At 63.8% G+C, this 114,789-nt stretch carries 106 protein-coding genes and 2 pseudogenes (2 of these 108 only partly in view); 62 read left to right on the forward strand and 46 right to left on the reverse strand.

What is annotated here, in order from left to right; all coding sequences use genetic code 11:
• The 3 genes in view from pcaH to pcaD are tightly spaced (each overlapping or abutting the next) and all read right to left on the reverse strand, a layout consistent with a single transcriptional unit that may run on beyond the window.
• A protein-coding gene (gene pcaH, locus RPF88_RS15610) for a protocatechuate 3,4-dioxygenase subunit beta (RefSeq protein WP_013532962.1) crosses the window boundary here: on the reverse strand, window positions 1-678 show its 5' portion. 78 nt of this gene lie to the left of the window's left edge; only the first 678 of its 756 coding nucleotides appear in the window; it begins with the start codon at window positions 676-678; the stop codon falls past the left edge of the window.
• Window positions 668-1,075 (reverse strand): 4-carboxymuconolactone decarboxylase, encoded by a 408-nt coding sequence (gene pcaC / locus RPF88_RS15615; protein WP_013532963.1) that lies wholly within the window; start codon window positions 1,073-1,075, stop codon window positions 668-670. Before pcaC ends, pcaH begins: the two co-directional genes overlap by 11 nt.
• Window positions 1,068-1,877: a 3-oxoadipate enol-lactonase gene (pcaD, locus tag RPF88_RS15620; RefSeq protein WP_063167581.1), complete on the reverse strand. Its 810-nt coding sequence runs from the start codon at window positions 1,875-1,877 to the stop codon at window positions 1,068-1,070. Before pcaD ends, pcaC begins: the two co-directional genes overlap by 8 nt.
• Window positions 1,878-1,970: 93 nt before the next feature.
• On the opposite strand from pcaD, the gene pcaQ reads away from it, so the two are divergent.
• On the forward strand, window positions 1,971-2,888 hold the full coding sequence (pcaQ, locus tag RPF88_RS15625) for a pca operon transcription factor PcaQ (protein ID WP_063167580.1): 918 nt from the start codon (window positions 1,971-1,973) through the stop codon (window positions 2,886-2,888).
• Between the two features lie 18 nt (window positions 2,889-2,906).
• On the opposite strand, the gene RPF88_RS15630 is transcribed toward pcaQ, so the two are convergent.
• Complete coding sequence (locus RPF88_RS15630) at window positions 2,907-3,836, reverse strand: aldose 1-epimerase (RefSeq protein ID WP_063167579.1); 930 nt, start codon at window positions 3,834-3,836, stop codon at window positions 2,907-2,909.
• A 109-nt stretch (window positions 3,837-3,945) separates the two neighbouring features.
• On the opposite strand from RPF88_RS15630, the gene RPF88_RS15635 reads away from it, so the two are divergent.
• From RPF88_RS15635 to RPF88_RS15670, 8 genes are all read left to right on the forward strand, one after another.
• Complete coding sequence (locus RPF88_RS15635; protein WP_082826662.1) at window positions 3,946-4,689, forward strand: FadR/GntR family transcriptional regulator; 744 nt, start codon at window positions 3,946-3,948, stop codon at window positions 4,687-4,689.
• On the forward strand, window positions 4,686-6,413 hold the full coding sequence (locus tag RPF88_RS15640) for an IlvD/Edd family dehydratase (protein WP_063167577.1): 1,728 nt from the start codon (window positions 4,686-4,688) through the stop codon (window positions 6,411-6,413). Before RPF88_RS15635 ends, RPF88_RS15640 begins: the two co-directional genes overlap by 4 nt.
• Before the next feature lie 11 nt (window positions 6,414-6,424).
• Window positions 6,425-7,201, forward strand: coding sequence for an SDR family NAD(P)-dependent oxidoreductase (locus RPF88_RS15645; protein ID WP_063167576.1), 777 nt, complete (start codon window positions 6,425-6,427; stop codon window positions 7,199-7,201).
• Between the two features lie 32 nt (window positions 7,202-7,233).
• Entirely contained in the window at window positions 7,234-8,232 is a 999-nt protein-coding gene (gene araD1 / locus RPF88_RS15650) for an AraD1 family protein (RefSeq protein ID WP_063167575.1), read from the forward strand.
• A 52-nt stretch (window positions 8,233-8,284) separates the two neighbouring features.
• A complete protein-coding gene (locus RPF88_RS15655) occupies window positions 8,285-9,310 on the forward strand; it encodes an ABC transporter substrate-binding protein (RefSeq protein WP_063167574.1) in 1,026 nt (341 codons plus the stop codon).
• A 76-nt stretch (window positions 9,311-9,386) separates the two neighbouring features.
• Window positions 9,387-10,490 carry an ABC transporter ATP-binding protein gene (locus tag RPF88_RS15660; RefSeq protein WP_063167573.1) on the forward strand — a complete coding sequence of 368 codons (1,104 nt, stop codon included), beginning with the start codon at window positions 9,387-9,389 and terminating at the stop codon, window positions 10,488-10,490.
• On the forward strand, window positions 10,487-11,359 hold the full coding sequence (locus tag RPF88_RS15665; protein ID WP_063167572.1) for an ABC transporter permease: 873 nt from the start codon (window positions 10,487-10,489) through the stop codon (window positions 11,357-11,359). The genes RPF88_RS15660 and RPF88_RS15665 overlap by 4 nt, the downstream gene beginning before the upstream one ends.
• On the forward strand, window positions 11,356-12,156 hold the full coding sequence (locus RPF88_RS15670; RefSeq protein WP_063167571.1) for an ABC transporter permease: 801 nt from the start codon (window positions 11,356-11,358) through the stop codon (window positions 12,154-12,156). The genes RPF88_RS15665 and RPF88_RS15670 overlap by 4 nt, the downstream gene beginning before the upstream one ends.
• A 91-nt stretch (window positions 12,157-12,247) precedes the next feature.
• Here the strand turns inward: RPF88_RS15670 and RPF88_RS15675 are convergent, their stop codons facing one another.
• From RPF88_RS15675 to RPF88_RS15700, 6 genes are read right to left on the reverse strand one after another with little or no spacing between them, the layout of a single operon-like run.
• Complete coding sequence (locus RPF88_RS15675) at window positions 12,248-13,507, reverse strand: ABC transporter substrate-binding protein (RefSeq protein ID WP_013532975.1); 1,260 nt, start codon at window positions 13,505-13,507, stop codon at window positions 12,248-12,250.
• Window positions 13,508-13,555: 48 nt separating this feature from the next.
• Window positions 13,556-13,984, reverse strand: coding sequence for a DUF4440 domain-containing protein (locus RPF88_RS15680; RefSeq protein ID WP_063167570.1), 429 nt, complete (start codon window positions 13,982-13,984; stop codon window positions 13,556-13,558).
• Window positions 13,981-15,036, reverse strand: a complete 1,056-nt coding sequence (locus RPF88_RS15685; RefSeq protein WP_063167569.1) for an aldo/keto reductase — start codon at window positions 15,034-15,036, stop codon at window positions 13,981-13,983. The genes RPF88_RS15680 and RPF88_RS15685 overlap by 4 nt, the downstream gene beginning before the upstream one ends.
• Entirely contained in the window at window positions 15,033-15,386 is a 354-nt protein-coding gene (locus RPF88_RS15690; protein ID WP_013532978.1) for a TIGR04076 family protein, read from the reverse strand. The genes RPF88_RS15685 and RPF88_RS15690 overlap by 4 nt, the downstream gene beginning before the upstream one ends.
• 1 nt (window position 15,387) lies before the next feature.
• Window positions 15,388-15,870 (reverse strand): DUF3830 family protein, encoded by a 483-nt coding sequence (locus tag RPF88_RS15695; protein WP_013532979.1) that lies wholly within the window; start codon window positions 15,868-15,870, stop codon window positions 15,388-15,390.
• Window positions 15,867-16,601, reverse strand: coding sequence for a GntR family transcriptional regulator (locus RPF88_RS15700; protein WP_082826661.1), 735 nt, complete (start codon window positions 16,599-16,601; stop codon window positions 15,867-15,869). The genes RPF88_RS15695 and RPF88_RS15700 overlap by 4 nt, the downstream gene beginning before the upstream one ends.
• Window positions 16,602-16,727: 126 nt before the next feature.
• Here RPF88_RS15700 and RPF88_RS15705 point away from each other — a divergent pair, with 126 nt between their 5' ends.
• The 5 genes from RPF88_RS15705 to RPF88_RS15725 are packed head-to-tail and all read left to right on the forward strand — an operon-like array spanning window position 16,728 to window position 21,457.
• On the forward strand, window positions 16,728-17,525 hold the full coding sequence (locus tag RPF88_RS15705) for an ABC transporter ATP-binding protein (RefSeq protein WP_337122669.1): 798 nt from the start codon (window positions 16,728-16,730) through the stop codon (window positions 17,523-17,525).
• Window positions 17,522-18,271, forward strand: a complete 750-nt coding sequence (locus tag RPF88_RS15710) for a branched-chain amino acid ABC transporter ATP-binding protein (RefSeq protein ID WP_063167567.1) — start codon at window positions 17,522-17,524, stop codon at window positions 18,269-18,271. Before RPF88_RS15705 ends, RPF88_RS15710 begins: the two co-directional genes overlap by 4 nt.
• Window positions 18,268-19,176: a branched-chain amino acid ABC transporter permease gene (locus RPF88_RS15715; RefSeq protein WP_063167566.1), complete on the forward strand. Its 909-nt coding sequence runs from the start codon at window positions 18,268-18,270 to the stop codon at window positions 19,174-19,176. Before RPF88_RS15710 ends, RPF88_RS15715 begins: the two co-directional genes overlap by 4 nt.
• A complete protein-coding gene (locus tag RPF88_RS15720) occupies window positions 19,173-20,156 on the forward strand; it encodes a branched-chain amino acid ABC transporter permease (protein ID WP_027163899.1) in 984 nt (327 codons plus the stop codon). The genes RPF88_RS15715 and RPF88_RS15720 overlap by 4 nt, the downstream gene beginning before the upstream one ends.
• On the forward strand, window positions 20,153-21,457 hold the full coding sequence (locus RPF88_RS15725; RefSeq protein WP_063171574.1) for an NAD(P)/FAD-dependent oxidoreductase: 1,305 nt from the start codon (window positions 20,153-20,155) through the stop codon (window positions 21,455-21,457). The genes RPF88_RS15720 and RPF88_RS15725 overlap by 4 nt, the downstream gene beginning before the upstream one ends.
• On the opposite strand, the gene RPF88_RS15730 is transcribed toward RPF88_RS15725, so the two are convergent.
• From RPF88_RS15730 to RPF88_RS15745, 4 genes are read right to left on the reverse strand one after another with little or no spacing between them, the layout of a single operon-like run.
• The gene (locus RPF88_RS15730; RefSeq protein WP_024502527.1) at window positions 21,454-22,122 is read right to left on the reverse strand and encodes a GntR family transcriptional regulator; all 669 of its coding nucleotides are present in this window, start codon (window positions 22,120-22,122) and stop codon (window positions 21,454-21,456) included. The genes RPF88_RS15725 and RPF88_RS15730 overlap by 4 nt on opposite strands.
• A 16-nt stretch (window positions 22,123-22,138) precedes the next feature.
• A complete protein-coding gene (locus tag RPF88_RS15735; RefSeq protein ID WP_063167564.1) occupies window positions 22,139-23,449 on the reverse strand; it encodes an aspartate aminotransferase family protein in 1,311 nt (436 codons plus the stop codon).
• Window positions 23,450-24,508: a phosphotransferase gene (locus RPF88_RS15740; protein ID WP_063167563.1), complete on the reverse strand. Its 1,059-nt coding sequence runs from the start codon at window positions 24,506-24,508 to the stop codon at window positions 23,450-23,452.
• Window positions 24,505-25,800 (reverse strand): ArgE/DapE family deacylase, encoded by a 1,296-nt coding sequence (locus RPF88_RS15745; protein ID WP_337122670.1) that lies wholly within the window; start codon window positions 25,798-25,800, stop codon window positions 24,505-24,507. The genes RPF88_RS15740 and RPF88_RS15745 overlap by 4 nt, the downstream gene beginning before the upstream one ends.
• 203 nt (window positions 25,801-26,003) lie before the next feature.
• On the opposite strand from RPF88_RS15745, the gene RPF88_RS15750 reads away from it, so the two are divergent.
• The 8 genes and pseudogenes from RPF88_RS15750 (at window position 26,004) to RPF88_RS15785 (ending at window position 35,095) form a co-directional block, all read left to right on the forward strand.
• Window positions 26,004-26,666 (forward strand): GNAT family N-acetyltransferase, encoded by a 663-nt coding sequence (locus RPF88_RS15750; RefSeq protein WP_244514272.1) that lies wholly within the window; start codon window positions 26,004-26,006, stop codon window positions 26,664-26,666.
• The gene (locus RPF88_RS15755; protein ID WP_063167562.1) at window positions 26,663-29,389 is read left to right on the forward strand and encodes a LuxR C-terminal-related transcriptional regulator; all 2,727 of its coding nucleotides are present in this window, start codon (window positions 26,663-26,665) and stop codon (window positions 29,387-29,389) included. Before RPF88_RS15750 ends, RPF88_RS15755 begins: the two co-directional genes overlap by 4 nt.
• 83 nt (window positions 29,390-29,472) lie before the next feature.
• Window positions 29,473-30,594 (forward strand): class II histone deacetylase, encoded by a 1,122-nt coding sequence (locus tag RPF88_RS15760; RefSeq protein WP_013532992.1) that lies wholly within the window; start codon window positions 29,473-29,475, stop codon window positions 30,592-30,594.
• A gap of 58 nt (window positions 30,595-30,652) precedes the next feature.
• Window positions 30,653-31,455, forward strand: a pseudogene (locus tag RPF88_RS15765) (ABC transporter permease subunit).
• Entirely contained in the window at window positions 31,452-32,438 is a 987-nt protein-coding gene (locus tag RPF88_RS15770; RefSeq protein WP_024502520.1) for a branched-chain amino acid ABC transporter permease, read from the forward strand. Before RPF88_RS15765 ends, RPF88_RS15770 begins: the two are co-directional and overlap by 4 nt.
• Window positions 32,435-33,139 carry an ATP-binding cassette domain-containing protein gene (locus RPF88_RS15775; RefSeq protein WP_013532995.1) on the forward strand — a complete coding sequence of 235 codons (705 nt, stop codon included), beginning with the start codon at window positions 32,435-32,437 and terminating at the stop codon, window positions 33,137-33,139. Before RPF88_RS15770 ends, RPF88_RS15775 begins: the two co-directional genes overlap by 4 nt.
• Window positions 33,140-33,141: 2 nt before the next feature.
• The gene (locus RPF88_RS15780; RefSeq protein WP_063167561.1) at window positions 33,142-33,843 is read left to right on the forward strand and encodes an ABC transporter ATP-binding protein; all 702 of its coding nucleotides are present in this window, start codon (window positions 33,142-33,144) and stop codon (window positions 33,841-33,843) included.
• A gap of 103 nt (window positions 33,844-33,946) precedes the next feature.
• Entirely contained in the window at window positions 33,947-35,095 is a 1,149-nt protein-coding gene (locus tag RPF88_RS15785) for a substrate-binding protein (RefSeq protein WP_244514270.1), read from the forward strand.
• Between the two features lie 48 nt (window positions 35,096-35,143).
• On the opposite strand, the gene RPF88_RS15790 is transcribed toward RPF88_RS15785, so the two are convergent.
• On the reverse strand, window positions 35,144-36,790 hold the full coding sequence (locus RPF88_RS15790) for an acetolactate synthase large subunit (protein WP_337122671.1): 1,647 nt from the start codon (window positions 36,788-36,790) through the stop codon (window positions 35,144-35,146).
• A gap of 84 nt (window positions 36,791-36,874) precedes the next feature.
• Window positions 36,875-38,212, reverse strand: a complete 1,338-nt coding sequence (locus tag RPF88_RS15795) for an aromatic ring-hydroxylating oxygenase subunit alpha (protein WP_337122672.1) — start codon at window positions 38,210-38,212, stop codon at window positions 36,875-36,877.
• Window positions 38,213-38,340: 128 nt separating this feature from the next.
• Between RPF88_RS15795 and RPF88_RS15800 the strand changes: the two genes are divergently transcribed.
• Window positions 38,341-39,258: a LysR family transcriptional regulator gene (locus RPF88_RS15800; RefSeq protein WP_063167557.1), complete on the forward strand. Its 918-nt coding sequence runs from the start codon at window positions 38,341-38,343 to the stop codon at window positions 39,256-39,258.
• A gap of 3 nt (window positions 39,259-39,261) precedes the next feature.
• On the opposite strand, the gene RPF88_RS15805 is transcribed toward RPF88_RS15800, so the two are convergent.
• Window positions 39,262-40,533, reverse strand: coding sequence for an NAD(P)/FAD-dependent oxidoreductase (locus tag RPF88_RS15805; RefSeq protein ID WP_063167556.1), 1,272 nt, complete (start codon window positions 40,531-40,533; stop codon window positions 39,262-39,264).
• A gap of 195 nt (window positions 40,534-40,728) precedes the next feature.
• Between RPF88_RS15805 and RPF88_RS15810 the strand changes: the two genes are divergently transcribed.
• The 7 genes from RPF88_RS15810 (at window position 40,729) to RPF88_RS15840 (ending at window position 49,488) form a co-directional block, all read left to right on the forward strand.
• Window positions 40,729-41,721 (forward strand): dipeptidase, encoded by a 993-nt coding sequence (locus tag RPF88_RS15810; protein ID WP_082826414.1) that lies wholly within the window; start codon window positions 40,729-40,731, stop codon window positions 41,719-41,721.
• A 312-nt stretch (window positions 41,722-42,033) separates the two neighbouring features.
• The gene (locus RPF88_RS15815; protein WP_063167555.1) at window positions 42,034-43,593 is read left to right on the forward strand and encodes an ABC transporter substrate-binding protein; all 1,560 of its coding nucleotides are present in this window, start codon (window positions 42,034-42,036) and stop codon (window positions 43,591-43,593) included.
• 52 nt (window positions 43,594-43,645) lie between these two features.
• Window positions 43,646-44,593 carry an ABC transporter permease gene (locus RPF88_RS15820; RefSeq protein WP_063167554.1) on the forward strand — a complete coding sequence of 316 codons (948 nt, stop codon included), beginning with the start codon at window positions 43,646-43,648 and terminating at the stop codon, window positions 44,591-44,593.
• A gap of 22 nt (window positions 44,594-44,615) precedes the next feature.
• Complete coding sequence (locus RPF88_RS15825; protein ID WP_082826413.1) at window positions 44,616-45,461, forward strand: ABC transporter permease; 846 nt, start codon at window positions 44,616-44,618, stop codon at window positions 45,459-45,461.
• Entirely contained in the window at window positions 45,458-46,441 is a 984-nt protein-coding gene (locus RPF88_RS15830; RefSeq protein ID WP_063167553.1) for an ABC transporter ATP-binding protein, read from the forward strand. Before RPF88_RS15825 ends, RPF88_RS15830 begins: the two co-directional genes overlap by 4 nt.
• Entirely contained in the window at window positions 46,438-47,412 is a 975-nt protein-coding gene (locus RPF88_RS15835) for an ABC transporter ATP-binding protein (protein ID WP_013533007.1), read from the forward strand. Before RPF88_RS15830 ends, RPF88_RS15835 begins: the two co-directional genes overlap by 4 nt.
• A 48-nt stretch (window positions 47,413-47,460) precedes the next feature.
• Entirely contained in the window at window positions 47,461-49,488 is a 2,028-nt protein-coding gene (locus tag RPF88_RS15840; RefSeq protein ID WP_063167552.1) for a CocE/NonD family hydrolase, read from the forward strand.
• 17 nt (window positions 49,489-49,505) lie between these two features.
• Here the strand turns inward: RPF88_RS15840 and RPF88_RS15845 are convergent, their stop codons facing one another.
• The gene (locus RPF88_RS15845) at window positions 49,506-50,408 is read right to left on the reverse strand and encodes a LysR family transcriptional regulator (protein ID WP_063167551.1); all 903 of its coding nucleotides are present in this window, start codon (window positions 50,406-50,408) and stop codon (window positions 49,506-49,508) included.
• Between the two features lie 101 nt (window positions 50,409-50,509).
• On the opposite strand from RPF88_RS15845, the gene RPF88_RS15850 reads away from it, so the two are divergent.
• From RPF88_RS15850 to RPF88_RS15860, 3 genes are all read left to right on the forward strand, one after another.
• A complete protein-coding gene (locus RPF88_RS15850) occupies window positions 50,510-51,499 on the forward strand; it encodes a zinc-dependent alcohol dehydrogenase family protein (RefSeq protein ID WP_337122673.1) in 990 nt (329 codons plus the stop codon).
• A gap of 231 nt (window positions 51,500-51,730) precedes the next feature.
• Window positions 51,731-52,033 (forward strand): TFIIB-type zinc ribbon-containing protein, encoded by a 303-nt coding sequence (locus RPF88_RS15855; RefSeq protein ID WP_024502504.1) that lies wholly within the window; start codon window positions 51,731-51,733, stop codon window positions 52,031-52,033.
• A 73-nt stretch (window positions 52,034-52,106) separates the two neighbouring features.
• A complete protein-coding gene (locus RPF88_RS15860) occupies window positions 52,107-53,093 on the forward strand; it encodes a Tim44 domain-containing protein (protein ID WP_063167549.1) in 987 nt (328 codons plus the stop codon).
• A gap of 41 nt (window positions 53,094-53,134) precedes the next feature.
• Here the strand turns inward: RPF88_RS15860 and RPF88_RS15865 are convergent, their stop codons facing one another.
• Window positions 53,135-54,232, reverse strand: coding sequence for a lactonase family protein (locus RPF88_RS15865; protein WP_063167548.1), 1,098 nt, complete (start codon window positions 54,230-54,232; stop codon window positions 53,135-53,137).
• Between the two features lie 199 nt (window positions 54,233-54,431).
• On the opposite strand from RPF88_RS15865, the gene RPF88_RS15870 reads away from it, so the two are divergent.
• The 8 genes from RPF88_RS15870 (at window position 54,432) to RPF88_RS15905 (ending at window position 61,999) form a co-directional block, all read left to right on the forward strand.
• Window positions 54,432-54,983: a MaoC family dehydratase gene (locus RPF88_RS15870; protein WP_013533014.1), complete on the forward strand. Its 552-nt coding sequence runs from the start codon at window positions 54,432-54,434 to the stop codon at window positions 54,981-54,983.
• Between the two features lies 1 nt (window position 54,984).
• Complete coding sequence (locus RPF88_RS15875; protein ID WP_024502501.1) at window positions 54,985-56,145, forward strand: CaiB/BaiF CoA transferase family protein; 1,161 nt, start codon at window positions 54,985-54,987, stop codon at window positions 56,143-56,145.
• On the forward strand, window positions 56,142-57,311 hold the full coding sequence (locus tag RPF88_RS15880) for an extracellular solute-binding protein (RefSeq protein ID WP_063167546.1): 1,170 nt from the start codon (window positions 56,142-56,144) through the stop codon (window positions 57,309-57,311). Before RPF88_RS15875 ends, RPF88_RS15880 begins: the two co-directional genes overlap by 4 nt.
• A 25-nt stretch (window positions 57,312-57,336) precedes the next feature.
• Entirely contained in the window at window positions 57,337-58,524 is a 1,188-nt protein-coding gene (locus RPF88_RS15885) for an ABC transporter substrate-binding protein (RefSeq protein WP_024502499.1), read from the forward strand.
• 66 nt (window positions 58,525-58,590) lie between these two features.
• A complete protein-coding gene (locus RPF88_RS15890) occupies window positions 58,591-59,328 on the forward strand; it encodes an ATP-binding cassette domain-containing protein (RefSeq protein WP_013533018.1) in 738 nt (245 codons plus the stop codon).
• Entirely contained in the window at window positions 59,321-60,079 is a 759-nt protein-coding gene (locus RPF88_RS15895; protein ID WP_063167545.1) for an ATP-binding cassette domain-containing protein, read from the forward strand. Before RPF88_RS15890 ends, RPF88_RS15895 begins: the two co-directional genes overlap by 8 nt.
• A complete protein-coding gene (locus tag RPF88_RS15900) occupies window positions 60,076-61,026 on the forward strand; it encodes an ABC transporter permease (RefSeq protein WP_027163923.1) in 951 nt (316 codons plus the stop codon). The genes RPF88_RS15895 and RPF88_RS15900 overlap by 4 nt, the downstream gene beginning before the upstream one ends.
• 1 nt (window position 61,027) lies before the next feature.
• Entirely contained in the window at window positions 61,028-61,999 is a 972-nt protein-coding gene (locus RPF88_RS15905; protein WP_013533021.1) for an ABC transporter permease, read from the forward strand.
• Between the two features lie 9 nt (window positions 62,000-62,008).
• On the opposite strand, the gene RPF88_RS15910 is transcribed toward RPF88_RS15905, so the two are convergent.
• Both RPF88_RS15910 and RPF88_RS15915 read right to left on the reverse strand, forming a co-directional pair.
• Window positions 62,009-62,848, reverse strand: a complete 840-nt coding sequence (locus RPF88_RS15910; RefSeq protein ID WP_063167544.1) for an amidohydrolase family protein — start codon at window positions 62,846-62,848, stop codon at window positions 62,009-62,011.
• Between the two features lie 65 nt (window positions 62,849-62,913).
• The gene (locus tag RPF88_RS15915) at window positions 62,914-63,699 is read right to left on the reverse strand and encodes an IclR family transcriptional regulator (protein WP_013533023.1); all 786 of its coding nucleotides are present in this window, start codon (window positions 63,697-63,699) and stop codon (window positions 62,914-62,916) included.
• A 169-nt stretch (window positions 63,700-63,868) separates the two neighbouring features.
• Between RPF88_RS15915 and RPF88_RS15920 the strand changes: the two genes are divergently transcribed.
• The 8 genes from RPF88_RS15920 to RPF88_RS15955 all read left to right on the forward strand — a co-directional run bounded on the left by RPF88_RS15920 (window position 63,869) and on the right by RPF88_RS15955 (window position 71,169).
• Window positions 63,869-65,188 (forward strand): ABC transporter substrate-binding protein, encoded by a 1,320-nt coding sequence (locus tag RPF88_RS15920; protein ID WP_063167543.1) that lies wholly within the window; start codon window positions 63,869-63,871, stop codon window positions 65,186-65,188.
• Between the two features lie 135 nt (window positions 65,189-65,323).
• Complete coding sequence (locus RPF88_RS15925) at window positions 65,324-66,220, forward strand: carbohydrate ABC transporter permease (RefSeq protein WP_013533025.1); 897 nt, start codon at window positions 65,324-65,326, stop codon at window positions 66,218-66,220.
• Between the two features lie 2 nt (window positions 66,221-66,222).
• Entirely contained in the window at window positions 66,223-67,089 is an 867-nt protein-coding gene (locus RPF88_RS15930) for a carbohydrate ABC transporter permease (RefSeq protein ID WP_013533026.1), read from the forward strand.
• 4 nt (window positions 67,090-67,093) lie between these two features.
• Window positions 67,094-68,191 (forward strand): ABC transporter ATP-binding protein, encoded by a 1,098-nt coding sequence (locus RPF88_RS15935; RefSeq protein WP_063167542.1) that lies wholly within the window; start codon window positions 67,094-67,096, stop codon window positions 68,189-68,191.
• A 5-nt stretch (window positions 68,192-68,196) separates the two neighbouring features.
• Complete coding sequence (locus tag RPF88_RS15940) at window positions 68,197-69,309, forward strand: mandelate racemase/muconate lactonizing enzyme family protein (RefSeq protein WP_063167541.1); 1,113 nt, start codon at window positions 68,197-68,199, stop codon at window positions 69,307-69,309.
• A gap of 9 nt (window positions 69,310-69,318) precedes the next feature.
• Entirely contained in the window at window positions 69,319-69,648 is a 330-nt protein-coding gene (locus RPF88_RS15945; RefSeq protein ID WP_063167540.1) for an L-rhamnose mutarotase, read from the forward strand.
• On the forward strand, window positions 69,641-70,717 hold the full coding sequence (locus RPF88_RS15950; protein ID WP_063167539.1) for a Gfo/Idh/MocA family protein: 1,077 nt from the start codon (window positions 69,641-69,643) through the stop codon (window positions 70,715-70,717). Before RPF88_RS15945 ends, RPF88_RS15950 begins: the two co-directional genes overlap by 8 nt.
• Window positions 70,714-71,169, forward strand: coding sequence for a MaoC/PaaZ C-terminal domain-containing protein (locus tag RPF88_RS15955; RefSeq protein WP_063167538.1), 456 nt, complete (start codon window positions 70,714-70,716; stop codon window positions 71,167-71,169). Before RPF88_RS15950 ends, RPF88_RS15955 begins: the two co-directional genes overlap by 4 nt.
• Before the next feature lie 14 nt (window positions 71,170-71,183).
• Here RPF88_RS15955 and RPF88_RS15960 read toward each other — a convergent pair whose 3' ends face one another.
• From RPF88_RS15960 to RPF88_RS16005, 10 genes are all read right to left on the reverse strand, one after another.
• Complete coding sequence (locus RPF88_RS15960; protein WP_013533032.1) at window positions 71,184-71,981, reverse strand: ABC transporter permease subunit; 798 nt, start codon at window positions 71,979-71,981, stop codon at window positions 71,184-71,186.
• Between the two features lie 3 nt (window positions 71,982-71,984).
• Window positions 71,985-72,842 (reverse strand): 2-aminoethylphosphonate ABC transporter permease subunit, encoded by an 858-nt coding sequence (locus tag RPF88_RS15965; RefSeq protein WP_063167537.1) that lies wholly within the window; start codon window positions 72,840-72,842, stop codon window positions 71,985-71,987.
• The gene (locus tag RPF88_RS15970) at window positions 72,835-73,980 is read right to left on the reverse strand and encodes an ABC transporter ATP-binding protein (RefSeq protein WP_024502486.1); all 1,146 of its coding nucleotides are present in this window, start codon (window positions 73,978-73,980) and stop codon (window positions 72,835-72,837) included. The genes RPF88_RS15965 and RPF88_RS15970 overlap by 8 nt, the downstream gene beginning before the upstream one ends.
• Window positions 73,981-74,009: 29 nt before the next feature.
• Window positions 74,010-75,041, reverse strand: a complete 1,032-nt coding sequence (locus RPF88_RS15975) for a 2-aminoethylphosphonate ABC transporter substrate-binding protein (RefSeq protein ID WP_063167536.1) — start codon at window positions 75,039-75,041, stop codon at window positions 74,010-74,012.
• Between the two features lie 255 nt (window positions 75,042-75,296).
• Entirely contained in the window at window positions 75,297-76,307 is a 1,011-nt protein-coding gene (locus RPF88_RS15980) for a C-terminal binding protein (RefSeq protein ID WP_013533036.1), read from the reverse strand.
• A 2-nt stretch (window positions 76,308-76,309) separates the two neighbouring features.
• Window positions 76,310-77,668, reverse strand: a complete 1,359-nt coding sequence (gene pbfA, locus RPF88_RS15985; RefSeq protein WP_063167535.1) for a (R)-1-hydroxy-2-aminoethylphosphonate ammonia-lyase — start codon at window positions 77,666-77,668, stop codon at window positions 76,310-76,312.
• Window positions 77,669-77,740: 72 nt separating this feature from the next.
• On the reverse strand, window positions 77,741-79,198 hold the full coding sequence (gene phnY, locus RPF88_RS15990; RefSeq protein ID WP_063167534.1) for a phosphonoacetaldehyde dehydrogenase: 1,458 nt from the start codon (window positions 79,196-79,198) through the stop codon (window positions 77,741-77,743).
• A gap of 228 nt (window positions 79,199-79,426) precedes the next feature.
• Window positions 79,427-80,683, reverse strand: a complete 1,257-nt coding sequence (phnA, locus tag RPF88_RS15995) for a phosphonoacetate hydrolase (protein WP_337122674.1) — start codon at window positions 80,681-80,683, stop codon at window positions 79,427-79,429.
• Between the two features lie 24 nt (window positions 80,684-80,707).
• On the reverse strand, window positions 80,708-81,907 hold the full coding sequence (locus RPF88_RS16000) for a 2-aminoethylphosphonate--pyruvate transaminase (protein WP_027163932.1): 1,200 nt from the start codon (window positions 81,905-81,907) through the stop codon (window positions 80,708-80,710).
• A gap of 125 nt (window positions 81,908-82,032) precedes the next feature.
• Window positions 82,033-83,733 carry a Na/Pi cotransporter family protein gene (locus tag RPF88_RS16005; protein ID WP_337122675.1) on the reverse strand — a complete coding sequence of 567 codons (1,701 nt, stop codon included), beginning with the start codon at window positions 83,731-83,733 and terminating at the stop codon, window positions 82,033-82,035.
• A gap of 155 nt (window positions 83,734-83,888) precedes the next feature.
• Here RPF88_RS16005 and RPF88_RS16010 point away from each other — a divergent pair, with 155 nt between their 5' ends.
• A complete protein-coding gene (locus RPF88_RS16010) occupies window positions 83,889-84,758 on the forward strand; it encodes a LysR substrate-binding domain-containing protein (RefSeq protein ID WP_337122676.1) in 870 nt (289 codons plus the stop codon).
• On the opposite strand, the pseudogene RPF88_RS16015 reads toward RPF88_RS16010, so the two are convergent.
• The 10 genes and pseudogenes from RPF88_RS16015 to RPF88_RS16060 form a co-directional block, all read right to left on the reverse strand.
• Window positions 84,755-87,231: pseudogene (locus tag RPF88_RS16015) on the reverse strand (GcvT family protein). The gene RPF88_RS16010 and the pseudogene RPF88_RS16015 sit on opposite strands and share 4 nt — an antisense overlap.
• A 77-nt stretch (window positions 87,232-87,308) precedes the next feature.
• Window positions 87,309-88,103, reverse strand: a complete 795-nt coding sequence (locus RPF88_RS16020) for a DeoR/GlpR family DNA-binding transcription regulator (protein WP_063167529.1) — start codon at window positions 88,101-88,103, stop codon at window positions 87,309-87,311.
• A 75-nt stretch (window positions 88,104-88,178) separates the two neighbouring features.
• Window positions 88,179-88,835: a GntR family transcriptional regulator gene (locus RPF88_RS16025; RefSeq protein ID WP_063167528.1), complete on the reverse strand. Its 657-nt coding sequence runs from the start codon at window positions 88,833-88,835 to the stop codon at window positions 88,179-88,181.
• 189 nt (window positions 88,836-89,024) lie between these two features.
• Window positions 89,025-89,903 (reverse strand): SMP-30/gluconolactonase/LRE family protein, encoded by an 879-nt coding sequence (locus tag RPF88_RS16030; protein ID WP_013533046.1) that lies wholly within the window; start codon window positions 89,901-89,903, stop codon window positions 89,025-89,027.
• A gap of 46 nt (window positions 89,904-89,949) precedes the next feature.
• Window positions 89,950-90,912 carry a 3-keto-5-aminohexanoate cleavage protein gene (locus tag RPF88_RS16035; protein ID WP_063167527.1) on the reverse strand — a complete coding sequence of 321 codons (963 nt, stop codon included), beginning with the start codon at window positions 90,910-90,912 and terminating at the stop codon, window positions 89,950-89,952.
• Window positions 90,909-91,856 carry a 3-hydroxyacyl-CoA dehydrogenase gene (locus RPF88_RS16040; protein ID WP_063167526.1) on the reverse strand — a complete coding sequence of 316 codons (948 nt, stop codon included), beginning with the start codon at window positions 91,854-91,856 and terminating at the stop codon, window positions 90,909-90,911. The genes RPF88_RS16035 and RPF88_RS16040 overlap by 4 nt, the downstream gene beginning before the upstream one ends.
• Before the next feature lie 10 nt (window positions 91,857-91,866).
• Window positions 91,867-92,673 carry an SDR family oxidoreductase gene (locus tag RPF88_RS16045; RefSeq protein WP_024502463.1) on the reverse strand — a complete coding sequence of 269 codons (807 nt, stop codon included), beginning with the start codon at window positions 92,671-92,673 and terminating at the stop codon, window positions 91,867-91,869.
• Window positions 92,674-92,686: 13 nt separating this feature from the next.
• Window positions 92,687-94,771: an ABC transporter permease subunit gene (locus RPF88_RS16050; RefSeq protein ID WP_063167525.1), complete on the reverse strand. Its 2,085-nt coding sequence runs from the start codon at window positions 94,769-94,771 to the stop codon at window positions 92,687-92,689.
• Window positions 94,768-96,300 (reverse strand): sugar ABC transporter ATP-binding protein, encoded by a 1,533-nt coding sequence (locus RPF88_RS16055; protein ID WP_063167524.1) that lies wholly within the window; start codon window positions 96,298-96,300, stop codon window positions 94,768-94,770. Before RPF88_RS16055 ends, RPF88_RS16050 begins: the two co-directional genes overlap by 4 nt.
• Window positions 96,301-96,379: 79 nt before the next feature.
• Entirely contained in the window at window positions 96,380-97,462 is a 1,083-nt protein-coding gene (locus RPF88_RS16060; RefSeq protein ID WP_337122677.1) for a sugar ABC transporter substrate-binding protein, read from the reverse strand.
• Between the two features lie 264 nt (window positions 97,463-97,726).
• Between RPF88_RS16060 and RPF88_RS16065 the strand changes: the two genes are divergently transcribed.
• The 8 genes from RPF88_RS16065 (at window position 97,727) to apnL (ending at window position 107,011) form a co-directional block, all read left to right on the forward strand.
• Window positions 97,727-98,401 (forward strand): GntR family transcriptional regulator, encoded by a 675-nt coding sequence (locus RPF88_RS16065; protein WP_013533053.1) that lies wholly within the window; start codon window positions 97,727-97,729, stop codon window positions 98,399-98,401.
• A 303-nt stretch (window positions 98,402-98,704) separates the two neighbouring features.
• Entirely contained in the window at window positions 98,705-99,532 is an 828-nt protein-coding gene (locus tag RPF88_RS16070; protein WP_063167523.1) for a phosphogluconate dehydrogenase C-terminal domain-containing protein, read from the forward strand.
• A gap of 317 nt (window positions 99,533-99,849) precedes the next feature.
• Window positions 99,850-100,791, forward strand: a complete 942-nt coding sequence (locus RPF88_RS16075; protein WP_024502459.1) for a D-ribose ABC transporter substrate-binding protein — start codon at window positions 99,850-99,852, stop codon at window positions 100,789-100,791.
• A 93-nt stretch (window positions 100,792-100,884) separates the two neighbouring features.
• Entirely contained in the window at window positions 100,885-101,529 is a 645-nt protein-coding gene (locus RPF88_RS16080) for a DUF2291 family protein (RefSeq protein ID WP_027163941.1), read from the forward strand.
• Window positions 101,526-103,082, forward strand: coding sequence for a sugar ABC transporter ATP-binding protein (locus RPF88_RS16085; RefSeq protein WP_027163942.1), 1,557 nt, complete (start codon window positions 101,526-101,528; stop codon window positions 103,080-103,082). Before RPF88_RS16080 ends, RPF88_RS16085 begins: the two co-directional genes overlap by 4 nt.
• Entirely contained in the window at window positions 103,075-104,139 is a 1,065-nt protein-coding gene (locus RPF88_RS16090; RefSeq protein ID WP_032809713.1) for an ABC transporter permease, read from the forward strand. Before RPF88_RS16085 ends, RPF88_RS16090 begins: the two co-directional genes overlap by 8 nt.
• Before the next feature lie 2 nt (window positions 104,140-104,141).
• A complete protein-coding gene (locus RPF88_RS16095) occupies window positions 104,142-105,176 on the forward strand; it encodes a Gfo/Idh/MocA family protein (RefSeq protein ID WP_063167522.1) in 1,035 nt (344 codons plus the stop codon).
• Window positions 105,173-107,011: a D-apionate lactonase gene (gene apnL, locus RPF88_RS16100; RefSeq protein WP_063167521.1), complete on the forward strand. Its 1,839-nt coding sequence runs from the start codon at window positions 105,173-105,175 to the stop codon at window positions 107,009-107,011. The genes RPF88_RS16095 and apnL overlap by 4 nt, the downstream gene beginning before the upstream one ends.
• Before the next feature lie 2 nt (window positions 107,012-107,013).
• Here apnL and RPF88_RS16105 read toward each other — a convergent pair whose 3' ends face one another.
• The gene (locus tag RPF88_RS16105) at window positions 107,014-107,727 is read right to left on the reverse strand and encodes a transcriptional regulator NanR (protein ID WP_063167520.1); all 714 of its coding nucleotides are present in this window, start codon (window positions 107,725-107,727) and stop codon (window positions 107,014-107,016) included.
• A gap of 174 nt (window positions 107,728-107,901) precedes the next feature.
• Here RPF88_RS16105 and oiaX point away from each other — a divergent pair, with 174 nt between their 5' ends.
• From oiaX to dhaL, 4 genes are all read left to right on the forward strand, one after another.
• Window positions 107,902-109,152 (forward strand): 3-oxo-isoapionate-4-phosphate decarboxylase OiaX, encoded by a 1,251-nt coding sequence (gene oiaX / locus RPF88_RS16110; protein WP_063167519.1) that lies wholly within the window; start codon window positions 107,902-107,904, stop codon window positions 109,150-109,152.
• Window positions 109,153-109,156: 4 nt separating this feature from the next.
• Window positions 109,157-110,491: a four-carbon acid sugar kinase family protein gene (locus tag RPF88_RS16115; protein WP_027163946.1), complete on the forward strand. Its 1,335-nt coding sequence runs from the start codon at window positions 109,157-109,159 to the stop codon at window positions 110,489-110,491.
• A gap of 129 nt (window positions 110,492-110,620) precedes the next feature.
• Window positions 110,621-111,628 carry a dihydroxyacetone kinase subunit DhaK gene (locus tag RPF88_RS16120; RefSeq protein ID WP_063167518.1) on the forward strand — a complete coding sequence of 336 codons (1,008 nt, stop codon included), beginning with the start codon at window positions 110,621-110,623 and terminating at the stop codon, window positions 111,626-111,628.
• A 26-nt stretch (window positions 111,629-111,654) separates the two neighbouring features.
• A complete protein-coding gene (gene dhaL / locus RPF88_RS16125) occupies window positions 111,655-112,296 on the forward strand; it encodes a dihydroxyacetone kinase subunit DhaL (RefSeq protein ID WP_027163948.1) in 642 nt (213 codons plus the stop codon).
• A gap of 24 nt (window positions 112,297-112,320) precedes the next feature.
• Here dhaL and derI read toward each other — a convergent pair whose 3' ends face one another.
• From derI to RPF88_RS16145, 4 genes are all read right to left on the reverse strand, one after another.
• Entirely contained in the window at window positions 112,321-112,758 is a 438-nt protein-coding gene (gene derI / locus RPF88_RS16130; RefSeq protein ID WP_024502451.1) for a D-erythrulose-4-phosphate isomerase, read from the reverse strand.
• A gap of 95 nt (window positions 112,759-112,853) precedes the next feature.
• Window positions 112,854-113,621 carry a triose-phosphate isomerase gene (locus tag RPF88_RS16135; RefSeq protein ID WP_063167517.1) on the reverse strand — a complete coding sequence of 256 codons (768 nt, stop codon included), beginning with the start codon at window positions 113,619-113,621 and terminating at the stop codon, window positions 112,854-112,856.
• 57 nt (window positions 113,622-113,678) lie between these two features.
• Window positions 113,679-114,617: a sugar phosphate isomerase/epimerase family protein gene (locus RPF88_RS16140; RefSeq protein ID WP_013533069.1), complete on the reverse strand. Its 939-nt coding sequence runs from the start codon at window positions 114,615-114,617 to the stop codon at window positions 113,679-113,681.
• Window positions 114,617-114,789, reverse strand: partial view of a glycerol-3-phosphate dehydrogenase gene (locus RPF88_RS16145; RefSeq protein ID WP_063167516.1) — the final stretch only. Its footprint extends 1,345 nt past the window's final position; only the last 173 of its 1,518 coding nucleotides appear in the window; the start codon falls outside the window, past its right edge — the gene reads right to left on this strand; its stop codon occupies window positions 114,617-114,619. Before RPF88_RS16145 ends, RPF88_RS16140 begins: the two co-directional genes overlap by 1 nt.

Raw genomic sequence — 114,789 nt, forward strand, 5'->3', positions numbered from 1 at the left:
GTCGAAGGGGATCGTCGCCTGCATGTCGAGCGTGGCGATCAGCGTTTCGACGGCGGCCTTGTCGGGGATGCCGCGCACGATCGGGCAGTGCCAGATCAGCGGATCACCCTCGAAATACATCTGCGTGATCAGCCGCTGCGCAAAGCCGTGGCCGAAGACCGAGAAATGGATGTGCGAGGGCCGCCAGTCGTTCGGCCCGTTCGGCCAGGGATAGGGGCCGGGCTTGACAGTGCGAAAGGCGTAGCCGCCATCCTCGCCTGTTATGGCGCGCCCGCAGCCGCCAAAGTTCGGGTCGAGCGGCGCCAGATAGCCGTCCTTCTTGTGGCGGTAGCGGCCGCCGGCATTGGCCTGCCAGAATTCGAGCAGCGCGCCGGGTACGCCAACGCCGCGTTCATCGAGCACCCGGCCATGGACGATGATGCGCTCGCCGAGCGCGCTCTCGCCGGGCCTGGCGAAATTGTGGATCAGGTCGGCGTCGAGTTTGCCGAGCATGGCGTGACCGAAGACCGGGCCTGCAATCTCCGACAGCGTGTTGTCGAACGGCAGCGGCGCCTTCTGCGGCGAGCGCAGCACGGAGGTCTTGTAATTCGGTGTCAGAACAGGCGGATGCCAGGTCCGGTCGCGCTGGAAGAAGGCGCCGGTCTCGGGCCTTCGGTTCGAGCCGGACTCAGCGGTCATTCTGGCTTCCGTCCATTTCCGAAAACACGTCCTTGGCAATTCTGAAGGCACGGTTGGCGGCCGGCACGCCGGCATAGATGGCGACATGCAGGAACGCCTCGCAGATATCGTCGCGCGAGGCACCGGTGTTGACGGTGGCGCGCACATGCATAGCAACCTCCTCATCATGGCCGAGTGCGGCCAGCAGCGCCAGCGTGACGATCGAACGCTCACGCCTGGTCAAGCCCGGCCGCGCCCACACGGTTCCCCAGGCGGCCTCGGTGATCAACTCCTGGAAAGGCTGGTCGAAATCGGTGGCGGCGACCTCGGCGCGGTCGACATGGCGGTCACCAAGCACCGAGCGCCGCACCGCGAGGCCGGTGCGATATCTGGTTGCGTTGCCGGGGACTTCATCCATGGGTTTCTGCTCCAGGGGCAAGCGACGCGATAAAGCCGCGGATCAGGGCGGTGAGCGCTTCAGGCTGTTCGACGCAAGGAATGTGTCCAGCGTCGCGGATGATTTCGAAGCGCGCGCCGGGGATCAGCGCGGCCAGCGAGCGGACGAGATCGGGAGGTGTCGAGCCATCCTGGTCGCCGGCGACGCAGAGCGTCGGCACCGCGATGCGGCGTGCAGCATCGGTGAAATCGGCATCGCGAACGGCCGCGCAAGTCCCTACGTAACCTGCAAGCGCTTGCCTCGTCATCATGTTCCAGTAACCGTCGAGCTCGGCCTGACGCGCCGCGTGGAAGGCGGGGGTGAACCACACTTTGAGCACGCCATCGGCAATCGCCTGGATGCCCTTGCTTTCGACGGTCGCGATGCGTGTGTTCCAGCTGTCTGTCGTGCCGATCTTGTGTGCCGTATCGCAAAGGATCAGGCCTTCGACGATTTCAGGCCGCCTGGCATAGAGCCCCTGCGCGATCATGCCGCCGACCGACAGGCCGCACAGCACGACCTTGCTCAAGCCGAAATGATCGATGAGCGCCGAGAGGTCATCGACGTGATCGTCGATCGACCTGATGTCGCCGATGTCGGACAGTCCGTGGCCGCGCTTGTCATACACCAGCAGCGGCATTTCACCATCGAACGTCGAGACAATTTCGTCCCAGATCCGGAAGTCGGTGCCGAGCGAATTGATGAATATGATTGGGCGCGCATTGCCGGTCGCCTTGATGTGGCGATGGTGCAGCGTGATGCCGCCGATGGTGACGAATGGCACGGTTTCGATCCTCCGCCCTCACATTGCACAAGGCGTTTGGTTCGGTAAAATGATATTTTTTGGCGTTTCATTAACTCAGGGGTTATCGAATCCATGTCCGAGAGCCGCATTCGGTTCCGTCACCTGCAGGCATTCCTGGAAGTTGCGCGGCAGGGGAGCGTGGCGCGAGCGGCTGACTTGCTGCATGTCAGCCCGCCGGCCGTGACCAAGACATTGCGCGAACTGGAAGAGGCGCTGGGGGTTGCGGTGGTGGAGCGCGACGGCCGCGGCATCCGACTGACGCGCATCGGCGAGATCTTCCTTCGCCACGCCGCCATGGCGATCACGGCGCTCAAGCAAGGCGTCGATTCCGTCCGCCAGGACGGAGCGGTCAACCGGCACCCGATCCGCATCGGCGCGCTGCCGACGGTGTCGGCGCGGGTGATGCCGCTTGCCATGAGCCTGTTCCTCAAAGAGAGCACCGGTGCGGCGATCAAGATCGTCACCGGCGAGAACGCGGTGCTGCTCGAACAGTTGCGCACCGGCGCGCTCGATCTCGTCGTCGGACGGTTGGCGGCGCCGGAGAACATGACCGGCTTCTTCTTCGAGCATCTCTACTCCGAACAGGTGCTGTTCGTGGTGCGGGCGCGACATCCGCTGCTTGAGCCCGGACAGGACGTGTTCGCGCGGCTCGACGAGTTCCCGGCGCTGATGCCGACACGGGAATCGGTCATCCGCCCTTTCGTCGACCGCCTGTTCATCACCAGCGGCATGACGGCGCCGGCAACCGAGATCGAAACCGTCTCGGACTCCTTCGGCCGCGCCTTCCTGCGGCAGAGCGATGCGGTTTGGATCATTTCGGCCGGTGTCGTCGCCAATGAACTCGGCAGTGGCGCCTTCGTCGCCCTGCCGGTCAACACCGAGGAAACCAAGGGACCGGTCGGCCTGACGATGCGGACCGACACGGCGCCCTCGCCGGCCTTCTCCATCCTGTTGCAGACCATCCGCGAAGCGGCGAGGCAAAGCAGTTGATGCGGCTCAGACTGGCGATCAGATCTCCCGCGAAGGCGTGAAGCGAACGCTTGCGGACCGCATGTGCCCGGGCGCCAGTACGATACAGCCGGCCTCGATGCCCGTGTCAGCCCTGCGGTTGAAGGCATCGGTGATGTTGCTGACCGGTTCGGCGCAAAAGAACGGCTCGCCGGGCGGCGTGTAGAGGACAAGGAAATCGAGTGGCGCCTCGGCCTCGATGTCCAGTTGCCGTCCATGCTCCGGCCAGGAGATCCGGGCGCGGCGCGACCATCCGGTGAAGACCGTGTCGAAGTCCGTCTCCGACACGTCGAAGCCCGTGGTCGGGTTGGAGCCTGCAGGCGGCAGGACGTGCCGGGTGGGCAGGATTTCCGCGTCGGTCTCCCACATGCCGGACACCCGCGCCTGGACATGCGTCCACGGTGTCGATGGGAAATAGGGATGCAGGCCGAGCCCGGCCGGCATCGGCGCGTCCGACAGGTTGCGCAGCGAGATGGCGGTGATCAGGCTGCCATTGACCAGCGAGATCTCTTGCCTTGCCTCATAGCTCCACGGCCAGGAATCGGCGGCATGGCGATAGGATAGGACAGTGGCGCTGGCTTCGTGCCGCACGACGGTCCATGGCCGACGCCAGCCATGGCCATGCTCATGATGTGGATCGTCCGGGCTGGTCGGCAGTTCGACGGTGCGGCCTGCGAATGCGAAGCGGCCGTGCCTTATGCGATTGGAATAGGGAACCAGCGGGAAGCAGGCCATGGCGCCGGCATCGCGGCCGTCGATCGCCGCCTGATCCGCAGGGCGCAGCCAATCCACGACGGATCCGTTTTGCCGCCAGCGATACGACGCCAGCGCGCCGCCGGCGGCCGGCGCGATCTCCACGGTCGCAATGCCGTCGCTGATCGAGATCAGCCCTTGGTGCTGCTCGGCAACGGCAGCGGAATTCTTTGTCATCGGCACTCCCCCATCCCTTGACTCCAATCGCAATGCCGATAAGACATATCATATGAATAGTATGAAGAATAACAAATCTTTCAGTATGGCGCGTACGTCGAGAGTCGCGGTGGCGGTTTCCAGCGGCTCCACCGCTCTGCATGCGACCGTCGTCGAGCAAATCGGATTGCGCATCGTTCAAGGCGATTTCCTGCCCGGCGAGGCACTGCCCAATGCCGACGATTCAAGCGAGATGCTGGGGGTCAGCCGCACGGTGCTGCGCGAGGCGATCAAGGTGTTGGCGGGCAAGGGGCTGGTCGAATCGCGGCCGAAGACCGGCACAAGGGTGCGTCCTCGTGCCGACTGGAATTTCCTCGACCCGGACGTCCTGTCATGGCGCTATGCCAGCGGTGTCAGCGCCGACGATGTCCGGGCGCTGTTCGAATTGCGCAGGGCCATCGAGCCGATGTCGGCAGCGCTTGCGGCCCAGCGCGCCACGCCATCGCAGATCGCCGAGATCAATGCAGCTCTGGTCGAAATGGAGGCGGTGGTCGACGACGGCGACCGCTTCGCCAAGCCTGACCTTTTGTTCCACCAGACCATACTGCGCATGACCGGCAATGAGCTGATCGGCTCGCTGGCGGCACTGGTCGAAACCGCATTGGTGACGAGCTTTCGTCTTTCCAACGACAATCCGGAAGGGCAGCGCCCCTCATTGCCGCTGCACCGGGAAGTCGCCGAAAAGATCGCCGCCGGCGACGCGACCGGCGCACAAAAGGCGCTGCTGGTCCTCATCGACAATGCCGAGGAGGACGTGCGCCGCAGCGTCGAAAACCGCAACAAGCGCCGCCAGGAACGGGAACAGACATCGTGACCGACACCAAACGCAAACTGCGGTCCGAGGCCTGGTTCGGCGGTGAGGGCAAGAACGCCTTCATGCACCGCAGCTGGATGAAGAACCAGGGCATTCCCGCCGACGCTTTCGACGGCCGCCCGGTGATCGGCATCTGCAACACCTGGTCGGAATTGACCCCGTGCAATGCCCACCTGCGGGCGCTGGCGGACCACGTCAAGCGCGGCGTCTATGAAGCCGGCGGCCTGCCGCTCGAATTCCCGGTGATGTCGCTGGGCGAGAGCAACATGCGCCCCACCGCCATGCTGTTTCGCAATCTGGTCAGCATGGATGTCGAAGAGTCCATCCGCGGCAATCCGATCGATGGCGTCATCCTGCTGGTCGGTTGCGACAAGACCACACCGGCGCTGCTGATGGGGGCTGCGTCGTGCAACCTGCCGACCATCGCCGTTTCCGGCGGGCCGATGCTCAACGGCAAGTTCCGCGGACAGGATATCGGCTCGGGCACCCATGTCTGGAAATTCGCCGAGGAGGTTAAAGCCGGCCGCATGCCGGTTGCCGACTTTCTCGCCGCCGAGCAGGGCCAAAGCCGATCGGCGGGCAGCTGCATGACGATGGGCACAGCCTCGACCATGGCCAGCATGGTCGAAGCGCTCGGCATCGGCATGCCGGACAATGCCGCGATCCCGGCGGTGGATTCGCGCCGTGGCGTGCTCGCCCAGATGGCCGGACGCCAGATCGTCGATCTGGTGCGCAGGGACGTTAGGATCGCGGAGATCCTCACCAGGCAAGCGTTCGAGAACGCCATTCGCGTCAACGGCGCGATCGGTGGCTCGACCAATGCGGTGCTGCATCTGATCGCCATCGCCAACCGGATCGGTGTCGATCTCAGCCTCGAAGACTGGGACCGCCTAGGTCGTGACGTTCCAACTATTGTCGATTTGATGCCGTCGGGCCGGTTCCTGATGGAAGATTTCTACTACGCCGGGGGGCTAGCTGCGGTCATGGCGTCGCTTGATGAAGTGGGGCTTCTTCATCGCGACGCCATGACCGTCAGCGCCAAGACCATCGGTGAATTGATCGACGGCGCGCCGAACTACAACAGCGAGGTGATCCGGCCGCTGAGCCAGCCGCTGACCAAGGAAGGCGGCATTTCGATCCTGCGCGGCAATCTGGCGCCTGACGGCGCGGTCATCAAGCCGTCCGCGGCAACGCCCGAGCTGATGCAGCATCGCGGCAAGGCGGTGGTGTTCGAAAACATCGAGCATTACTACGCCCGCATCGACGATCCGGAGTTGGACATCGACGCCACCTCGGTGATGGTGCTGAAGAACTGCGGGCCGCGCGGTTATCCCGGAATGGCCGAGGTCGGCAACATGCCGCTGCCGGCCAAACTGCTCAAGCTAGGCATCTCCGACATGGTGCGCATTTCGGACGCGCGCATGAGCGGCACCGCCTACGGCACCGTGGTTCTGCATGTGGCGCCGGAAGCAGCCGCAGGCGGCGCGCTGGCGCTGGTGCGCGACGGCGACCTCATCGAGCTCGACGTCGCCGGCCGCCGGTTGGAACTTTTGGTGTCGGAAGAGGAGCTCGCCATCCGCCGGCGTGACTGGAAGCCGCCGGCGTCGCCGGAGGGCGGCTACCAGAGCCTTTATGTCGAGCGCGTGCTGCAGGCCGACAAGGGCTGCGATTTCGACTTTCTCGTCGGCCGGCGCGATGCCGGCATTCCTCGACATTCGCACTAGAGAGGCGCGCGATGACGGATGAAATCGGCTACGCGATCTATCCAAGCCTCAAGGGCCGCAGCGTCTTCATAACAGGCGGCGGCAGCGGCATCGGCGAAAGCCTGGTGCGCCATTTCTGCGCCCAGGGCAGCCGCGTCGCCTTCGTTGACATGGCCGAAGAACCATCCCAACGTCTGGTCGACGCGATTGCGGCCGACGGACATGCCGCGCCGCTGTTCATTCCATGCGACCTGCGCAACGTCGAAGAGTTGCAGGCGGCAACCGTGCAGGCAATGCAGCACAATGGCCCCATCCAAGCGCTGTGCAACAATGCCGGCAATGACGACCGCCACCAGACCAAGGATGTGACGGTTGCCTATTGGGACGACCGCATGGCGGTCAATCTGCGCCACCAGTTTTTCGCGGCGCAGGCAGTGCGTCCGCAGATGAGCGCGCAGGGCGGCGGCTCGATCATCAACTTCGGCTCCATCACCTGGATGGTCGGCGATCCGGATTGCCCAGCCTATGTCACCGCGAAAGCGGGTATTTACGGCATGACGCGGGCGCTGGCCCGCGAGCTTGGCCCTGAGCGCATCCGCGTCAACTGCATGGTGCCGGGCTGGGTGATGACAGAGCGCCAGATGCGCCTGTGGCTGGACCCGGCCGGCGAACGCCAGATCGCGGAAAGGCAGTGCCTGCCCGACCGGCTGCAACCCTCCGATATCGCGCGCATGGCGCTGTTCCTCGCCGCCGACGACAGCCGCATGTGCACGAGCCAGCAGTTCATCGTCGATGCGGGCTGGGTGTGATCCGTACGGTTTCAAAGGAAGAAGGTTAGTTCATGCGTCTTGTTCAGTTCAGAATGGCCGACGGCAGCAGACGGGTGGGCCGCGTCTGCGATGACGGCAATCATCTGCACCCGCTCGAAAAGACCAGCAGCGTGCTGGAACTGGCCGAAGCGGCAATTGCCCAGGGCACGTCGATCGCAGCGCTGGTCGAGAAGCGGACCGGCACGGCGAAAATCGACTACGACCAACTGTTGCGCGATGGGCAGGTGCTCGCTCCGGTCGACCATCCCGAACCGGCGCGCTTCCTGGTCACCGGCACCGGCCTCACCCACACCGGAAGTGCCGCCGCGCGCAACCAGATGCATGTTCTGACCCATGGCGAAGGTGCCGACGAATCCGATTCCTTGAAAATCTTCCGCATGGGGCTGGAGGGCGGCAAGCCTGGCTCCGGCAAGATCGGGATTCAGCCAGAGTGGTTCTTCAAGGGCGTCGGCACCTGCGTTGTCCCGCCCGGCGCACCGCTGCCGATGCCGGCATTCGCGAAAGCCGGTGCAGAGGAAGCCGAGATCGTCGGGCTTTATGTCAATGGACCCGATGGCCATCCCTATCGCATCGGCTATGCGCTCGGAAACGAATATTCCGACCACGTGACGGAGGGCGAGAACTACCTTTATCTCGCCCATTCCAAGCTGCGCTCCTGCTCGATTGGTCCGGAACTGCTGATCGGTGACCTGCCCGAAGAAGTGCGCGGCCATTCGCGCATCCTACGCAACGGCACTGTTATCTGGGAGCAGGAGTTCCTGTCGGGTGAAGCGCACATGTCGCACTCGATCGCCAATCTCGAACACTTCCATTTCCGCTACCCGATGCACCGCAGGGCGGGCGACCTGCACGCCTATTTCTTCGGCGCGGCGGTGATGAGCTACGCCTCCGGCGTCAAGACGGCTTCCGGCGACGAGTATGAAATCCAGGCACAGACGTTCGGCAAGCCACTGCGCAACCGGATGGTGTCGGTGCCGGACGAGGGACTGGTCGCTGTTACCCAGCTGTGACGGCGCAGGCCCGAAAATTACGGTCCACCAGAACGATAATGGGAGATTAAAAATGGGACTGAGGAAAGCGTTTTTAAGACTAGCGACAATCGGGCTCAGCATCGGCCTGATGACATCGGCGGCGCTCGCCGCGAACCTTCGGGTACTGGCCTGGGACGGCTACGCCGATGCCGACTGGGTCAAGGACTTCACCGCCGCGACCGGCATCGGCGTCGATGTCGTCTTCATCGGCAGCGACGACGAGATCTGGGCCAAGATCAAGGGCAGCGAGGGCCAGGACTTCGACGTCTTTGCTGTCAACACCGCCCAGTTGCAGCGCTACATCAAGGCTGACCTGGTGTCGCCGATCGACGTCACCAAGCTCGCCAACCAGAAAGACGTGCTGCCGCGCTTCCGCGACCTGACGGCGGTCAGCGGCGTGACCAAGGACGGCAAGGTCTACGGCATTCCGTTCTGCTTCGACTCCATCGGCCTGATCTACGACACCGACAAGATCAAGCCGGCGCCGACCTCGATGTCGGTTCTGTGGGACCCGGCCTACAAGGGCAAGGTGCTGGCGTATGATAATGGCGAGCACAATTTCTCGTTCACCGCACTGACGCTCGGCTACAAGGATCCGTTCAACCTCAATGAAGAGCAGATGGCTGCAGTCAAGGCCAAGCTGGTCGAACTCAAGCGCAACGTGCTCAGCTTCTACACCACCGCCGACGAGGCGCAGCAGATCTACCAAAACAATGATGTGGCCCTGATCTGGGCCAATTACGGCCAGCAGCAGGTCAAGGCGCTGCAGAAGATCGGCGCCCATGTCGCCTATGTCAATCCGAGCGAGGGCGCGCTTGCCTGGCTCGACAACTGGGTCATTTCCAAGGGTGTCCGTGATAATGCGGCAGCCGAGAAATGGATCGATTTCATGCTGAGCAAGAGGGTCGGCGGCGAGCTTTCCGAGCGCACCGGCTTCGGCAACACGGTGACGGAAACCGGCAGCGCCGGCGGCAACGACAAGCTGGTCTGGCTCAACAATGTCGAGGACCCGCTCAAGCGTTCGGACATGTGGAACGAGGTCAAGGCAACGCCCTGATCTTTGTGCCCTCTGCCTTCGAAGGACCCGGCGGTCCGGAGGTTCCGGACCGCCGAAGCGTATGCGAGAGTATTTCATGAACCAGAACACCGACCTCTTGACGCTGCGGTCCGTCTCGAAATCCTACGGCACGGTCCCCGTGCTGCACGACATCGACCTGTCGATCAAGGACGGTGAGTTCCTCACCGTTCTTGGACCATCCGGCTCCGGCAAGACCACGGTGCTGCGGCTGATCGGCGGGCTGGAACCCCTGACGTCGGGCGAGATACGCCTGGATGGGCAAGACATCAGCCGCATGCCGATCAACCGGCGGCCGTTCAACACCGTGTTTCAGGACTATGCGCTGTTCCCGCACCTGACCGTTTCCGGCAATGTCGGTTACGGGCTTTCGGTTCGCCATGTCCAGCGCAAGGAAATCGCGCGCCGAGTCGCGGAGGCGCTGGAACTGGTCCAGCTCGGGCGTTTCGCCGACCGCTTTCCGGCGCAGCTCTCCGGCGGTCAGCGCCAGCGCGTCGCACTCGCCCGTGCGCTGATCTGCCAGCCGCGCCTGATCCTGCTCGATGAGCCGCTCGCCGCACTCGACCTCGAACTGCGCCGGCAGATGCAGGTGTTCCTAAAGTCCATCCAGCGCGAAATCAGGACCACCTTCCTGTTCGTCACCCATGACCAGGAAGAAGCCATCGGCATGGCCGACCGGATCTGCGTCATGGAGGCCGGCCATATCCGCCAGCTCGGCACGCCGCACGACCTTTACTACAGACCGAATTGCGAATTCGTCGCGCGTTTCTTCGGCGAGAACAATCTGGTGGCCGGGAAACTCGGACCGGTCCAGGGCGAGCTGCGATCGATCGAGACGGCGCTCGGGCGCCTCATCTGTTCGATCAGCGACCAGCCGCATTTGAAAGCCGCAGCGGAAGGCGCCAGCGCTTACGCCGCGTTCCGTCCAGAAGCCTTGCACCTTGCGGATGCAAAGGACACCGACAACCGTTTTTCCGGCACGATCTCCGATCTGGCCTTTGCCGGCTCGTCGACCGTCGCCACCATCATGGCCGGCGCCGACAATGCCGCGCAGCGCTTGCGGCTGCGCGTGCCTAGCCGCGTCGACGGCAGCGCGCTCAAATCCGGCGAGGCTGTATCGCTTTCGTTTGCGCCGCATGAAGGCCATCTGGTGCTGGCATGAGCGAAGCCGGATCGACACTGCCTGCGGAAAGACGGCTGTCACTGCTGGTGACGGTGCTGGCGTTTGCCTTGCCGGTGGTCTTCGTCCTGGTGCCGCTGGCGATCTTCCTCGGCTACAGTTTCTTCAGCGTCGACCAGGGCACGATCGTCTACGGCTTGTCGCTGGGCAACTATGTCAGGTTCTTCACCGATCCGGTCTTTCTGCCGGTGTTCTGGAACACCATCGTGCTGTGCGTGTCGGTGGCCATCATCTGCATCCTGCTTGCCTATCCCGCCGCCTATTTCCTGACGACGCTGAAAGGCCGCTGGCGCTACGCCTTGCTGATGCTGCTGCTGGTGCCACTGCTGATGAGCTACGTCATCAAGATCTATGCGATCCGCAGCATCCTGGGCCTCAACGGCTTCCTCAACAAGGCGCTGGTGGCGCTTGGTATCCTGCAGGAACCGTCGACGCTTTTTGTGTTCAACATGAACGCCATCCTTTTGACGCTGACCCTGCTCCTGATCCCCTTCGCCATCCTGCCGATCTTCCTGTCGCTGGAGCGGATTCCGCAGGTGCTGCTGCGCGCATCCGACGATCTCGGCGCGAGCGGCTTGCAGACCTTCCTGCGCATCACCTTGCCGCTCAGCCTGCCCGGCGTCGCTTCGGCGGCGAGCTTCGTCTTCGTGCTGGCGATCGGCGATTTCCTGACGCCGCAAATGGTCGGCGGCATCAGCGGCTTCACCTTCGGCCGCATCCTCTACAGCCAGTTCGGCACGGCCTATAACTGGCCGTTCGGCGCGGCGCTGTCGGTGGCGCTGGCCGTCGTGGTGATCGCCGCAATCCTCGTCGGCGAACGCTTTGGCCGCAACCCGGGGACTTCGGTATGAGCGCCCTGCCCCGACTGTCCACGATCTTTCTGGCCGTGATCACGACACTGGTTGCGGTGCTGCTCTACAGCCCACTGTTCGTGCCGATCGTGTCGTCGTTCTTCACCATTTCGCATGGCTCCGTCGACTGGTCGTCGCCGACCCTGTCGACCTATGTGGCGCTGGCTGAAAACCACGACATATTGGTCGCTCTGCGCACGACGCTGATCGTCGGCGTCTGCACCGTCATCCTGTCGGTGGTCAGCGGAACGCTGCTGGCGCTCTATTATCATGGGCGCCGTTCCGGACGCTCGCTGCTGCAGTTCATCATCTTCCTGCCGTTCCTGATGCCGCCGATCATCAGCGGCCTGGCGCTGCTGATCTTCTTCCGCGAGATCGGCCTCGAACGCTCGCTGCTGACGGTCGTTATCGGCCATACGGTTTTCGTGTTGGCGATAGTCTACCGCACGGTACTGATGCGGCTGCAGTCGATGAGCCGCACGCTGGTTGAAGCGTCCTACGATCTCGGTGCCACGGGCTGGCAGACCTTCTGGCGCATCATCCTGCCGAACCTGTCGAGCGCCATGGTCGGCGGCGCCATCCTGGCCTTCGCCCTGTCATTCGACGAGACCATGATCACCATCCTGGTCACTGGCACGCAAAGCACGCTGCCGGTCAGGCTGTGGGCGATGATGCGGCTTGGCTTCTCACCCGATATCAATGCGCTGGTGGCGCTGATCCTGATGTTCACCGTGCTGCTCTGCGTGCTCGCCGCCCGCTTTCTCATCCCCAGGCAAGTTGCGACGGAACGGACGTGAGTGCCGGGCAAGAGCGCCGCAATGAGGCAGCCATATTCTTGGCCCGGCATCGATGCTGACATAATCGATGCCGGACCAAACGGAATGATGCTTACTGAAGCTTGGCCTGCAAGGCGTTGACATCGTCGGTGGTCATTTCACCGTCCGTCGCTACCTTGCCGTCGACGATCTTCCACAGCCGGAACGGGCCTGTGATGTCGCCATATTTATCGAAGGCGACCGGGCCGATGACGCCTTCGTAGCGGATCGGCTTGCCGTCCTTGATCAGGCCGAGCGCCTTGGCGAACTCTTCCTTGCCAGCAAAGATCGGCGTGCCGGCCGGATCGACCGCCTTGTACATCGCGTCCTTGATCTTGGCCGGGTCCTCAGAGCCGGCAATGGCGATGGCGAGGCCAACAATCGCGCCGGCGTCATAGGAACGGTCGGCTGCCGGATTGGTCGGTTCGATGCCGGAGAATTCCTTATAGTTCTTGGTGAAATACTCCGTCGAGGCCGTCGGGCTGGTGCCGGACGACGTGCCGTAAGCTTCCTTCAGATAATCGGCGCCGACGGATTCGATGAAGTCCGGGCTGTTCATGCCGTCATTGAGCAGGAATTTCTGCACGCCGCCCTGCGAGATCCAGGTGCGGGCGACCGTGGCGCCGTCGACCGGTGTGCTGACGAGGTAGAGACCGTCCGGTTCACCGGCCATTGCCGCGGTGACTTCGGAGGCATAGCTCGACTGCTTTTCATTGTAAGGCGTGTCGGAGACGATGGTGCCGCCGAGCGCTTTGTAGGCACGCGAGAATTCGGCCACCATGTTGACGCCGAAATCGTTGTTGACGTGGATGATCGACAGCTTCTTGAAACCCTTGTCGATGGCATATTTGGCGGCGGCGACACCCTGTAGCGCATCGGAGGTGATGGTGCGGAAGAAGATGCCGTTGGTCTTGCCGTCGCGGCCGAGCGCGGTGAGCGTCGGCGAGGACGATGCCGGGGAGACCTGGACGATCTTGGCCGGTGCCGTGACCGATGTCAGGATTGGGATCGACACCGAAGAAATGATGCCGCCGATGATCACAGGCACTTTCTTGACCTGCACAAGCTGAGTGGCGGCGTCGACCGCGATGTTGCCCTGGCTCTGGCTGTCGCGCGTGTCGGTGACGAGATCGCAGCCGCGCACTCCGCCGGCTCCGTTGATGTCGCGGAAGGCCATCTCGACCGACTTGGCGCCGGCCTGGCCGTATTCACCGGCCGGGCCGGTCAGCTCCATGACGAGGCCGACGGTGATCTTGCAGTCGGCGGCCTGAGCAGCACCCGCCATCGTGACGAGGGCCAGCGCTGTGGTGAGTTGGAGTATCGTCTTTGTCATTGTTGTTCCCCTTTCGTTACTCGACTGTATTTGAACTCTGGAGCTTGTTCAGCGTTCCGGCACCTGCAGCCAGGTTTCATGCAGATGTCGCCATTCGACGCCGTTGGGCGCCGATGAACTGGTGGTGAAGACGGCGCTCGATTGACGGCGGCTGTGCTTGCCTGCGCGCAGCTGCGCTTCGACATAGAGGACGACGATAATATCCGCGTCCTGCCAGCCGGGCCGGATGTCCTCGATCGAAATGGCGAAACCATCGTCGCAGGAAGCACGGCTTGCGCGGACATGGTCGACGACCGCTTCGCGATCGAGGATCTGCCCGTCCGGCGCCACCATGCTGAGGTCCTTGCCCATGGCGCGTTCGAAGCGGCCGAAGTCCACCGTGTTGGCTCGCGCGGCGACGAACCAGTCGACGAAGAAGCGGTGCAGGTCGATGATTTCGGCGCTGGCGCGTGAAAACAGGGAGGGTTCGCCGCTCATTTCTTCCCCGCATTGAGGTTGTAATGCATGATCGAACCGTGGCGGCCGCGGCGGTCGCGCTCCAGCGTGTAGACGTCACCTTCGAGGCCGGTGCCTTGCGCGATGACGGCCGCAATCCGCTCCCGGTCCTCGGCGTCGAGCGCAACGTCCATGATTTTCGCATTGGCGATGGCGTGGGCCTGGTTGCGGGCGCCGACGATGACCGCCGCCACTTGCGGCTGCTCCAGCACCCAGGCGCTGGCGATGGTGGCGACGTCAACGCCGTGGCGGTCGCCAACGGCCTTCAGCGCCTGCAGCAGGTGCTGGAACAGCTCCCAGCCGCCAAAATCATCGATGATCAGCTTGTACTTGACCAGCGAGCGGTTTTCGAGCGGCGTGGCGGGCTCGGCCGCACCGAGCCATTTGTTGCTGAGGAAGCCGCCGGCAACTGAGCCATAGCAGAGGAAGCTGACGCCGTTCTGTTTTGCGAGCGCGGCCAGGCTGTTGCCCGGGCGCTGGTCGAGCACGGAATATTGCAGTTGCTGGCTGACCAGTGGGATGCCGGCAGCGAGTATCTCGGCGAGCCTTGGCGTGTCGAAATTGGTGGTGCCGAGATTGCGCACCTTGCCCTCCAACCGAAGCTCGTTGAGCCAGCCCATGGCATCGACATAGCGCGGCTGTTCATAGTCCCACCAATGGAACTGCACGAGATCGAGCCGCTCGGTCTTCAGCCGCCGCAATGACTGGTCGACGATGCGCCTGATGTAGTCGCGGCTGATACTGGCCAGCCGTTCGAGGTCGGGCACCAGCTTGGTGTGCACCTTCATCCGGGCCGCGACGTCGAGGCCGCGCTCGCTGGCCAGCTGCAGGCGCGCGGCACCGATCAGCTCCTCGACGCCGGTGTAGATGTCGGCGCAATCATAGGTCCAGATGCCGGCATCGAAAGTGGCGATCAGATCGGCCACCGCCTGGCTGCGATCAATGGCGCCGTGGCCGCCAGCCAGCTGCCAGCCGCCGCGAATGACGCGCGAGATGGTGTAGCCGGGGCCGAGTTCGAAGGTCTTGGCGGTCATCTAAGGTCATCCTCTTTCGGCAGCGGCACCGCCGTCGTCTCGGCGTGGCTGAACCGCCGCTTGGCGGCCCTGACGATCCGCAGCCGGCTGCCGCAATTGGGATCGGGACAAGCGATCTCGGCGTCCGAGGTCATCCAGTCGTTCGGGTGGGTTGGGCGCTGCTTGGCTGCCAGCAGCGGCAACACGGCGGCGATCGAATAGATCGAAAAACCCTGCCCTGCCGGCATCGACAGCATCTCGCCCTTGAGCTCGAAATAGTCGCCTTCCTTGGCGCCGCAATAGATAGGTTTGTCCTTGGGGATGATCGCCTCGACGCGAAGGTCGAACAGCTCGAAACCGTCGTCGGCCATGTCAGGCCTCCATCAGGCTGAAGGTGACATCGCAGGCGCCGTTGCGGCGGATGACACCGCACGCGGCGGCGAACCGGTCACGCTCTTCGACGCGCACCTGCGCCACCACACTGCCGGCCAGCCAGCCTATCGGGAACAAGAGCCGCGCGCCCTGCCCGTAGTAGAGGCCAATGTCGAAGATCGCATTGGGATTGCCGCCCCACATGCGTGGCGGCACGTAGGACAGTACGATGTCGCCCGGCTGCGGGTTCAGCGTCGCGTTCTCGGCCGGCAACGGTTTTGCATAGGCCTGGCCCTCGAGGTCGGCTGATGGAACCGGACAGGAAATCTCAGGCCCCGTCCACATCGCATGGATGCCCGGAACAACGCGTGGCGTGCCGAGGTAGGCCAAGAGGAAGGCAGCGTTTTCCGGCGCCTTCTCGGGCAGCAGCAATGCCGTTACGGAAAGCTGCGAGCGCGGCTCGGTGATCCTGATGGCGGTCATGTCTGGTCTTTCACGGCGGCGGCCTGCAGCTTGCTGCGCAGGAAGGTGAAGGGTCGGCTGATGTCGGCGACCAGCGACTCGCGCGCCGCCTGCGCATCCTGCGTGGACAGCGCCGTGACGATGCGGCGGTGATATTGGGCGGTGTCGACCTCGCCGGCTTCCGAGAAGGCGTAGATGGCGACACGAATGCAGGGACCCGATTGCAGCCACAGGCTCTCGATCATCGGGATCAGCACGGCCGAACCGCAGGAGCGGTAGATCTCGAAATGAAAGCTCTGGTTGAGCGTCACTTCGCGGTCGACGTCCTTCTTGTGTTTCAAAGCCCGCATCTCGTCCCATTCGGCGAGGATGGTTTCGATGGTGGCGATCTGGCGCGGACCCATGCGGGCGGCGGCCAGCGCGATCGCCTCGCCCTCGATCAGGATGCGAGCCCGCAGGAGATCGTCGAGGCGTTCCAGCGTGATCGGCGGCACGCGCACCGAACGGTTGGGCAGCGCCTCCAGCGCCTTTTCCGTGATCAGCCGGCCGAGCGCCTCGCGCACCGGCATGGTCGAGGTGACCAAGGCGTCAGCCAGGCCACGGATGGTCAGCACCTGGCTCGGTTCGAACAGGCCGCCAATCAGGGCGCGGCGCAGCTCGGAATACACGCGGTCCTGCACGGTCTCGCGGCCGACCGGCGCAAGCTGGGCCGCGATCACCTCGTTGTTCTTTTCGATGGCAGCCTTTTGCATGGAATTCCGTTCGTGGCCGGTTTTCGGCTTGCGGAGGAAATTAAAGCCGAATAGCGTGATCAACGCAAGTGTGATCACAAATCATAATCAGGAGGCGGCAGCGATCGTCTTCGGCCAGAGGGTTTGATGAGCGAGGCAACCAAACGGCAAGGGGAAATCCGCGCGCCGGTTCTGACGGCAAGGAATGTCGTCAGGCGGTTCGGCGGCCTTGTCGCGGTCAACGACGTCTCGTTTAACGTCAAAGCGGGCGAAATCCTCGGCCTCATCGGCCCCAACGGCGCCGGCAAGACGACGATGTTCGACCTGCTTGCCGGCAGCATATTGCCGACCAGCGGCGAAATCCTTCTCAACGGCACGAGCGTCTCGGGCGAAGCCGCACATCTGCGTATCGGCCGTGGCCTTGGCCGCACGTTTCAGATCCCGCGCCCGCTGCCCAACCTGACGCTGATCGAAAACATCATGCTGGCGGCGCAGGGTCAGGCCGGCGAAAAGCTGCTTGCCAATTTCGTCACGCCATGGCGCGTCGCCGCGCAGGAAAGGGCCGCCAGGACAAAGGCGCTTGAACTGCTGGAACTGGTCGCCCTCGCCCATCTCGCGCATGAGCCGGCGCGCGTGCTTTCCGGCGGTCAGCGCAAGCTGCTCGAACTCGCCCGCGTGATGATGGCCGATCCGGCGATCATCTTGCTCGACGAACCGGCGGCCGGCGTCAACGCGACGCTGCTCGAAGTCATCATCGACCGCATCCGCGACATCAATGCGCGCGGTATCACCTTCCTGCTGATCGAGCATAATATCGACATGGTGACGCGGCTCTGCCATCGCGTCCTCGTCATGGCGAGCGGCCAGTTGCTCAGCGAAGGCACGGCCGAAGAGGTCGCTCGCGACCCGCGCGTCATCGAGGCCTATCTCGGAGGCGCAGCATGAGCGAGATCGTTCTCGATGTCCGCGACCTCGAAGCCGGCTACGAGCCCGGCGTGCCGATCGTGCGCGGCGCCTCGATCACCGTCGCCAAGGGCGAGATCGTCGTGGTGCTCGGCCCCAACGGCGCCGGCAAGTCTAGCTTCATCAAGGCCATCGCCGGCCTCGTCCCGATCACCGGCGGCACAGTATTTCTGGACGGGAAGGACATCACTGCCGCGCCGGCCCACACCATGGTGCGCCTCGGGCTGGCCTTCGTGCCGCAGACCGAAAACATCTTCCCACTGATGTCGGTCGAGGACAATCTCAGAGTTGCTTGCGGCATCCTTGAGCGGCGCGAGATTCCTGCGCGCACCGAGGAGATGTATGCCGCCTTCCCCGATCTCGTCCGCCAGCGCCGCACCGCCGCCGGCAACCTCTCGGGCGGACAACGGCAGATGCTCGCCGTTGCGCGGGCGCTGATCGTCCACCCCAAGGTGCTGGTGCTAGACGAGCCGTCGGCCGGCCTGTCGCCGAAATTCGTCTCGATGGTGTTCGAGATGCTGGCAAACATCCGCAAGTCCGGCGTCACCATCCTGCTCGTCGAACAGAATGCCAAGGCAGCGCTCGCCATCGGCGACCGCGCCTATGTGCTGGTCGAAGGCAAAGACCGGCACGAGGGCATTGCCTCCGAGCTGTGGAACGATCCGGTGGTCGCCGAACTCTATCTCGGCCAGCGCCCCCGCAAGTCCGGCACAGGAGGTGGGGCATGAGCTTGCAATTTGTCGTCGACGGATTGCTGACGGGTTCGATGATCGGCCTGGGCGCCATCGGCGTGACGCTTACCTATTCGATCCTGCGCTTCTCGAACTTTGCCCATGGCGACTTCATGGCCTGGGGCACCTATGCGACGCTGGCCGTCGTCAGCGCCATCGGCGCGACAGTCGGCAAGGTGGCACCGATCGCACCGCTGTCCTTCGGCTGGCCGCTGATTGTCGCGCTGGTCGTCGGCATGGCGTTCACCGCTTTGCTGGCGCTGCTGCTCGACAAGGTGCTGTTTTCGCGGCTGCGCTCGCAAGGCCAGGCGATCATCGTGGTGATGGCGAGCTTCGGTGCCTCGATGGCGCTGAGAAGCCTGCTCGAATTCACCTTCACCTCGCGGCCGACCTATTTCAGCCGGGCGATCCAGATCGCCATGCCGGTCGGCTTCGGCATCCGCATCACATCAGACCAGATCGCGCTTTTGCTGCTGACCGCGGTGCTGGTGCTCGCCGTGCATCTGTTGATGACGCGCACGCAGACCGGCCGCTCGATGCAGGCCCTGAGCCAGAACTCGGCACTGGCCCGCATCGTCGGCATCGACGTCGCCAGCGTGGTGCGCGTCACCTGGGTCATCGGCGGGGCGCTGGCCTGCGTGGCCGGCGTGATGATCGGCATCCTGGTGCAGATCCGCCCGTTCATGGGCTTCGACATGCTATTGCCGATGTTTGCCGCCGCCATTCTCGGCGGCATCGGCAGCATCCCCGGCGCCGTGCTCGGCGGCCTGATCATCGGGCTCGCCGAGGCCGGTGCCGTGCAGCTGATCGGCGCCGAATGGCGCGCCGCCGTCTCCTTCATCATCCTGATGGCGGTGCTGTTCGTGCGGCCGATCGGCCTGTTTGGTGTGAGGGAACGCTGATGGATCTGATCGGCTACGGCGCCTTCTTCCTGACCACCGCGCTGATCTTTTCGCTGGTCACGCTGGGGCTCAATTTGCAGTGGGGCCTGACCGGCCTGTTCAATGTCGGCCTTGCCGGCTTCGTCGCCATCGGCGCCTACACCTCGGCATTGCTGACCACTCCCGACGACGCCGCGCGGCTGGGTGGCCTTGGCCTGCCGATCGTTGTCGGCTGGGCGGGCGCCATGGTCGTCGGCGGCATTGCCGCGGCGTTAACTGGCATGGCGACGCTGCGGCTCAGGTCCGACTATCTGGCGATCACCACCTTCGGCGTCGCCGTCGTCGTGCAACTGGTCGCGCTCAACGCGCAGAAACTGACCGGCGGCCCGTTCGGCATCGGCTTCATCCCGCGCCCCTTCGGCAGCCTTGCCGAGACGCCGCTGCTGTTCAACCTGTCGAACCTTGCCGTGGTCGCGGCGGTGACTCTGGTCGCCTATCTCGCTTTGGAACATCTGTCGCGCAGCCCGTGGGGCCGCGTGCTGAAGGCGCTACGCGAGGATGAGCGGGCGGCGATCTCGCTTGGCAAGAGCGCGCGTTTCTATCGCGTCCAGGCCTTCGCCGTGGGCGGCGCCATCATGGCACTGGCCGGCGCATTGCAGGCGCATTTCACCGGCTTCATCGCGCCGGACAATTATTTGCCGATCCTGACCTTCCAGGTCTGGGTGATGCTGATCGTGGGCGGCTCGGGCAGCAATCTCGGCGCCGTCATCGGCAGCATCCTGGTCTGGGCGATATGGGCTGGGTCGGGCACGCTGACCAGCATCCTGTTCCCGCCGGAACAGCAGGCTCGTGCCGCCGCGCTGCAGATCGCCGCCATCGGCGTCATGCTCTGCGTTATCCTGCTGGTCCGGCCGAACGGGCTGTTCGGCGACAGGCCACGGCGGCCTTGGCTCGGCAAGCGGACGAAGGTGACTACGGCCAAAAGCGTTTCCCCGTCATGAATGCCGCGGTTCGGCAGGAAGCGCATGGCGCTTCACTCTGGCTTGCCGTCAGCCGCGACCGCCGCGAACGGCCGGCGCTGCAGGGTAAGCTCGATGTCGACCTGGCCATTGTCGGCGGCGGCTTTTCGGGCCTTTCAACCGCGCTGCACGCCGCCGGCAAAGGCCTTTCCGTCGCCGTTCTCGAAGCCGAATTCATCGCCTGGGGCGCAACCGGCAGGAATGCTGGCTTCGTCGTGCCGAACTTCGCCAAGATGGACCCGGCCGACATACTGGCCCATCTCGGACCATCGCGTGGCGAAAGGCTGATCGATTTCGCCGCCGGCAGCGCCGACCTGGTTTTCCGCCTGATCCGGCAGCACGGCATCGACTGCGACGCCGTGCAGAACGGATGGATCCAGCCGGCGCATTCGCCTGCCGCCTTTGAAAAAGTCAAGTCACGTGCCGGGCAGTGGGCACAGCGTGGCCGGCCGGCAGTCACATTGGATCGGCAGGAAGTCGAAGCCCTGACAGGCGTGCCAGGCTATGTCGGCGGCTGGATGGACCGTTCCGGCGGCGTGCTCAATCCGGTCGCCTATGCGCGCGGATTGGCCGATGCGGCGGAGAAGGCCGGCGCAAAGATCTTCGAGCAGACGCGCGTCACCTCGGTTGATCGCATAGCCGATGGCTGGATGCTGAAAATGCCCTCTGGCTCGGTACGCGCGGGCAAGGTGCTGATCGCCACCAACGCCTATGGCTGGTCCCTCAATCCGTCGTTGCAGCGAACCTACTTCCCGCTGAAAGTCTTCCAGATCGCGACAGCGCCGCTACCTCGTGAAGTGCGCAACCGATTGCTTCCCGGCGGGCAAGGTGTCGGTGACACCAGACGCAATCTGTTCACCTTCCGCTTCGACGCCGAAAACCGGCTGATCAGCGGCGGCATGCATATCCTTGGCGCCGGTGCGGATACGCGCGTACCGCAGACGATCTGGCGAAGGCTCGGCCGGCATCTCGGTCTGCCCGACCTGCCGCCGCTTGCCTACAGCTGGTCGGGAATGGCAGCGGTCGAACCGGATTTCCTGCCGCACCTGATCGACCTCGGTCCGGGACTGATCGCCGGTCGCGCCTGCAACGGGCGCGGCATCGCCATGACGACGGCGATGGGCAAGGTTCTGGCCGACTGGGCCGCCGGCACCGACGCCCGCGACCTGCCGCTGCCCTTCGCGCCGCCGGCGCCAATACCGTTCCACGCCGTGCTGCGGCACGCGCCCAACATGCTGCTCGGCTGGAGCATGCTGCGCGACCGGCTGGACGGGACGAGCTAGGCCGACGGCTCCCTGGCAGCGTCAAGGTTTGCAGACAGCACAGCGGCCGCCACGGCGATGTCCTCTTCTATGAAAATCCGCACAGTGGGACCGCTGCGCTGCTCCAGTGCGGCGACGATCTTGCGATGCGCGTCGTTGGACTGCGGGATGTAGCGATCGGCCTGCATCAGCAGCTTGAGATAAGGCCCGACCCGCCCCCAGAGGTCGCGGATCATGTTCAAAAGGATCGGCGCGCCAGCATGCTGGTAGATGGCGAAGTGGAACGCCTCGTTCAATGAGAGATAGGCCCTGGCGTCGCCGGCCTCAATGGCACGCTGCATGCCGGCGAGCGTCGCCTGGATGTCAGCCAGCCCGCTTTCGCTCATCCTGGTCGCCGCCATCTCGCCCGCCAGTCCCTCGACGGCGATGCGGATGCGCGTCAGCTCCTCGAAGGCAGGCGCGGACAGCAACGGCACGATGACCGAGCGGTTGTTCTGCATCTCGAGCAGCCGCTCGGCGACAAGCCTCTGCAGCGCCTCGCGGATCGGTGTCGTCGAGATGCCGAACGTCTCGGCGAGCTTGCGGATGACCAGCGCCTGGCCCGGGCTGAAGCCGCCGGAAATCAGCTCCTGCTTGAGCGCGCCATAGGCGCGGTCATTCAGGGTCTGATGTTCGAGCTTCAGCATGCGCGGGCCGCTCCGATCACCAGTTCGACAGAGCGCGATCGAGCGTCTCGGCCAGTTGCTCGGCATTGTCCCTGGCAAAGGGCAGTGGCGGCCTGATCTTCAGCACATTGCCGCGCGGACCGCAGGACGAGATCAGCACGCCGTCCTCGCGCATGGCTTCGACGACCGCCGATGTCTTGGTGGCGGCCAGAGCCTCGTCGCCGTCCGCCGTCAGCTCGACGCCGAAATAGAGGCCGTTGTGCCTGACATCAGCGACCGCGCCGTGCCGGCCCTGCAGGGCGCGCAGCAGTTCACTCGTATAGGCGCCGACATTGCGCGCATTCTCGATCAGCCCCTCGCCTTCGATGACATCGAGAACGGCGAGGCCGACAGCGGCCGCGACCGGGTTGCCGCCGAAGGTGTTGAAGTAGCCGGTGTTCGAACCGAAGGAGGCGACAAGCTGCGGCCGCACGAGCACGGCGCCCATCGGGTGCCCATCGCCGATCGGCTTGCCCATCGAGACGATGTCAGGCTCGATGCCATAGTTTGCGAAGCCCCACATGCCCTGGCCAAGCCGGCCGAAGCCGGACTGGACCTCATCGGCGATGACGATGCCGCCGGCCTTTTTGACGTGATCCGCCGCTTCGCGCATCACCGCCGCATCGGGAAAGAAGATGCCGTCGCTGGAAAAGGCGGAGTCGAGAAGCAGCGCCGCCGGCTTGATGCCTTTTGCTCGCATGTCCTCTATGGCAGCGGCGACATTTCCGGCGAAATCATGCGCGGCCCGGCCATGGTCGCGGAACGTGTCCGGCGCTGCCACCGTGCGGTGGTGCGCTGGTACCCCCTTTGCCCCGACCGCCGCCGGCGACAGTTGCGCCGTCGCTATGGTGGCGCCGTGATAGGCGAAATCGGTGATGATCACCCCGGTGCCGCCGCTGGAATGCTGGGCAATGCGGATGGCAAGGTCGTTCGCCTCGCTGCCGGTGCAGGTGAACATCGCGTGGCCGAGATGGGCCGGAACGGTGCCGAGAAGCTTTTCCGCGTAATCGAGGATGATCTCGCTGAGATAGCGTGTGTGGGTGTTGAGCGTTGCGGCCTGCCCGGACAGTGCCTCGACGACGCGCGGATGGCAGTGGCCGACCGAGGCGACGTTGTTGTAGGCGTCGAGGAACTTGCGGCCCTGGGCATCGTAGAGCCACACACCGCTGCCGCGCACCAGATGAATAGGGTTGCGGTAGAAGGCGCGGTAGGTCGGCCCGAGCAGCCTGGCGCGGCGTTCGAGCAGCGCGCGCTCCGATGCAGCCGCGTCGGCATTTGCGGGATACGGCGAGGACTGGGGCACGAGCATCTACTCCGGATTGGAATGGTCGAGAAAATAGCGGCGGGCATCGGTGGACGACAGACCATCAAGCTTTTCAAGCGAAGCCCAGACCTCGGTGGCGAGGCGCAGCACGTAGTCGCGCTTGGCCGGGAAACGCTCGGCCTGCCAACTGGCGATGTTGACGATGAGCGCAAGTCGGGCACGGATCAGATCGAAGAGAATGCCAATCTCTTCCTCCTCCAGTGGTTGGAGCGACTGATAACCTGCGACAAAGCGCGCTGCCGGTGCCAGCGGATGGCCTTCCGCCGGCCAGCGGTAGACGGCGCCGATGGCGAGGTCGCAGATCAGCGGCGAATGGATCATGTCGCCGAAATCGAGAATGCCGCTCACGACCTCCGGCCGCGAAGCATCCATCACCACATTGTAGGAATTCATGTCGTTGTGGACGATCTGCGCGCGCAGGCTCGGGATGACCGGCGCAGCATGCTCCTCGAAGGAGTCGATCGCGCGCTCGACCATCGCCCGCCGACTCGGATCAGTGATGTGCGCCATCATCGGCCGTGTCTTGGCGACCTTGCGGATGTCCCAGAGCAGGTCGTTGCCGGCGGCCGGATGGAAGAAGCCGCGCAGCGCCCGGCTGAGGCGGGCGAGGAAGATGCCCAGATTGCGATCCTGCGCCTCGGAAGTCGGCGAGCGCGACAGCAACTGACCGGACAGATAGGTCACCAGCCGGATAATGCGCGGCGCCGATCCAGCGACGCTGACCGCGAACTGCGCTTCATCCTCGATGCTTTTGCGCACCGAGGGAACCGGCAAGGTGGGGTCGACCGCAAGGATGTGGTCGAGCGCCTTGTTCTGGAAGTCGGTGAAGCCAGCTTCTTCCGCCGGATGGGAGATCTTCAGGACGAACTCGCCCTCGCCGTCGGTCTGAATATGGAAATTGTGGTCGCGTTCGCCAGGCAGCGGACGCGCGGTGCCGGTCAGCCCGTAGTGCCGGCGCAGGATGGCGAGGGCGTCGGCCGTGGAGACACCCGGTGCGTCCTCGGCGAGTGTTTCGCCGAACGCATCGGGCACCGCCGCATTCATGGCTTAGCCTCGATAGGTTCGAGGCCACACCAGTCGGCGATGAACAGCGCGATCGTCTGGGTGACCTTGCGCACCGAGTCGAGATCGACGGCCTCGTCATAGCCATGCGGCATGCGGCAGATCGGGCCGTAGACGATCGCCGGCGTGTCGGCATAGAGGCCGAAGAAACGTGCATCGGTGGTCGCCGAGGTGACGTGTTCCGTCAGCGGCTCGCCCCACACGGCGGTATGGCTGCGGCGCAGCACCGCTTCCATCTCGTCGGCGCCCTCCAGCACATAGCCCTCGGCCATGAAGCCATTGTAGGTCATCTTGGGTGGTCGGTTGGCCAGGAACGGATCGGCGCGCGCCGCATCGGCAATGCAGGCCTCGAGCTCGGCCCTGGCGTCTTCGAGCCTCTGGCCGGGATAGGTGGCGACGCGCATCTCGAAGACACAGCGCGCCGGAACGCTCGATGTCCACTCGCCGCCTTCGATCTTGCCGAGGTTGAAGCGGATCGGATGCGGGTGATCATGGAAATGCGGATCATCGACCTTGCGCGCGTTCCAGACGATTTCGAGCTGCTTCAGCGCCTGGATGATGACGAAGGCTTTTTCAATGGCATTGGCGCCGGCCGAAAATGCACCCGACGCATGCTGCGGATCGCCGTCGACCTCGACCCTGAACCAGATCGGCCCGACCTGCGCCCGCATCAGCCGCGGCTCCAGCGGCTCGGGAATGAAGGCGGCGTCGGCGCGGTAGCCGCGCTGCAGGCATGCAAGCGCGCCATTGCCGGTGCATTCCTCCTCGACCACCGACTGGAGATACACGTTCGCGGCCGGCTGATAGCCAAGGCTACGCAAGGCGCTCAGCGCATAGAGGCAGGCGGACAGGCCGGCCTTCATGTCGCCGGCGCCGCGGCCATGCATCCAGCCATCCTCGATCGCCGGATCGTAGGGATCGCGGACCCAGCGGTCGAGCGGTCCGGTCGGAACGACATCGATATGGCCGTTGAGGATCAGCGAGCGGCCGGTCGCGTTTCGCGGCGTGTGGGTAGCAACGACGTTGAAGGCATCGTCGTAAGAGACCGCCACGGGGGAAAAACCCGGCAGGTCGCGAATCACGTCGACATCGACGCGCCACATGTCGACCGCGTAGCCATCCGCCTCGTAGGCGGCGGCCATAAACGACTGCGCGGGGTGTTCCTCGCCACGTTGGGAGGGAAAGCGCACGAGGTCTTGCAGAAACGCGACCTGTCGGGCGAAGCCATCATCGACTGCGCTCAGAATGGCCTCATCCGCAATCCGCTCAGGCATCATATTTCACTTTCATCTGGATGGTGTATCATATCTCATATGCCATTCCTGTGAAATGCAAGAGGCATGCGCGCCAAACTTTCAGTCCAGGACTTGCCGTTCGATGCTGCCATGGTCTTGGGGGAGTTGGCATCGGATGCAGCAAGCCGATACTGCTATCTCTGGAAGACATGACGAGGAATGCGTTGATCACAGAAGACACGATGCCCGCCGAAATCACCGATCTCGCCATTGGCTACCATCGCCTGCCGGCTGGCAAGCTTGCCAATGCGGTGACCTGGATGGAAGCGCGTACGCCGCAGCCGGATCTCGCGCGCCCTTTGGGCATGACACGGATCACGACGCCCGACTGCGTTTCCTACCGGGCGATCTTTCTCAAGATCGGCGCACCCTGGCTGTGGGACCGCGTTTCCGAAATGTCCGATGCCGAAATCACCGAGCATTTCGCCGACCCGCGCCAGCATCTCTACTACGGCCATGATGAAACCGGCGCGCATCTCGGCATGGTCGAGTTCTTCGCCGCCGACAATAACGAGATCGAGATCACCTATTTCGGCCTGTTCCCGTCCCTGACCGGCCGCGGTTTCGGCAAACGGCTGATGGCCGGGGCACTGGAGCTCGCATGGCGTCTCAACCCGAGCCGCATCTGGCTGCATACAAGCAGCTTCGATCATCACAGCGTCATCGGATTCTACAGCGCCTGCGGGTTCGTGCCCTTCGCTACCGGATTTGAGATCGTCGACGATCCCCGTATCAAGGGAACCTTGCCGCGCGATGCCGCACCGCAAATTCCGCTGATCGAAGCGGAGTGGAGCGGCTGCGGCGACTCTCCCCCAGAGAGCTACAGGCTGTGCGGACCTAGATGAGAACAGCTCCGCAATCCGTCAGCCAAGCGTCGCCGCACCATCGCCGATGGGTGCGCCGCGAGACCATTCTGTCGACGCTGGCGCGTCATATCGACACGCGCATCGTGCTGTTCGCCGCGCCCGCCGGCTTCGGCAAATCGACGACGATGGCGCAATGGGCTGCGGAAATCGCACGCCACGGCAGGCTGACGGCATGGCTGTCCTGCGAGGCGACGGACAATGATGAGGGCGCCTTCCTATCGCATCTGGTGGGCGCGCTGCGCCATCTGGTCCAGAGCCCGGCGGAACTCGACCTTGCCTTCCAGTCGAGCCCCATCCCGCAGCTCGATGTCGTGCTCGCGGCACTTGTGGCGGGTCTGGCGGCGCGCGAGGCCGACATCACCCTGTTCTTCGACGATTACCACGCCGTCGAGGCGCCGGCGGTGAAGCGGTTCATGGAGCGCCTGACCCGGCAGGCGCCGGAAAATGTTGCTTTCGTCATCGGCTCACGCAGCCTGCCCGACCTGCAGCTCGGCAAGCTCCGGGTGCTTGGCGACGTTTTCGAAATCGGCCCCGACGATCTGCGTTTCGCCTCATCCGAGGCCGAAGCTTTCTTCAACGACAAGCTGGGCCTGAGCGTCAGCAGCGGCACGGTGGAGACCTTGTGCTCGCGCACCGAAGGATGGGCCGCCGGCCTGCAACTGGCCTCTTTGTCACTGAGTGCCGCGCATGCACCGGAAACCGTCATCGGCAATTTTACCGGCGCCAACCGAAACGTCGCCGACTTCCTGATGGGCGAAGTGTTCCTGGAACTGCCGCCGGCGATCGCAAAATTCCTGCTCTACAGCTCGATCTTCGAACGCTTCAGCGCCGAGCCCTGCCGGGCGGTGATGCGCGCGGCCGACGCCGAAGCGGCGATCACCGAGATCGAGACGCGCAACCTGTTCCTGGTGCCGCTCGACGAAGAGCGGCGCTGGTTCCGCTACCATCATCTGTTCCGCGATTTCCTTAGCCGCGAAATGGAACGGCGCGAACCGGAGATGATCGCGCCGCTGCATCTGGCGGCTGCCGAATGGTTCGGCGAGCGCAAGATGCTGACAGAGGCGATCGGGCACGCGCTGGCCGCCGGCGACCAGGCCCGCGCGGCGGTGTTCGTGGAGAACAATGCGCTCGACCTCATCGCCCAGTGCCAGCTTCTCTACGTGCGCCAGCTGCTGGCACTGCTGCCGAGGAAGCTGATCGACCAGCGCATTCGGCTGCAGCTGGTCGTGCTGTGGTTGGCGGTGCACAGCAGCCAGCCGGAGATTGCCCAACAGACGCTGAGCAATGCGCGCAAGCTGGTCGAAGCCGGACCGACCGACAGCAACGACCCGGGCACGATGACCGGCACAACGATCGAGGCCGAGCTCGTGGTTCTCGCCGCCGCCGTTCACAGCACGCTGGAGCAGTTCGATCAGGCGCGCGCCACAGCCCTTGCGGCCCTGCGCGTCATCGCGCCCGATGCCTGGTTCATGGAGGGCGCGACCGCCAATGTCATTGGCTACAACCTCTATGCGCTGGGTGACCTCGACGGCGCACGCGCCGCCATCGATGCGGCACGCCGGGCGCATGAGCGAAGCGGCAGCCTGCTCGGCGTCACCATTGCCAATTGCTACATGGCCGTGATCGAGCGTTCGGCGGGCCGCTTGCCCGCCGCCGAGCGGCTGCTGCGCAACGCGATCATCGAGGCTCGGGCGCGGATCGGTGCAAACTCCTATGCCGAGGCCCTGGCCGGCACGCTGCTTGCGGAACTTGCCTATGAGACCAATGCGTCGGGCGAAGCGCTGACCCTGGTCGAGAATCTCGGACCGCAGATCGAGGGCGCGGCGGTCATCGTCTATCCCCTGGCCAGCGTGCCGACCTATGCCCGCGTGCTGCAGCTGACCGGTCGCACCGAAGCGGCACTGGATATGCTTGAGCGCGTCTATCAACGCGTACATGGCACGGTGTATCGCCGCCTGGCATCGATGATCGTGCATGACCGCATACGTGTGCTGCTCGACCAGAACCGTATTGCCGAGGCGCGTGCGCTGCTGGCCGAGCATCGGGGCGAAGGGACCGAGGCTTCGGTGGTCATCACTACCGCCAACGAGTTCGAGTTCTTTGCCGAGGGCCGCCTGCTGACGGCCGAGAAATCCTATGCCGCTGCCGCGGGGGTTTTCGACGCGCTGCTCGAGCGCACGAAAGACAGCGGGCGCATGCGCCGCCATATATTGGCGCTGATCCTGCGCGCCAAGGCGGCCAGCGCCTTCCACGACCAACGCGAGGCCGACCGCAATCTCCTCAATGCGTTGCGTCTCGCCCAACCCTCCGGCTTCATCCGCTCTTTCGTCGACGAGGGAAGGCCTGTTGTCGAAGGGTTGATGCGGCTGCGCGCGGCCCAGGCGAAGACCGATCCCGCACTGTCAGCCTATGCGTCGCGCATCATCGATGCCGCGCAGGCGATGCCTGTCGCGACGCGCAAGCTGGCCGCACCAGCCGCCGAGAAGGAACAGCTCACCCAGCGCGAGGCCGAACTGCTGCGCTATCTCACCGAGGGCATGTCCAACCGCGATATCGCCTTGGCGTTGTCGGTGAGCGAGACCACGGTGAAATGGCATCTGAAGAACATTTTCGGCAAGCTCGCGGTGACCAACCGGGTGCAGGCGGTGCGCGCCGCGCAAGGATCTGCAGGCGCCCATACCCCTCCGAAAGGAGGGGCATAGATAAGAGGCGCGACCCCACTTTCGGGTCGGGCCATCTGATCGTTAGCCTGCTAGCGTCACCTGGTTTTCAGAGGACGCTGCGCATGGCGACAGGCTACGTTTTTCACGAACAGCTGATGTGGCATGACACCGGCTCCAGCGCCGACATGATGCCGCCCGGCCGTTTCGTGGAACCCGGCCGGCATCTGGAATCCCCTGGCTCCAAGCGCCGGCTGAACAACCTCATCCAGGTCAGCGGCCTGTCGCGGCATCTGGTGCCGATCATCCCCGAGCCGGTCTCGGTCGACGACCTGTTGCGCGTGCACACGCAACGCCATGTCGACGATATTCGCATGCTCAGCGAACGCGGCTCCGGTTTCGCCGGGCCGCAGGCGCCGATCGGCCTCAACAGTTTTGACATCGCGCTGCTGTCGGCCGGGACCACCTATGCCGCGATGCGCGCCGTGCTGACCGGCCGCGTCGACAATGCCTATGCGCTGGCGCGGCCGCCGGGACACCATGCCGAGCCCGACCAGGCGATGGGCAACTGCCTGTTCTCCAACATTGGCGTCGCTGTCCGCCGGCTGCAGCATGAAGGCTTGCTCGGGCGCGCGGCGATAGTCGACTGGGATGTGCATCACGGCAACGGCACCGAGACGGTGTTCTATTCCGACCCGTCGGTTCTGACCATTTCCGTGCACCAGGACAATCTCTATCCGACCGGGCGCGGTGCGCTGGCCGACAACGGGAAAGATGCCGGCGAGGGCTTCAACATCAACATCCCGCTGCCGGCCGGCAGCGGCACCGGTGCTTATGAAGCGACTTTCGACCGCGTTGTCGCACCGGCACTGCGCGCCTACAGACCGGACCTCGTCATCGTCGCCTCCGGCTTCGATGCGTCCGGCTTCGATCCACTCGGCCGCATGATGCTCAACAGCGAATGCTTCAGGCGTCTCGCCGCGCGCATGGTTGCGCTGGCCGCCGAGACCTCGCAAGGGCGCCTGATGATGACCCATGAAGGCGGCTACTCCGAGGGCTATGTGCCGTTCTGCGGCCATGCCGTCATCGAGACGCTAGCCAATCACCGTACCGAAGTGGTCGACCCTTTGTCGGACCATATCGACGAATGGGCCGGGCAAGACCTGCAGCTTCATCAGGCCGCGGTGATCGATGCCGCCGAAGGCCTGCTCGCCGGCCTGCGCCAACGTCTCGCCAGTGCGGCTTGACGCGATGGATTTCGTCATCACCACGCTGCTCAATGCGCTGACGCTGATCAGTATCCTGATGCTGGTCGGGCTCGGGCTGGCGATCAGCTTCGGCCTGATGAACGTGACCAATTTGGCACATGGCGAGTTCGTCACCGTCGGCGCCTTCGCGGTCTATTTCGTCCAGAGCATGGGTGGCTCGTTCTGGCTAGGGCTGGCGGCTGCCCCCATCGCGGCGCGGTGATCGGCTGCATCCTCGAATTCGCCATCATCCGCCATCTCTATTCCAGGCCGGTCTCAACTGTGCTTGCCACCTGGGGCGTCAGCCTGATCCTGCAGCAAGGGCTGGAACTGATCTTCGGTCTCGGCGCCAAGCCGGTGACGCCGCCTATCGAGGGCACGCTCGACCTCTTCTTCACCGTCTACCCGGCCTATCGGCTGATCCTGATCGGCATCGCCATGCTGACCTTGCTCGGCGTCATCCTGCTGATCAGCCGCACGTCCTTCGGTCTCGACATCCGCACCGTCATCCAGAACCGCGAAATGGCCGAGGGCGTCGGCATCAACACGCGGCGCACCTACGCCATCGCCTTCACCTTCGGCGCGGCCATCGCCGGGCTCGCCGGCGGACTGGTCGCGCCGCTGGCGATCGTGCTGCCGCAGATGGGGGTGAACTATCTCGCCAACGCCTTCTTCGTCGTCATTGTCGGCGGCGTCGGCTCGATCGGCGGCCTCGTCGCCGGCAGCGTCTTCGTCGGCGGGCTGACCAGCATCCTCAATTATCAGATCTCGCCGTCGCTGGCGCAGGCGGTCGTGCTGCTGGCGGCCATCGTCGCTGTCCGGCTTCGGCCCAACGGCCTGTTCAACGGAGCGTCGCGATGATCGCCCGCGACCGCAACTGGCTGCTGATCTTCGCCGCCTGCGTGGCGCTCGCGATCATCTATCCGTTCTTTGTCGGCGGGTATCAGCTGACCGTGATCCGCGACGCGCTGATCTTCGGCCTGTTCGCCGCGAGCCTCGACTTCTTCTGGGGCCGCACTGGAATCCTGTGTTTCGGCCACGCTGCGTTTTTCGGCATCGGCGGCTACATCATGGCGCTGATCACGCTCAACGATGCGATCTCCTTCGCCAGCCTGCTTGGCATCATCGGTGCGGTGGCCGGTGCGGCCTTGGTCTCCGCCATCATCGGCTACTTCCTGTTTTTCGGCGGCATCCGTGGCAGCTATTTCACCATCGTCACGCTGGCCATGGGCGTCATCTGCCAGCAGGCGGCGGTCTCCTGGAGCTCGGTCACCGGCGGCGACAGCGGGCTGATCGGCATTCCGCCGATTGCCTTCGATGTCGGCGGGCTGCACGTCGATCTCAGCCAGGACCTGCCCAGCTACATCTTCGTCTCGGCCATCGTCGCGGTGACCGTGCTGGCGCTGTGGTCGATCAGCCGTGGCCGCTGGGGTACGGTGCTGACCGCCATACAGGACAATGAAGTCCGGGCAGCAGCGCTCGGCCACAATGCGCCGTTGCGGCTGCTCGTCACCTTCGTCCTGTCGGCGGCGATCGCCGGCCTTGCCGGCGCGCTCTATGTCTGCATGGCGGGGTTGGTGGCACCGGATCTGTCCGGACTGCTTCTGTCGACGGAAGTCATCGTCTGGGTGGCGGTCGGCGGGCGCGGCACGCTGCTGGGGCCGGTGCTCGGCGCCATCTTCATCCAGCGTGCGCAGCAGACGATCAGCAGTTTCAACCCGAGCCTGTGGCCGCTATTGCTCGGCTGTGTCTTCGTCATCATCGTCTTCGTCCTGCCGGACGGCATCCTGTCGATCTACGCGCGACTGAAAGCCCTGTTCAAAGGCGGGAGGCGCGCACAATGAGCGACATCCTGCTCCAGGCCGAAAATGTCGGCATCCGCTTTGGCGGGCTGCAGGCGCTGGAGGCCCTGAACCTCACTGTACGCGACAAGGAACTCTGCTGCATCATCGGCCCGAACGGCGCCGGCAAAAGCACCTTCCTCAATGTGTTGACCGGTACGCTGCGCCCGACCAGCGGCAGCGTGCGCTTCCTCGGCCACGACATAGCCGGCCTGCCGCTGCATCGCATCGCCCGGCTCGGCATCGCGCGCAAGTTCCAGATCCCGTCCGTCTTCCCGAGCCTCTCGGTGGAAGACAATGTGAAGGTCGCCCGCTGGGGGGCGCCCTCGCCTGTGCGCCCGGTTGGCGAATTGCTGGAATTGGTCGCGCTGAGCAATCGCGCCGCCACACCGGCCGGCGAACTCGCGCATGGCCAGAAGCAATGGCTGGAGATCGGCATGGCGCTGGCAATCGAGCCGCGGTTGCTTTTGCTCGACGAACCCACCGCCGGCATGACGCCGCAGGAGACGCTGGCGACGGCCGATATGCTGCTACGCCTAAAGGGCGAGTTCTCGATCGTCGCCGTCGAACACGATATCCGCTTCGTACGGGCGCTGAACTGCGAGACGCTGGTGCTGCATCAGGGACGCCGCCTGCGCAGCGGTCCTTTCCATGACATCGAGACCGACGAAATGGTCCGCGATGTCTATCTGGGGAGGCGCTGATCATGCTGCGGACAATGGCGGTGTCAGCCGGCTACGGCCCGCTCCCGGTGCTGAACGGCATCGACCTCAGTGTCGCGCCAGGCGAAGTCGTCGGCCTGCTCGGCCGTAACGGCGCCGGCAAGACGACGCTGCTGCGCGTCATCGCCGGCGGCTTGCGAGCGAGCGGTGGCGCGGTGGTTCTCGGTGACAAGGACCTCACGAACGCGCCGGCCTTCCGCCGCGCGCGGGCAGGCATTGCGCATGTGCCGCAGGGGCGCGGGATCTTCAACCAGCTGACGGTGCGGCAAAACCTGGAGGTCGGCACCCGCGCTGCCAAGGACCGTGGCGACGGCGGCATTTCGGCCGACATCTTCGGCTATTTTCCGATCCTGCGCGAGCGCGAAGCGCAGGTCGCCGGCACGCTTTCGGGCGGCCAGCAGCAGATGCTGGCGATCGGCCGCGCGCTCTGCGGCCTGCCGTCGGTGCTGCTGCTCGATGAGCCTTCGGAAGGCATACAGCCGAACATCGTGCAGTCGATCGCCGAGCTGGTGCCGCGCATCGCGCGCAAACGCAGCATCGCGATCGTGCTGGTCGAGCAGAATCTCGATCTCGTTCTCAAGGCATCGGACCGCTGCCTGGTGATGGAGAAGGGCAGGATCGTCCATGAAGGCGCGCCGGAGGCGTTCGCCGACGAGACCCTGCTGAAGGATCTGTTGGCCCTATAAGGCGCGCCTGAAGCGCGCCTGGGAGCTTGTTGACTTGTAAGGCGTGCATGGGGCGCGCCTGGGACTGGAAGGGAACACAACAATGATAAGCAGAAGAACTGTCTTGAAATCCGGCGGCGCCGCGGCCGCTTTCGCCATGGTCGGTGCGCCGTCGGTCCTGCGCGCCGCCGACACCGTCAAGGTCGGCCTGTCGATCCCGATCACCGGGCTGCAGGCGATCCTCGGCGAGACGCTGCTCAATTGCTACAAGCTCGCCGCCGCCGAACTGAACGCCGCCAATGGCATTGGCGGGCGCCAGGTCGAGTTGTTCATCGAGGACAACCAGACCACGACCAAGGGTTCCATCGACAAGGCGCGCAAGCTCATCAACGAAGACAAGGTCGACGTGGTCATGGGCACGATCATTTCGCCGGAGCGAAGTGCTACGCTGTCGGTGACCTCGAAGGCCAAGAAGCTGTTCTTCTACCCAACCAATTTCGAGGGCGGCGAATGCAACCGCTACTTCGTCGCCACCGGCCCGATCCCGATGCAGCAGGTCGACCCGATGATGCCGTGGGTGGCCGAGACCCTCGGCAAGACCATCTACGTCATGGCCTCCGACTATGCCTGGCCGCAGAAGATGACCGAGGCGATCACGGCGGCTTACGAAAAGGCCGGCGGCAAGATCATCGGCGCCGACTACTATCCGTTCGGCACCACGGATTTCGGCCCGGCCTTCCAGAAGATCAAGTCGCTGAAGCCCGATGTCGTCTGGTCGATGGTGGTCGGCAACGACGCCGTCACCCAGCTCAAGCAGTATCGCAGCTTCGATATCAAGCAGCCGCTGATCGCACCGCTCGACGAGGTCTTCAACAAGGACGCGCTGCCGCCCGGCGTCGCGGCCGGCACCTACGCACCGCAGCCTTACTGGATGGCGCTCGACAATCCGGTCAACAAGAAGTTCATCGCGAGCTTCCGCGAGAAGTTCGGCAAGGAGAAGATGGTCAACGGCATCGGCGAAGCCGGCTACAACGGCCTGCATCTCTACGCCCTGGCCGCCGAGAAGGCCGGATCGCTGAAGGACGATGATGTGCTCAAGGCGCTGCCGACGATCGAGTTCGACGCGCCGCAAGGCAAGATCCGGGTCGATGCCAGCAACAACCACACGCTCTGCCATTCCTATGTCGGCAAGGCGGCCGCAGACGGCATCAGCTATGAGATCGCCAAGGATTTCGGGACGATCGCGCCGGCCACCCCTTACTGCAAACTGTAGGCGCTTCGGCAACAGCTCCAGGTAATCCTGACGGCGGCTTTGCCGCCGTCAGCTCGCTTGCGGCGCAGGCAGCCGCTCGCGCAATTCGTCGACAAGCACCCTGGTGTTTTCGGAATAGTCGATGGGCACGACGACGAGGTGCACGCCGCCGCCGGTGAAGGCCCGTTCCAGCGCCTGCCGCAAATCGGCGATCTCGCCAACTCTTGTCCCCTTGGCTCCGTAGGCCTCGGCATATCTGACGAAGTCGGGATTGCCGAAGGTCATGCCGAAATCCGGAAATTCGTCGACCGCCTGCTTCCAGCGGATCATGCCATAGGCATGGTCTTCGAGCAGCAGGACGACGAGATTGAGCTTGAGCCTGACGGCGGTCTCCAGTTCCTGGCTGTTCATCATGAAGCCGCCATCGCCACAGATGGCCATGACACGGCGCTGCGGATAGAGCAGTGCCGCCATCATCGCCGACGGCAAGCCCGCGCCCATCGTGGCCAGCGCATTGTCGAGCAGGATCGTGTTTGCCATGCGGGTGCGGTAGTTGCGCGCGAACCAGATCTTGTACATGCCGTTGTCGAGGGCAAGAATCCCATCCGCCGGCATCACGGCGCGCACGTCATGCACGATGCGCTGCGGCGTGAAGCGATCTTCGGTGGCGCGCGCGGCGATGCGGCTCAGAATGCCTTCCCGCAGCGGCAGCAAGGCCTGTGCATTGGGGACCTTGCCCTCGATGCGGTCGGCCAGCAGCGCCAGCGAAGGACCGAGGTCGCCGACGATTTCGGCTTGCGGGAAATAGACCTGCTCGACATCGGCTGAATGGTAGCCGACATGAATGACCTTCGGCCCCTTCGCCCCCATGATGAAGGGCGGCTTCTCTACCGTGTCGTGACCGACGGTGATGATCAGATCGGCCTGTTCGATGGCCTCGTGCACATAGTCGCGCTCCGAAAGGGCTGCCGTTCCCATATAGAGCTCCGTGCCGCCAGGCACGGTGCCCTTGCCCATCTGCGTGGTGAAATAGGGAATTTGCGTCCGCAGCACGAACTGGGCGACATCGGGAGTCACGCGCGGTCGCGACGCCGCCGCACCAAACATCAGCAGCGGACGCCTGGCTTCCATGATCATACGGGCGGCGCGATCAAGCGCGCCCGGGCTGGCCAGCGGCAGTTCGACCGGATGCGTTGGCACGAGTGCTACCGGTTCACACTCGGCCGCCGCAATGTCTTCCGGCAATTCAAGATGTACGGGGCCGGGACGCTCTTCCTGGGCGACACGGAAAGCTTCGCGAACCAACGAGGGGATCATCTTCGGCGAAACGATCTGACGCGACAGCTTGGTCAGCGGCTTCATCGCCGCGACGATGTCGACGATCTGGAAGCGCGCCTGCCGGGATGACAGGATGCCTTTCTGGCCGGTGATCATGATCATCGGCATCGCGCCGAGCAGCGCATAGGCCGAACCGGTCGAAAGGTTGAGCGCGCCCGGGCCAAGCGTGGTGATGCACACACCCGGCTTGCCGGTAAGCCTGCCATAGGTGGCGGCCATGAAAGCGGCTGCCTGCTCGTGGCGGGTCAGGATCAGCTGGATCGAGGAGCGGCGGATGGATTCGACGATATCGAGATTTTCTTCGCCCGGAATGCCGAAAATCCGCTCGACCCCTTCGTTCTCGAGGGCCGCGACGAACAGATCCGAACCTTTGGTCATGACCACCTCTCCCGCAACATTCCGTCGGCCACCTTCATATGGCATCGGAACGCGACGCCTCAAAGAGGCATCTTCGGCTGCGGGTCAGAGGCGCGTGTTGCAACTCGCCGCTTTCGGCGAGGCGAAAAGTTCCTTCGGCGCAGACCATTGGCTGATCGGTGCGCCGCGCGTGCCGGTGATCAGCGAACGCAGTTCTGACAGATAGGTCTGCACGAAGAACGAGGTCTGGCTTTCCAGCGGCGTATAGGGACCCGGCCGGTAGGCGCGCGACATGATGCCGTCGGCATTGTCCTCGGTGATCTTCTTGTCCTGCACCGTGGTGACGTCCCACATCCAGCTGATCGCATCGGCGTCGATGTCGCCATCGGCGTCCTTGTCGACGAGCCAGGTCAGAATGACGTCGGTTTCCGTGGCGCTGCGCGGTATCATCTGGAACAGCGTGACATAATCATTGGCAGCACTTGCAAACGACAGGCGTCCGAGGCGGAAGCCGCTTTCGCCACCATCATAGGCGTGACGGCCGCCCATCAGGCATGAGACCCCCTCACCTGTATTGGACAGCGTGTTGCGGCCGGATCCGATCGGCTTGCGGTGCATGGCAAACGGCATCGTGTCGAGGTCGCCAGCCTGCCACGCGCCCTTGTGGAACTCGGCATCGCCGATGACGCTGTGCCAGGCCTCGATTTCATTCTGCCACTCGACCGCCTTGTCGGCGTCGCGGGTCGCGGTCACTTTGACATGGCCGTTGACGCGGTAATATTCGGGGTGGGCCGGCCGGCAGTGATAGCATTCGAGGAAGTTCTCGAGCACCAGCTTCCAGTTCGCCTTGGTGAGATAGTTCTTGCGCGCGACGATGCGTGCACGGTCAAGGCCGTTTTCGCGCAAGCCGCCGGTCAGCCCGTCCGCGACAGGCTGGATGTCGGGCAGCGAATTGGCATCAAGGCCGCAGAACACGAGGCCGCCGAAACTCTTGCAGGGTACGCGGTGCAGTCCCAGCGCTTCCGGATCGACGCTTTCCGGTAGATCCTGCCGTGACTGCAACTCGCCGGTCAGCCTGAACGACCAGGCATGGTAGGGGCAGACCAGAAGCTTGCCGCGACCATCCTTGGCGCAGAGCCGCGAGCCGCGATGGGTGCAGACATTGTAGTAGGCCGCGATGTCCTCCTCGCCGTCGTCGAAGCGCACGACGATGATCTCCTCGTCGAAAAGCTGGCGCACGATGTAGCGGCCTTTTTCTGGGACCTCGCTGGCATGGGCGACAAGCATCCATTGACGCGGAAACCACAAGTCCCGTTCCAGCGCGAAGATGGCAGGGGCCGCGTAGAAGGCCTGTTCCAGCGACCAGTCCGGACGTTGCCGGTCGATCAGCCTGACGGTCTCGCTTCTGTCGATAGGCTGGCTGTTCGATGTGTAGGCCTGCACGGCAAACACCTTTCTGCTCGCTGGCGTTCGAATGACGTTTCGATAGAGTGTGCGATGCGGAAAGGCTTGCAGCAAATACAGAAATGATAGACATTCATATCGAAAAGGCATGAAAGCAGGTTTGGATCGTGAAAACCCTCAAGACATCGCTTCCCCTGCTGAACGCCATGGTCGTCTTCGAGGCTGCCGCCAGGCATGGCGGGCTGACGCTGGCCGCACAGGAGCTCAACATCGCACAATCGGCGGTCAGCAGGCATGTCGCCAATCTCGAGCGCCAGCTGTCGGTCGAGCTGTTCACGCGCAGAGGCAACCGCGTCGCCGTCACCGGGGCCGGCAACACGCTGGCCGAAGCGATCCGCGAGGGTCTCGGCACCATCAGGCAAGCGGTCGAGGATTTGACCGCGCACGACAGCGATACATTCGTGGTCGGCTGCAGCCACGACTTCGCGCAGGCATGGCTGATGCCGCGCTTCGGCCTCATCACATCGCAGGTTGCCGATGGCCGGGTGCTGCTGCAGACATCCACCGACTACAGGGATTTCGACCAGCCTGAAGTGGCATTGTCGATCCGTTTCGGCGAAGCCGGGCAATGGCCCGACTTCGTGACCGAAAAACTGCTCGAGGGTGAGTGGTTCCCGGTTTGCGCGCCGGCGTTCCTGGCGCGTTATCCGGCGCTCGCCTCGGAAGAGCCTGAGGCTTTCCTGGCAGTGCCGCTGCTGCATCAGGTGACGCCGCCGGGCGCGATCGACAGTTGGCAATCGTGGGTCGGAACCGACCGGAAACTCGACGGACCTCGGTTCACCGGCTACATGTCGATGATACACGAAACCATCGCCGGGCGCGGCGCGGCGCTCGCCTGGGCGGGATTTGCCGACGAGCATCTGCGCCGCGGCCAGCTCGTCCGGCTGACCAAGACCTCGCGGCGCCACGCCGGCTCCTTCCACATCGTCATGAGGAAGAACGCCGGCCCGGTTGTCAGGGCGGTGGCGCAGGCGCTGCTCGGCAGCGTCGGCGACAGCTTGCAGGCAAGCGCCGGGGGCAGCTGACGATCAGGCCTCGCGACCAAACCGCGACGCCTCGTGACGCGCGCCCCAGGCCGGCATGGCGGCCTCGATCTCGGCTTCCGACTTGAAGGCGTTGGAGGCGTAGCGATCGACACGGAACCGCTCGACGGAAACGAACGGGGTCTGCCCGAGAACCAGTTCGCAAGAGAGCCGGCCAAGACCCGGTCCATGGGTGACGCCGCTCTCATTGTCGCCACCGACGACCACGATATTGTCGCTGCCGGGGACTTTGCCGACGATAAGGTTGTTGTCGGGCGTGTAGCACGGCACGCCTTGCGCCCAGCTCGCGATCGTCGAACCGCGCAGCGGCGGGAACACCGTCTGCAACTCGGCAAGCTCCTGCTCGGAGGTTTCCTGCATCAGCCCGATATTGTGCGGCTGGCCGGGTTCGATTTCGCTGTCGTTCGTCTTGTTGAGAGGTTTGTAGTGCCGGCCGGTTCCCCACATTATGGCGCCGAATGTCTCGCGCAGCCACAGCCGCAATTCGCGGCACTGGACGGTGGGAATGGTCGATGGCAGCCCACGGTCGTCGGTGACGATGCGCGTTGCAACGACGCGCAGCAGCGGCAACTGCCAGCCAAGGCCTGACAGGACCTGGTTGTTCCAGGCGCCGGCGGCAACAATCACGCCATCAGCCTCAAGACCGCCCTGGTCGGTCTCGATCGTCACCCGGTCGCCGGCATCATGGACGGCAGTCACGCGTGTGTTGCTGCGGAAGACGCCGCCGAGCTCGCTGATCTGGCCGGTCAGCACCCCCATCGCCAGCTTGGTGTCGAGCTGGATGCCGTGCGGATTGTAGGCCGCCGAATGGACCCGGGCCGGATCGATGAGGCCCTGCATCTTCTGCCCGATCTGCACGGCGTCCAGGTCCTGCATTTCCGGCGGCGCATAGGGAGAATCCAGCACCGGGCGGACGAAGCGTTCGCGCCCGTCCTCGGTCAGCGCCATGATCAAGGTGCCGTTCGGCCGATAACCAATCTCGGCGCCGACCTCGTGCAGCCTGCGATAGAAATCGAGGCCATATTGCTGCAGCTGAAAGCCCTCTTCACCGAGCGGGATCATGCCGGCGGACCAATGGGAGACGAAGCCAGCACCGGCGCTTGTGGTTGCGGCACCCGGCTGGCCGGCATCGATGACCGTCACCCGGCGCACGCCGGACCGCAGCAGATGGAAAGCCGCGCTGCAGCCGATGATGCCGCCGCCAATCACCGCGATATGCCTGCTATCGCTGCCGCCATGGCTTCCGTTTGAACTCATCTTTGTTCTCCCTTTTGCCGATGTTCCGGTCGGAGCGACATACAGCGACGGCGACCATACAGGCTCGTCCCGGACTGTCTAGACACATGTGTCTGTGGCCTGATACTTGATGCGCACTGCATCTGGATCACACGTCCGGAACGCCGCTTGATCCGGCTTTCCGTTGTGTTGTGTCGCCGAGAGAGCGAGGAAAAAGTGAGCGTTTCGACAGCCGCCCAGGCCATTTTCGACAGTGAAATCATATGGGACGCGCATTCCGGCTTCATGCCGGACCCGGCGGCGGACCTGAACAATCTGCAGATCTGGCGCGACGCCGGCATCGACTATCTGTCGATCGATGTCGGCTTCGACCTGTTGCCCTGGGAGCAGACCGTGCGGACGCTCGCAAATTTCCGCCACTGGATCCTTGCCAATCCCGAGCACTACACGCTGGTCTCCTCCGTCGCGGAAATCCGCAAGGCCAAGCTTGAAGGCAAACTGGCGATCACCTTCGACATCGAGGGCATGAACGCGCTCGACGGCCGCGTCGAGATGGTCGAGTTCTATCACCATCTGGGCGTCCGCCAGATCCTGTTTGCGTACAACAGGAACAATCTGGCCGGCGGCGGTTGCCACGATGTCGAGACCAGCCTGACGGCGTTCGGCCGCGAGGTCATCGACGAGATGAACCGTCTCGGCATGTTCGTCGACGTCACCCACACCGGCTATCGCACCTCGATGGAGGTGATGGAATACTCCAACCGGCCAGTCATCTTCTCGCACTCCAACGCCAAGGCCTTGTGCGGCCATGGCCGCAATATCACCGACGAGCAGATCAAGGCCTGCGCGCGCACCGGCGGCATCGTCGCGATCGTCGGGCTCAATCGTTTCCTGGGAGAGGGACGCACGGACTCGGACAGGCTGGCTGACCACATCGAATATCTCGTCGACCTGGCTGGCCCAAATCATGTCGGCATCGGACTGGACTACGCCTTTCCGGTTGATGTCAAAGGCATCGACCGCATCATTTCCGACAATCCGCAATTCTGGCCCAAGAGCGAATATCCGGAGGGGGCGACGACCTACGCGGCTCCAGGTCAGATGCGCGAACTGACCGAGGTTCTTCTGCGCCGCGGCCAGTCCGAGCAGACCGTGCGCGATGTCCTGGGCGGCAATTTCATGCGCCTGGCGGCTGAAATCTGGAAGTGAGCGGCGGCCGAGAGGCCTATCTCCGCTACAGCTCTTGATCCAGGCCCCACCGAATGGCGGGCCAGGCCATATCGTCTGCGCGATCACATTCCGCCCGTGACTTGCCCAAGTCGACGCGCCGGCGGCGGTCGGAACAGATGTCGAGATTTTCCGCAAGATCGTCCGTATCCAAGATTCGGACGTGCCGGCAAAATTTTCGCTAGACATAGATGTCTATTATTAGCAGTTTTAGCGGACCGACACATTCGGCCCGGCTTGGAGAATGGCCTGCGGCCTGAAAACAAGACAACGAAAACAGCTGAGGGGTAGAGCATGTCCATTCTAGCCGACACCAGGGTTTCGCGCCGCAGCCTGCTCGCCGCAGCCGGCGCTTTCGGCCTCGCCTCAATGGTCAATCCAAAAGTTTCCTGGTCGAGCGACGGGCCGATCCTCAAGGTGCGCTCCTACGCCGACATCCAGACGCTCGACCCTTGCTTCCGGCTGGCGGCGCCTGAAGGCGACATCACCAGCGTCATCTTCGCCGGCCTCGTCGTCACCACGCCTGGCGACAGCTGGGGCTGGCGGCCGATGGCGGCGGAAACGATCAAGCAGCTCGATCCGCTGACCGTCGCCTTCCAGCTGCGCGACAATATCGGCTTCACCGATGGCTACGGCCAGATGACGGCCGAAGACGTCAAGTTTTCGATCGAACGCATCGCCGACCCAGCCAACAAGAGCCCCTATTCCGGCGACTGGGCAACGCTCAAGGAAGTCGAGGTCAAGGACAAGCTGTCGGGGCTGATCCACCTGAAACAAGCCTTCGCGCCGCTGTGGACGTCGACTTTGCCGACGCCGTCCGGCACCATCCTGTCAAAGCGCGCCATCACCGAGCTCGGTGGCAAGATGGGCGTCAAGCCAGTGGCTCAGTCAGGCCCCTACATCCTGAAGGAATGGCTGCCCAAGCAGCGCACGGTGCTGGTCCGCAATCCCGACTGGAAGTACGAGCAAGGTGCCTTCGCGGAAATCCACATTCATCCGATCGAGGACGAGAAGACCGCCGAACTCGGCTATGAGGCCGGCGACCTCGACTACACCTGGACCGCGGTCTCCTCGATCTCGCGCCTGAAGCAGACGCCGCCGCCGAAGACGACAGTGGTGGAGAAGCCTTCGCTGGCCTTTGTCTGGCTCGGCATGAACCAGGATGTCGCTCCCTTCAACAATCTCAACATGCGCCGCGCGGTTCAGTACGCCGTGGACCGCAAGGCGGTGGTCGATGCTGCCTATTTCGGCGCCGCCGCAACCGCCACCGGCATCATCGCGCCCGGCCTGCCCGGCCATCGCGAGAAGAACCTTTTCGATTTCGACCCAGACCGCGCCCGCGACATGATCGCCAAGGAGGGGCTGGCCGGCACGACGATCACGCTCGACATCCTCAACAAGACCGAGCGGCTGACCGCGGCGCAGGTCGTGCAGTCGAACCTGCAGGATGTCGGCCTCAATGTGGAGATCAAGCAGAACGACAGCGGCACCTTCTGGACGCTTGGCGCCAAGGAAGGCGACTACTGGAAGAAGCTGCAGATGATCATCAGCCGCTTCTCCATGCAGCCGGATCCGAGCTGGGCGACTGCCTGGTTCACCCGCGACCAGATCGGCGTCTGGAACTGGGAGCGGTTTTCCAGCGAGGAATTCGACAAGCTCAATGCCGAAGGCATGGTCGAGCTCGACCCGGCGAAACGCGATGTCATCTACAAGAAGCTGCAGGACCTGATGGAGGAGAACGGCAACTACGTTTTCCTGACGCATGAGGTCACCGGCATCATGAATCGAGACACGCTTGTGGCCGGCCTGAAGCCGAACGGCGAGCCCGTGTTCACCGGCTTCAAACCGGCATGATATCGGAGGGCGGGGCTCGCCCCCACCAAAGACCGTCCGACAGGTACCGAAAATGATCCGCTACGCCCTCAAGCGTCTGTGGCTTGGCGCCATCATCATCAGCGTCGCTATGATGATGATGTTCGCCATGGTCTACCTCATTCCCGGCGACCCGGCCTCCGTCGCGCTGGGGCCACGCGCGACGCCGGAGATGATGGAGGCGCTGCGCGTACGCATGGGCCTCGACCAGCCGGTGTGGCGGCAGTTCCTGCACTTCTACGGATCGGTCCTGCGCGGTGACCTGGGCACCGAGGTTCTGTCGAACCGGCCGGTGCTGGACGTGGTGATCGAGCAGCTTCCGTTCACGCTGGCGCTGGTGGTCGGCGGCATCACCTGGTCGGTGGCGCTTGGCATCCCGCTTGGCTGTATCGCCGCGGTGCGCCGAGGCGGCTTTGTCGATCAGGTGATCGGGGTTCTTTCGGTGGCGATGATCGCGGTGCCGTCCTTCGTCGTCGCCATCTATTCGCTGCTGGTGTTCGCGGTCGCACTGCAATGGCTGCCGGCGATCGGCGCCGGCGAACCGGGCGACCTCGCCAGCCGGCTCCAGCACCTCATCCTGCCGTCGCTGGCGGTCGGGCTTGGCTGGATCGGCTACATCTCGCGCATGGTGCGCGCCTCGATGCTGGAGACGCTGGAGGCCAGCCATATCCGCACGGCGCGCGCCTTCGGCCTGACAGAGCACCGGATCGTCTACACCTACGCGCTGCGCATTGCCGTGCTGCCCACGATCACCCTGCTCGGCGTCGGCATCGGCCACATGCTGTCGTCTTCCGTTTTCGCCGAAATCGTCTTCGCCCGCCCCGGCATCGGCAAGCTGGTCTATGAGGCGATCTCGGTGCGCAACTACCCCATCGTCTCCGGAGCCGTGCTGGTCACCACGGTCTTCTTCGTCCTCGTCAACGTAGCGGCCGACATTCTGGTCGGTATCTTGGATCCCCGTGTCAGATCAAGTTTCAACTGAGCTGTCTTCCGGCGGCAGCCGGTTGTCCGGATTGTGGCGCACCGTGCGCGGCATCATGCGCGAGCCGCTCGGCGCCGTCGGCCTGACGCTGGTGACGCTGGTGGTGCTGTCGGCGGTGTTTGCCAGCGCGCTGACCAGCTATGCGCCGAGCAAGATATCGCCGGCCGAACGCTTCGCTTCGCCGAGCCTGCTGCATCTGCTCGGCACCGACCACCTCGGCCGTGATCTTCTGACCCGGGTGCTCTATGGCGGGCGCGTCGCGCTCTTGATCGCGCTGGGCGCGACAGCGGTGTCGCTGGTCGTCGGCGTGGTGCTCGGGCTGATCGCCGGCTATGGGCCGCGCTGGCTCGACAATGTGCTGCTGCTGATCTTCGACGCCGTGAAGAGCTTTCCCACCGTCATGCTGGCGCTGACGCTGGTCACCCTGTTCGGCCCCTCGCTCTATGCGGTGGTGCTGGTGGTGATGCTGGTCAATGTGCCGGGCTATGCCCGCATCATCAGGACGCAGACGCTGGTGCTGAAGTCGGCCGAACATGTCATGGCGGCGCGCTCGATGGGCGCCAGTGCCGGCCGTATCCTGCGCGTCCATATCCTGCCCAACATCATCGGCCCGATCCTGATCCTGATATCGATGGACATTCCCGTGGTGGTGGCGATCGAGGCCGGCATGAGCTTCCTCGGGCTCGGCGTGCGGCCGCCAACGCCGAGCTGGGGCGCGATCCTCAATGACGGCTTTGCCAACATCCGCGATTCCTACTGGATCGTGATTGCCGGCGGCCTGCCCATCGTGCTGACCACACTCGGCTTCACCTTCTTCGGCGAGACGCTGCGCGACCTCTTCGATCCCCGGCTGAAGGGGCGGTCATGACGGTTCTCGCGATCAAGGATCTGAGCGTCGCCTTCCACACCGAGAGTGGGCGACTGGAGGCGCTGAAGCAGGTGAGTTTTTCCGTGCCGGCCAACCGCAGCGTTGGCGTGGTCGGCGAATCCGGCTGCGGGAAGTCGACGCTCATCAACGCCATTCTCGGCCTGCTCGCCGACAATGGCGAGATATTATCGGGCGACATCATCTTCGAGGGCGACAAGAACCTTGCCCGGCTCGACCCCACCGCGATGCGCGGCCTGCGCGGGCAAAGGATCGCCACCGTTTTCCAGGACCCGATGGGTGCGCTCAACCCGGTGCTGTCGGTGGGGCGGCAGATGCGCGACATCCAGTATCGCTCGGGTCTGTCGAAGCGGGACAAGGATGCGCGCTCGGTCGCCATGCTGCGCAAGGTTCGCATTCCCGATCCGGAAAGCCGGCTGACGCAGTTTCCGCACGAATTCTCCGGCGGCATGAAGCAGCGCATCGCCATCGCCATGGCGCTGATGATGGAGCCAGCGCTGCTGATCGCCGACGAGCCGACCACGGCGCTCGATGCGACGCTGGAGGTGGCCACCATCGAACTGCTCAAGGATCTGCAGCGCGACATCGGCTGCTCGGTGCTGTTCATCTCGCATCATCTGGGCGTGATCGCCGAACTCTGCGACGAGATGATCGTGATGTATGCCGGCGAGGTGGTGGAAAGCGGCACGACCCGCGAGATCTTCCACGACGCCCGCCATCCCTACACGCAGAAGCTGCTGGCCTGCGATCCCGCCCGGCTGTCGCAGCGTGTGCCCCGGCTGCCGACGATTGCCGGGACCTTGCCGGACCTGCGCCGCCGACCAAGCGGCTGCGTCTTCCAGCCGCGCTGCGATCGCGCCGACGCCCAATGCCTGACGACGCCTCCCAACGCCCCTGTCGGCGGATCTCATATCGCCCATTGCTGGCACGCGGACGTTCCACTGGGGGCCATGAGCGCATGAACGAAGACCTGCTCCGTGTCAGCGACCTGCGCGTCTCGTTTCGGGTTGGCGGCCTGTCCGCCAGGCTCGCGGGGCGGGCCACCGAAATCGAAGCGGTCTCCGGCGTCAGCTTCACGCTTCAACGAGGCAGCACCTTCGCGCTGGTCGGCGAATCCGGCTCGGGCAAGACGACGCTGGCGCGCACCCTCAACGGTCTTCAGCCGGTGAAAGCAGGCACGATCGTGTTCGAAGGACAGGAACTGCAAGGCCTGTCCAACGCCGCGATGAAACCGGTGCGGCGGCGCATGCCGATGATGTTCCAGGATCCGGTCGGATCGCTGTCGCCGCGGCTCAGCGTGCGCTCGCTGCTGTCGGAGCCTTTCGTCATCCACGGTTTGTCGGATCGCGATCTCAACGCTGAAGTCACACGGCTTCTTGCGCTGGTCGGTCTGCCGCGCGATTTCGCCGACCGCTACCCGCACCAGCTATCCGGCGGCCAGGCGCGCCGCGTCGGCGTTGCGCGGGCGATCGCGCTGGACCCGGTGCTGGTCGTCGCCGACGAGCCGACCGCCGGCCTCGACGTCTCCGTGCAGGGAGAGGTGCTGAACCTGCTCAACGACCTGCGCGACCGCATGGGCCTGTCGATGCTGATCATCACCCACAATCTGCATGTCGTGCGCCAGATCGCCGACCGCATGGCGGTGATGTATCTCGGACGCTTCGTCGAGCAGGGCGAAACCGAAGCGATCTTCCGTGCCCCGCATCATCCCTATACGGCGGCCCTTCTGTCCGCCAACCCCGAGCCCGATCCAGATCGGGTGCACCAGCGCATCACGCTGCCGGCTGACGTTCCGTCCTTGCTGGCGCGCCCCTCAGGCTGCGAGTTTCACACACGCTGCCCGCAGGCCGAGGGCCGTTGCGCGCTGGATGTCCCCGTCCCGGCCTCGGTCGGCGACAGCCGTCTAACCTGCCATTTCCCGCTGAACACATAAGGATCGCCACCGGCGCAAGTGTCGGCCGGGGCGTTGAGAGGAGCCGCCATGCAAGATATCCGCATCGTCACCGATTTCCCGCGCAAAATCCGCGAGATCGAGAATTTGTGGATTCCGATGCCGGATGGCGTCAAGCTGGCGGCGCGTGTCTGGCTGCCGGAAGACGCGGAGAGCGATCCCGTGCCGGCGATCCTCGAATATTTGCCCTATCGCAAGCGTGACGGAACGGTGGAGCGCGATGCGCTGACGCATCCCTATTTCGCCGGTCACGGCTATGCCGGCGTGCGGGTCGATATGCGCGGCTCGGGCGACAGCGAAGGGCTGTGCAAGGGTGAGTATCTGAAGCAGGAGCAGGATGACTGCCTGGTGGTCATCGAATGGCTGGCGAGGCAATCCTGGTGCTCGGGAAGCGTCGGCATGATCGGCATCAGCTGGGGCGGCTTCAACGGGCTGCAGGTCGCGGCCCGCCGGCCGCCGGCGCTGAAAGCCGTCGTTTCGCTGTGCTCGACCGACGACCGCTATAACGACGACGTGCATTATCTCGGCGGCGCGATGATGTGCGACAATCTGATGTGGGGAACCACCGCCTGGGCCATCGCCATGACCCCGCCCGACCCGCTCATTGTCGGCGACCGCTGGCGCGATCTTTGGAAACAACGGCTGAATGGCAATGGCATCTGGATGCAGGACTGGTTTGAACACCAGCGCCGCGACGATTTCTACAAGCACGGTTCGATCTGCGAGGAATATTCCGATGTCGAAATCCCGGTCTACGCCGTCGGCGGCTGGGCCGACGGTTATCCCAATCCGATCTTCCGGATGCTGGAAAAGCTAAGCGGTCCCCGTAAAGGGCTGATTGGACCCTGGGGCCATAAATATCCGCACTTCGCCATGCCGGGACCGCGCATCGGCTTCCTGCAGGAGTGCCTGCGCTGGTGGGATCAATATCTCAAGGGCATAAACACCGGCATTGCCGACGAGCCGATGCTGCGCGCCTGGATTCAAGATCCCGCACGGCCGGCAGCGATCTATGACGAGCGACCCGGCCGCTGGGTCGCGGAGCCGGCATGGCCGGGGCCGGGAATCGGCGAAAAGGTGCTGAACCTTGCGCCGCATGTGCTGAGCGAGGCCAGGGGCGAAGACACGATCCTGGAGATTTCATCGCCGCAGACGGCCGGCCTGTCGTCCGGCGCCTGGTGCGGTTATGGCGTCATGCCTACCTTGCCGGTCGACCAACGCACGGAAGAAGGCAATGCCCTGATCTTCGAGACGGCGCCGTTGACCGAAGCGGTCGAGATCCTCGGTTTTCCCGAATTCGAGGTCAAGCTCTCCTCCGACAAGCCGGTTGCGCTTCTGTCCGCCACGCTGTCGCAAGTGTTCCCGGAAGGTGCTGCCTCGCGCATCAGCTACGGCATCCTCAATCTGAGCCATCGCAACGATGATCTGGACATCGTACCCATGGTGCCGGGCCGGGCGGAGACCGTCCGCATCAAGCTGCGCTGCTGCGGGCAGCGTTTCGAGGCTGGCGAGCGTATCCGGCTGGCACTGGCGACATCGCATTGGCCGATCGTCTTTCCGACCGCCGAGCAGGCGACGCTGTCGATCCATTGCGGGGACAGCCGGCTGATCCTGCCGGTGCGCGCGCCGCAGAAGCTGGACGACACGCTGGGGGCCTTCCTGGCTCCGGAAAGCGCCGCGCCGATGGAGCAGGAGGTTCTGGCCAAGGGCGACGGTTTTCAGCGCTCGGTTTCGACAGACCAGGTCACCAGCGAGACGGTCTACCAAGTCGTCAATGATGGCGGCACGGTGCGGCATCCGCATACGGGAATCGTCCTTTCAGCGAAGCATGTCGACCGGTTCTCCATTCACCCCGACGACCCGACCTCGGCGGTCGGCACCTGCACCTGGGAAAAATCCTATGGCCGCGGCGACTGGCAGGCGCGCCTTTCAGTGACGGCGACGGTGCGCGCGCTGCGCGACGTCTGGCGGATCGAGACCCACATCACTGCCCATGACGGAGACGAGCGGATCGTCGACCGCAGCGAGGTCAAGGAGTATCGGCGCGATCTCAACTGAGCGGCGGCGATTGGCAATCAGGCCATCGATTTCGGCAAGGCGACGGCCAGCGCATCGACGGCCAGCCGCACCTTCAGCGGCAGATGCGGTGTCTGCAGCCAAAGCGCGTGGCAGTCGTAGAGATATCGCGGCTGGTCCGGCAACAGCGCCATCAGCGCGCCGGCCTGAATGCGGTCGCGTACCAGCCACCAGGGCAGCCAGGCCAGCCCCATGCCGTCGGCGGCCGCGTCAGCGATGGCATCGAGATCGTCGAGCCGCAGCCGTCCGGTTGGCGTGATCTCGAGCGTGGGTTGCCCCTCGCGCACAAACAACCACGGGTGAACGACCTGGCCGAGCCGGCGGTAGACAATCGCCTGATGGTCGGCGAGATCCTCGATCCGCTGCGGCTCGCCATGAATTCTGAGATAAGAGGGTGCCGCGCAGACGACCATGCCCTGACGCGCGACGCGACGCGCAATCACCCCCACCTTGTCGTCAAGAGTGCCGGTGCGGATTGCGAGATCGTAGCCGTCCTCGGCAAGATCCGCCAAGCGGTCGGTGAGCGACAGGTCGAGTTCCAGCATCGGATATTGATGGGCCAGCTTCAGCAACACGGGGGTCACGCAATGGCGCCCGAAATGCGCCGGCATGGTGACCCGCAGTTTTCCACGTGGCTCCGAAAACTGTTCGGCGGCGAGCGCATCGGCGGCTTCGGCCTCGGCGAGCACCACCCGACAGCGTTCATAGTAAGCGCGGCCGAAGTCGGTCAGGCTCTGCCGTCGCGTGGTCCGGTTGAGCAGCCGCACGCCCAGCCGCTCCTCAAGAAACCGGACATGCTTGCCGACCATCGGTCCGGAGAGATCAAGCGCGACCGCCGCGGCCGCGAACGAGCCGAGATCGACCGCCTTGACGAACACGGCCATGCTCTCAAGCCGATCCATATTCAGAACTCCTGGTTTCTACTGTTCTTCTCTTACAGCCATTTATCCCTGGCAAGACCGGCTGCATAGCTCATTCGGTTCAGATGATTTGGAGTATCCGAATGACACGCGTAGTTCGCTTTCACCAGCATGGTGGCCCCGAGGTTCTGCGCATCGAGGATGTCGCGCTTTCCCCACCGGGTTCGGGCGAAGTTCAAATCCGGGTCAAGGCACTCGGCCTCAATCGCGCCGAAGCGCTGCTGCGCGCGGCTTCCTATATCGAGACGCCGACGCTCCCCTCGGGGCTTGGCCTCGAGGCAGCGGGCGTCATCGAGGCTATTGGTGTCGGCGTGAAGGATTTCGCGCCGGGCGACAGCGTCAGTGTCATCCCGCCGCAATCGATGATCCGCTGGCCGGCCTATGGCGAGTTTGCCACCTACCCCGCCGGACTTGTCGTCAAGCATCCGCCGTCGCTCGACTGGCAGACGGCAGCGGCCGTCTGGATGCAGTATCTCACCGCCTATGGCGCGCTGATCGATATCGCCGGGCTGCACAGCGGAGACCACGTGGTGATCACCGCAGCCTCGAGCAGCGTCGGGCTTGCGGCAATCCAGATCGCCAACAGGGTCGGTGCAACAGCGATTGCGGTGACGCGGACATCGGCGAAGAGGCAGGCCCTGCTCGATGCCGGCGCGGCTGAAGTCGTCACCTTGGCCGAGGAGGATTTGGCGGCACGGCTGAATGAGATCGCAGGGCCTGAAGGCGTGCGCGTCGTGTTCGATGCGATCGGCGGCCCGATCTTCGAGCCACTCACAGCGGCCATGTCGCGTGGCGGCATCCTCATCGAATATGGCGGTGTCAGCCGCGAGCCGACGCCATTCCCGCTGCCAGCGGTGCTGAGCAAGACGCTGACACTGCGCGGCTACCTCGTCCACGAGATCACCGGCAACCCTGTGAAACTCGAGGCCGCCAAGGCGTTTATCGTCGAAGGTCTGGAGCACGGAACGCTGAGGCCGATCATCGACAGGACCTTCGCGTTCGACCAAATCGTCGAGGCGCACCGCTACCTGGAGTCGAACGAGCAGTTCGGCAAGATCGTAGTGACGATCTGAGATCGTGGTGACGATTTGAATCGTGGTGACTGCCTGAGCAACGCTGGCGAACAAATCATTCTTGCAGGGCAATATCGACCTTGAAGCCGCGGCTTTGCATCCCTAACTGTTCGGTGCGGGCCGGGCCCCTCTGACTGTCGCTTTTGGCGATTGTGATGTCGGACCGCTTTAACGGGCCCGTTTCCATTCTTTCGGTCAAGCGGGCTCATTCCTTTCGGTTTGGAGCCCCGTATGACATCTACTTCCCTCCTCGGTATGGTTTGCCCCTCCTGCCGCGTCGCGCTCGTGATGAGCGAACGCCAGGGTATCGAAATCGACTACTGTCCGCAGTGCCGCGGCGTCTGGCTTGATCGAGGAGAACTCGACAAGATCATCGAGCGTTCCGGCAGGGAAGCGGCGCCCGCGCCGCAGCCACAGCCGGCAGCATTCTCCCAGCCACAACATGGCCAGAGCCGCGATGACGATTATTCCCGCTCGCACGGTCACCGCTATCCAAAGCGGAAGAAATCATTCTTCGAAGAGTTGTTCGACTGACCGCATGATGCCCGACATCCAGGCCGGCACTTGCTGAAACTTCCGAAACCACATCGACAAAGGTTCATCTCCGATGATTTCCCGCACCAGCCGATTTGCAGCCCTCTTTGCAGGACTGTTCCTTGCATTCTCCATGGTTGCGATGGACCATGCCGAGGCCCGTCGTGGCGGCAGTTTCGGCAGTCGTGGCATGCGTACGTTCCAATCGGCACCGCCGACCAGGACGGCCCCAGCACCGACCGCTCCGGTCGAGCGGTCGATGACGCCCAACACCGGTGTGAACAACGCGGCCCGGCAGCCGCAGGCCGGCCTGCAGAGGCCCGGCTTCATGAGCGGTTTCGGTGGAACGATGATGCGCGGCCTGTTGCTCGGCGGCCTGTTCGGCCTGCTTTTGGGTCAGGGCTTCGGCGGCCTGGCCGGCATGTTCGGTTTCCTGCTTCAGGCCTTGCTGATCGGTGGCGCGATCATGCTGGCCATCAGGTTCTTCCGCTCGCAATCCGCGCGCGGCCCCGCGCCGGCGCTCGCAGGTGCCGGCAATGCCCAGGCTTCGCGATTTGAGAACCGCTCAACGGCAGGGCAGCAGACTGCAGGCTCCTTCACAATTCCCGGTTTCAGCGGCGGTTCAGGTGGAGGCTCTCCGGCCGCCGCCTCCGAGGAGATCACGCTGGCCCAGACGGATCTCGACGCATTCCAGCAGCTGCTGACCGATGTCCAGGAAGCATTCGGGCGCGAAGACCATGCCGCTCTGCGCCGGGCGGTTACACCCGAAATGGTATCCTATCTTTCGGAAGAGTTGGCCGACAATGCCCAGAAAGGTCTCAGGAACGAGGTGACTGATATCACCTTGCTGCAGGCCGACATCGCGGAAAGCTGGCGCGAGGATGAGCGCGACTACGCCACAGCCGCCTTGCGCTACGAATCTCGTGACGTGACGCGCGAACGGGCCAGCGGCAAAATCGTCGCGGGCGACGATGATCATCCGACAGAGACGACCGAGCTGTGGACTTTCGTGCGTGAGAATGGATCGAACTGGAAGCTCTCGGCAATACAACAGGCTTGAGCCTCGGGCGATTTTTTCCGAGGCTTCGCAGTTGTGGGCGTTCAGCGCACGATCTTGACGCACATCGGCGTGCCGATCTCGATGGCGCGCCCGGTGTCGGTCAGTATGCCGCTGTCGGCGTCGCGGGCGAAGATCGAAATGCGGTCGCCATTCTGGTTGGCGGAAAACAGATGGCCGCCTGACGGCGTCAGCGCCAGGTTACGCGGGGTCGCGCCGCCGCAAGGGATATAGCTGACGAGGCTGAGCGACCCTGTCTGCTGGTCGACCGCCATGATGACGACGCTGTCATGGCCGCGGTTGGAGCCGTAGACAAAACGGCCATCCGGTGAGATCTGGATATCGGCGCAGTGGTTGCTGTCGCGTGCCTCGGCCGGCACCGCCGGCTTTGCGTCGATGATCGAGAGCTTGCCGGTGGCTTCGTCCAGCGCCATCGACACGATGGTCGAATCCAGTTCGTTCATGACGAAGACGAAGCGTCCGTTCGGATGCAGTGCGAGGTGGCGTGGACCGGCGCCGGATGGCAAAGCGGATTCGGTTAGCTTGGCCAGATTGCCCTCGCGCTCGATCCGGTAAGACACCAGCCGGTCGATGCCGAGGTCGGCGACGATGGCTGTTCCCCCGCCGATGGTTTCGGTGACGCTGTGCGCATGCGAGCGTTCCTGCCGCGCCACATTCGGGCCGCTGCCCTCATGCGAAACGCTGGCGAGCGGCGCCGACAAGGCGCCGTTCTCTTCGAAGCCATAGACAGCCACCGCGCGATCCGGGCCGCCCTCGCCCATGCCGTAATTGGCGACCAGCAGTTTTGTCCCGTCGCGGGTGATGGTGTTGTGGGCGGCTATGCTGCCGAGCGACGGTTGCTTGTTCAGATAAATGAGCGTCCCCGAAGCTCGATCGAAGCTGTAAGCTGAGACGGTGCCCTCGCGCCAGGTGAACACTTCCGAGTTGGCGTAGATCCGCGAGCCGTCCGGTGTCACCGAGAGGAAGGTCGGATTGTCGACGTCGTTGGTCTCGGCCAGTTTTCGTGTTTCCAGCGTCGTCTCGTCAAAGCTGTAGACGCTGAGGCCGACGCCCCGAGCGCCCTGAAAATACGGCGCCTCGCGGTTCAGGCTGCCGACAAAGACCAGACAATTCTCGCGCATGATTTCCTCCCCTACCCGCCTGCGCTTTGGCGCGCGGGAGCAGCCAAAATTTCGCCTGTTCACGCTTGCAACGCAACCCCATATGTGAAAATACTATTTACAAAAGAAGATTGACGGGAGGAGACGTCTTGTATTTCGACGCCTTGATGCGTTTTCCGACAGCTGTGACGTGCCCCATGCAGGTCTGGCGGTGCCGACCATGAACGATTTCGCACCTACCGTCGGCGTCGCCTCGACGCATCCCAAGAACATGCCCGGAGATCACGCCGCGCTGCCGGTGTGGAATGCCGAAAACTGGTTCTACGAGGACTGGCCCGTCGGCCAGAAGATCCGCTCGTTGCGGCGCACAATGGCCGAAGGCGACAGCCATTTGTTCAACACGCTGGTGCTCGACATCCACCCCTATGTGCAGGACCAGATGTTTGCCGAGAACGAAGGCATTTTCGGCAAGCGGCTGATCGCCGGCGCCTTTGTCTTTTCGGCTGGCCTGGGGCTGGTCGCCACCAACTGCGTCAATGCCTTCTCCTATGGCTACGACAAGCTCCGCTTCATAAAACCCGTCTTCATTGGCGACACGATCTATTCGATCCGCTCCAACCTCGACAAGAAGCCCCGCTACAAGGAAATGGGGCTGATCCGCGCCAGCTATGAGGTGTTCAAGGGCGAAGGCGAGTTGGTTCTCTATTGCGAGCATCTGCAGACGGTGAAGTACCGCAACCCGGCCGACTTCGTCGGCAAGACGGAGAAATAGCATGCCGGCAGCAGCCGAATTGCCGCTCGCCGGTCTCGTCGTCGTCGACATGAGCCAGTTCCTGTCCGGGCCCTATTGCTCACTCAGGCTGCTCGATCTCGGCGCCCGCGTCATCAAGATCGAGCGTCCGGATGGCGGCGACCTGTCGCGCCGGCTCTATCTCAGCGACACCGAGATCGGCGGCGATTCCACCATCTTCCATGCCATCAACCGGGCCAAGGAAAGTCTTGCCATCGACCTCAAGAACGAGGCCGATCTCGAGGCGTTGCGCGGCCTTCTGGCCAAGGCCGATGTGCTGATCCAGAATTTCCGGCCGGGCGTCATCGAGCGGCTCGGCTTGGACTATGAGGCGGTCCGCAAGATCAATCCGCGGCTGGTCTATGCCTCGATCAGCGGCTATGGCGAAGACGGACCATGGGTCAAGAGACCCGGCCAAGACCTGCTGGCGCAGGCGCGCTCCGGCGTGATGTGGCTGAACGGCGATGAGGACCAAGGGCCGGTGCCGTTCGGTCTTGCCATCGGCGACATGCTGGCCGGTGCCGCCTGCGCGCAGGGCATTCTGGCCGCACTCGTGCGGCGCGGCATCACCGGCCAGGGCAGCCATATCGAAACCAGTCTCCTGGAAGCGCTGGTCGATTTCCAGTTCGAGGTGCTGACGACGCATCTCAATGACGGCCGCCGGCTGCCCAGGCGCTCCAGCTTCCGCAGCGCGCATGCCTATCTGTCGGCGCCTTACGGTGTTTACCCGGCCAAGGACGGATACCTCGCCATCGCCATGACGCCGATTCCCAAGCTGGCCGATCTCCTGTCGCTCAGCGAACTCGCACCCTATCGCGACAAGCCTGCGTCGTGGTTCACCGCGCGTGACGACATCAAGGCGATCATCGCACAGCGGATCGCCACCAAGACGATCGACGAGTGGCTTGATATCCTCGAGCCGGCCGACATCTGGTGCGCCAAAGTGCTGACCTGGCCGGAGATGCTGGCGAGCGAAGGGTTCCATTCCCTCGGCATGCTGCAGACTGTGACGCGCGAGGACGATGTCTCGATCCTCACCACCAGTTCGCCGCTCCGGGTCGATGGCATAAGAGCCAAGGCCGATCGGGCGGCGCCCCGCATCGGCGAGCACAGTGCCGCCATCCGCGCGGAGTTCGGCCTGTGAGTTCGCCCAAGCTCAAAGGCATGACCTGGAGCCATCCGCGTGGCTATGATCCGATGGTCGCCTGCTCGGCGCTGTGGCAGCAGAAGACCGGTATTGCCATCGAATGGGACAAGCGCTCGCTGCAGGACTTCGAATCCTTCCCGGTCGAAGAACTGGCGCGCGCCTATGACCTCATCGTCATCGACCATCCGCATGTCGGCCAGATCACGGCCGAAGGCTGCCTGGAGCCGCTGGATGTCGCCGGACGCGAGGCGGAACGCACGGCCCTTGCCTCGGGCAGCATCGGCCAGTCCTATCCGAGCTACAACTGGCAAGGACGGCAATGGGCTTTCCCGATCGATGCGGCAACGCAGGTCCAGGCATGGCGTCCGGATGCGATCGGTGCGCCACCGGCGCGCTGGAGCGAGGTGCTCGATCTCGCCCGGCAAGGCCGCGTGCTGCTGCCGCTGCGGCCGCCTCACGTGTTGATGGTGTTCTACACGCTTGCCGGGAATCTCGGGCATGCCTGCACGACCGATCCATCCGACGATCTGATCGATGTGGAGATCGGTAGCCAAGTCTTCGAGGCAATGCGCGAGATCGCAGCGCTGGTCGATCCCGCGTGTTTCGAGATGGACCCGATTGCCGTCTCCGAACGTATGGCGGAGGCCGGTTCCAGGTTCGTCTGCGCGCCACTGATCTATGGTTACGTTTCCTATGCGACGGCTGGCTTTCGGGCGAACCGGCTGGCCTTTGCCGATGTTCCGGTCATCGGTTCCGGCGGCCCGGTCGGTTCGGCGCTTGGCGGCACCGGCATAGCCGTATCAGCCTTTTCCAAAGCCAGGGATGCCGCGATCGACTTCGCCTATTGGGTCGCGAGCGGCGATGTCCAGCGTGGCGCCTATGCCGCCGCCGGCGGCCAGCCCGGCCATGCAGCGGCCTGGGAGGACCAGGCTGTCAATGAAGCGACCGGCGACTTCTATCGGGATACGCGCGCGACGCTGGAGGGTGCATGGGTGCGGCCGCGCCACGACGGCTACATGACTTTCCAGCAAGCAGCATCCGAACGCATCCTTTCCGGCATGACCTCCCGGCATCAAGCCCGACAGGTTGTTGCCGATCTCAATCGCCTGTTTCGGGAGAGTTCCCCGGTGCAGGTGTCCGGCGCTGCCGGTGGAGGAGCCTGAACCAAACCGAACGGAGGAGAACGAGATGACAGGAATGATCCGCGGCCTGCTGGCCGCAACCGCGCTTGCCTCGCTTGCAACGACCGCCTTTGCGCAGGATGTGCAAGGCGTCATCGGCGGGCTGCCGACCGAACTCAAGGCGCAATATGACGGCGCGCCGCAGAAGGTGCTGCCTTCGGCCTGGGACAATTTCACAGCGCCGCCGAAACCGTGGAAATGGTGCCACTCGGAATCCTACCAGGGCAATCCGTGGCGGGTCACGGTGACCAAGGAATTGAAGCGTCTCGTCGACGGGCTGATCGCCGACGGAACGGTGTCCAGCTTCGAGGTGTCTGATTCCAACAATGACGCCAGCCAGCAGATCAACCAGATCCGCGCCTTCATCGACAAGAAGTGCTCGATCATCACCTCGATCCCGGGCTCGGCGACGGCACTCGATGATGCGATCGACGCTGCCGCCAAAGCCGGCATTCCGTTCATCACCGCTGCCGGTTCGGTGACCAGCCCGAACGCCATCAATGTCGATTCCAACTATGCGCGCTGGGGCTACGACATGATGGCGGCGATCGGCAAGGCGCAGCCGGACGGCGCCAGCATCCTTCTGGTCGAAGGCATCGCCGGACACCCGATCGTGGTGCAGGAGCGCCAGGGCGCGGACAAGGCGCTGACTGAAAATCCGAAGCTGAAGATCTCGCGCAATGTCAATGGCAACTGGACAGCCAACGTCACCAAGACCGTGGTGCTGCAGGCGATCGCCACCAACCCGGCGCCGATCGATGCAGTGTGGACGACAGGCAGCGAAAGCCGCGTCGTCGCCGAAGCCTTCGCAGAAGCCGGCCGGCCCGCACCATTGATCACCGGCTCGATCACCGGCGATGCGCTGGGCTACTGGAAGGCCAACCCCGACAAGTACCGCTTCGAAGGCCATGCGGTGCTGCCGCATTGGACCGCGCAGACGCTGTTCCGCGTCGGCGAGCGCATGCTCGACGGGCAGAAGCCGAAGCTGAACACGCTGCTGATCCCGATCCCGCCTGTCCACACCGCCGATCTCGGTGCCTGGTACAAGGACTGCATGACGACGGACGCCGTGTCTATCTTCCCGATCCCGCCGAAAGATCCGATGCCGGAGGAATGGCTCGACGCCTATTTCTCGAACCCGGCGCCAACCAAGGGCTGGGACTATTCGAAGGTGCCCGATGCCTGTGCAAAGTGACGCCTGCTAATCTCTCAACAGGCCGGCTCCTTTCGGGGAGCCGGCCTGCCAGCATCGAAATGCGACATGCTTGAAGTCAAAACCATATCCAAACGCTATGGCGAGACGATCGCGCTCGCGGACGCATCGATCGCGTTTCGGGCGGGAACCATCCACACCATCCTGGGCGAGAACGGTTCGGGCAAGAGCACGATGGTCAAGCTGTTGTCCGGCATCGTCCAGCCGGACAGCGGCGCGATCCTCCTGCACGGCAAGCCGTTCTCGGGCGCCAACCCCTCGGCCTTCCAGGCGCAAGGCTTCGCCACGGTGTTCCAGGAGGTGCTGATCGCGCCGGATCGCAGCGTGACCGACAACATCCTGCTCGGCCTCGACGGGCTGGTCCGGCGCGCTGTGCCCCGCAACGAGCGCCGTGACCGGGCGAAAGCTGCGCTTAAGCGCTTCGCGGTCACCGACGTCCCTCTCGACATGCCAGCCGGCCTGCTGCCGCTCGCCGCGCAGCAATTGGTCGTCCTTGCTCGCGCGATCGTGCGCAACCCAAAGATCCTGATCCTCGACGAGGTCACCGCCGCGCTCGACTTCGCCGATCGCGAATCCGTTTTTTCGTTGATGCGTGCGCTTGCCGGCGAGGGCTGCCTGATCCTGTTCATCACCCACCGCATGGACGAGGTGATGTCGCTTTCGGATCGCATCTCGATCCTGCGGGGCGGCAGCGTGGTGCGCACCGAAGAGCGCGGCGCTTCGACGCCGGCTGAGCTTCTCAAGACAATGGCGCCACGTACCGCCGCGGAGCTTGCGCATGGCTGATCGCACCGCTCTCGATTTTGGTGGTCTTGCCGTTCGCGAACTCGTCATCGCGCCCGGCGCCAGCCCGATCACGCAGGCAATCGCTCCGGGTGAGATCGTCGGGCTTGCCGGCCTCGATGGTCATGGCCAGGAGCTGTTTCTCAAGATGCTTGCTGGCCTGGAACCGCCGCATGGCGGCTCGATCGAGCTCGGTGCATCGGATGCGTCCCGTAAGATCACCGGGTTTCGCAAGGCTGTCGCCAGCGGCATCGCCTATTTGCCGCGCGACCGACGCGCCAACGGCATTTTCCCGACGCAGTCGGTGCTCGACAACTTCGCCGTTTCGACTCTGTCGCGCGACACACGGCTCGGCCTGATCAGCCCGGCGGCGCGCAAGGCGCGCTACGACATCTACCGCGAAAAACTGTCAATCGCCGCACCCCGGCCCGATGCCACGATCACCACTTTGTCGGGCGGCAACCAGCAGAAGGTGCTGCTGGCGCGGGCCTTGGCGCTGGAGCCCGCGATCCTGCTCCTCAACGATCCGACGCGTGGCGTCGACGTGGCGACGCGGCATGTTCTCTACGACGTGTTTCGCGGGCTGGCGGCCGACGGCATGGGGCTCGTCATCCTGTCCAGCGAAATCGAGGAGATTCTTCTCCTGTGCCAGCGCGTGCTGGTGTTCCGTGAGAATGAAGTCGCGGCCGAGATCGCCGGCAACGCCCTCACCACCGACGGCGTGATATCAGCCATGTTCGGACGTGCGGCATGAGCCCTGTTGCGCGCCTCCTGTCCCTTGGGCGAAATTTCGGCTTCGCCGTCGTGCTGCTGGTCGTGCTGCTTGCGGTCAATCTCATCCTCAGCCCGGGACGATTCCAGCCGGGTTCCTGGGGGGCGCTGGTCGGATTGGCGGCGCCCTTGATCGGTGCTGCCATCGCCTCCACGCCTGTCATCCTCGCCGGGCGTGGCGGAATCGACATCTCGGTTGGGCCATTGATGGGCTTTGTCAACGCTTTGACGATCCAGGTGCTGTTCCTCGGCACCGGCATCTCGTCGCCCTTGGTGCTCGTTCCGGCGGCGTTGCTCGTCGGCGCGCTGGTGGGCGCGGCGAACGGCTTCCTGGCGACAATCGTGCGCATTCAGCCGATCGTCGCCACGCTCGGCACCTATCTGATCCTGACCGGCGTGACGCTGACAATCCTGCCGGCGCCGATCGGCCCAGCGCCGGCCTGGCTTAAGGCGCTGTCCGGCCCGCTGTCGATGCTGCCGCTGGCACTGATGTTCATTGCCTGGTGGCTGGTGCGGCGCACACCATACTACGACCAGCTTATGGCGGTCGGCAGCGACGACCGCGCCGCCTACACCGCCGGTGTCGATGTCACGCGCGTGCGCTTCATCGCCTATGTCATGACCGGCATCCTCGGCGGATGCGCCGGGCTGATGCTGACCGCGCTGATCGGCTCCGCCGACCCCAACATAGGGCCGACCTACACGCTGATCGCCATCGCCGCCGTAGCGCTCGGCGGCGTCAGCCTGGCCGGCGGCCGTGGTGGCGTGGCGGGTGCCGCCATCGGCGCCATCGACATCTTCCTGCTGCAGAGCGTGCTGACGACGTTCAACGTCTCGACCTTCGTGCTGCAGATCGCCTACGGCGCGATCCTGGTGCTGGCGGTGATGCTGACAGCGCTGCAGGAACGTCTTGCCATGGGGAGACGCTGACATGGTTTTGCGCCAAAACCTCTTCGCGACAACCAACGCCCGTGTCGTCGGCGCCTTCTGCGTCGCCGCCCTTCTGCACCTTGCCGGCACAATTCTCATTCCCGGCTACTCGGCGCCGTTTGCGATACGGGCCATGCTGGTGCTCGCCTCGCTGCTCGCCGTGGCCTCGATTGGCCAGACGCTGGTCGTCATCATGGGCGGCATTGACCTTTCGATCCCCTTCGTCATCGGCTTTGCCAATGTCGTGGCTGCGCAGCTTTATGGCGATGGCTGGAACTTTTTTCTCGTCTGCGGCCTGGTCGGCGCGCTGGCGCTCGTCATCGGCGGGCTGAACGGGCTGATCTCGCGCAGCCTCGACATCCAGCCGCTCATCGTCACGCTCGGCATCGGCATGGTCGTGCAAGGGCTGGTGCTGCTGTGGACAGCCGGCTTCCCGTCAGGCTCCGCGCCACAAGCGGTTTCCAGCTTCGTCTCGATCGGCGGATCGGCCGGCCCGCTGCCGGTGCCGTGGCTGGTGCCGAGCCTGGTCGTGCTGGCGGCGCTGGTCGTGCTGGTGCTGGAGCGGACGCCCTATGGCCGCCGGCTCTATGCGTTGGGCAGCAATCCGGGAGCGGCGCCGCTGGCGCTGATCGACCCGGTTCGCATGTGGGTCATCACCTATGCAGCAAGCGCCTTCTTCGCCGCTGTCGCGGGCGTGCTGCTGCTCGGCTTCACCGGCTCGGCCTATGGCGATGTCGGCCAGCCCTATCTGTTCCAGACCATCGCAGCGGTCGTCGTCGGCGGCGCAGCACTGGTCGGCGGCCGGGGCAGCTATCTCGGCACGATCGCCGGCGTGCTGGTGCTGACCGAGATCAACACGCTGCTCATCGGCCTCGGCTTCCAGCCCGCGGCAGTGCAGGCCGCGCTCGGCTTCGTCATCGTGCTGCTGGTTTCGCTCTATGGCCGCGAACGGCACGTCTCGGCAACCATCTGAAAGGACCTGTCAGTCGAGCCGCCACAGCTTGCGGGCATTGCCGGACAACAGCCTGTCGCGCTCGGCAATGCTGCAGCCCGAGAGCAATGCATGGGTCGCCGCCACCCAGGTCGACAGGCCGCCGCCTAGCGTGCAGACCGGCCAGTCGCTGCCCCAGACGACGCGGTCCCAGCCGAATGAATTGATGGTGTGCTCGACGTACGGCCGCAACGTCTCGACCGTCCAGCTGCCGGCATCGGCATAGGCGACGACACCGGAAATCTTGGCCATGACATTCGGGCGCCGGGCGATCTCGCTCATATGCTCGCGCCATGGATGTTCCCTGTTGCCCTTGATGTCGGGCACGCCGCAATGGTCGAGGACGAACGTCACATCGGGTGCCAGGTCGGCAAGCACGATAGCCTTGGGAATCTGGTGCGGCAGCACGACGAGATCGAAGGTCAGGCCGGTGCCGCCAAGCCGCTTGATGCTGTCGCGGAACACCGCACCTTCCGAGAGCTCGTCGGGCGCGACATGAAGGACGCGGCGAAAGCCCTTTACGAACGGGTTTGCCCGCTGCCGTTCGAGATAGGCCGCGAAGTCTCCTTCCTCAGGACGGCAGGACGCGATCACCCCGGCCAGCATGCTGCCGGGCTGCCGTGACAGTCCTTCCACACGAGCCGTCTCGGCTTCGATGTCGGCCGGATCGACATCGACCTCCATATGCAGCACGCGCTCGACGCCGACACGCTGCGCCTCCGTCGCGTAGTCTTCATAAGAGAAATCGCGGTTGAGCGCCGGCACGCCGGCGAGCCAGGGATAGCGCAGGGCCGAGCGATCGATGAGGTGAAGATGGGTGTCGATGATCATGGCGAGGCTCCTCCCTCTGGCTTTTCAAATCATCTCACGAGAGAATTCTTCATTCAAATAAGAATTCACACCGATGAGCCGACTGCTGATCCAGCAAGGTGCGACAGCTTTTCACACGTTGCCAGCAACAGTTCGATTGTCCTGGTGATATCGGGTGCGGAAGGCGCGTTGACCACCGTGATGTAGGGAATCGACAGCGCGGCGATCGCCTTGCCGTCGGAACTGCGCACCGGGGCCGACAGGTTGAAGACGCCGGCTGTCTGCATCGAAGCCATCATCTCGTAGCCACGGTCGCGGATCTGGTCGAGACGGGTGAAGAACTCGCTCGATTGTGCCGTCTTGTCGGTGCTGCGGACGTGTTCGGAAATCATCATCTGGCGCTCTTCCGGTGAGCGGAAGGCGAGCAGCACATGTCCCGAGCCAGTATCGAATAGACTGATATGGGAGCCGACCCGGATCGATATGCCCCAGTAGTTCGGTGCTTCCTGCTGACCGATGACGACGGCAGAACCACGATCAAAAACAACGAGTTGGTTGGCCTGCTGCGATGTCTCGGCAAGCTCACGCATCAGCGGCGTCGCATAGGAGACCAGCCGCCGTACCGGCGCGTGCAGCTGTGCCAGGCCGAACAGCTTGAGCGTCAGCGAATAGCGGTCGCCGTCGAGGCGCGTGACGTAGCCACGCCGCACCAGCCGGTCCAGCATGCGATAGAATTCGTTGGGACTGCGGTCGAGTTTCTTGGCGATTTCGGCCTGGGTCAGGCCACCGTCGACGCCCGCCAGCAGTTCAAGGATATCGAGCCCCTTGTCGAGCGCCGGTGCGCGATAGCGCTCGTCTTCGCTGTCGTCCATGGGCTCATCCTCCAGTGAATTTCGCCCGTCATATACGCAGGAACGTGCGCGGCGGAAACAAATTTCGCCTTGACGTGTCTATGAATGTTTTGTTTGTATATGAATGTAGCACTTCTTGTCATCAGACGAGTTGCGGTCGCCGGCCAAGGCGCACCCAGGGAGGATACCAATGAACAGACTGCTTTCCGGCGTCTCCGCCGGTGCATTGTTGCTTGCATTTGGTGCAGGCGCAGCCCTTGCCGGCGACCTGCCCGGCAAGTTCGAAGGCGTGACCGTCGACGTGAAGCTGATCGGCGGCCAGCAATATGAAAAGCTCTACGAACGGATCCCGGAATGGGAGAAGGCGACTGGCGCCAAGGTCAACATCCTGACCAAGAAGAACGGCTTCGATATCGACAAGGAGCTCAAGTCCGACATCGCCTCGGGCAGCACCAACTGGTGCGTCGGCTGGAACCATTCCTCCTTCGCGCCGCAATATACCGGCCTCTACACCGACCTCAGCAAGTTGCTGCCGAAGGAAGAGATCGACGCCTTCGTGCCGTCGACCATCAAGTCGGCTACCATCGACGGCAAGCTGGAGATGCTGCCGCGCGCGCAGTTCGACGTTTCGGCGCTCTACTACCAGAAGAGCCTGTACGAGAACGCCGACAACAAGACCAAGTTCAAGGCGAAATACGGCTATGATCTGGTGCCGCCGGACACCTGGAAGGAAGTCACCGACCAGGCCGAGTTCTTCGCCAACCCGCCCAATTTCTACGGCACCCAGTTCGCCGGCAAGGAAGAGGCGATCAACGGCCGCTTCTACGAGATGGTCGTCGCCGAGGGCGGCGAATATCTCGACAAGGACGGCAAGCCGGTCTTCAACTCCGAGGCCGGCATCCGGGCGCTCGACTGGTTCGTCAACCTCTACAAGGCCAAGGCCGTGCCGGCCGGCACCACCAACTATCTCTGGGACGATCTCGGCCAAGGCTTTGCGTCCGGCACTGTCGCCATCAACCTGGATTGGCCGGGCTGGGCCGGCTTCTTCAACGATCCGAAGTCGTCGAAGGTCGCCGGCAATGTCGGCGTCAAAGTCGCGCCGAAGGGTTCGTCCGGCAAGCGCACCGGCTGGTCCGGCTTCCATGGCTTCTCGGTGACCGAGAACTGCCCGAACAAGGAGGCCGCGGCTTCCCTGGTTTGGTGGCTGACCAACGAGGACAGCCAGAAGCTCGAGGCCGCCGCCGGTCCGCTGCCGACCCGCACCGCGGTCTGGGACTGGGACCTGAAGCAGGCCGAAAACGATCCTTACAAGAAGGAGGTTCTTACCGCTTTCCAGGAAGAGGCCAAGCACGCCTTCGCCGTGCCGCAGACGCCTGAATGGATCGAGATCTCGAACGCCGTCTATCCCGAGCTGCAGGCGGCGATCCTCGGCGACAAGACCTCGAAGCAGGCACTGGATGAAGCCGCCGCCAAGGCGACACAAATCCTCCAGGACGCCGGCAAGCTCTAGCAACGGCTCCCAGGGCTGCCTCCCCCATCAGCAATGGGGGAGGCGATCGCGTTGCGCGGGATGCCAGCGGTTTACGCTAACCCTTCGCGCCCAGCCAACGCACCGCCGTCCAAATACAAACACTCAAGGATTCTGATGAAGGGCTTCAAGCCATCCGCGCCATTCCTGCTGCTGCTTCCGGCCATGATCGTGCTGGCGGCGGTGGTGGTGGTGCCGCTGCTTCTGTCGCTCTATTCGAGCTTCACCCCGTTCCGCCTGACGCGGCCCGAAACGTTCTACGTCTTCATCGGCATCCGGAACTATCTTTCGATCCTGTCCAACACCGACTTCTGGTGGGCCTTCGGCCGCACGGTTCTGCTGCTGACCATCGCGCTCAATCTCGAAATGCTGCTCGGGCTCGGCCTCGCCATGCTGGTCGAGAAGGCGACGCGCGGCCAGCGCATCCTGCGCACGCTGATGATGTTTCCGATGATGTTCTCGCCGATCCTGGTCGGCTTCCAATTCAAGTTCATGTTCAACGACAATATCGGCCTGGTGAACAATGCGCTGCAGTCGCTCGGCATCACGCGAGACGCCATACCGTGGCTGATCGAGGGCCATCTCGCCTTCATCGCCATCTCGATCGCCGAGATCTGGTCGTCGACGGCGATCTTCGCCATCCTGATCCTCGCCGGCCTGCTCGCCATGCCCAAGGAGCCGATCGAGGCGGCGCGGGTCGACGGCTGCACGCCGTGGCAGACATTCCGCTATGTGACGTGGCCATTCGTCATGCCCTTCGCCTACATCGCCATGACCATCCGTTCGCTCGACGTGGCGCGCGCCTATGACATCGTCAAGATCATGACCGATGGCGGACCGGCTGGCCGCACCGAACTGCTATGGACCTTGGTGGCCCGCACCGCCTACAGCGACGGGCGCATGGGCATGGCCAACGCCATGGCCTATTTTTCGATCCTGCTGTCGATCGCCTTCACCGTCTACTTCTTCAACAAGCTCGCCGCGGCGCGCACGCAGATCGGTGCGGAGTGGTGAAGATGGACGAGAATTCTTCCGCCCGCCTGAAGCGCCGGCTGCTCGGCATCATCTATCGCATCGGCCTGTTCCTGGCGATGCTGACCATCTGCCTGCCGGGCCTGTGGATCGTGCTGTCGTCGCTGCGGCCGACGGTCGAGATCATGGCAAAGCCACCGGTGTGGATCCCACAGGAGATTTCGTTCGACGCCTATGTCGCGATGTTCTCAGGCATCGGCAAGGGCGGCATCCCGGTGATTGAATATTTCCGCAACTCGCTGATCATCTCGGTGACCTCGACGGTGATTGCGGTGGCCATCGGCATGGCAGGCGGCTATGCGTTCGCCCGCTATCGTTTTCGCGGTAAATCGAGCGTCTTCCTCGGCCTGATGCTGACGCGCACCGTGCCGGGCATCGCGCTCTCGCTGCCGCTGTTCTTCCTCTATGTGCGGCTCGGCATCATCGACACCCATTTCGGGCTGATCCTCGCCTATGTCGCGCTCAACGTGCCGTTCACCATCTGGCTGATCGACGGCTTCTTCCGCCAGGTGCCCAAGGACCTCGCGGAAGCAGCGCAGATCGATGGCTGCACCCGCTGGCAGGCGTTCTGGCAGGTCGAGTTTCCGCTCGCCGGACCGGGCATTGCGTCGGCCGCGATCTTCGCCTTCCTGACCTGCTGGAACGAGTTCGCGCTGGCCTCGCAGCTGACCCGCTCGGTGAGCGCCAAGACGCTGCCGGTCGGCCTGCTCGACTACACGGCCGAGTTCACCATCGATTGGCGCGGCATGTGCGCGCTGGCCGTGGTGATGATCATCCCGGCGCTCACCCTCACCTACATAGTCCAGAAACACCTTGTCGGCGGCCTGACCTCCGGCGCGGTGAAAGGCTGATCCCATGGCAACCGTTACCCTCACCAAGCTGACCAAGCGCTACGGCACTATTGGGATCGTGCACGGCATCGATCTCGACATTGCCGACCGCGAGTTCATTGCGCTGGTCGGCCCGTCCGGCTGCGGCAAGTCGACGACGCTGCGCATGATCGCCGGGCTGGAGGAAATCAGCGCCGGCTCGATCGAGATCGGCGGACGCATCGTCAACGATTTGCCGCCACGCTCGCGCAACATCTCGATGGTGTTCCAATCCTATGCGCTCTATCCGCACATGACGGTGCGCGAGAATCTCGGCTTCTCCCTGAAGATCGCCGGCGCCGCCAAAGAAGACATGGACCGCCGCGTCGCCGAGGCCTCGGCCATCCTCGGCCTCGACACGTTGCTCGACCGCCGCCCGTCGCAACTGTCCGGCGGTCAGCGCCAGCGCGTCGCGATGGGCCGCGCCATCGTGCGCGACCCCGATGTGTTTCTGTTCGACGAACCGCTTTCCAATCTCGACGCCAAATTGCGCACGCAGATGCGCACCGAGATCAAGAAGCTGCATGCCAAGGTGCAGTCGACAGTGATCTACGTCACCCACGACCAGGTCGAGGCGATGACGCTTGCCGATCGCATCGTCATCATGCGCGACGGTCATATCGAACAGGTCGGCACGCCCGACGAGGTGTTCCGGCGGCCCGCGACGCGCTTCGTCGCCGGCTTCATTGGCTCACCGCCGATGAATCTGCACGAGGCGACGATCGATGACGGCCAGATGGTTTTCGCCAGCGGCGAAAGGCTGCCGCTGCCCGCTCAGTTCAAGGCCAATGTCACGACCGGCGACAAGGTGGTGTTCGGGCTGCGGCCGGACGACATCTACCCGACCGGCCATGGCATCAGTTCCGGTGGCGCGGCCGATGTCCACCAGATCGAGCTGCCGATCACGGTCACCGAACCGCTCGGCAACGAGACGCTGGTGTTCGTTGAATTCAACGGCACGGACTGGGTGTCGCGCATGCTGAACCCGAGGCCACTGCGGCCGGGCGAGCGGGTCGCCATGAGCCTCGACATGTCGCAGGCGCATCTGTTTGCCACTGAGACCGGAAAGACACTGCGGAGCTGATCGGCATGGCCAGAATCGAGAAAGTCGACCTTTGCATGGTGGACCTTGTGCCCAAGGTCAAGCGCACCGACGCGATCCAGAGCTTCGTCAGTCAGGAAACGCCGATCGTCACGATCACCGATTCCGACGGTGCGGTCGGCACCGGTTACAGCTACACGATCGGCACCGGCGGTTCGTCGGTGATGCGGCTGCTCTCGGACCATCTGGTGCCGCGCCTGATCGGCCGCGATCCCGACATGATCGAGGCGATCTGGCACGATCTCGAATTCGCCACCCATGCCACGACCATCGGTGCCATCACCGCCATCGCGATCGCCGCCATCGATACAGCACTCTGGGATCTGCGGGCCAAGAAGCAAAACCTGCCTTTGTGGAAACTGGCCGGCGGCGCCAAGGATCGTTGTCCGCTTTACACCACCGAAGGCGGTTGGCTGCACATCGAGACGCAGGCGCTGGTCGACGATGCGCTGGCCGCCAAGGCGAAGGGATTTCGCGGCTCGAAAGTCAAGATCGGCAGGCCGCACGGGTCGGAGGATCTTGCCCGCCTGTCGGCGGTGCGCAAGGCGGTCGGCGACGGCTACGAGATCATGACCGACGCCAATCAGGGGTTTTCGGTCGACGAAGCGATCCGGCGCGCTGCGAGGCTGCGTGAGCTCGACCTCGCCTGGATCGAGGAACCGCTGCCGGCCGACGACATCGACGGGCATGTGCGGTTGTCGAACTCGACGCCGACGCCGATCGCCATCGGCGAGTCGCTCTACTCCCTCCGCCATTTTCGCGAGTACATGCAGAAAGGCGCCTGCTCGATCGTGCAGGTCGATGTCGGCCGTATCGGCGGCATCACGCCCTGGCTCAAGATTGCGCACGCGGCAGAGGCCTTCGACATTCCGGTCTGCCCGCATTTCCTGATGGAACTGCATGTCAGCCTGACCTGCGCTGTTCAGAACGGCCGATATGTCGAGTACATTCCGCAGCTCGACCAGTTGACCGGCAAGCGCATGCGCATCGAAGATGGCCAGGCGCTGGCGCCCGACGAACCGGGCATCGGCATCGATTGGGACTGGGACGCGGTCAAGGCCATGAGCATCGCCGAATTCACCACGGCGATCACGAAATAGGAGACTGATATGCAGCGGATGGGGATGATTCTCGGACTGAAGCCGGAAAAGGTCGATGAGTATGTTCGGCTCCATGCCGCCGTCTGGCCCGGCGTGCTGACCATGATCTCGGCCTGCAACATCAAGAACTATTCGATCTACCTGAAGCGGCCGGAGAACCTGCTGTTTTCCTATTTTGAATACCACGGCACCGACTATGCCGCCGACATGGCCAAGATGGCGGCCGACCCGAAGACGCAGGAATGGTGGGCCGTCTGCATGCCCTGCCAGGAGCCGCTGGCGACCCGCAAGGAGGGCGAGTGGTGGGCCGAGATGGATGAGGTCTTCCATCATGACTGAAGGCGGCTTCGACCCTGCCTTGCTCGTTCAATCCTGGCCAAAACCCTCAAGACCCCGGCCGATCGTCACCTTCGGCGCGGGATCGATCGTCGGCGACGCGCATTTCCCAGCCTACCGGAAGGCCGGCTTTCCGGTTGCCGGGCTTTATGATCCTGATCATGTCAGGGCTGAAAAGCTGGCCAGCCAATGGGGCGTGACGGCCTTTGGCTCGGTCGAAGAAGCGACTGCTGTCGAGGGCGCGATCTTCGACCTTGCCACCCCGCCGTCGCATCATGCCGATGTGCTGAAGTCCTTGCCTGACGGCGCGGTGGCGCTGATCCAGAAGCCGATGGGCAGCAATCTTGCCGAGGCGACCGCGATCCTCGAAATCTGCCGCGCCAGGAGGCTGCACGCGGCGGTGAACTTCCAATTGCGTTTCGCGCCAATGATGCTGGCGCTGAAGGATGCCATCGGCAAGGGCTGGCTCGGCGAGATCGTCGACTTCGACGCCTGGCTGGCGCTGGCGACACCATGGGAGCTTTGGGAATTCCTGCTCAAGGCGCCGCGCGTCGAGATCGCCATGCATTCGATCCACTATCTCGACCTGATCCGGCAGTTGCTCGGCGACCCCAGAGGCGTGCACGCCAAGACGCTCGGCCATCCCAACCATAAGGTGGCGCAGACGCGCACCAGCGCCATTCTCGACTATGGCGACACCGTGCGTTGCGCGCTGTCGATCAACCACGACCACAAATTCGGTCGCCGGCATCAGGCCTGCGAGTTCCGCATCTGCGGCACAGAGGGTGCCGCCTATCTCAAGCTGGGTCTCAACCTCGATTATCCCACAGGCGAACCGGATGTATTGGAGATCTGTCCGAAGGGCGGAACGGGCTGGATCGCCGTGCCCTTGGCCGGCGAGTGGTTTCCCGATGCCTTCGTCGGCCGCATGGCCAATGTCCAGCGCTTTGCGACCGGAGAAGATGATACGCTGATAAGCCCCGTCGAAGATGCCTGGAGCACGATGGCGCTGGTCGAGGCCGCCTACCAGTCGAGCGCGGCACCGGCGACGCCGATCGCGGAAAGACCCTGATGGAACAGATCAAGTATTTCGAGGATTACGAGATTGGCGCGTCGCGCCTAACAAGCGGCCGCACCATCACCGAGACCGACTTCATCGTCCATGCCGGCCACACCGGCGATTTCTTTCCGCACCACATGGACGCCGAGTACATGAAGACGACGCCATTCGGCCAGCGCATCGCGCATGGCACGCTGGTGTTCTCCGTCGGCATCGGGCTGACCGCGAGCGTCGTTAACCCTGTCGCCTTTTCCTACGGCTACGACCGGCTGCGCTTCATCAAGCCGGTGTTCATCGGCGACACAATCCGCACGCGCACCACCATCGCGGTCAAGGAAGACGATCCCAAGCGGCCGGGTTCAGGACGGGTGATCGAGCGGTGCGAGGTGATCAACCAGCGCGGCGACGTGGTGCTGGCGGCAGACCACATCTACATCGTCGAACGCAGGCCGGCGCAGGGCTGAGACTCGGGAAAGTCCTACGAGCCGGTAGCGCGCTTGGTAATGCGCTCCAGCCCGAGCAAGAGAACCAGCGTCGCCACGACCAGGATCATTGTCAGTGCCGCACCGGCAAAGATGTCGCCGCGATCGGTAAGGCTGAAGATCGAGACCGGCAGCGTCACCCAACCCGGCGGGTAGACCATGACGGTGGCGCCGAGTTCCCCCATCGACAGCGCGAAACTGAGACCGAAGGCGGCAACCAGATAGGGTGCGAGCAAGGGCAGTGTGACGTGCCAAAGCCGGTAGGCCGGGCGAGCGCCGAGGCTCGATGCCACCTGCTCGAAGTCGGGCGAAAGCCGCGCCAGTCCAGCCGAGACATTGCCGAAGGTGAAAGCCGAGATCAGCACGAAATGCGCGATCATGACGATCGCGATCGTGCCGTTGAGCAGCAGCGGCGGATGGCTGAAGGCAACCAGCAGGCCAAGGCCGACAGACACCGAAGGGACCGCGCTTGGGATGAAGAACAAAAGGCCGAGCAGCCGCCGCAAGGCATGGCCCTGGAGGCGCAGCGACAGGGCCGCCCAGGTGCCGCTGACCAGCGCCAGCGCGCTGGCCAGGAAGCCGGTGACCAGGCTGGCCTTGACCGCTCTGCCGGCGGCACCGGAAATGACATCGGTGTAGTGCTCCGTCGTCAGGCCGTTGGGCAGCACGCCGTTCCACTGGTCGGCGAGGCTGGACAGGAGGATGACCGCGAGCGGCGCCAGGAACAGCACGCCGAAGATCAGTGCGAAGAGCACCCACAGGACAAGACGACCGGAGCGTGACCAGACCAGCATGGGCTAGGCTCCCAACCGGCCGGCGGCGAAACGGTAGAGGCCAAACAGGCCGAGCGACAGCGCGATGTTGACGACGGCGATGATACAGGCGACCTGATAGGCCGATTCCTGGATCGCCTTGCCATAGATCAGCAGCGGCAGGGTGATGACGCCCTTGGCGCCGATGAACAGCACGATGCCGAATTCGTTGACAGTCAACAACAGGCAGAGGCTGCCGCCGGCGATGAGTGCCGGGATTGCCGCCGGCAGGATCACCTGGCGAACGATGCGAAACGGCCGCGCGCCGAGCACGCTCGCCGCTTCGATCTGGCCACGGTCGACCAGCGAAAAGGCGGCGAGCAGCGGCCGCAGGATGAAGGGTGTGTAGACAGTGACCTCGGCCAGGATCACACCCCACGCGGAATAGAGGAAATCGACGGGCGGCAGCGGCAGCGAAAAGGTCTCCATCAGCCCGGCATTGAGCATGCCGGCGGAGCCATAGAGGAAGGTGAAGGCAAGCGTCACCAGGAATGTCGGCAGCGCGATGAAGGTATCGATCAGCCGGGCGATGAAGCCGCTGCCGGGGAACGGCACGAAGGCCAGAATCAGCGCCAGCACGAGGCCGACGACCAGACATCCGGCCGTCGCCGCGACCGAGATCGACACCGTGTTGATCAGCGCGTTGAGGAAGAAGCGCGAATGCAGCACGCGGATGACTTCGGCGACATTGGCGACGCCACTGTCGTCGAGGAAGGCCTGGCGGGCAATCAGTGCCAACGGATAGAAGAACAGCAGCGCCAGCAGGGCCGCCGGTGGCACTATCCACAATTTACCCGACGAGAGCTTCATCGCCGGCGCAGGGATGGCGACCGCCTCAGACACCGGCGTCTTCCGGGAGAAGCGAGGTGTCGGCGGGCGCGAAGAACAGCGGCACCTTGGCGCCGGGTTCGGGCAAGGCGATCGGCAGCCTGGTCGCCGAGACACGCACCGGCGTGCCGTCGACGTCGAGCACGAGATGGGTCAGTTCGCCCTGCCAGTGCACTTCCTGGAGCGTGCCCACGATGCGGTTGGTATGGTCGCTGTCGGCGGTCAGGCTGAGATGCTGCGGCCTGATACAGAGCAGGCTCTTGTCGCCGGCCTTCTCGTTGCGGCCGGCGCCGGTCAGCAGCGCGTCACCATGCCTTGCCGTGGCAAATCCCTTCGACCCGACGGCCTCGGCAACCGTTACCGGAAGAAGATTGGCGCGGCCGAGGAACTCGGCCGTAAAACGGTTTGGCGGGCGGCGGTAGAGTTCGGTCGTCGGTCCATGCGAACAGACCCTGCCGTCGCGCATGATGGCGATCTTGTCGGCAAGCGTCAGTGCCTCGGTCTGGTCGTGGGTGACATAGAGGATCGTGAGGCCGGGCAGGCTGCGGTGCAGCCGGGCAATCTCCTCGACCATGTTGCGGCGGATCTGGGCGTCGAGCGCCGAGAGCGGCTCGTCGAGCAGGAGCACGCGCGGCCGCACGGCCAAGGCACGCGCAATCGCCACGCGCTGCTGCTGGCCGCCCGAAAGCTCGCGCGGATAGCGCCGGGCATAGGCCGACATGCCGACAGTGCCCAGCGCATCCTTGATCCGCTCACCGATCAGCGCCTTGTCGGCGCCCTGTGCTCTGAGGCCGAAGGCAACGTTGTCCTCGACCCGCATATGCGGAAACAGCGCGTAGTTCTGCACCACCATGCCAAGGCCGCGCTCGTAGGGCGGCAGATCGGTCACATCGGTGGCGCCGATGCGGATCCGCCCGCTGGCGGGTCGCACGAAGCCGGCCACGGCGCGCAAGGCCGTCGTCTTGCCGGAGCCGGATGGGCCGATCATCGCCAGGATCTCGCCAGGTGCGATATCCAGGGTCAGCGGATGCAGGACGACATGCGCGCCATAGGCAACGCTGACCTTGTCGAAATGGACATTGGAGCCGGCGCCGCGAACCTTCGCGGCGTCGATGTCCATGACACTGGTACCAGTAAACGCTGCGGCCGACATGGCGTGGTCCTCCGGGTTTCCCTTGCGGATCAACTTCCGGTCGCTTCGTTCCAGCGCTTGACATAATCGGGTAGCTTGCTCAGCGCGTCGTCCCAGTTCGGCGACCAGATGGTCACGCCTTTCATCGCCTCCTGCGCCTTGGCGAAGTTGGCGTCATCCGGCTTGACGTCCTTGCGAGCCGGCATGCCGAGCGCAACGGAACTGATGCTCGACTGGGCTTCCTTGGAGAGCAGGAAGTCGATCAGTTTCTTGCCGTTGTCTGCGTTGGGTGCGCCGGTGACCAGGCCGATTTCATAGGGCAGCGCGAAGGTGGAGCGCACACCGTCAGGTCCAGCCGGCCAGAACACCTTGATATTGGGATTGTCGGCCATCTGCGACATGTTCATCTGCAGATCGCCATTGGCAACATGCAGCTCACCCTTGTTGACCAGCGCGGTCAGCTTGCCGGTCGAAGCGGAGGGGCCGACATTGTTGTCCTGCAGCTTCTTCATGAACTCGAAGCCGGCATCCTCGCTGCCGAAGGCGTGGATGATCTGCAGCATGACGGCGGTGCCGTCACCGGCCTGGCCGGGGGTAGAATACTGGATCTTGCCCTTGAACTTCGGGTCGAGCAGGTCGTTGTAGGCCTTTGGCGCTTCCGGCAGGACGGCACTGTTGTAGATGAAGTTCATATAGTTGTTGACCAGCGGCCGGTACTTGTCTGTGCCGCCATCGATCTGGTCGGCGGCTTCCGGCTTGTAGTCCTGCAGCAGGCCGTCAGCCGCGGCCCGCTGCACGAAGGGCGGCAAGGTCACCAGCACGTCGGCCTGCGGATTCGACTTTTCCTTGGCGACACGCTCGACGACGCCGCCGGAACCTGCCTCGATATACTGCACGGTGATGCCGGTGGCCTTGGTGAAGGCGGCGAATTCGGTCTCGAACCAGCTGCCATTGCCGTCATGCAGGCCGTCGGCGGAATAGATGGTGACGACGCCGTCGGCGAGTGCCGGTCCGACAAGAGCCGACGACGCCAACAGCGACGCGGCGAAGGCCGTAGCTATGGTTGCCTTTTGCGATTTCATGCTCAGTTCCCCTGTGATTGATGGCACATTCTGCGATGCACTGTGACGATCTCGCCTGTAGGCCGGAGCCTTATGCGGCACCGTTCGATCTCGTCGTTGTGCCGACTTTGGGGACTGACGATCGATAAGTAAAATCTATTTATTTTATGAGAGGCAAATTTTACCTGATAGTTGTCATGGAACTGTCGCAACGCTGGCCTGGCTTCGATTCCGGCCTCGCGGAAGGCCCGCGATTGGGTGCAGAGATGGTGATGGTCAGCCAAATGAAACCCCAGATGTCTGCGCCCGCAGCCGCGGGTCGAACGAACGAACGGTAACCGGCCGGCCTTCGAGAATTTCGAAGCAGCGCGCGAGCGTGTCGTCTTCGAGCCGGCGCATGGCCCCCTGCGTGAAGAAGGTGAGATGCGGAAACAGGATGACGTTGTCGCGGCCGAACAGCGCGCTCATCGGATGGCCCGATTTGGCCAGCGGCTCGACCGAATAGACGTCGAGCCCGGCGCCGCCGATGCGCCCCGAGATGATCGCCTCGACAAGGGCGGCCTCGTCGATCAGCGCGCCGCGCGAGACGTTGACGATGATAGCGGAAGGCTTCAGGCAAGCGAGCTCGGCTTCACCAATCAAGCCGCGCGTCCTGTCGTTCAGCACGCAGTGGAGGGAAACGAAATCGCAGGCGCGCAGCATGACGTGGAGGTCTTCTACCTTCTCGATGCCGGCGGTGCGCATGGTTGCGACATCGACACCGGGATCGAAGCCGAGAACGCGCGCATGAAATCCTTGGCCTGCCATGCGCGCCATGCTGCGGCCGATCTTGCCGCAGCCGACGAGCCCAAGCGTGGCGCCGGACATGTCGCGCCCCAGCCAGCGTTGCTCGGGCCAGATCCAACCATCACGTGACACCGCCGCGGTGATGGAGGGCAGCCGCTTGGCCAGCGCGATCATCAGCGCGAAGGCGCCTTCGGCGACGGTTTCCTCAGCATAATCCGGCACGTTGACAACGGGAATGCCACGCCGCATCGCGGCGGGGATGTCGATGGCATCGACGCCGACGCCATATTTGACAATGCCGTTCAATCTGGGAGCCGCCTCGATCACCCGTGCGGTGATCGGCGTGTAGCACATCAGCAAAAGATCGGCGTCCGCAACGGCCTGCATGAGATCAGCTTCGGGGATGCCGTCCGGCAGCGTCACCAGTTCGACCCCCCTCGCCCGCAAGCCGGCGTCGATGCCGGGACATTCGAGTTCGCGGTCGGTGCGCACGGCCTTCACGGTCAGGCCGCCAGCACCGTGCGCTCGACAATGTCGAGCGCGCCGTCGAGGTCGGTTTTCGAAATGACCAGCGGCGGCGACAGCGTCAACACGTTGCCTTGGCTGATCTTGAAGCTCAGCCCCTGTTCAAGGCAAGCATAGAAGACGCGCTCGGCGAGATCGCGTGCCGGCTGGCGCGTATCGCGATCCTCGACGAGCTCGACGCCGACCATCAGTCCCCTGCCCCTGACGTCGCCGACATGGGGCGAGCGCGCCATCAGGTGCTGCATGCGCCCTAGCATGTGCCGACCGAGTTCGGCCGCGCGCTCGACCAGCCCTTCCTCCAGGATGATGTCGATCGTCGTCAATGCGGCGCGGGTCGTCACCGGGTTCTTCTCGTGGGTGTAGTGGCCGATCGCGAAGCCACCGGTGACGTCGAGATCGCGGCGCGCGATGATGGCGGCGATCGGCAGGACGCCGCCGCCGAGCGACTTGCCGAGGACGACGATGTCAGGCGTCACATCATCATGCTCGTGCGCGAAGAATTTGCCGGTCTTGCCAAGGCCGGTCGGGATCTCGTCGAAGATCAAGAGCGTGCCGTGCCGGTCGCAGGCCTCGCGCACCCGCTTCCAGAAGCCTGGCGGCGGCGGGTTTGGCGTCGCCCGCATCGGTTCGGCGACGACCGCCGCCACGTCCTGCTCGCGGCCAAGGACGTAGGCAATCATGTTGGCGCAGGCGAGGCCCGATGCTTCCAGGGAATCGTGGCCATAGGGGCAGCGATAGCCGTCCCAAGGCGCGACGTGCTCGGTGCCGGTCATCATCGGGCCTGATATGTGCGAGCGGAAGGTCGCCTCGCCACCAACGCTTGCTGCGCCGAAGCCGGCGCCATGGAACGCATCCCAGAACGACACCGTCTTGAAGCGGCCGGTCGCGGCGCGGGCGATCTTCAGCGCGACCTCGATGGCGTCCGAGCCGCCGGTGGTGAACAGCACTTTGCCGAGATTGCCGGGCGCCAATGCCGCCAGCTTCTCGGCCAGTTCGACGGCGGGCTCACAGGTGAAACGGCGCGGCGCAAAGCAGAGCTGATCGAGCTGCTTCTTGATGGCGGCCACAAGCCTCGGGTGGCCATAGCCGAGGTGATGGACGCTGTTGCCGTGGAAATCCATGAAGCGGCGACCGGCGGTGTCCTCGATCCAGATGCCTTGCGCCTTGGCGATCGTCGACAAACAGGGGCTGGACAGGCTCTGGTGCATGAAGGCGGCCGCGTCGCGATCGAGCAGGCCGCGGATCCGCGGATCGCCCTGCCCGGCATCCCAGCGACCGCGAGCCGCTGTGGTGTTGGAATCGCCTTCGGTGTGCACAAGTTCAGATATCGCGGCCATCATGGTCTCCGAAATGCGAATGAGGGAGCGGCGAACGCTCCCTCGATTGTTCTATCCGTCAATGCCGTCCGGTCAGGACCAGGGCAGCGAAAATGTCTTCACATTGGTGTAGCTCTTCATCGCTTCGATGACGCCTTCCTTGTAGCCGTTGCCCGAATCCTTGATGCCGCCGAAGGGCGACATCTCGATGCGATAGCCCGGCACTTCCCAGATGTTGACGGTGCCGACCTGAAGGCCGGCGATGTATTTCTGCATGCGCGGAAAAGAGTTGGTGCAGACGCCCGACGACAGGCCGAAGGCGGTCGAGTTGGAGAGCGCAATCAACGCCTCGTCATCGTCCGGCGCACGCACGATCGGGATGATCGGCCCGAAGGTTTCTTCCATGACCAGCTCGGATGTATGCGGCACGCGATCGACGACGATCGGCGGCAGCAACGCGCCCTGACGACCCGGATTGTAGAGGATTTCGGCGCCTTGCTCGGCAGCCATGTGGACGCGGGCTTCGAACAGCGCCGCCGCCTTCTCGTGCACGACGGTGCCAAGGTCGGTCGCGCGGTCCATCGGATCGCCGAAGCGGATCTTCTTCGCCCGCTCCAGCACCAGCGGCACGAAGCGGTCGGCGACGCTTTCCTGGACCAGGATGCGCTTGACCGCCGTGCAGCGCTGGCCGGAGTTTTTCGTCGCTCCGGCCACTGCTAGGTCCGCCGCCTTTGCCAGATCCTCGTCCGACAAATCGTTGAGGATGATCAGCGGGTCGTTGCCGCCGAGCTCCAGCACCTGGCGCTTGTAGCCGGCGGTGCGGGCGATCATCTTGCCGACCGGCACGCCGCCGGTGAAGGTGATCAGGTCGATGTTTTCATTGGTGATCATCTCGTTGCCGATATCGGCCGGCCAGCCGGTCACCACCGACAGCATTTCAGGCGGCAAACCGGCTTCATAGAGAATGTCGGCCAAGAGAAGCGCCGTCATCGGCGTCAGTTCGGTCGGCTTGACCACCACGCAATTGTTGGTGGCGATCGCCGGCGCCACCTTGTGCGAGACCATGTTGAGCGGATGATTGAACGGCGTGATCGCCGAGATCGCCTTCAACGGCTCGCGAGTGGTGAAGATCTTGCGCGCCTTCCCGTGCGGGGTGAGGTCGCAGGAGAAGATCTGCCCGTCATCCTGGATGCACATCTGCGCCGACAGCGTGAACACGTCATAGGCACGGCCGACCTCATAGAGCGAGTCCGTCTTGGAGATGCCGAGCTCGAGCGTGATGAGATCGGAGATTTCATCGCGGCGCGAGGCCAATGCCTCGGCGGTGCGGAACAGTATCTGCTGACGCTCGTAGCGGGTCAGCTTCGATTTGTAGCCGGCGGCGATCTCGAATGCCTGGCGGGCGTGATCGGCGCGGCCGGCCGGAACGGTGCCGATGACGGTGTCGTTCCAGGGATAGCGAACCTCGACGACGCCTTCGGCATCGACTCGTCTGCCGGCGATGCGCATCGGCTCGTGGCGAACTTTGATGGCGGGGTCGAGCTTGGTCATGGGTTCTGCTCCAGCAGATTCTTGTTGCGCGGAGGATTCGACCCCCACTCCGGCCCTTCGGGCCACCTCTCCCCCGATCGACGGGGGAGAGGAAATCAGGCGAGGTCAGTGCCTCAACGTTTCCAGGTTAAGCCGCGGCTAACCCTGGCGCCTTTCCTCTCCCCCGTCGATCGGGGGAGAGGTGCCGAGCGAAGCTCGGCGGAGTGGGGGTCGACAATCACGCTCGACTCAAGCCAGCGCCGCCGCCATGGTGGCGTAGTAGAAGGCATCGAAATTGCGCAGCGTCGGCTCGTTCGGAAATTCCGGCAGCACACGATTGACGATGAACGGCACCTCCTGCTCGGTCAGCCCGCCATGCGACCGTAGCGGCTCGTTCAGAGCCGCCAGGTCATGGCGATGTTCCGAGGTGCCGATCGTCTTGTTCTCGGTCGAGATCAGCACGATGTCGCCGATGCGATCGGCCGGCAGTTCGAAGCGCTCGCAGGCGGTCGGGCTGTCGACGACCAGCATGATGCCATCGATCTTGGCCAGCCTGGCCATGATATCGGCCTGGTCGGCGCCATCAGGCAGATAGGCGGTGGCGAAGGAACCCAGCGCGCCATGATGCACGACATAGGGGTCGGTGATCGGCAGGATGACGCGGGCGGCATCTTTGCCCAGCCACTCGTCGAGAAGGTCCTGGACATAGACGACATCAGGCGAACCGTCCGCCTTGTGCTTGGGCTTCATGCCATGGTCGGCGGTGACGACGATGGCAGCACCCAGCGCATCGAGCTCGGTCAGGTATTTGTCGAACATCTCGTAGAAGGCGTTGGCCTGCGGCACGCCGGGCGCATATTTGTGCTGCACATAGTCGGTGGTCGTCAGATACATGATGTCGGGGCGGAATTCCTTCAGCAGCTGGACGCCGGCGGCGAAGACGAATTCCGACAGCTCGGCCGAATAAACCTCCGGCACCGGCAGCCCAAAGTGCTTCGAGGCATTGTCGATGCCGTGCTCGGCCTTGCTGGTGGTGTCGGATTTTTCCGCAGAGAAGCACAGCGCGCGGCCTTCGTCGAAGGCGAGGCCCTTGCCGAGCAGCGCACGCAGCTTGTCCTTGGCGGTGACCACGGCGACCTTGGCGCCGGCATCGTAGAAGGCCTGGAAGATGGTCGACGCGCGCAGGAAGCGCGGGTCGTTCATCATCACTTCCTTGCCGGTCTCGCGCTCATAGAGATAGTTGCCGCAGATGCCATGCACCGACGGCGGCCGGCCGGTGGCGATCGACAGATTGTTGGGGTTGGTGAAGCTCGGAATGACAGAGTGCGCAAAGCGCACCGTGCCCTTCTGCTTGATCCTGACCAGAGCCGGCATCAGCCCGGCCTTTATCGCTTCGTCGAGATAGGCCGGCTCGCAGCCGTCAAGGCAGATGGCGATCGCCGGCACGCGCGGCCAGGCATAGGTGCGGCCGTTGACCGACACGGTGACAGGAGACATCTGGTTCATCTGATATCCTCGAAGTCGGCCGCTTCAGGCGGCGAGTTTGGCGCGTTCGGCAAGTGCCGCGGCGGGTGGGGCGGCGGTGTCGACGCCCATTTCATGAAGCGAGAACGCTGCCGCCTCGACGACGCGGCGCATGACATGTTCGTCCATCTGGCCGATGCAGCCGACGCGGAACGAATCCACGGCGGTCAGCTTGCCCGGATAGATGATGAAGCCCTTGTCCTTCATCAGGTCGTAGAAACGGTCGAACGCGAAACTGGCATGAGCCGGGTTGAAGAAGGTGACGATGATCGGCGACAGCCAGCGATCCCGGAGCAGTGTCTCGAAACCGAGGTCGCGCATGCCGGCCACCATGACGTCGCGGTTCCTCGTATAGCGGGCGCCACGGCCGGCGACGCCGCCTTCGGCCTCATGCTGGCGCAGTGCTTCGAGGAAGGCGGCCACGACATGCGTCGGCGGCGTGTAGCGCCACTGGCCGGTCTTGTTCAGGTGCGCCCACTGAGCGTGGACATCGAGCGACAGCGAATGGCTCCTGCCTTTGGCGGCGTCTAGCTCGCTCTTGCGGGCGATGATGAAGCCAAAACCCGGAACGCCTTCGATGCACTTGTTGGCGGACGAGACCATCGCCTCATAGCGGATTTCGTTGACGTCGAGCGCCACGGCGCCGAACGCGCTCATGGAATCGACCAGCAGCTTGCGACCCTTGGCATGGACGGCTTCGGCAATTTCAGCGACCGGGTTGAGGATGCCGGAACTGGTCTCGCAATGGATGGCGATGACATGGGTGATATCAGGGTCGGCCGCGAGGGCCGCTGCCACCTCGTCGCCGCGCGGGGGCAGATAGTCACCCTTGTCGATCAGCGTATAGGCGCGGCCGAGATACTGCATGGTCTGCGCGGCGCGCAGGCCGTAGGCGCCGTTGGCCAGCACAAGAACCTTGCCGTCCCTGGGCACGAACGACCCCAGCATCGCTTCGACGCAGAAAGAACCGCTGCCTTGCATCGGCACGCAGTCGAACTCATCGTTCCTGTCCCCGGTCAGCGCCAGCAGCCGGCGACGCATATCCGATGTCATGGCGCGGAAGTCGCCGTCCCACGATCCCCAGTCGCGCAACATCGCCTGCTTGACCGAATAGGCCGTGGTGAGCGGCCCCGGGGTCAGAAGATACGGCTCGCCCAGCGCCGGGCTGGCCAGCGGCTCCGCGGCAAATTTCGTCTCGGCGAGCATGTTGTCCTCCGCTCGATCTGCGTTCGATGTGGCCTTATTCTTGGCCTGAATGATCTATTTGTAAAATCGTTATTTTGTATCGATGTATCGATTCTAGTAATGACCTGCCGGGCGGGAATCCGTCCTCAGGCCAGTGCAGGAGCCCTCACTTCCGCAGCCCCTCTCGCCAGCCGGCTTTCCAGCAGATCACCGCTCTGCGTCAGCAAGGGATAAGCGACCGAGGCCATCAGCGAGTTGATCTCCTTCAGCGCCCGCACGGCCTCCAGGTGGATGTCGCTGGTGTCGATGCTCTGCGGCATTCCCGATTGCAGGCGCTTGAGGTGACGGTCGTGGCTCGTGCGTTCCAGTCTGCGCATCCGCTCCTTCTCGACGACGAGTTGCCGCGCCGAATCGAGATCGCTCGACACCAGCACATTGAGTGCAAGCTGCATGTTGGCCATGACACGGTTGTGAAGCCCGGCCAGTTCGCTCCAGCCGTCGCGTGAGAAGCGCAGGTTCTTGTCACGCAGCTCCTGGGTGAGCACGAGCAGGTTCTTGGCGACGATGTCGCCGGCGCGTTCGAGATTGATGGCGAAGTCTGTGAGCTCGATGCCGCGCTGCACTTCGGCTACGCTCATGCTGCCGCGGTTGACTTCGGCAATGTAGAGCTTGATTTCGGTATGGGCGCGGTTGACCTCCTCATCGAGTTTTTGGGCCTGGCGTATCTGGTCGCCGGTGCCGGCGTCGAAGAAATCCATCACTGGGCGCAGCATCACCTCGACGACTTCGCCCATGCGCAGCAGCTCGCGGGTGGCACTGGCTAGCGCAAGACCGGGTGTGCGCATGACGGTGCGGTCGAGCGCGCTGGTGCGGCGCGACATCAGGTCTCCACCCTCTTCGGCCTTTGCCACCGGCCTGTCTGCGATCAACAAGGCGACCAGCCGCTCGATCATGCCGGTGAACGGCAAGCAGCAGATGACCAGCACCAGATTGAAGGCAAGGTGCAGGTTGACCAGCTGGCGGCCTTCGGTTGCGCCGAACAGATGCGCCGGGAAGGTCACGGCCTGAAGCGCGAACAAAGCCGCCAGCGCCGCCGTGCCGCGAAAGATCAGATTGCCGAGCGGGATACGGCGCGCCTCGACGGCTTCGCCGCGCGTCAGCCAAACCGCGATCAGCGCGCCGCCGCAATTGGCGCCGAGGATGAAGAACAAACCGACCTCGACCGGCAAGACGCCTTGCGCGGCAAGCGTGACGAACAGCAGGATCGCCGCGACGCTGGAGTGGATCAGCCATGTGAACAGGGCAGCGGCGGCAAAGGCGGTGAAATAGTCCGCGCGCAGATAGGAAATCACCAGTGGCAGCAAGGTGCTCTGCCGCATCGGTGCCGTCGCCTCGCCGATCATATGCAGCGACAACAGGACGAAGGCGACCCCCATCAGGATTCGCCCGCTATGCCTGATGCCAGCCACTTCGAACTTCAGGGCCATCGCGCCGCCGACCAGGATCAGCGCCGGCACAAGCCAGCTGAGGTCGAACGACAGCACCTGCACGACCAGGGCGGAACCGAGATCGGCGCCCAGCAGGATCGCCAGCCCGGCCGACACCGAAACCATGCCGCTGGCGGCAAACCCGGCCGCCAGGATAGCGACGGCGGTCGAGCTCTGCAGCAGCATGGCAAGCACGGTGCCGACACCGGCCGATCTGATCCGCTCACCCCGGGCTTGCCTCAGGGCATCACGCAAAGCGGGCCCGCAGGCCCGCTCGACACCCTTGCGCACCATATGCACGGCCCAGAGCAGCAGCATGACCGCACCCGCCAGATGCAGCAGGATGATGGAAAATTGCATGGCGACGCCTCCGGTGCCAACGGCCGGCAGGGATGTCGACCCATGCTCAGGCTGAGGGTCGGCAAAACATAAGTCAAATCGTTCCTTTCGATCTTTTCCTAAGCAATCCTTATGATAAGATGTCGGCGATTTCAGAAGTGTCGGAGGCACGGGAGATGCGCTACGTCCAGTTGCGAGCCTTTCACCAGGTGGCCATCTGCGGTGGCTTTTCTCGCGCCGCCGAGGCGCTCTTCCTGACCCAGCCGGCGATCTCGGACCAGGTGCGCAAGCTCGAGGAAGAGTATGATGTGCTGCTGTTCAACCGGAACAAGAAGCAGGTCACGCTGACCCATTCGGGCCAGAAATTGCTCGAAATAACCCACCGCATGTTCGATACCGAGCAACAGGCGCTCGAACTCCTGACGGAGTCCCGCGCCCTGCGTTCCGGCACGCTGCGCATCGTCGCCGATGCCGCACATCATCTGCTTCATATTCTCGGCAGCTTCCGGGCCCGCTACCCCGGCGTGCAGGTTTCGGTGCGCGCCGGCAACACCGAGACGGTGATCAGCAGCCTCTACAGCTACGATGCCGATATCGGCGTGCTGGGCGAGGTGCCGACGGCGCGCGATTTCGAGGTGCTGAAACTCAACTCGACGCCGATCATCGCGTTTGCATCCGTCGACCACCCGCTGGCCGCGAAAAAGTCGCTCACCCTCAAGCAGCTCGCGCAGGAATCACTGGTCATGCGCGAGCGTGGATCGAAGACGCGTCAGAAACTCGAAGATCTCGCAGCCGCCTCGAAAATCGAATTGAGGCCGGCGATCGAAGCCGAGGGCCGCGAAGCCGTCCGCGAGATCGTCGCCTCGGGCGCCGGCATCGGCTTTGTCTCGGCGGCCGAATTCGGCCAGGATTCGCGGCTGGTGCCGATCACCATCGATGCTCCCGAGACCCTGATGGACGAGGCGTTGATCTGCCTGCGTGAACGCAGCGGCGGCAAACTGGTGCGGGCTTTCCTGGATATGGCGCGCTCGATGTCAGCGGATTAAGCGGCGGCCCTGATCTCCACCGCATCAGCCTTCACCCGCTCCGACTTCGGGTCGTAGGGGCTGCGCAGATGTGCTGTCGCGGCATGGCGAACGCCGGCAAGGTCGATCTCGAAACGACCACCGGTGAGAAATGCAGCGTCGACGCCCGCCTCGTTCTCGATCAGGCCGAGCGCCACCGAGCGGCCAAGCGTGTGGCCGTAGGCGGCCGAGCGGACTTCGCCGACCGGCTTGCGGTCGCGCAGGATCAGTTCGCCGCCCCACAGCATCGGCTCGGCATCATCGAGCGTGAACAGCACGATGCGTCTTGCCGGTGCTGCCGATGGCTTCGTCTCAACCAGCGCGTCGCGGCCGATAAAGTCACCTGGCTTGTCCATCGCCACGGCGAAGCCAAGCCCGGCCTGCCAGGGGTCGATATCAGGCGTCAACTCCCTGCCCCAGGCGCGAAAACCCTTTTCGATGCGCAAGGCATCGAGCGCATAGTAGCCGGCGTCCAGCAGACCGAATTCACGGCCCGCCTCATGCAACGCCTCATAGACGCCGACGGCGAATTCTGTCGGCACGATCAGTTCCCAGCCCAGTTCGCCGACATAGGTCATACGGTTGGCATAGGCGGTGGCATAGCCGATATCGATCTCGCGGATGGTGGCGAAGGGAAAGCCGGCGTTGGAAAGATCGGCCGAGGAGAGTTTGCCCAGCAGATCGCGTGATCGCGGTCCATCAACGCCAGCACCGCGTAGGACGAGGTGACGTCGGTCACGATTGCATGCGCGTCGGATGGAATGTTTTTGACGATCCAGTCGGCATCGTGGACAGCTTGTGCGGACCCGGTGACGATGAGGAATTTCTCCGCGCCGAGCCGCATAACGGTGAGATCGCTCTCATAGCCACCGCGTGCATTGAGCACGCCCGTGTAAACAGACGTACCGTCCGGTACCTCAATATTTCCGGCGCAGATCCAGTTGAGCACGGCGCAGGCATCGCGGCCCTGCACGAGGAGCTTGGCGAAAGAGGTCTGGTCGAAGACGGCGACGGCTTCGCGTGTCGCCTTCATTTCGCGCTTGACCGCCTCGTGCCAGTTCTGGCGGCCGAAGGCATAGTCGTTCTCGGTCTTCTCTCCCGGTGCCGCGAACCAGTTGGCGCGCTCCCAGCCCATCTTGGAACCGAAGCAGGCACCTTTGGCGGCGACCCGGTCGTAGAGCGGCGAGCGGCGGAACGGCCGCGCCGTGTCCAGTTCACGGTTCGGCCACGGCATGGCGTAATGCAAGCCGAGCGTTTCCTTGACACGGTCATGCAGCCAGCGCGGATTGTTGTTGAAGGAGGCGAAACGCCTGATGTCGACCGGCCACAAATCCATGGTCGGCGCGCTGTTGACGATCCATTCCGCCAGCGCCCTGCCCGCGCCGCCGGCGCTGGCGATGCCCATGGAGTTGAAGCCGGCGCCGACATAGAAATTCTTCAGTTCCGGCGCCTCGCCGAGGAGAAAATTGTTGTCCGGCGTGAAGCTTTCGGGACCGTTGTAGAATTTCTTGACCTCGGCCTTGGCCAATTTCGGCACGCGGACCAGCGCGTTTTCCATCAGGATCTCGAACTGATCCCAATCGTCCGGCAACAGCGCGAACTCGAAATTTTCGGGAATGCCATTCATGCCCCACGGCTTGGCGTGCGGCTCAAAGCCACCCATGACCAGGCCGCCGACCTCTTCCTTGAAATAGATGAACCCGTCGGGGTCGCGCATGACCGGCAGGTCCGGATGCACGCCCTCGATCCTGCCGGTAACGATGTACATGTGCTCGGCCGAATGCAGCGGCACCGAGACGCCGCACATCAGCCCGACCTTGCGCGCCCACTGGCCGGCGCAATTGACGACGATCTCGGCGGCAATGTTGCCGCGGTCCGTCTCGACACCGCAGGCGACGCCGTTCTTCACGCTGATGCCGGTGACCTTGACCCGCTCGAAAATTTTCGCGCCGCGATTGCGCGCACCCTTGGCCAGCGATTGCGTGAGATCGGTCGGATTGGCCTTGCCGTCGCCCGGCAGCCAGACGGCTCCGACCAGATCGTCGGTCGCCATGACCGGCCATAGATCGGCCGCCTCCTTCGGCGAAATCACGTCGATCTCGACGCCTTGGGCGCGAGCCGATGCGGCCGTGCGCTTCAGCACCGTCATGCGGTCGGCGGTCCGCGCCACCGACAGCGAGCCACAATTCTTCCAACCGGTGGCGAGCCCGGTCTCGGCCTCCAGCTCGCCATAGAGCTGCGTGGAGTATTTGATCAGGCTGGTCATGTTGGAATGACTGCGCAACTGGCCGACAAGCCCTGCGGCGTGCCAGGTGGTGCCACCGCTGAGTTGCCCCTGTTCGAGCAGCACGACATCGGTCCAACCGAGCTTCGTCAGATGATAGGCGACCGAGCAGCCAATGATACCGCCGCCGACGATGACGACGCGCGCTTGCGTAGGGAATTCGTTTGCCATGGGACATCCTGCCGTTTTGACACCGGTTGGATCATAGCAGCCGAATTCCAAATATCAACACAAAATACCACAAAATATCACATCAAAGAGGCAATCATCAGCTCAGGCCCTTTGCGCGCAAGCGCTTCAGCGATGTCAGCCTGCGGTTTCGCGTCGACGATCACGCCGGCGGCGCGTTGAAAATTCGGAATCCTGAGCGGCGTCAGCTTTGCGAACTTGCTGCTGTCGAGAACGAAGTAGGTTTTGGCGGCAAGCGCGATCATGCGGCTGCGCTGTTCGGCGCCGGCGCGGGTGAAATCGGTCACCTCGCCGTCGGGCGACAGCGCGCCACCACCGAGGAACGCGATGTCGACGCGAAAGCGCGACATGGCTTCGAGCATGTCGATTCCCGAGGCCGCTTCCTCGCCCGGATCGACTTCGCCACCCAGCACATGCACGCGCATGCCTGAGACGTGGCACAGCAGAAGCGCGATCTTCAGGCTCGCCGTGCAGATGGTGAGATCGCGCAGGTCGGCCATGGCTTGTGCGATGGCCAATGTGGTGGTGCCGGAATCGAGGAACACCACCATGCCGTCCTTTACAAGACCGGCGGCCAGCCTGCCGATCGCGGCCTTGCCTCCGGCATTTTCGTGGCTGCGCAAGCTCATTGCCGGTTCGCTCGGCTCGAAGCGGGCGGCGCCGCCATGGACGATGCCGAGCCGTCCCTTATCCGACAGCAGCTTCAAATCACGGCGGATGGTTTCGCGCGAGACATCGAAGAACCCGGCCAGTTCGGCGACACTGACAGACCCCTGGGCGCCCAGCCGCCGCAGGATCTCTTCGTGGCGACGTGGAGCAAGGGCGCGCGCCGGCAGGCTGCTGTCGGGGGACATGATGATCCTCGGATCGAGTAGCGATGTTGCAATATGTGGCAGTGATCGTGCGCAGAGGCAACTCAAGCCATGTCGTCAGGATTTTCGCGACAGGCCATCTTCCCTGATCGCGCTGACCAGCGTCTCGCTTCCCTCGCGAAGATGCTGCCTCAGAATGCCTATGGCCCTGTCGCCGTCGCGCCGCCGGCAGGCGGCCAGCAGATCGCGGTGCTCCGTCTGCGAGCGGCTGCGATAGTCCAGGTTCGACAGCAGGATGCGGACGTAGCGATCGGCGGCATTGTGGTGCGCCTCGATTAAGGCCAGCAATCGATTGTTGCCGCAGGCATCGTAGAGAGCCAGATGAAAGGCACGGTTCAGCGCGCCCCATCGGCCGACATTGCGCTCCGCGTCGATCTGATCGAGAACCTGTTCCGCCTCGTCGAGCCTGTCACCGGCGAGATTGGGAAGCGAAAGCCGCAACGCCTCGCATTCGAGCAATTCGCGCAGTGCATAGATTTCACTGATCTCGGCGCTGTCCATCCGGGCGACCTGCGCGCCTTTTGTCGGATGGATGGAAACAATGCCTTCGGCTTCCAATTGGCGAAGGGCGTCACGAATTGGCATGCGGCTGAAGCCAAACTGCTCGGCCAATTCGTCCTGGCGCAGCGAAGTGCCCGCCTTGATGGTGCCACTGGCAATCGCTTCGCGCAGGACATTGGCGACCTGTTCGGCCACGGTTCGCGGCCCCTGCATCACGCTTTCCGCAAATCCTGGCAATCGATGCTCCCGTTTGACGCGGGGCGCTCAGCCTAACGGAAACCCCTCTGCATGGATATATGTATGCCTGTATATGCACACGTTCGGCATCAATTGCCAGACTTGCCCGAATTCCTGCGCCAAGGCCTGATCTGCGTATTTTACCGGCGCTTCGCTTGCCTGGCGTCAGCCGCCGAAGCGCGGTTCCGCAACGCCCCTAACGCCAAGGCCTGATATGGCGAACAGGCTGCCGCGCAAAACGCCGTCGCCGGGAAAACGCGGCAGCGGCGGCTTGGCCATCGAGGTGACGTAGAGGGTGTCGAGCTTCGGTCCGCCGAACATGACGCTGGTGATCTTCTTGACCGGCATGTCGATGATGCGATCGATGCTGCCATCGGGCGCGTAGCGCACCAGCCTTCCGTCATAGACCAGCGCATTCCAGAGATAGCCCTCGGCATCGACGGTCGAGCCGTCCGCCGCACCGCCTCGGCTGGTGTCGACGCGCACGAAGGTACGCCTGTTGGTGGCGGCACCGGTGGCGATATCGTAGTCGTAGGCCCATATCTCGCCGGTCCAGGTATCGGCGAAATAGAAGGTGCGGTCGTCGGGGCTCCAGCATGGACCGTTGGAGCAGATGATGCCGGAATCGATCCGGGTGACGGAAAAATCCGGATCGAGCCTGTAGAGACCGCCGGACGGCCCCTCTTCCATCGTATCCATGGAGCCGGCGAAGAAACGGCCGCGCCGGTCGACCTTGCCGTCGTTGAGCCGGTTCATCGGCTTGTCCGGCTCGGGATCGTGGATCAGCGTCACCTCGCCGGTGGCGAAATCGAGCAGATGGAAGCCGCGCTGCAGCGAGACGACAGCGCCGCCGCCGTCCTTGCGCAGCGCCATTGAGCCGATCTTCATCGGCACGTCCCATGACCGGATCTCGCGCCCGTCGGCGGTCGCCCGAAACACGCGCCCGTCGAAGCTGTCGATCCAGTAGAGTCGTTCCTGTTCGACGTCCCACAGCGGTCCTTCGCCCAGTGTGGTCTTCACGTCCACCACGACTTCGATCTTCATGCCGTCCTCCTCCGTTTTGCGTCTCGCGGCGATTGCTCGGGCCGCCTCAGAAAGCGACCTTGTCCCCGCCTTTCAATGACAGGATTTCGCGTGCCTCGTCGGGCGTCGCCACCTCCATGCCGAGTCCTTCGATGATCTTGCGGGCCAGCAAGACCTGCTCGGCGTTCGATTTGGCAAGCTTGCCCTTGCCCGCCCACAGACTGTCCTCCAGCCCGACGCGGATGTTGCCGCCAAGGGCCGCCGATTGCGCGGCGATGCGCAGTTGGCTGGCGCCGGCGCCCAGCACCGACCACCGGAACTGGTCGCCAAACAGCCGGTCGGCAGTGCGCTTCATATGGGCGACGTCTTCTGGATGCGTGCCGATGCCGCCGAGCAGCCCGAACACCGACTGCACGAAGAAAGGCGGCTTCACCAGCCCACGGTCGGCGAAGTGGGAAAGGTTGTACAGATGGGCGATGTCGTAGCACTCGAACTCGAAGCGCGTGCCGTTGTCGTAGCAGGTCGCCAGAATGTACTCGATGTCCTTGAATGAGTTGCGGAAGACGAGGTCGCGCGTCGCTTCCAGATGCGGCTTTTCCCAATCGAACTTGAAGGTCTCGTATTTGTCGGCCAGGTGATAGAGCCCGAAATTGATCGAGCCCATGTTGAGCGAGGCGACTTCCGGCTTGAACTGGGCGGCCGGGCGCACGCGCTCCTCGACCTTCATGTAGGGGCTGCCACCGGTGGTGATGTTGATGGCGGCGTTGGTGCCTTGCTTGACGCGCGGCAGGAAGCGGGCGAAGGCCTCCGGCGTTTGGTCGGGCTTGCCGGTTTCCGGATCGCGGGCATGCAGATGCAGGATCGCGGCACCGGCTTCCGCCGCCGCGATCGCCTCCGAAGCGATCTGGTCGGGCGTGATCGGCAGATAGGGCGACATGGTCGGCGTGTGGATGGCGCCCGTCACCGCGCAGGTGATGATGACCTTGCCCCTGGTCTGTGCAGGTCCCGGCTTGCGACTGGTTTGCGTCATTCTCCAAACTCCTGATCCGATTTTCTCTTGTGGGCGGCGAGCGCCATGAGCCGGCGGTCACGCCACACCTGCCGGTCGCCTAGGCTTTGCTGTGGCAGTCGCTTGCGGCGATCAGCCTCGACTGTATCGATGACCTTGCCGGCCCAGTCGACGCGCCGCTGCGTCTGGGGAAAGATGTTGGAATAGATGCCCTGATAGCGCTCGACATAGTCGCGCACGCCGCCGGGTGCATTGAGATCGATGGTCTCGAACGGCCCCATGAACGACCAGCGCAGCGCCAGCCCGTCGCGGATGCCGACGTCGACATCCTCGACACTGGCGTAGCCATCGGCGACAAGCCGGAAAGCTTCCTCAAGCAATGCGCCTTGCAGGCGATTCATGATGAAGCCGTCAAGCTCGTGCTGCATGACCAGTGGCGCGTGGCCGGCGTCGACGAGGAAGGCGCGGGTTCTCTCGACCGTCTCGGCCGAGGTCCACGGCGCCGGCACGATTTCGGCCGCCGGAATGAGATAGGGCGGGTTGATCGGATGCACGACCAGGCAGCGCTGCCGCCCTTGCAGATGGTCGGTGAATTTCGACGGCAACAGCGCCGAGGTGGAACTGGCGATGACTGTTCGCGGATCGGCAAGCGTGTCGATCAAGGAGAACACCTTGCGCTTCACCTCGAGATTCTCGGGCGTGTTCTCCTGGATATGCACGGCACCTGCCAACGCCTCTTCAAGCTCGGCGACAACGGAGATACGGTCAAGAACCTCACCGGCTTGCTGTCCCCGCAGAAGATCGTTCTGGGCGAGATCGCCGAGCACGCCGGCAATGTAGTCGCGGGCTCCACCTGGGGCAGTGGGCGACTGGTCCCACATCCGCACGTCATGGCCGGCGCGGGCGAAGCTGATCGCCCAGGCCCGCCCGATGAACCCGCTTCCGACGATCGCGACATTGGCCATGGTTTGTTCCTCAAAGTGTTTCGACGTTGCCGTCGACGCCGAGCGACTGGCCGGAAATGTTGATCCCCGCATCGGAGAGCAGGAAGGCGACCATCGACGCGACATCATAGGGGCTGGTCATGCGACGCAGCGAGATGTTCTGCAGATAGCGCCCGGTCATCTCCTCGTGGCTGATACCGACCTGCTTGGCGCGCGCCGAGATAACACCTTCGATGCGGGGGCCCTCGATGATGCCGGGCAGGATGGCGTTGACCCTGATGGCGTGCGGCCCGAGCTCTTTGGCCAAGCTTTGCGTGAAACCGATGACACCGAACTTGGCCGCCGAATAGGGTGTGCGGAAGGCGTAGCCATGGCGGCCGGCGGCCGACGACATCGAGACGATCGAACCGCCGCCCGCCGCCTTGATCAGCGGCACCGCGCGCCGGGCGCACAGGAACTGGCCGGTCAGGCAGATGTCGATGCAGCGCCGCCAGTCCGCCGGATCGATCTCGTCGACACCGCCGGTCGGCCCGGCAATGCCGGCATTGTTGATCAGCGCATCGAGCCCGCCGAGTTTTTTCTCGACCGCCTCGAACAGACGGTCGACGTCCTCGTCGCGCGAGACGTCGGCCTTGACCGCCGCGACCAGGTCGATCTTGCTGGGAGCAGCGGCCAGCGCCTCGTCGGAAACGTCGCAGACGACGATGCGGGCGCCGAGGCGTGACAGCGTGTCGGCTATGGCAAACCCGATGCCGCCTGCGCCCGCCGTCACCAGCACGCGCTGGCCTTTCAGCCCGGTCAAAAATTCGTCCGCCGATGCCGGCGCCCTTGTGCTCATGGTCATGTCCTTCTCATTGCAGCCGCCGTTCGCGCAGCGCCATGACGGCGCCCAGAACGACCAGTCCGTAAAGAATTGCCCTCGTGGCATAGGGAAGCGTGGTGCCGGCGAGCAGCATCTGCAGTGCCGTCAGCAACAACACGCCGCCGAGCATGCCGAGATAGTGGCCGCGCCCGCCGGTGATCAGCGCGCCGCCGACCACCACCACGGCGATCGACGGCAATAGATAGTCGTCGCCCATGCCGAGGCTCGCCTGACCCGAAAAGCCGGTCAGCATGACGCCGACAACAGCCGCGCAGACGGCCGAAAGCATGTAGACCAGGATCAGCGTGCGCTCGACGCCGATGCCCGACAAGCGCGCCGCGCGCAGCCCGTTGCCGATGCCGTAGACGCGCCTTCCGAACGGGGTGCGGCCAAGCAGGAGTACCGCTGCGACGACAAAGACGACCATCAGCAGCACGATTGGAGTCAGCAGGCCGGCGAGCTTGGCCGTCATGACCCAGCGCAGCATCGGCGAGGAAAACCCGGCCGGCGTTCCCTGCGAATAGAGCAGCGCACAGCCTTGCAGAATGCCGTTGGTGGCGAGCGTCATGACGATCGGCGAGATGCCGAGATAGACGATGCCGAAACCATTGGCGAAGCCGATGGCGCAGGCCATCACCAGGACGACCGGCAAGGCGTAGACAAGGGCGGCGTCGGAGCCGTTGACCATGCCCGCCAGGATGATGCCGGAGATGCCGATCGTCCACGGCACGGAGAGATCGAGGCCTCCGGTCAGGATGACGGTTCCCTGTCCGAGCGCCAGGACGGCTAGGAAGGAGGATAGCACCAGCAGCGAATTCCAATAGCCCGGATTGAGGATGGCGCGGCCGAGCCAGATCTGGGTGACAAGCACGATGAGCAGCAGGCAGACATAGGCCGGCAGCGCATAGCGCAGCGTTTCCGCATTGCGCAGATGGAAGGCAGGGCGCGGCGATGCCGGACTGCGCTGGGCATGGGCTGGCTCGGCGATCTTGAGACGCCGGTCCACGCGCTCGAGTTGCGAGGGCAATATGCCGGCGCGCCAGGCGGCGAGCCGGGCACGCGCGGCGCGCAGTTGCACGGCAAGCACCGATGCATGCGAGATCGAGCCGGCAAGTGCCGCCAGTACCAGAATGGTGCCTTCGGCGATGGTCGCATAATAGGCCGATACGTTGAGCACCAGCAGGATGTTCACCACGATCATCAGGATAAAGGCGCCGAAGACAGAGCCCACCGGGCCGCCCTGCCCGCCACCGAGGCGCGTGCCGCCGACGACGACCGCCGCGAACATCGACAAGAGCAGCGGATTGCCGACCAGCGGATCGCCGCTGCCGGTCTGGGCGCTGATGAACACGCCGGCAAGGCCATAGCAGCCGCCGGCGATGACATAGACGGCAAAGCGCACCAGAACGACATTGATGCCGACGGAAGCGGCCGACTCCGGATCGCTGCCAAGCGCGTAGAGTGCTGTGCCGAAGCGGGTTCCCTTCAGCCAGAACCAGGCGAGCAGGACGACACCGATCACCACCAGCGGCATCGGCAGCCAGCCGGCGATCGCGTCGCCGAGATAGAAGGTGCCGAGATCGGGCGACACGAAGCCGCCGGGCTTGTCCATCACCAGCAGCGTGACACCTTGCAGGATGAACATGGTGGACAGCGTCACCACGATCGGCTGCATGCGCAGCACCGCGATGAAGAAGCCGTTGAAGGCGCCCACCGCCATGCCGACGCCGATGCCGACGGTGGTCCACAGGAGGATGCTTGCGCCTGGCGCCATCGGATCCATGCTCGATGCCAGCACGGCATTGACCAGCGATATCACCGCGCCGGCGGACAGGTCGAAGCCGCCCGACAGGATCACGATCGTCTGGCCGATCGCCGCGAGCGCCGAGGTGGCGCCGCCGCTCGACAGGAACGACACATCGAAATAGGTCAGCGGCCCAGCGCTGATCCAGTCGACGACGAAGAGCAGGATCGCCAGGACGGCCGCGGCGATCAGCGCGCCGCGATTGCGCACCAGCGCACGGCGCAGTCCGAAGCCGCCGGGAACAGGGGATGAGGCTGCTGCGCTGCTCATGCGGCGGCTTCCCCGGCATGGCCGAGCGCCGGGCGCATGATGGCCGGTTCGGTGATAGCGTCGCCTTCGAGTTCGGCGGCGATGCGCCCGTCATAGAGGACCAGCACCCTGTCGCATTGGTGAACGAGTTCGGGGATCTCCGTCGAGTGCAGCAGGATCGAACCGCCCGAAGCCACGTAGTTTCGCATCATCACATAAAGCTCGTGCTTGGTGCCAACGTCGATGCCTCGGGTGGGATCGAACAACAGCAGGATGCGGCTCTGCGCCACCAGCCACTTGGCGATGGCGATCTTCTGCTGGTTGCCGCCGGAAAACGCACCGGCCCGCGTCCACAGCGCGCGGCGGTCGACCTCGACAGTGGCGAATGCCGCCTCGACGGAGCGGGTCTCGGCTTGCGCGTCGACAAGGCCTAGCCGTGTGAAGCGCGATATCACCGGCAGCGTGGCGTTCTGGCTGCCCGACAATTTCAGGAACAGGCCTTCGGATTTGCGGTCTTCCGGCACCAGGCCGATGGCCATGTTGGGGCGCAAGGCATCGGCCGGCGAACCGAGCCAGACCTTGCGGCCGTCGACGAGGATGTGGCCGCGCTCGATCTCGGCCATGCCAAAGCAGGCCAGGAACAGGTCCTGCTGGCCCATGCCTTGCAACCCGGCGACGCCGAGGATTTCGCCCTTGCGCAGATCGAAGCCGGCGCCGTCGAGCTTGCGTCCGACCTTGAGGTCGCGCACGCCCAGAACCGGCGGACCGAAGGCCTGGGCGCTGTCCGGCTTGGGCGGAAAGGTCTGCTCGATGCTGCGGCCGATGATCTTTTCGATGACGTCGGCATCCGAGACATCGGCGACCGGCGCGGTGACGATGTGGCGGCCGTTTCTCAGGATCGTCAGCGTGTCGCAAAAAGCGCGGACCTCGCGCATGCGGTGGGTGATGAAGACGATGGTGGTACCCGCCGTCTTCAGCCTGGCGATGATGTCGCCCAGCCAGTCGACGTCGCGTCCGGCGAGCGTCGAGGTCGGTTCGTCGAGCAAAAGGATGCGCGGCTTGCGGTAGACGGCGCGCGCGATCTCGATCTTCTGGCGCACCGAAAGCTCGAGCTCGCTCACCTCGGCATCGAGATCGACGGAAAAACCGAGATCTTCGATATGGCGGCGGACGGCCTTGCGGGCGGCACCGCGGCGGATCAGGCCGGAGATGCCGACGGGGGCGTAAGGCAGCAGCATGTTGTCGAGCACGGAGAGATCGCGCACCAGGGTCATCTCCTGGAATGCTGTCTGCATGCCGAGCGCATGTGCTGCGCGCGGTGCGCCGTAAGCGATCTCCTTGCCGAAGACACGGACATGGCCTTGGCTCGGCCGGACCAGCCCGGACAGCAGCTTCACCAGTGTCGACTTGCCGGCTCCGTTTTCACCGAGCAGGGCATGGACGCTGCCGGGCGCGATCGCAAACGACACGCCGTCCAGCGCGACGGTCGGGCCGAACGCCTTGCTGATGCCGTCGATCTCGACGGCGGGGAGCTCGGAGTGTTCTGTCATTGTCCTCGATCGCCGGCTTGGCATGGATTGACGACGCACGGACAGTTGTCCGTGCATCGTCACACGGGCCTTGGGAGGCTTAGTTCTCCGGTTGTCCGACGAGGGCAGCATTAAGGCCGACCTCGGGTGTCTGGTCCGAGAAGATCGAGGCAAACCAGCCCGGATTGGAGACCAGCGACGGCTTGAAGGCGTTGCAGCCGGCCTTCATCTCCGCCCATGTGCCTTCGTCGCACAGCTTGATCGTCTCATTGGTAACGACCGGCAGCGGCAGGATGGTGGTCTTCGGCACGTCCTTGCCTTCGATCGCCTCGACGGCAAGCTTCAGCGCCAGCGCACCCGAATAAGGCGGCGAGGCATAGGAAATGCGTTGTGCGCCCGCCGGTGCATAAGGAGGAGCGGCACCTTCGACTTCGGTGCCCTCCGGCAGCATCTGGATGCGGCCGCCATTGGAACCTTCGCCGGCGCAAGGCAGGAGTTCGCTGGTCTTCTTGCCAGCCTCGAGCTGCATCGAGTTGGCGGTGAAGCAGCCGACCTGCATCCACAGTCCGTTGATGTCGTCCCAATTGCGGGTGGCCAGGATTTTCGAAAGTTCGGTGCGGGCGACCGCCTGGCTCCACATGCCGACAGCCTCGCCGACGATCTTGATATCAGGATACTTGGCGAAGACTTCCTTGGCGGCCTTTGTCCGCTGATCGTCAACGGATGTTCCCGGGACGCCCGTGATGGCGATGATGTTGCCCTTGCCATTGAGCTTCTTGACCAGCCATTCGGCGGTCACCCTGCCCGCTTCCAGCTGGTCTATGTGGACGTTGTAGGCACAAGGCTCGGTGATCTCGGCGTCGTACGCAAAGACCTTCACGCCCTTGTCGCAGGCATTCTTGACGACCTGGTTGAGCGCGGTCGGCGAGATCGGATACACGACAATGGCTTCGGCGCCGCTTTGCACCATTGCGTTGATCTGCTGAATCTGGCGTTGCGCGTTGGGGCCAGCGACCTGGACCTGCAGGTCGACCTTGTCGGCCAGGCTCTTATGAGCGGCCATGGCCTTGACCATATTGGCCGCCTCCGCCTGCCAATCATTGCCGATGTAGCTCATGCTGAGAAAGATCTTGTGCTTCTCGGCGGCCTGCGCGGCGGACAGGCCGAAGGCGCACGCAGCCATGCCGCCAGCAGCGCGAGCCGCCGGACTTTCGATCCGATACCCATGTGGAACTCCTCCCAAACAGAACGACCAAATGCCTCCCAAGGGCACAAAACGTAAACCCTTGTCATTCGATGCCAGCGACCGTATCATGATTTGATCAAATATCAATGATGAAATCGTTTATATCAAAACGGGCTATGTCGGCCGCTTGACGTGGCACCACGAACCTTGCATTCCGGCACAAGCAATAGTGTCGCCCATGGGCGGGAAGGTTGACCGGAGATGGCTGGATCGGCGTTCAGGAAGCCTGGTGTCGAGATCATTCCACTGTCCAAGGAAACTCTGCAGGACCGGGTCTACAACCAGGTCACCGAACTGATTCTCGACGGCAGCATCGTGCCGGGCGAGATGGTCACGGTTCAGAGCCTCGCCGACGCCTTTGGCGTCAGTCCGATGCCGGTCAGGGAAGCGCTGCGGCGCCTGACGGCAGCCAACGCGCTGACGGTAGTATCCGGGCGCTCCATTGGTATTCCGGCGCTCAGCCGCGAGCGGCTCACCGATTTGCGAAATGTACGTTTTGAGATAGAGGCCATCGCCGCCGGCTGGGCCTCACAGAACCGCAGTGATGCGGATCTTGCGATTTTCGCGCGCGATCTGGACTCACTGGAACGCGCGAATGGCGCGGACGACGTAAAGGCCTATCTCAGGGCGAATTATACCTTCCACTTCGCAATCTACCGAGCAGCGGGATCCGAAACCCTGCTCAAGATCATCAAGGATCTATGGCTGCAGATCAGCCCCTATTTCAATATGCTGCATGGATCCTACTCGACCGCGAACACATACCATCAACAGATGTTTGCGGCCCTGCGCGACCGGGACGAGCAGGCAGTTCAGGCGGCGGTTCGCGGCGATATCGATGCGGCTTTCGACATGCTGGTCGATCTTTTGAAGTAGCGCCCGGCCCGACCTCCGACCCCTATCACATGCCTCCTATTTCTGGGGATGGCAGAGCAGCGCTCATGCGCACTCAGCGGGCAAGCGCGGGCTTCTTCTGGTGATCTAGAGATCATATCCCGAGCGCGTCATCCATGGTTCTCGTGCTTGAGCTTGCGAGGGCGGCAGCCGATGACGCGGCGAAGCACATGACCCGCATCCTCATTGTCATTATCGGATTGCCAAAATGTGGTAGCGTGATTATACCAGTTGATCAGTTGACGACGGGCGATACCGTCCGCTGAGATCAGGAGTAGTGACCAAATGACAACGATTGCGCTGTTCGGTGCCGGTGGGAAAATGGGCTACCGCCTGTCGACCAATTTTCGCGGGTCGCCCTACACAATACGCCATGTCGAGGTCAGCGATGCCGGCCGCGAACGGCTGAAGACCGGGCTGGGTTTCGATACTGTCAGCGCCGACGAAGCGCTCAAGGGCGCCGATGTGGTGATCCTGGCCGTTCCCGACACGCATATCGGCAAGGTGGCGACCAGCATCGAGAGCAAGCTGGCGCCGGGCACCATGGTGGTGGTGCTCGACGCGGCGGCACCCTTCGCCGGCCACCTGCCGAATCGACCGGACCTCACCTATTTCGTCACCCACCCCTGCCATCCGCCGATCTTCAACGACGAAACAGATATGGCGGCAAAGAAGGACTATTTCGGCGGCGTCAAGGCCAAGCAGCATATGGTCAGCGCCTTGATGCAGGGGCCGGAAGAGGATTACGCCAAGGGCGAGGCGATCGCGAAGATCATCTGGGCGCCGGTCATGCGTTCGCACCGCGTCAGCGTCGAACAGATGGCGCTGCTGGAACCCGGGCTTTCGGAGACGGTGTGCGCCTCGCTGCTGGTGGTCATGAAGGAAGCCGTCGACGAGGTCGTGGCACGCGGCGTCGACCAGCAGGCGGCGCTCGACTTCCTGCTCGGCCATATGAACGTGCTGGGCGCCGTCATTTTCGGCGAGACCAAGGGCGTTTTCTCGGATGCCTGCAACAAGGCGATCGAGTTCGGCAAGCCGGTGCTGATGCGGGACGACTGGAAGCGCGTGTTCGAGCCGGAAGAGATCGCCGCCAGCATTCAGCGTATCACCTGAAGAGGAGAGGCGCTGCCGCCGCGACGTCGCCGTACCGTTGCCGACGCTCGGCATCGTAGCTCATCAGGTACATATCACCTGAATTCGTGGTTGACTCATCATACCAGTTGGCTTAGCTGTTCATGGCTCGGATCGACAGGGTTTTGGCAGGAGTACGGTGGGCGAGTGGAGGATGGCTGGGGAGCAACGATCCGTGGAGGGAAGCCGGCAAACGGCTCTTTAGCCCCGAAGCGATCCGCCGCCCGCGCCGCCTGACGAATTCGGATGCCGACAGATGCTTTCGGTAACCAAGGCAATTTTTCAAACGGGAGGACTTCATGAAACTTACACGCAGAATGACGCTTGCGGCTTTCGCCGGCATGCTGGCGCTTGGCACGGCCGTGCCCGCCTATGCGGCGGATCTCATTGCCATCATCACGCCCTCGCACGACAATCCGTTCTTCAAGGCGGAAGCCGTCGGCGCCGAAGCCAAGGCCAAGGAACTCGGCTACGAGGCGCTGGTGCTGGTCCATGACGACGACGCCAACAAGCAGTCCGAGCTGATCGACACCGCGATCGGCCGCGGCGCCAAGGCGATCATCCTCGACAATGCCGGCGCCGACGCCACCGTCGCCGCGGTACAGAAGGCCAAGGACGCAGGCATTCCGTCCTTCCTGATCGACCGCGAGATCAACGCCACCGGCGTCGCCGTCGCGCAGATCGTCTCCAATAACTACCAGGGCGCCCAGCTCGGCGCGCAGGAATTCGTCAAGCTGATGGGCGAGAAGGGCAATTTCGTCGAGCTGGTCGGCAAGGAATCCGACACCAATGCCGGCATTCGTTCCAAGGGTTATCACGACGTCATCGACGACTATCCGGACCTGAAGATGGTCGCCCAGCAGTCGGCCAACTGGAGCCAGACGGAAGCCTATTCCAAGATGGAATCGATCCTGCAGGCCAACCCCGACATCAAGGGCGTGATCTCCGGCAACGATACGATGGCGATGGGCGCCTATGCGGCACTTGCCGCGGCGAACCGCAAGGATGTCATCGTCGTCGGCTTCGACGGATCGAACGATGTTCGCGACTCCATCACCTCGGGCGGCATCAAGGCAACGGTGCTGCAGCCCGCCTTCGCGCAGGCGCAGATGGCGGTCGAGCAGGCCAACGACTTCATCAAGAACAAGAAGTCGCCGGCCAAGGAAAAGCAATTGATGGACTGCGTTCTGGTCAATGGCGACAATGCCGCCAAGCTGGAGACCTTCGCGCTGACGAACTGAGCCAGCGTGATTTGAATAGCGAGGGGCGAACCCAGGATCGCCCCTCGCCGCCATTTTCCGTGGGCCGCCCACGATGCTGAACGACAGGCCGCCATGCTGAACACCAAGCCGAACTGGCCGATCCTTACCGTGATGGTCGGCATCAGCCTGACCGCCTGCAAGATCCTGCCGACGAAATCGGACGACGGCAACAACGCTGCCACCTTCAATCCAGACAAGATGGTCGAAGAGATATGGGCGGCAAAGGTCGTGCCCTATCTCCAGCAGAAAGCCGGACCGTTTGCGCAGGTTCACACACTGGCGACAACCGACCCAGCGGCTGCCGGCGCCAAATACGGCAATCCGAACAAGCAGGCGAATTCGCCTTGGACTTTCGCGGTTCGGCTGGAAGGCAAGATTATCGCGGCCAACACACAGTCGCGTGCGGCAACGGTCGACGTCGATGTCGACGGCGACGGCAAAGCCGATGCACGGGTGCAGATCGGACCGGCGGTGCGCGGTACCGCGCTGCGCGACAGCCTGGACTTCATCCAGTTCAACGACTTCACCAACCAGATCGACTTCGCCCAGTTCGGCAAGGCTTTCAACGCTTATGCCGACAAGACGGTGCTTTCCAAGCTGCCGCGCGAGGCGCTGGAAGGCCGCAGTGCCAAGGTGCTCGGCGCCTATACGCTGGGGAGCGGCCAGGACCTGCCGCTGGTGACGCCGGCGGAGGCAGAGATCGGGCCGAAGCCATGAGCGCGATCGCGGAGCGCGAAATCATTCTGAAGCTCGAGGACGTCTCCAAGGTCTATTCCGGCACCGTTGCGGTCAAGCGCGCCAATTTCGAGGTGCGCAAGGGCGCGGTCAACGTGCTGGTCGGCGAGAACGGCGCCGGCAAGTCGACGCTGATGAAGATCATCGCCGGTGTCGAACGGCCGACCGCCGGCCGCATCCTGCTGGAAGGCGAAGAGGTTTCCTTCTCGTCATCCGGTGACGCGGTGAACCGTGGCATCGGCATGGTGTTCCAGGAGCTGAACCTGTTCGGCAATATGAGCGTCGCCGAGAATATTTTCGCCACCCGAGAAATCACCAACCGCTTCGGCAAAATCGACCACGCGCAACAGGAAAACCGCGCTGCGGAATTTCTGGAACGCCTACAGGCCGGCATCCGGCCCGACATGCTGGTCGAGGATCTGCGCATCGGCCAGCAGCAGCTGGTCGAGATCGCCAAGGCGGTTTCGCTCGATGCACGCATCCTGATCATGGACGAGCCGACCTCGGCGCTGAGTGCTGCGGAAGTCGAGATCCTGTTCAAGGTGATCGCCGACCTCAAGGCGCGCGGCGTGGCGATCGTCTACATTTCGCACCGGCTCGAAGAGCTGATCCGCATCGGCGACTACATCACCGTGCTGCGTGACGGCCGCATCACCGGCCAGGAAGAGATGAAGAACGTCGACACGCAGTGGATCGTTCGCCAGATGATCGGCTCCGACGCCAAGGACTTCGCCAAGGCCGACGGCCATCTTCCGGGCGAAGAGATTTTTCGTGCCGAGGAGATCTGCCTGCCTCGTGCCACCGGCGGACTTGCCGTCGACCATGTGTCGTTGTCGCTGCGTGCCGGCGAGATCCTCGGCATATACGGCTTGATGGGCGCCGGGCGCAGCGAACTGTTCGACTGCATCATGGGCCGCCACGGCCATTCGACCGGCGACATCTTCATTGGCGGTAGAAAGGTCAAGGAGCGCGATACGACGCGGCGCATCCGGCGCGGGCTGGCGCTGATCCCCGAGGATCGCCAGCGCGAAGGGCTTGTCTCGATCCTTTCGGTCGCCAGCAATTTGACGCTGGCCAGCCTGTCGCGCTTTGCCCGCCTGTTCCACATCCGTGGCGCTGACGAAAGGCAGGCGGTGACGCAGGTGGTGCGGGAGTTGGCGATCAGGGTCGCCGACCCGGCGCAAGAGGTGTCGTCGCTGTCGGGCGGCAACCAGCAGAAGGTGGTGATCGGCAAGGCGCTGCTCACCGGGCCCAAGGTGCTGCTGATGGACGAGCCCAGCCGAGGCATCGATGTCGGCGCCAAGGCCGACGTCTTCCGCACCATGCGCAAACTGTCGCGCGATGGATTGGGCATTCTCTTCGCCACCTCGGATCTCGATGAGGTGATGGCGCTGTCAGACCGCATTGCGGTGATGAGCAACGGAAAACTGACGGGCATGTTCGATCGCTCCGAGGCGACGGAGGCAGCCCTTGTCTCCGCCTCGGCACTTGGCCACGGGCCGACCCCGCACACGGAGAAAACCGCCCATGACTGACATCCCGGCCAAGGCGGCTGTCCCCTCCGTCTCGAGCGGCTCGCTGCTGCTGACGCTGATGAAGGCGAGAACCTTCATCGCGCTCATCGCCGTCTTGATCTTCTTTTCGATCGCGGCGCCTAATTTCCTGTCGACCGCCAATCTGATCCTGATGTCGAAGCACGTGGCGCTGAATGCGTTCCTGGCGATGGGCATGACCTTCGTCATTATCACCGGCGGCATCGACCTTTCGGTCGGTTCGATCGTCGGCCTGTGCGGTATGGTGGCCGGGTATCTCGTGCTCAACGGCATCGACCTGCAGATCGGCTACACCATCTATTTCAACGTCTTTGAGATCGCGCTGATCACGCTTGCCGTCGGCATATTGATCGGCGCCGTCAACGGCTTGCTGATCACCAGGCTAAACGTCGCGCCGTTCATCGCCACGCTCGGCGTGCTCTATGTCGCGCGCGGCCTGGCGCTGCTGTCGTCGGATGGCCGCACCTTTCCCAACCTCGTCGGCAAGCCGGAGCTTGGCACCACCGGCTTCGGCTTCCTCGGGGCCGGTCGGCTGCTTGGCCTGCCGGTGGCGATCTGGATCCTCATCGTCGTTGCACTGGGAGCCGCCTATCTCGCCAAGTACACGCCACTCGGTCGCCATATCTTCGCCGTCGGCGGCAATGAACGGGCGTCGCGGATTTCGGGCGTCCGGGTCAACATGGTCAAGATGTTCGTCTATATGTTCTCCGGTTTCTGCGCGGCGATCGTCGGCCTGATCATCTCGTCCGAGCTGATGGCCTCGCATCCGGCGACGGGCGAAAGCTTCGAGCTCAACGCCATTGCGGCGGCAGTGCTCGGCGGCACCTCGATGTCGGGCGGCCGCGGCACGATCGGCGGCACCATCGTCGGCGCCTTCGTCATCGGCATTCTTTCGGACGGGTTGGTGATGATGGGCGTGAGTTCGTTCTGGCAGATGGTGATCAAGGGCCTCGTCATCATCGTCGCCGTCGTCGTCGACCAGGCACAGCGCCGGCTTCAGCAACGTGTCACCTTGATGCAGATGGCAAAGGCAGGCTGAGCATGGCGGAACTGCGGGGAGCGCTGATCGGCTGCGGCTTCTTTGCCGTCAACCAGATGCATGCCTGGCGCGACATAGCGGGCGCCTCGATCATCGCCATCTGCGACCGTGACCCGGAACGGTTGCGGATCGTCGGTGACCAGTTCGGCATTGCGAAGCGCTATACCGATGCGGCGGAACTATTTGCCGGCGAAAGCCTGGACTTCGTCGATATCGCCACCACCGCGCCCAGCCATCGTCCGCTTGTCGAAATGGCGGCCGCCCACCGCGTTCCGGTGATCTGCCAAAAGCCGTTCGCGCCGACGCTTGCCGACGCAAAGGCGATGGTCAAGGCATGCGCGGAAGCCGGCGTTCCGCTGATGGTGCATGAGAATTTTCGCTGGCAGTCACCTATCCAGGCGGTGCGGACCGTGCTCGATAGCGGCGAGATCGGCACGCCCTTCTTCGGGCGTATCTCCTTCCGCTCGGCCTATGACGTGTTTTCCGGTCAGCCCTATCTGGCGACGGGAAAGCGCTTCATCATCGAGGACCTCGGTATCCATATCCTCGATATCGCCCGTTTCCTGCTCGGCGACGTCTCGACCATCACGACACGAATCGCCCGCATCAATCCCGCCATTGCGGGCGAGGATGTGGCGACCATGCTGATGGACCACAAGAGCGGCGCAACCTCCGTGGTCGACTGCAGCTACGCGACCAAGCTCGCCACCGAGCCGTTTCCCGAAACGCTGATCGAGATCGATGGCAGCGACGGCACGATCCGGCTGGCGCAGGGATACCGGCTGACCGTCACCGGCAAGAGCGGCACGGCCGTCACCGACGTCTCGCCGCCGCTGCTGGCCTGGGCGTCGCGGCCCTGGCACAACATCCAGGAAAGCGTCGTAGCCATCCAGCAGCACTGGGTCGACTGCCTGGCAAAGGGGACCGAGCCGGCGACCTCGGGCGCCGACAATCTTAGGACATTCGCGCTGGTCGAGGCCGCCTATGCTGGGGCCGCGAGCCGGCAACCGGTGCAACTCGACGCCTTGCCGAAATGACCGCCGGCACTTTCCTGCTCTACGGCACGCGCGTGGTCGAGGCCGAGCCGGTCAGGCTCAGCGCAGGCTCGCTCAGCGCCGACTTCGTCAACGGCAATCTGCGCACCATCCGCCATGGCGGCACCGAAGTGCTGCGCGCCATCGCCTATATCGTGCGTGACCGCGACTGGGGCACCTATGAGCCAAATTTGACGGACCTGGTGATCGAGCAGGGTGCCGACGCTTTTTCGGTCAGCTATTCGGCAAGCTGCCTGGCCCCCGATGGAAACCGGCTCGGCTTCCGCGCCACCATCAAAGGCTCTGCCGACGGCCGTCTGGTCTTCGACGTCAGCGCCCTTCCCGAAAACGATTTCGAAACCAACCGCTGCGGCTTCTGTATCCTGCACCCGATCGCCGACCTCGCCGGTAGCCCGGTCATGGTCGAGCACACAGACGGCAGCGTGGTGGCGACGAAACTTCCCCAGCTGATCGACCCCTGGCAGCCTTTCAAGGATATCCGCGCCATCTCCCATCAGGTTCGGCCTGGTGTCATCGCTGAGTGCCGGATGGAAGGCGATACTTTCGAAATGGAGGACCAGCGCAACTGGTCGGACGCCTCCTACAAGACCTATGTGCGGCCGCTGGTGCTGCCGTGGCCGTATGTGCTGCCTGCCGGCCAGCCCCTGAGCCAGACGATCAGCCTGCGCATCGCAGGTGAAGGCAAAGCGCCGGCTGCCGCAGTGGCCAGCGAACCGGTCAGGGTCGAACTCGGCGAGGCGGGAGCAAGGCTGCCCGATGTCGGCGTGGTCATCTATCCCGAGGATGTCGAGACGGCGCTGGCGAACCTCTCCACGCTGGCGGCACTCGGCCCACAACAGCTGCTGTTTCACCACGATCCGACGCGCGGCCACGGGCTCGATGCCTTGCGCGCTTTCGCCCGGCTCGCAACTGCCTACGCAGCCGAAACCACCCTCGAATGCGTCGTTGCCTGCGCTGGTGATCTTGACGCCGAGTTGTCCGGCGTCGCCGACCTGGTTCGCCGGGCCGGGCTAAAACTCTCGGCCATTGCCGTGTCGCCGTCGGTCGACCGGCAGTCGACACCGCCGGGCAGCGCGTGGCCGGAATGCCCGCCGCTCGACGACATTTATGCCGCAGCGCGGCGGGCATTCCCCGATATCCGCCTCGGCGGCGGCATGTTCAGCTATTTCACCGAACTCAACCGCAAGCGCGTTCCGGCAGACCAGCTCGATTTCGTCACCCATTGCACCTGCCCGATCGTGCACGCCGCCGACGATCTCAGCGTCATGCAGTCGCTGGAGGCGCTGCCTTTCATCACCCAATCGGCACGGGCTATCTTCGGGGCAAAGCCCTACCGGATCGGACCGTCGACGATTGCCATGCGCCAGAACCCTTATGGCGGAGCGACCAAACCCAATCCCGGGGGACAGCGCATTGCCATGGCCGACAGCGATCCGCGCCATGCCGGCCAGTTCGCGGCGGCTTGGACGGTCGGCTATGCCGCGCGCGTCGCAGCCGCTGGGCTGGAACAGCTCACGCTCTCCAGCTTCACCGGACCGTTCGGCGTGCTGGCGTCATCCGGAGAACCCGTCGCGGAAGGATCGCCCCGGCCGCTCTTCAGAGCCATCAAGGGGCTTTGCGAACTGGCCGGCCTTGCGCATGTGGCCGCAGGGACGAGCGATGAGACCAAGGTGCTGGCGCTGGCTGGACGCTCGGCCTCGGGCGACACTGTCGTGTGGCTGGCGAACCTGACGGCGGACGACGTGCAAGTCGACATTTCAGCTTTTGGCCGAGGCCATCTCGTGATGACGCCTTACGAGATCGTCCGGATCGACTGACGTTATTTTTCGGAGTTCATCACATAGAGCGCGCGCGAGCGTTCGAGATGCTTGATCATCGCCTTCTCGGCGCCATCGGCATCCTTCTTCTCGATGCGGCCGATGATCTCTTCGTGCTCGGTGAGCGTGAACTTTTCCTTGCCGGTCCAGATCAGCATTTCGGTGTGGTATTCCTTCAGCCAGCCGAGCATCGCCTCGCTGACGGCGACATAGATCGGGTTGCCGGAGATCGCGGCGATCTGTGTATGGAACTTCATGTCGGCGGAGATGAAGGCTTCGGAATCGCCGCGAAAGCCGCGCTGTTCGGCAACGGTGGCCCGCAGCCGCAGCACATCCTCGGCGGTGGCCTTTTCGGCGGCTTCCCTGACCATGCCACGCTCGAAGAAGATGCGCGCGGTCTTCAGGTGCTCCAGCGTGTCTTTCGATGACGACAGGATGATCTTGGCGGCGCCGTCGACCTGCTTGATGATCGACTTGGCGGTGAGTTGCAGCACCTTGGCGCGTTCGCCATGCGAGATCGCAACCAGCCCCATATTGCTCAGCGCCTGCATCGCCTCGCGGATCGCGGGGCGGCCGACCTCGAAGCGCTCCATCAGCTCGCGCTCCGAGGGCATGTCGTCGCCTGGCATCAGCTCGCCGCTGGTGATCAGGCGCTTCAGCCGCAAGAAGACCTCATCGGAAAGCTTGCGCCGGACAATCGGTTCCGAACGGTTCATCGCCGCGAATCACTCCCTTGACCCGGCCCTATCTAACACTGCCGCCACAATTCCCGGAATTGCCGTCTGTCGATCCCGCTGCCGGATATGACTTGCAATACTTATGTACTCATTATACCAGATTCGAAACACCAGTGAACCTTTTTCGAACGCCTCGGCTTGAGACAGCGGACCATGATCACCCTCACCTACCGCATCGAAACGCCTGGAAGCATCGAAGCGCTGGCGGCCAAGATCGCCAGCGATCAGTCGACCGGCACCTTCGTAGCGCTGCCCGGCGAGACCGAGGAACTGAAGGCCCGGGTGGCGGCACGTGTGCTGGCGATTCGGCCTCTGCCCGATGCCGAGCGGCCGTCGCTTCCCAATGACGGTAAGGGGCCGTTCAGGCGCGCCGATGTCGACATCGCCTTTCCGTTCGATGCCATCGGCACCGACCTTTCGGCGCTGATGACGATTGCCATCGGCGGCACCTATTCGATCAAGGGCCTTACCGGGATTCGCGTCGTCGACATGAAATTGCCGGAGGAGTATCGCGGGGCACATCCCGGCCCACAGTTCGGTGTCGCCGGCAGCCGCCGGCTGACCAATGTGACTGACCGCCCGATCATCGGCACGATCGTCAAGCCGGCGCTAGGATTGCGGCCGCACGAGACGGCGGCAATGGTGGCGGAACTGATCGCCGCCGGCGTCGACTTCATCAAGGATGACGAGAAGCTGATGAGCCCGGCCTATTCGCCCCTGTCGGAACGGGTGAAGGCAATCATGCCGCTGATCCTCGATCACGAGCAGAAGACCGGCAAGAAGGTGATGTATGCCTTCGGCATTTCGCACGCCGATCCCGACGAGATGATGCGCAACCACGATCTGGTGGCGAAGGCCGGCGGCAATTGTGCTGTTATCAACATCAATTCGATCGGCTTTGGCGGCATGGCATTCCTGAGAAAACGCTCCGGCCTGGTGCTGCATGCTCATCGCAACGGCTGGGACATCCTCACCCGTCACCCCGGCCTCGGCATGGACTTCAAGGTCTGGCAGCAATTCTGGCGACTGCTCGGCGTCGACCAGTTCCAGATCAACGGCATCGCCTCGAAATACTGGGAACCGGATGACTCTTTCGTCGAATCCTTCAAGGCGGTGACGACGCCGATCTTTTCGGCTGGGGACTGCGCATTACCGGTGGCAGGTTCCGGCCAGTGGGGCGGTCAGGCGCCCGAGACATATGCACGAACCGGCCGGACCGTGGATCTTCTCTATCTCTGCGGCGGCGGCATCGTCAGCCATCCGGACGGACCGGGCGCCGGCGTACGTGCCGTGCAGCAAGCCTGGCAATCGGCGGTCGACGGCATTCCGCTGGCCGACTTCGCCTTGAACCATCCCGAACTGGCGCGGTCGATCGAAAAATTCGGCGACGGCAAGGCAGCCTGAGACGATGCAGGACCTGCTTCTCAGCTATTATGGCGACGACCTGACCGGCTCGACCGATGTCATGGAGGCGCTCGAGCTCGGTGGCGTGCCGACCGTGCTGTTCATGCGCCAGCCGGACGCGGCCCTGCTGTCCCGGTTTGGCCATTGCCGGGCGATAGGGCTGGCCGGCACCAGCCGCAGTGAGACGCCGCAATGGATGGACACGCATCTGCGCGATGCCTTCGCCTGGCTGAAGACGCTTAACGCCGAGATTTGCCACTACAAGGTCTGCTCGACCTTCGATTCCAGCCCGACGATCGGCAGCATCGGCCGAGCCATCGAGGTCGGCCGCTCGGTGTTCGCGCAGGATAGCGTGCCGCTGCTGGTCGGCGCGCCGCAGCTCAAGCGCTATACCGCTTTCGGCCATCTGTTCGCGGCCTATCGCGACCAATATTTCCGCATTGATCGCCACCCGGTGATGAGCCGTCACCCGACGACGCCAATGGATGAGTCCGATCTGCTGATCCATCTGTCGCGGCAGACGGCGCTGAGCTCCGGGCTGGTCGATCTTGCGACGCTGCAGTCGGCATCGCGGTCGGCGGCGTTCGATCGCCTGACCGGAAACGGCACCGCCATCGTGCTTGTCGATGTCGACAGTCTGGAGACGCAGGTTTTGGCCGGCAAGGAACTGTGGCGCGTTCGCAAGCCCGGCGGTTCTTTTGTCGTCGGCTCGTCCGGTGTCGAATATGCGCTGCTGGCCGAATGGACGTCGAATGGCGTCGTCAGCGCTGGGCCAGGCTTCACACCGCCGGGCGCTGCCGAGCGGATAGCCGTCGTGTCGGGCAGTTGCTCGCCGACCACCGAACGACAGATCCGGCATGCCCTGACCGACGGTTTCGACGGCATCGAGGTCGATCCGGTCGAACTGGTTTCGGAGGCCTCGCAGCAGGCGATCACGCGCGCAACGGCAAGCGGCCGTGCCAGTCTGCAAGCCGGGCGCAGCGTCATCCTCTACACCGCGCTTGGCCCCACTGCCGACAGGGGCGCCGAAATCGACCGGGAGGAAGGCGCCCGCCACAGGCTTGGCCGCGGCCTCGGAGAAATCCTTCGCAACCTGACGGTGGAACAGAGCCTGCGTCGCGTGGTCATTGCAGGCGGCGACACGTCGAGCCACGCACTCGGCGAGACGGGCGTCGATGCCCTGACAATTCGCATGCCGCTGCCCGCTTCGCCGGGTTCCCCGCTTTGCGTTGCCCACTCGCGCGTCAAGGCGATCGACGGACTGGAGGTCGCGCTCAAGGGCGGCCAGGTCGGGACCGATCGCTATTTCTCAGCCATCCGCGACGGCCTCGGCGGTTGAAACAGCCAGCGCCTGCGTCCAGGTGTTGGCCGTGGGAACATCTCAGCGCGCGAAATACGCCTTGCCGGGTGGAAATCCCGGTAACACCCGGTATTATCTGCGAAAATGCCGAAGTCGGGAGGATGCCGGGTGCAGACCAAGAAGATCATCAACGATGGCAACCGCGCCGTCGACGAGATGCTGGAAGGCATCCTGGCAGCGCATCCCCGCCATCTCAAAAGCGTGGACGGCAGTCCACGCTCCATCGTCGCCCGCGACGGGCCGCGCCAGGGCAAGGTGGGCCTGGTCATCGGCGGCGGCTCGGGCCACGAGCCGAGCTTTCTCGGCTTTGTCGGCAAGGGCTTGGCTGACGCTGCGGCCATCGGCAATGTCTTTGCCTCGCCGCCGCCGGACCCGATCCTCGAATGCGCCAAGGCGGTCAGCGGCGGCGCCGGCGTGCTGTTCATGTACGGCAATTATGCCGGCGACGTGATGAATTTCGACATGGCGGCCGAGATGGCGGCGATGGACGACATCGAGGTGCGCACGGTGCTGAGCACCGACGACGTCGCCTCGGCACCGCGCGACCAGCGGCACAAGAGGCGCGGCGTCGCCGGCAATTTCTTCATCTTCAAGGCGGCCGGCGCCGCCTGCGACCGGATGTTGTCGTTCGACGAATGCGAGCGCATCGCCGGCAAGGCCAACGACCACACCTTCACCATGGGCGTGGCGCTGTCGCCCTGTTCGCTGCCGCAGACCCGCCGGCCAAATTTCGAGATCGGGCCGGACGAGATGGAGATCGGCATGGGCATCCACGGCGAGCCCGGCATCGCACGCGAAAAGTTGAAAACAGCCGATGAGATCACCGACGAGATGCTGGACAGGATCCTCGACGAGATGGCGCCGGCGCGCGGCGACAAGGTCGCGGTGCTCGTCAATTCGCTGGGCTCAACGCCGCTGATGGAACTCTACATCATGAACCTGCGCGTGAAGCAGAGGCTTGATGAGATCGGTGTGTCCATCCACGCAAGCTGGGTCGGCAATTACTGCACCTCGCTCGAAATGGCCGGGGCCTCGATCACGCTGCATCGGCTGGACGGCGAGTTGCAGACGATGCTGGACCACCCCTGCGACTGCGCCATGTTTCGCGCCGGCTAAACCCACTCTGTGGCAAGGACTAAGACATGACGACAATCGATACTGCCCGCCTTGTCACGATGTTCGCGGCGATCGCAAACTCCATGTCAGCAGACAGGGACAGGCTGTGCGCGCTTGACGGGGTTATCGGTGACGCCGACCACGGCATCGCGATGGAGCTTGGATTTTCCGCTGCGCGCGATGCGGTGGCCGGACTGGACACCGCGGCGACCGATCCGACCACCTTGCTGAACACGGCGGCAAAGTCGTTCCTGAATGCGGTCGGCGCCTCCTCCGGTCCGCTCTATGCGACCGCGCTCATGCGCGCCGCGGCAGCCGTCAAGGGCAAGACGGCGCTCGACGACGCGGATGTGGTCGCCCTGTTCCAGGCCATGGCCAAGGGCATTCAGGATCGCGGCAAGGCAGAGCTTGGCGAAAAGACGATGATCGATGCATGGGCGCCGGCGGGGCAAGCGGCGGGCGAAGCGCTGGCCTCAGGCAAGGATCTGGCCGCCAGTCTCAAGGCCGCCGCCCAGGCGGCAGAGACAGGCGCGGAAGCGACCAAAGCGATGGTGGCCACCAAGGGCCGGGCATCACGCCTCGGCGAACGTTCGCTTGGCCATATGGATCCGGGCGCTGCGTCCGCCGTCACCGTGATCGAGGCGATGCGGACCGCCTTGACCGACTGATCATCAGCGGACTTGCCGCGTCTTTCAGCGCTTGGCGTCGAGCTTGTCGACGGCCTGCACGTTCGCGGCAGATGGGCCATTCGGATCAAACTCGGAGGCAAGCCATGCGTCGGCGATCGATTTCGCCAGTTCGGGACCGATGACGCGGGCGCCCATGGTGATGATCTGGGCGTTGTTGGACTTGGCGGCGCGCTCCGCGGAATAGGTATCGTGGGTCAACGCGGCGCGAATGCCCGGCACCTTGTTGGCAGAGATGCTGACGCCGATGCCGGTGCCACAAAACAGGATGGCCCGGTCGTAGTTGCCGTCGAGAATTTCGTGGCCGACCGAGGCGGCGATATCGGCGTAGAAGCCGGCCTGGCTCAGGTCGACGACCTGCAACTCCGGCTTGGTGGCGAGATGCTTGGCGATGACATCGAGCAGCGGCTTGCCGGCGCTGTCGGCTCCGAGTGCGATCTTCATGATGATGAACTCCTTTGCTTTTGTCTCTGTCTCTTTGATTTGACGCAATTCCGGACGGAAAACCGCTTCACACTTTCCCGGAATTGCTCGCGCGGTTAGCGCGCGATGGCGGCCGACGCCTTTCTCAGAATGTCGATATAGCCTTCCGCTTGCCACGCCGAGCGGCCGATGAACAGGCCATCAATATGCGGCTGGCCGATAAGTTCGGCCGCGTTGCCGGGGTTGACGCTGCCGCCGTAAAGCACAGGCGGGGCAGCCGGCAGCCGGTCAGCGGCTACCTGCTTGATCAGCGCTTGCTGCTTGTCGGCATAGTCGGCGCTTGCGGGAATGCCCTTCTCCCCGATCGCCCAGACAGGCTCGTAGGCAAAGAGGATTTCCGCCTTCGGTTGATCGCCGCTCAGCTCCTGCAGCGCGCCGAGAACTTGTGCCGTCAGCACCGCCTCGGCGCGGCCTGATTCACGCTCGTCCAGCGTCTCGCCGACGCAGATCAGTGGCACGAAACCGTGCCTGACAGCAGCTGCCGTTTTCAGTCCGACAGTCGCATCCGTCTCGCCGAAATGCTCCCGGCGCTCGCTATGGCCGAGTTCGATTACATCCAGCCCGCAGTCTTTCAACATCACTGGCGAAATCTCTCCCGTCCACGCGCCGGCATCGGCCCAATGCATGTTCTGGGCACCTACCTTCACGCGGGTGTTGGCTAGTGCCGCCTTGACCTGGCGCGCGGCGGTGAACGGCGGAATGACGAAAGGCTGTATCGCCTGATCGAAACCAGGCACGAAGGCGGCCAACGCATCGGCGAACAGCAACGCCTCGGCAAGCGTCTTGTTCATCTTCCAGCTCGTGCCGACCCAATATGGGGCCATTGTTTTTCTCCTTCGATACTTTTGCGGCCGAAGCCGGCTTCCGGGCGACGTATTCGCTCAAGTCCGAGGCTTGAGACTGTCCCGGCCACTGTCGACGTAAGGCGCCCAGAAATCCACCGACTCGCGGATCATCTCGATAACCTGATGGTCGACTGGTTCCCTCTCCCTGAAGGAAAGTTCAAGGCAAATTTCATTGTCGGTTCCACCACCCTGCCGAACCGCGTCCAGCAACTTCTGCGGCACTATGCGGCCATCCTTGTTGTAGGCGGCCGTGAACGGCCAATGGCCGCCCTTGTTCATGGAAGACTGCTTGATGTGGATGATCGGAGATTGCAATGGAAACGCTTTCGCCCAGGCGTAGGGATCGGTGTCGGCAGGGTTGGGTGAGGTCACGTCGCCATGGTCGATATCGACCATCATCTTCATCGGTATGGGCAGCTTCGCTGCGTCGATGGCGCCTTGCAGCGTGACGCAGCTTTCGATCGTGTGGCCGAACTCGCGGCCGACCGACATCGGCTCCCAGAACAGGTATGTCAGCCCCGCCGCCCTGGCGTGTTCGGCAACCTCGCGCCAGCATTCGAGCGCGATATCGAGAAGTGCTGCCCGCCGTTGCGGATCGTCAAAGTCCTTGTAGGTGAAGATGGCGAACTGCGTGCCCATGCCTGGCGCGCCGAGTTCGGCGGAAATGTCGGCGAAGGTCTTGAACCAGTCGACATAGTAGCGCCGGACGTCGGCGTCCGGGTGGCCGAAATGGTTGAGCCGGCCATAAGGTCCGGTCATGCCGGAGGTGATCCTGACACCGGTCCGCGAAAGCGCGCTGTTGAACAGGCGCAGGAATTTGGCAATCGTGGCCGCCGGCCAGCCCGGATTGACGAATTCATGCGTCAACTGCACGTCGCGAATGCCGATGCCATAAGCAATCGCGTCGATCAAATCGTCTGGATCGGCGAAGCGATTGACCAGAGGATTGGTGTTGAGGGAAAGCGTGAAGGCCATCAGTCCGCCGTCGCCATGATGTTACCGAACCAATCTTCGAACGCTTTCCGCTCGGCCGCATTGATATGCAGGCCATGCTTTGTGCGGCGTTCCAGTATATCGGCTGATGTGCCAGCCCATTCGGTCTCGACCAGGAACTTTGCCTCCCGTTCATACAGATCGGGACCGAAGC

Origin of the sequence: Mesorhizobium sp. ISC11 (assembly GCF_037162595.1) — a bacterium.
Classification (GTDB): domain Bacteria; phylum Pseudomonadota; class Alphaproteobacteria; order Rhizobiales; family Rhizobiaceae; genus Mesorhizobium; species Mesorhizobium ciceri.

Coding starts and splice junctions, on each gene's coding strand:
- RPF88_RS15710 (WP_063167567.1), top strand. CDS start 17,522: ATGAGCGAGATCGTTCTCGATGTCCGCGACCTCGAAGCCGGCTACGAG.
- pcaC (WP_013532963.1), bottom strand. CDS start 1,075: ATGGATGAAGTCCCCGGCAACGCAACCAGATATCGCACCGGCCTCGCG.
- RPF88_RS15670 (WP_063167571.1), top strand. CDS start 11,356: ATGAGCGCCCTGCCCCGACTGTCCACGATCTTTCTGGCCGTGATCACG.
- RPF88_RS15680 (WP_063167570.1), bottom strand. CDS start 13,984: ATGAGCGGCGAACCCTCCCTGTTTTCACGCGCCAGCGCCGAAATCATC.
- RPF88_RS15730 (WP_024502527.1), bottom strand. CDS start 22,122: ATGCTGAAGCTCGAACATCAGACCCTGAATGACCGCGCCTATGGCGCG.
- RPF88_RS15870 (WP_013533014.1), top strand. CDS start 54,432: ATGAACGATTTCGCACCTACCGTCGGCGTCGCCTCGACGCATCCCAAG.
- RPF88_RS16020 (WP_063167529.1), bottom strand. CDS start 88,103: ATGTCCCCCGACAGCAGCCTGCCGGCGCGCGCCCTTGCTCCACGTCGC.
- RPF88_RS15740 (WP_063167563.1), bottom strand. CDS start 24,508: ATGAATGCGGCGGTGCCCGATGCGTTCGGCGAAACACTCGCCGAGGAC.
- RPF88_RS15700 (WP_082826661.1), bottom strand. CDS start 16,601: ATGCAAAAGGCTGCCATCGAAAAGAACAACGAGGTGATCGCGGCCCAG.
- RPF88_RS15975 (WP_063167536.1), bottom strand. CDS start 75,041: ATGAAATCGCAAAAGGCAACCATAGCTACGGCCTTCGCCGCGTCGCTG.
- RPF88_RS15845 (WP_063167551.1), bottom strand. CDS start 50,408: ATGGATCGGCTTGAGAGCATGGCCGTGTTCGTCAAGGCGGTCGATCTC.
- RPF88_RS15950 (WP_063167539.1), top strand. CDS start 69,641: ATGACTGAAGGCGGCTTCGACCCTGCCTTGCTCGTTCAATCCTGGCCA.
- RPF88_RS15910 (WP_063167544.1), bottom strand. CDS start 62,848: ATGATCATCGACACCCATCTTCACCTCATCGATCGCTCGGCCCTGCGC.
- RPF88_RS16105 (WP_063167520.1), bottom strand. CDS start 107,727: ATGAACCGTTCGGAACCGATTGTCCGGCGCAAGCTTTCCGATGAGGTC.
- RPF88_RS16030 (WP_013533046.1), bottom strand. CDS start 89,903: ATGAAGATCGAAGTCGTGGTGGACGTGAAGACCACACTGGGCGAAGGA.
- RPF88_RS15945 (WP_063167540.1), top strand. CDS start 69,319: ATGCAGCGGATGGGGATGATTCTCGGACTGAAGCCGGAAAAGGTCGAT.
- RPF88_RS15695 (WP_013532979.1), bottom strand. CDS start 15,870: ATGACCGCCATCAGGATCACCGAGCCGCGCTCGCAGCTTTCCGTAACG.
- RPF88_RS16010 (WP_337122676.1), top strand. CDS start 83,889: ATGCGCTACGTCCAGTTGCGAGCCTTTCACCAGGTGGCCATCTGCGGT.
- RPF88_RS16080 (WP_027163941.1), top strand. CDS start 100,885: ATGCTGAACACCAAGCCGAACTGGCCGATCCTTACCGTGATGGTCGGC.
- RPF88_RS15835 (WP_013533007.1), top strand. CDS start 46,438: ATGAACGAAGACCTGCTCCGTGTCAGCGACCTGCGCGTCTCGTTTCGG.
- RPF88_RS15780 (WP_063167561.1), top strand. CDS start 33,142: ATGCTGCGGACAATGGCGGTGTCAGCCGGCTACGGCCCGCTCCCGGTG.
- RPF88_RS15805 (WP_063167556.1), bottom strand. CDS start 40,533: ATGAGTTCAAACGGAAGCCATGGCGGCAGCGATAGCAGGCATATCGCG.
- RPF88_RS15755 (WP_063167562.1), top strand. CDS start 26,663: ATGAGAACAGCTCCGCAATCCGTCAGCCAAGCGTCGCCGCACCATCGC.
- RPF88_RS15760 (WP_013532992.1), top strand. CDS start 29,473: ATGGCGACAGGCTACGTTTTTCACGAACAGCTGATGTGGCATGACACC.
- RPF88_RS15725 (WP_063171574.1), top strand. CDS start 20,153: ATGAATGCCGCGGTTCGGCAGGAAGCGCATGGCGCTTCACTCTGGCTT.
- RPF88_RS15815 (WP_063167555.1), top strand. CDS start 42,034: ATGTCCATTCTAGCCGACACCAGGGTTTCGCGCCGCAGCCTGCTCGCC.
- RPF88_RS15915 (WP_013533023.1), bottom strand. CDS start 63,699: ATGGACGACAGCGAAGACGAGCGCTATCGCGCACCGGCGCTCGACAAG.
- araD1 (WP_063167575.1), top strand. CDS start 7,234: ATGCGTCTTGTTCAGTTCAGAATGGCCGACGGCAGCAGACGGGTGGGC.
- RPF88_RS15930 (WP_013533026.1), top strand. CDS start 66,223: ATGGACGAGAATTCTTCCGCCCGCCTGAAGCGCCGGCTGCTCGGCATC.
- RPF88_RS16040 (WP_063167526.1), bottom strand. CDS start 91,856: ATGGCCAATGTCGCGATCGTCGGAAGCGGGTTCATCGGGCGGGCCTGG.
- phnA (WP_337122674.1), bottom strand. CDS start 80,683: ATGAACCAGATGTCTCCTGTCACCGTGTCGGTCAACGGCCGCACCTAT.
- RPF88_RS16000 (WP_027163932.1), bottom strand. CDS start 81,907: ATGCTCGCCGAGACGAAATTTGCCGCGGAGCCGCTGGCCAGCCCGGCG.
- RPF88_RS15660 (WP_063167573.1), top strand. CDS start 9,387: ATGAACCAGAACACCGACCTCTTGACGCTGCGGTCCGTCTCGAAATCC.
- pcaQ (WP_063167580.1), top strand. CDS start 1,971: ATGTCCGAGAGCCGCATTCGGTTCCGTCACCTGCAGGCATTCCTGGAA.
- RPF88_RS15960 (WP_013533032.1), bottom strand. CDS start 71,981: ATGCTGGTCTGGTCACGCTCCGGTCGTCTTGTCCTGTGGGTGCTCTTC.
- RPF88_RS15655 (WP_063167574.1), top strand. CDS start 8,285: ATGGGACTGAGGAAAGCGTTTTTAAGACTAGCGACAATCGGGCTCAGC.
- RPF88_RS16005 (WP_337122675.1), bottom strand. CDS start 83,733: ATGCAATTTTCCATCATCCTGCTGCATCTGGCGGGTGCGGTCATGCTG.
- derI (WP_024502451.1), bottom strand. CDS start 112,758: ATGAAGATCGCACTCGGAGCCGACAGCGCCGGCAAGCCGCTGCTCGAT.
- RPF88_RS16095 (WP_063167522.1), top strand. CDS start 104,142: ATGGCGGAACTGCGGGGAGCGCTGATCGGCTGCGGCTTCTTTGCCGTC.
- RPF88_RS15885 (WP_024502499.1), top strand. CDS start 57,337: ATGACAGGAATGATCCGCGGCCTGCTGGCCGCAACCGCGCTTGCCTCG.
- apnL (WP_063167521.1), top strand. CDS start 105,173: ATGACCGCCGGCACTTTCCTGCTCTACGGCACGCGCGTGGTCGAGGCC.
- RPF88_RS15820 (WP_063167554.1), top strand. CDS start 43,646: ATGATCCGCTACGCCCTCAAGCGTCTGTGGCTTGGCGCCATCATCATC.
- RPF88_RS16035 (WP_063167527.1), bottom strand. CDS start 90,912: ATGACGCAAACCAGTCGCAAGCCGGGACCTGCACAGACCAGGGGCAAG.
- RPF88_RS15770 (WP_024502520.1), top strand. CDS start 31,452: ATGATCGCCCGCGACCGCAACTGGCTGCTGATCTTCGCCGCCTGCGTG.
- RPF88_RS16065 (WP_013533053.1), top strand. CDS start 97,727: ATGGCTGGATCGGCGTTCAGGAAGCCTGGTGTCGAGATCATTCCACTG.
- RPF88_RS16075 (WP_024502459.1), top strand. CDS start 99,850: ATGAAACTTACACGCAGAATGACGCTTGCGGCTTTCGCCGGCATGCTG.
- RPF88_RS15890 (WP_013533018.1), top strand. CDS start 58,591: ATGCTTGAAGTCAAAACCATATCCAAACGCTATGGCGAGACGATCGCG.
- RPF88_RS15775 (WP_013532995.1), top strand. CDS start 32,435: ATGAGCGACATCCTGCTCCAGGCCGAAAATGTCGGCATCCGCTTTGGC.
- pbfA (WP_063167535.1), bottom strand. CDS start 77,668: ATGGCCGCGATATCTGAACTTGTGCACACCGAAGGCGATTCCAACACC.
- RPF88_RS15745 (WP_337122670.1), bottom strand. CDS start 25,800: ATGCCTGAGCGGATTGCGGATGAGGCCATTCTGAGCGCAGTCGATGAT.
- RPF88_RS15685 (WP_063167569.1), bottom strand. CDS start 15,036: ATGACCGCCAAGACCTTCGAACTCGGCCCCGGCTACACCATCTCGCGC.
- RPF88_RS16025 (WP_063167528.1), bottom strand. CDS start 88,835: ATGCAGGGGCCGCGAACCGTGGCCGAACAGGTCGCCAATGTCCTGCGC.
- RPF88_RS16115 (WP_027163946.1), top strand. CDS start 109,157: ATGCAGGACCTGCTTCTCAGCTATTATGGCGACGACCTGACCGGCTCG.
- RPF88_RS16090 (WP_032809713.1), top strand. CDS start 103,075: ATGACTGACATCCCGGCCAAGGCGGCTGTCCCCTCCGTCTCGAGCGGC.
- RPF88_RS15630 (WP_063167579.1), bottom strand. CDS start 3,836: ATGACAAAGAATTCCGCTGCCGTTGCCGAGCAGCACCAAGGGCTGATC.
- RPF88_RS15705 (WP_337122669.1), top strand. CDS start 16,728: ATGAGCGAGGCAACCAAACGGCAAGGGGAAATCCGCGCGCCGGTTCTG.
- RPF88_RS15900 (WP_027163923.1), top strand. CDS start 60,076: ATGAGCCCTGTTGCGCGCCTCCTGTCCCTTGGGCGAAATTTCGGCTTC.
- RPF88_RS15920 (WP_063167543.1), top strand. CDS start 63,869: ATGAACAGACTGCTTTCCGGCGTCTCCGCCGGTGCATTGTTGCTTGCA.
- RPF88_RS16045 (WP_024502463.1), bottom strand. CDS start 92,673: ATGAGCACAAGGGCGCCGGCATCGGCGGACGAATTTTTGACCGGGCTG.
- RPF88_RS15665 (WP_063167572.1), top strand. CDS start 10,487: ATGAGCGAAGCCGGATCGACACTGCCTGCGGAAAGACGGCTGTCACTG.
- RPF88_RS15690 (WP_013532978.1), bottom strand. CDS start 15,386: ATGGCCGACGACGGTTTCGAGCTGTTCGACCTTCGCGTCGAGGCGATC.
- phnY (WP_063167534.1), bottom strand. CDS start 79,198: ATGACCAAGCTCGACCCCGCCATCAAAGTTCGCCACGAGCCGATGCGC.
- RPF88_RS15970 (WP_024502486.1), bottom strand. CDS start 73,980: ATGTCGGCCGCAGCGTTTACTGGTACCAGTGTCATGGACATCGACGCC.
- RPF88_RS15715 (WP_063167566.1), top strand. CDS start 18,268: ATGAGCTTGCAATTTGTCGTCGACGGATTGCTGACGGGTTCGATGATC.
- RPF88_RS15675 (WP_013532975.1), bottom strand. CDS start 13,507: ATGACAAAGACGATACTCCAACTCACCACAGCGCTGGCCCTCGTCACG.
- RPF88_RS16060 (WP_337122677.1), bottom strand. CDS start 97,462: ATGGCTGCGTGCGCCTTCGGCCTGTCCGCCGCGCAGGCCGCCGAGAAG.
- RPF88_RS16085 (WP_027163942.1), top strand. CDS start 101,526: ATGAGCGCGATCGCGGAGCGCGAAATCATTCTGAAGCTCGAGGACGTC.
- RPF88_RS15790 (WP_337122671.1), bottom strand. CDS start 36,790: ATGACCAAAGGTTCGGATCTGTTCGTCGCGGCCCTCGAGAACGAAGGG.
- RPF88_RS16140 (WP_013533069.1), bottom strand. CDS start 114,617: ATGGCCTTCACGCTTTCCCTCAACACCAATCCTCTGGTCAATCGCTTC.
- RPF88_RS16055 (WP_063167524.1), bottom strand. CDS start 96,300: ATGACAGAACACTCCGAGCTCCCCGCCGTCGAGATCGACGGCATCAGC.
- RPF88_RS15875 (WP_024502501.1), top strand. CDS start 54,985: ATGCCGGCAGCAGCCGAATTGCCGCTCGCCGGTCTCGTCGTCGTCGAC.
- RPF88_RS15860 (WP_063167549.1), top strand. CDS start 52,107: ATGATTTCCCGCACCAGCCGATTTGCAGCCCTCTTTGCAGGACTGTTC.
- RPF88_RS16070 (WP_063167523.1), top strand. CDS start 98,705: ATGACAACGATTGCGCTGTTCGGTGCCGGTGGGAAAATGGGCTACCGC.
- RPF88_RS15895 (WP_063167545.1), top strand. CDS start 59,321: ATGGCTGATCGCACCGCTCTCGATTTTGGTGGTCTTGCCGTTCGCGAA.
- RPF88_RS15840 (WP_063167552.1), top strand. CDS start 47,461: ATGCAAGATATCCGCATCGTCACCGATTTCCCGCGCAAAATCCGCGAG.
- RPF88_RS15850 (WP_337122673.1), top strand. CDS start 50,510: ATGACACGCGTAGTTCGCTTTCACCAGCATGGTGGCCCCGAGGTTCTG.
- RPF88_RS15940 (WP_063167541.1), top strand. CDS start 68,197: ATGGCCAGAATCGAGAAAGTCGACCTTTGCATGGTGGACCTTGTGCCC.
- RPF88_RS15830 (WP_063167553.1), top strand. CDS start 45,458: ATGACGGTTCTCGCGATCAAGGATCTGAGCGTCGCCTTCCACACCGAG.
- dhaL (WP_027163948.1), top strand. CDS start 111,655: ATGACGACAATCGATACTGCCCGCCTTGTCACGATGTTCGCGGCGATC.
- RPF88_RS15855 (WP_024502504.1), top strand. CDS start 51,731: ATGACATCTACTTCCCTCCTCGGTATGGTTTGCCCCTCCTGCCGCGTC.
- oiaX (WP_063167519.1), top strand. CDS start 107,902: ATGATCACCCTCACCTACCGCATCGAAACGCCTGGAAGCATCGAAGCG.
- RPF88_RS15645 (WP_063167576.1), top strand. CDS start 6,425: ATGACGGATGAAATCGGCTACGCGATCTATCCAAGCCTCAAGGGCCGC.
- RPF88_RS15905 (WP_013533021.1), top strand. CDS start 61,028: ATGGTTTTGCGCCAAAACCTCTTCGCGACAACCAACGCCCGTGTCGTC.
- RPF88_RS15750 (WP_244514272.1), top strand. CDS start 26,004: ATGCCCGCCGAAATCACCGATCTCGCCATTGGCTACCATCGCCTGCCG.
- RPF88_RS15925 (WP_013533025.1), top strand. CDS start 65,324: ATGAAGGGCTTCAAGCCATCCGCGCCATTCCTGCTGCTGCTTCCGGCC.
- RPF88_RS16050 (WP_063167525.1), bottom strand. CDS start 94,771: ATGAGCAGCGCAGCAGCCTCATCCCCTGTTCCCGGCGGCTTCGGACTG.
- RPF88_RS15865 (WP_063167548.1), bottom strand. CDS start 54,232: ATGCGCGAGAATTGTCTGGTCTTTGTCGGCAGCCTGAACCGCGAGGCG.
- RPF88_RS16135 (WP_063167517.1), bottom strand. CDS start 113,621: ATGGCCCCATATTGGGTCGGCACGAGCTGGAAGATGAACAAGACGCTT.
- RPF88_RS15735 (WP_063167564.1), bottom strand. CDS start 23,449: ATGCTCGTGCCCCAGTCCTCGCCGTATCCCGCAAATGCCGACGCGGCT.
- RPF88_RS15935 (WP_063167542.1), top strand. CDS start 67,094: ATGGCAACCGTTACCCTCACCAAGCTGACCAAGCGCTACGGCACTATT.